General features: G+C 65.1%; 99 protein-coding genes and 1 pseudogene. 45 read left to right on the top strand and 55 right to left on the bottom strand.

Annotation, left to right across the window (positions count from 1 at the left end; genetic code table 11):
- Nucleotides 1–144: 144 nt before the first annotated feature.
- The 3 genes from cobU to C5L14_RS22500 all read left to right on the top strand — a co-directional run bounded on the left by cobU (nt 145) and on the right by C5L14_RS22500 (nt 2,035).
- Complete coding sequence (gene cobU / locus C5L14_RS22510) at nt 145–651, top strand: bifunctional adenosylcobinamide kinase/adenosylcobinamide-phosphate guanylyltransferase (protein ID WP_105864321.1); 507 nt, start codon at nt 145–147, stop codon at nt 649–651.
- Nucleotides 652–663: 12 nt separating this feature from the next.
- Nucleotides 664–1,269, top strand: coding sequence for a cob(I)yrinic acid a,c-diamide adenosyltransferase (gene cobO, locus C5L14_RS22505; protein ID WP_105864320.1), 606 nt, complete (start codon nt 664–666; stop codon nt 1,267–1,269).
- A gap of 103 nt (nt 1,270–1,372) precedes the next feature.
- The gene (locus C5L14_RS22500) at nt 1,373–2,035 is read left to right on the top strand and encodes a phosphatase PAP2 family protein (RefSeq protein WP_105864319.1); all 663 of its coding nucleotides are present in this window, start codon (nt 1,373–1,375) and stop codon (nt 2,033–2,035) included.
- A 33-nt stretch (nt 2,036–2,068) separates the two neighbouring features.
- Here C5L14_RS22500 and C5L14_RS22495 read toward each other — a convergent pair whose 3' ends face one another.
- Entirely contained in the window at nt 2,069–2,971 is a 903-nt protein-coding gene (locus C5L14_RS22495; protein WP_105864318.1) for a lipid kinase, read from the bottom strand.
- A 230-nt stretch (nt 2,972–3,201) separates the two neighbouring features.
- Entirely contained in the window at nt 3,202–3,900 is a 699-nt protein-coding gene (locus C5L14_RS22490) for an ABC transporter ATP-binding protein (RefSeq protein WP_428832647.1), read from the bottom strand.
- Between the two features lie 78 nt (nt 3,901–3,978).
- Here C5L14_RS22490 and C5L14_RS22485 point away from each other — a divergent pair, with 78 nt between their 5' ends.
- From C5L14_RS22485 to speB, 4 genes are all read left to right on the top strand, one after another.
- Nucleotides 3,979–4,569 carry an arylesterase gene (locus tag C5L14_RS22485; protein ID WP_105864470.1) on the top strand — a complete coding sequence of 197 codons (591 nt, stop codon included), beginning with the start codon at nt 3,979–3,981 and terminating at the stop codon, nt 4,567–4,569.
- Between the two features lie 123 nt (nt 4,570–4,692).
- Complete coding sequence (locus C5L14_RS22480) at nt 4,693–6,729, top strand: tetratricopeptide repeat protein (RefSeq protein WP_181161298.1); 2,037 nt, start codon at nt 4,693–4,695, stop codon at nt 6,727–6,729.
- Between the two features lie 105 nt (nt 6,730–6,834).
- Nucleotides 6,835–7,473, top strand: a complete 639-nt coding sequence (locus C5L14_RS22475; protein WP_342588428.1) for an urea carboxylase-associated family protein — start codon at nt 6,835–6,837, stop codon at nt 7,471–7,473.
- A 166-nt stretch (nt 7,474–7,639) separates the two neighbouring features.
- The gene (gene speB / locus C5L14_RS22470; RefSeq protein ID WP_245443507.1) at nt 7,640–8,575 is read left to right on the top strand and encodes an agmatinase; all 936 of its coding nucleotides are present in this window, start codon (nt 7,640–7,642) and stop codon (nt 8,573–8,575) included.
- Nucleotides 8,576–8,649: 74 nt separating this feature from the next.
- Here speB and C5L14_RS22465 read toward each other — a convergent pair whose 3' ends face one another.
- From C5L14_RS22465 to pncA, 4 genes are all read right to left on the bottom strand, one after another.
- Nucleotides 8,650–9,036, bottom strand: a complete 387-nt coding sequence (locus tag C5L14_RS22465) for a DUF2794 domain-containing protein (RefSeq protein ID WP_105864314.1) — start codon at nt 9,034–9,036, stop codon at nt 8,650–8,652.
- Between the two features lie 88 nt (nt 9,037–9,124).
- Nucleotides 9,125–10,003 (bottom strand): N-carbamoylputrescine amidase, encoded by an 879-nt coding sequence (aguB, locus tag C5L14_RS22460; protein WP_105864313.1) that lies wholly within the window; start codon nt 10,001–10,003, stop codon nt 9,125–9,127.
- Nucleotides 10,003–11,034, bottom strand: coding sequence for a histone deacetylase family protein (locus tag C5L14_RS22455; protein WP_105864312.1), 1,032 nt, complete (start codon nt 11,032–11,034; stop codon nt 10,003–10,005). The genes aguB and C5L14_RS22455 overlap by 1 nt, the downstream gene beginning before the upstream one ends.
- Nucleotides 11,035–11,151: 117 nt before the next feature.
- Complete coding sequence (pncA, locus tag C5L14_RS22450; RefSeq protein ID WP_105864311.1) at nt 11,152–11,769, bottom strand: bifunctional nicotinamidase/pyrazinamidase; 618 nt, start codon at nt 11,767–11,769, stop codon at nt 11,152–11,154.
- A 232-nt stretch (nt 11,770–12,001) separates the two neighbouring features.
- Here pncA and rsmI point away from each other — a divergent pair, with 232 nt between their 5' ends.
- Together rsmI and C5L14_RS22440 are read left to right on the top strand one after the other, a co-directional pair.
- Nucleotides 12,002–12,928 carry a 16S rRNA (cytidine(1402)-2'-O)-methyltransferase gene (gene rsmI, locus C5L14_RS22445; RefSeq protein ID WP_105864310.1) on the top strand — a complete coding sequence of 309 codons (927 nt, stop codon included), beginning with the start codon at nt 12,002–12,004 and terminating at the stop codon, nt 12,926–12,928.
- The gene (locus tag C5L14_RS22440; RefSeq protein ID WP_105864309.1) at nt 12,925–13,296 is read left to right on the top strand and encodes a YraN family protein; all 372 of its coding nucleotides are present in this window, start codon (nt 12,925–12,927) and stop codon (nt 13,294–13,296) included. The genes rsmI and C5L14_RS22440 overlap by 4 nt, the downstream gene beginning before the upstream one ends.
- An 83-nt stretch (nt 13,297–13,379) precedes the next feature.
- On the opposite strand, the gene C5L14_RS22435 is transcribed toward C5L14_RS22440, so the two are convergent.
- Nucleotides 13,380–15,620 carry a transglycosylase domain-containing protein gene (locus tag C5L14_RS22435; RefSeq protein WP_245443506.1) on the bottom strand — a complete coding sequence of 747 codons (2,241 nt, stop codon included), beginning with the start codon at nt 15,618–15,620 and terminating at the stop codon, nt 13,380–13,382.
- A gap of 253 nt (nt 15,621–15,873) precedes the next feature.
- Between C5L14_RS22435 and C5L14_RS22430 the strand changes: the two genes are divergently transcribed.
- A complete protein-coding gene (locus tag C5L14_RS22430; RefSeq protein ID WP_105864308.1) occupies nt 15,874–16,233 on the top strand; it encodes a DUF952 domain-containing protein in 360 nt (119 codons plus the stop codon).
- Nucleotides 16,230–17,234: a quinone-dependent dihydroorotate dehydrogenase gene (locus C5L14_RS22425; RefSeq protein ID WP_105864307.1), complete on the top strand. Its 1,005-nt coding sequence runs from the start codon at nt 16,230–16,232 to the stop codon at nt 17,232–17,234. The genes C5L14_RS22430 and C5L14_RS22425 overlap by 4 nt, the downstream gene beginning before the upstream one ends.
- Before the next feature lie 78 nt (nt 17,235–17,312).
- Here the strand turns inward: C5L14_RS22425 and C5L14_RS22420 are convergent, their stop codons facing one another.
- The 5 genes from C5L14_RS22420 to C5L14_RS22400 form a co-directional block, all read right to left on the bottom strand.
- The gene (locus C5L14_RS22420; protein WP_105864306.1) at nt 17,313–19,520 is read right to left on the bottom strand and encodes an FAD-dependent oxidoreductase; all 2,208 of its coding nucleotides are present in this window, start codon (nt 19,518–19,520) and stop codon (nt 17,313–17,315) included.
- Nucleotides 19,521–19,703: 183 nt separating this feature from the next.
- Nucleotides 19,704–20,912 carry an acetyl-CoA C-acetyltransferase gene (locus C5L14_RS22415; RefSeq protein ID WP_105864305.1) on the bottom strand — a complete coding sequence of 403 codons (1,209 nt, stop codon included), beginning with the start codon at nt 20,910–20,912 and terminating at the stop codon, nt 19,704–19,706.
- A 112-nt stretch (nt 20,913–21,024) separates the two neighbouring features.
- Nucleotides 21,025–22,803: an acyl-CoA dehydrogenase C-terminal domain-containing protein gene (locus tag C5L14_RS22410; protein WP_105864304.1), complete on the bottom strand. Its 1,779-nt coding sequence runs from the start codon at nt 22,801–22,803 to the stop codon at nt 21,025–21,027.
- Nucleotides 22,804–22,821: 18 nt separating this feature from the next.
- A complete protein-coding gene (locus tag C5L14_RS22405) occupies nt 22,822–23,262 on the bottom strand; it encodes a MerR family transcriptional regulator (protein ID WP_105864303.1) in 441 nt (146 codons plus the stop codon).
- 229 nt (nt 23,263–23,491) lie between these two features.
- Nucleotides 23,492–25,588 (bottom strand): caspase family protein, encoded by a 2,097-nt coding sequence (locus tag C5L14_RS22400; RefSeq protein ID WP_105864302.1) that lies wholly within the window; start codon nt 25,586–25,588, stop codon nt 23,492–23,494.
- 84 nt (nt 25,589–25,672) lie between these two features.
- On the opposite strand from C5L14_RS22400, the pseudogene C5L14_RS30990 reads away from it, so the two are divergent.
- Nucleotides 25,673–25,945 (top strand): annotated as a pseudogene (locus C5L14_RS30990) (methyltransferase domain-containing protein); the annotation flags it as partial.
- Nucleotides 25,946–25,988: 43 nt separating this feature from the next.
- Nucleotides 25,989–26,357, top strand: coding sequence for a methyltransferase domain-containing protein (locus C5L14_RS30690; RefSeq protein ID WP_245443503.1), 369 nt, complete (start codon nt 25,989–25,991; stop codon nt 26,355–26,357).
- On the opposite strand, the gene C5L14_RS22390 is transcribed toward C5L14_RS30690, so the two are convergent.
- From C5L14_RS22390 to C5L14_RS22360, 7 genes are all read right to left on the bottom strand, one after another.
- Nucleotides 26,345–27,019, bottom strand: a complete 675-nt coding sequence (locus C5L14_RS22390) for an outer membrane protein (protein WP_181161297.1) — start codon at nt 27,017–27,019, stop codon at nt 26,345–26,347. The genes C5L14_RS30690 and C5L14_RS22390 overlap by 13 nt on opposite strands.
- 100 nt (nt 27,020–27,119) lie before the next feature.
- The gene (locus C5L14_RS22385) at nt 27,120–29,054 is read right to left on the bottom strand and encodes a caspase family protein (RefSeq protein WP_105864300.1); all 1,935 of its coding nucleotides are present in this window, start codon (nt 29,052–29,054) and stop codon (nt 27,120–27,122) included.
- Between the two features lie 356 nt (nt 29,055–29,410).
- Nucleotides 29,411–29,995 (bottom strand): amino acid synthesis family protein, encoded by a 585-nt coding sequence (locus C5L14_RS22380; protein ID WP_105864299.1) that lies wholly within the window; start codon nt 29,993–29,995, stop codon nt 29,411–29,413.
- Between the two features lie 26 nt (nt 29,996–30,021).
- Nucleotides 30,022–30,606, bottom strand: coding sequence for an amino acid synthesis family protein (locus C5L14_RS22375; protein WP_105864298.1), 585 nt, complete (start codon nt 30,604–30,606; stop codon nt 30,022–30,024).
- Nucleotide 30,607: 1 nt separating this feature from the next.
- The gene (locus tag C5L14_RS22370; protein WP_105864297.1) at nt 30,608–31,486 is read right to left on the bottom strand and encodes a UPF0280 family protein; all 879 of its coding nucleotides are present in this window, start codon (nt 31,484–31,486) and stop codon (nt 30,608–30,610) included.
- A complete protein-coding gene (locus C5L14_RS22365) occupies nt 31,483–32,898 on the bottom strand; it encodes a 6-hydroxynicotinate reductase (RefSeq protein ID WP_428832649.1) in 1,416 nt (471 codons plus the stop codon). The genes C5L14_RS22370 and C5L14_RS22365 overlap by 4 nt, the downstream gene beginning before the upstream one ends.
- A gap of 169 nt (nt 32,899–33,067) precedes the next feature.
- A complete protein-coding gene (locus C5L14_RS22360) occupies nt 33,068–34,138 on the bottom strand; it encodes a LacI family DNA-binding transcriptional regulator (protein WP_105864295.1) in 1,071 nt (356 codons plus the stop codon).
- Between the two features lie 110 nt (nt 34,139–34,248).
- On the opposite strand from C5L14_RS22360, the gene C5L14_RS22355 reads away from it, so the two are divergent.
- The 3 genes from C5L14_RS22355 (at nt 34,249) to C5L14_RS22345 (ending at nt 37,902) form a co-directional block, all read left to right on the top strand.
- Entirely contained in the window at nt 34,249–35,067 is an 819-nt protein-coding gene (locus C5L14_RS22355; RefSeq protein ID WP_105864294.1) for an ABC transporter substrate-binding protein, read from the top strand.
- A gap of 117 nt (nt 35,068–35,184) precedes the next feature.
- Complete coding sequence (locus tag C5L14_RS30860) at nt 35,185–36,720, top strand: amino acid ABC transporter permease/ATP-binding protein (protein ID WP_105864293.1); 1,536 nt, start codon at nt 35,185–35,187, stop codon at nt 36,718–36,720.
- A 48-nt stretch (nt 36,721–36,768) separates the two neighbouring features.
- On the top strand, nt 36,769–37,902 hold the full coding sequence (locus tag C5L14_RS22345) for an NAD(P)/FAD-dependent oxidoreductase (RefSeq protein ID WP_105864292.1): 1,134 nt from the start codon (nt 36,769–36,771) through the stop codon (nt 37,900–37,902).
- Between the two features lie 11 nt (nt 37,903–37,913).
- Here the strand turns inward: C5L14_RS22345 and mprF are convergent, their stop codons facing one another.
- The 5 genes from mprF to C5L14_RS22320 all read right to left on the bottom strand — a co-directional run bounded on the left by mprF (nt 37,914) and on the right by C5L14_RS22320 (nt 43,604).
- Nucleotides 37,914–40,571, bottom strand: coding sequence for a bifunctional lysylphosphatidylglycerol flippase/synthetase MprF (gene mprF, locus C5L14_RS22340; protein WP_105864291.1), 2,658 nt, complete (start codon nt 40,569–40,571; stop codon nt 37,914–37,916).
- Nucleotides 40,572–40,674: 103 nt separating this feature from the next.
- Nucleotides 40,675–41,037, bottom strand: a complete 363-nt coding sequence (locus tag C5L14_RS22335; RefSeq protein WP_105864290.1) for a helix-turn-helix domain-containing protein — start codon at nt 41,035–41,037, stop codon at nt 40,675–40,677.
- Complete coding sequence (locus tag C5L14_RS22330; RefSeq protein WP_105864289.1) at nt 41,034–41,633, bottom strand: Smr/MutS family protein; 600 nt, start codon at nt 41,631–41,633, stop codon at nt 41,034–41,036. Before C5L14_RS22330 ends, C5L14_RS22335 begins: the two co-directional genes overlap by 4 nt.
- Nucleotides 41,630–42,865: a murein transglycosylase A gene (gene mltA, locus C5L14_RS22325; protein WP_105864288.1), complete on the bottom strand. Its 1,236-nt coding sequence runs from the start codon at nt 42,863–42,865 to the stop codon at nt 41,630–41,632. The genes C5L14_RS22330 and mltA overlap by 4 nt, the downstream gene beginning before the upstream one ends.
- A gap of 40 nt (nt 42,866–42,905) precedes the next feature.
- Nucleotides 42,906–43,604 carry a Tim44/TimA family putative adaptor protein gene (locus tag C5L14_RS22320; RefSeq protein ID WP_105864287.1) on the bottom strand — a complete coding sequence of 233 codons (699 nt, stop codon included), beginning with the start codon at nt 43,602–43,604 and terminating at the stop codon, nt 42,906–42,908.
- Nucleotides 43,605–43,887: 283 nt separating this feature from the next.
- On the opposite strand from C5L14_RS22320, the gene C5L14_RS30450 reads away from it, so the two are divergent.
- Complete coding sequence (locus C5L14_RS30450; protein WP_181161296.1) at nt 43,888–44,349, top strand: FxsA family protein; 462 nt, start codon at nt 43,888–43,890, stop codon at nt 44,347–44,349.
- 24 nt (nt 44,350–44,373) lie between these two features.
- Here the strand turns inward: C5L14_RS30450 and C5L14_RS22310 are convergent, their stop codons facing one another.
- The 6 genes from C5L14_RS22310 to C5L14_RS22285 all read right to left on the bottom strand — a co-directional run bounded on the left by C5L14_RS22310 (nt 44,374) and on the right by C5L14_RS22285 (nt 51,040).
- Nucleotides 44,374–45,507, bottom strand: coding sequence for a Gfo/Idh/MocA family protein (locus C5L14_RS22310; RefSeq protein WP_105864466.1), 1,134 nt, complete (start codon nt 45,505–45,507; stop codon nt 44,374–44,376).
- A 113-nt stretch (nt 45,508–45,620) separates the two neighbouring features.
- The gene (locus C5L14_RS22305) at nt 45,621–46,379 is read right to left on the bottom strand and encodes a sugar phosphate isomerase/epimerase family protein (RefSeq protein ID WP_105864286.1); all 759 of its coding nucleotides are present in this window, start codon (nt 46,377–46,379) and stop codon (nt 45,621–45,623) included.
- 195 nt (nt 46,380–46,574) lie between these two features.
- Nucleotides 46,575–47,684, bottom strand: a complete 1,110-nt coding sequence (locus C5L14_RS22300) for an ABC transporter ATP-binding protein (RefSeq protein WP_105864285.1) — start codon at nt 47,682–47,684, stop codon at nt 46,575–46,577.
- Nucleotides 47,685–47,689: 5 nt separating this feature from the next.
- On the bottom strand, nt 47,690–48,577 hold the full coding sequence (locus C5L14_RS22295) for a carbohydrate ABC transporter permease (protein WP_105864284.1): 888 nt from the start codon (nt 48,575–48,577) through the stop codon (nt 47,690–47,692).
- Entirely contained in the window at nt 48,574–49,488 is a 915-nt protein-coding gene (locus tag C5L14_RS22290; RefSeq protein ID WP_105864283.1) for a carbohydrate ABC transporter permease, read from the bottom strand. Before C5L14_RS22290 ends, C5L14_RS22295 begins: the two co-directional genes overlap by 4 nt.
- 268 nt (nt 49,489–49,756) lie before the next feature.
- Nucleotides 49,757–51,040 carry an ABC transporter substrate-binding protein gene (locus C5L14_RS22285; protein WP_245443502.1) on the bottom strand — a complete coding sequence of 428 codons (1,284 nt, stop codon included), beginning with the start codon at nt 51,038–51,040 and terminating at the stop codon, nt 49,757–49,759.
- 180 nt (nt 51,041–51,220) lie between these two features.
- Here C5L14_RS22285 and C5L14_RS22280 point away from each other — a divergent pair, with 180 nt between their 5' ends.
- The 8 genes from C5L14_RS22280 to truB all read left to right on the top strand — a co-directional run bounded on the left by C5L14_RS22280 (nt 51,221) and on the right by truB (nt 60,935).
- Complete coding sequence (locus C5L14_RS22280) at nt 51,221–52,288, top strand: LacI family DNA-binding transcriptional regulator (RefSeq protein ID WP_181161295.1); 1,068 nt, start codon at nt 51,221–51,223, stop codon at nt 52,286–52,288.
- 226 nt (nt 52,289–52,514) lie between these two features.
- Nucleotides 52,515–53,216 carry a ribosome maturation factor RimP gene (gene rimP, locus C5L14_RS22275; protein WP_245443501.1) on the top strand — a complete coding sequence of 234 codons (702 nt, stop codon included), beginning with the start codon at nt 52,515–52,517 and terminating at the stop codon, nt 53,214–53,216.
- Between the two features lie 12 nt (nt 53,217–53,228).
- Nucleotides 53,229–54,854, top strand: coding sequence for a transcription termination factor NusA (nusA, locus tag C5L14_RS22270; RefSeq protein ID WP_181161294.1), 1,626 nt, complete (start codon nt 53,229–53,231; stop codon nt 54,852–54,854).
- A 6-nt stretch (nt 54,855–54,860) separates the two neighbouring features.
- Nucleotides 54,861–55,601, top strand: a complete 741-nt coding sequence (locus C5L14_RS22265; protein ID WP_245443500.1) for an RNA-binding protein — start codon at nt 54,861–54,863, stop codon at nt 55,599–55,601.
- Nucleotides 55,602–55,643: 42 nt separating this feature from the next.
- Nucleotides 55,644–58,961: a translation initiation factor IF-2 gene (infB, locus tag C5L14_RS22260; protein WP_105864279.1), complete on the top strand. Its 3,318-nt coding sequence runs from the start codon at nt 55,644–55,646 to the stop codon at nt 58,959–58,961.
- 194 nt (nt 58,962–59,155) lie between these two features.
- Nucleotides 59,156–59,563: a hypothetical protein gene (locus C5L14_RS22255; RefSeq protein WP_146126996.1), complete on the top strand. Its 408-nt coding sequence runs from the start codon at nt 59,156–59,158 to the stop codon at nt 59,561–59,563.
- A gap of 29 nt (nt 59,564–59,592) precedes the next feature.
- Nucleotides 59,593–60,018 (top strand): 30S ribosome-binding factor RbfA, encoded by a 426-nt coding sequence (rbfA, locus tag C5L14_RS22250; RefSeq protein ID WP_105864277.1) that lies wholly within the window; start codon nt 59,593–59,595, stop codon nt 60,016–60,018.
- Nucleotides 60,015–60,935, top strand: coding sequence for a tRNA pseudouridine(55) synthase TruB (gene truB, locus C5L14_RS22245; RefSeq protein ID WP_105864276.1), 921 nt, complete (start codon nt 60,015–60,017; stop codon nt 60,933–60,935). The genes rbfA and truB overlap by 4 nt, the downstream gene beginning before the upstream one ends.
- 18 nt (nt 60,936–60,953) lie before the next feature.
- Here truB and C5L14_RS22240 read toward each other — a convergent pair whose 3' ends face one another.
- Nucleotides 60,954–61,880, bottom strand: a complete 927-nt coding sequence (locus C5L14_RS22240) for a LysR family transcriptional regulator (RefSeq protein ID WP_105864275.1) — start codon at nt 61,878–61,880, stop codon at nt 60,954–60,956.
- Between the two features lie 94 nt (nt 61,881–61,974).
- On the opposite strand from C5L14_RS22240, the gene C5L14_RS22235 reads away from it, so the two are divergent.
- Complete coding sequence (locus tag C5L14_RS22235) at nt 61,975–62,766, top strand: NAD(P)H-dependent oxidoreductase (RefSeq protein WP_105864274.1); 792 nt, start codon at nt 61,975–61,977, stop codon at nt 62,764–62,766.
- A gap of 74 nt (nt 62,767–62,840) precedes the next feature.
- On the opposite strand, the gene C5L14_RS22230 is transcribed toward C5L14_RS22235, so the two are convergent.
- Together C5L14_RS22230 and ppk2 are read right to left on the bottom strand one after the other, a co-directional pair.
- A complete protein-coding gene (locus C5L14_RS22230) occupies nt 62,841–63,080 on the bottom strand; it encodes a DUF2934 domain-containing protein (protein ID WP_105864273.1) in 240 nt (79 codons plus the stop codon).
- A gap of 328 nt (nt 63,081–63,408) precedes the next feature.
- The gene (gene ppk2, locus C5L14_RS22225; protein ID WP_105864272.1) at nt 63,409–64,302 is read right to left on the bottom strand and encodes a polyphosphate kinase 2; all 894 of its coding nucleotides are present in this window, start codon (nt 64,300–64,302) and stop codon (nt 63,409–63,411) included.
- 201 nt (nt 64,303–64,503) lie between these two features.
- Between ppk2 and C5L14_RS22220 the strand changes: the two genes are divergently transcribed.
- From C5L14_RS22220 to phoB, 7 genes are all read left to right on the top strand, one after another.
- The gene (locus tag C5L14_RS22220; RefSeq protein WP_245443499.1) at nt 64,504–65,823 is read left to right on the top strand and encodes an ATP-binding protein; all 1,320 of its coding nucleotides are present in this window, start codon (nt 64,504–64,506) and stop codon (nt 65,821–65,823) included.
- 361 nt (nt 65,824–66,184) lie between these two features.
- Nucleotides 66,185–67,228, top strand: a complete 1,044-nt coding sequence (gene pstS, locus C5L14_RS22215; RefSeq protein ID WP_105864271.1) for a phosphate ABC transporter substrate-binding protein PstS — start codon at nt 66,185–66,187, stop codon at nt 67,226–67,228.
- A 78-nt stretch (nt 67,229–67,306) separates the two neighbouring features.
- Nucleotides 67,307–68,311, top strand: a complete 1,005-nt coding sequence (pstC, locus tag C5L14_RS22210) for a phosphate ABC transporter permease subunit PstC (protein ID WP_105864270.1) — start codon at nt 67,307–67,309, stop codon at nt 68,309–68,311.
- Nucleotides 68,312–68,322: 11 nt separating this feature from the next.
- Nucleotides 68,323–69,165 (top strand): phosphate ABC transporter permease PstA, encoded by an 843-nt coding sequence (gene pstA / locus C5L14_RS22205; RefSeq protein WP_105864269.1) that lies wholly within the window; start codon nt 68,323–68,325, stop codon nt 69,163–69,165.
- The gene (pstB, locus tag C5L14_RS22200; protein ID WP_210203282.1) at nt 69,162–69,989 is read left to right on the top strand and encodes a phosphate ABC transporter ATP-binding protein PstB; all 828 of its coding nucleotides are present in this window, start codon (nt 69,162–69,164) and stop codon (nt 69,987–69,989) included. The genes pstA and pstB overlap by 4 nt, the downstream gene beginning before the upstream one ends.
- Before the next feature lie 34 nt (nt 69,990–70,023).
- The gene (phoU, locus tag C5L14_RS22195) at nt 70,024–70,743 is read left to right on the top strand and encodes a phosphate signaling complex protein PhoU (protein WP_105864267.1); all 720 of its coding nucleotides are present in this window, start codon (nt 70,024–70,026) and stop codon (nt 70,741–70,743) included.
- Nucleotides 70,744–70,756: 13 nt separating this feature from the next.
- Entirely contained in the window at nt 70,757–71,458 is a 702-nt protein-coding gene (gene phoB, locus C5L14_RS22190) for a phosphate regulon transcriptional regulator PhoB (RefSeq protein WP_068299173.1), read from the top strand.
- A 244-nt stretch (nt 71,459–71,702) separates the two neighbouring features.
- Here the strand turns inward: phoB and C5L14_RS22185 are convergent, their stop codons facing one another.
- The 9 genes from C5L14_RS22185 to C5L14_RS22145 all read right to left on the bottom strand — a co-directional run bounded on the left by C5L14_RS22185 (nt 71,703) and on the right by C5L14_RS22145 (nt 81,634).
- Nucleotides 71,703–72,944 carry an RNA polymerase sigma factor gene (locus C5L14_RS22185; protein ID WP_245443498.1) on the bottom strand — a complete coding sequence of 414 codons (1,242 nt, stop codon included), beginning with the start codon at nt 72,942–72,944 and terminating at the stop codon, nt 71,703–71,705.
- 17 nt (nt 72,945–72,961) lie between these two features.
- A complete protein-coding gene (locus C5L14_RS22180) occupies nt 72,962–73,318 on the bottom strand; it encodes a YciI family protein (RefSeq protein WP_105864265.1) in 357 nt (118 codons plus the stop codon).
- Nucleotides 73,319–73,403: 85 nt separating this feature from the next.
- Nucleotides 73,404–74,354, bottom strand: a complete 951-nt coding sequence (locus tag C5L14_RS22175; protein WP_105864264.1) for an aldo/keto reductase — start codon at nt 74,352–74,354, stop codon at nt 73,404–73,406.
- A gap of 81 nt (nt 74,355–74,435) precedes the next feature.
- Nucleotides 74,436–74,882 carry an RrF2 family transcriptional regulator gene (locus C5L14_RS22170; RefSeq protein WP_105864263.1) on the bottom strand — a complete coding sequence of 149 codons (447 nt, stop codon included), beginning with the start codon at nt 74,880–74,882 and terminating at the stop codon, nt 74,436–74,438.
- A gap of 110 nt (nt 74,883–74,992) precedes the next feature.
- Nucleotides 74,993–75,310 (bottom strand): RNA-binding S4 domain-containing protein, encoded by a 318-nt coding sequence (locus C5L14_RS22165; RefSeq protein ID WP_105864262.1) that lies wholly within the window; start codon nt 75,308–75,310, stop codon nt 74,993–74,995.
- Nucleotides 75,311–75,391: 81 nt separating this feature from the next.
- A complete protein-coding gene (locus C5L14_RS22160) occupies nt 75,392–78,889 on the bottom strand; it encodes a helicase-related protein (RefSeq protein ID WP_105864462.1) in 3,498 nt (1,165 codons plus the stop codon).
- Between the two features lie 935 nt (nt 78,890–79,824).
- Complete coding sequence (locus tag C5L14_RS22155; protein WP_105864261.1) at nt 79,825–80,172, bottom strand: hypothetical protein; 348 nt, start codon at nt 80,170–80,172, stop codon at nt 79,825–79,827.
- Nucleotides 80,173–80,422: 250 nt separating this feature from the next.
- A complete protein-coding gene (locus tag C5L14_RS22150; protein WP_245443497.1) occupies nt 80,423–80,878 on the bottom strand; it encodes a cyclic nucleotide-binding domain-containing protein in 456 nt (151 codons plus the stop codon).
- 69 nt (nt 80,879–80,947) lie between these two features.
- Nucleotides 80,948–81,634: a response regulator transcription factor gene (locus C5L14_RS22145; RefSeq protein WP_105864259.1), complete on the bottom strand. Its 687-nt coding sequence runs from the start codon at nt 81,632–81,634 to the stop codon at nt 80,948–80,950.
- 297 nt (nt 81,635–81,931) lie between these two features.
- Between C5L14_RS22145 and C5L14_RS22140 the strand changes: the two genes are divergently transcribed.
- From C5L14_RS22140 to C5L14_RS22130, 3 genes are all read left to right on the top strand, one after another.
- A complete protein-coding gene (locus C5L14_RS22140) occupies nt 81,932–82,462 on the top strand; it encodes a L,D-transpeptidase family protein (protein ID WP_105864258.1) in 531 nt (176 codons plus the stop codon).
- Between the two features lie 51 nt (nt 82,463–82,513).
- Entirely contained in the window at nt 82,514–82,957 is a 444-nt protein-coding gene (locus C5L14_RS22135; protein WP_105864257.1) for a hypothetical protein, read from the top strand.
- Nucleotides 82,958–83,030: 73 nt separating this feature from the next.
- A complete protein-coding gene (locus C5L14_RS22130) occupies nt 83,031–83,888 on the top strand; it encodes a lysozyme inhibitor LprI family protein (RefSeq protein WP_105864256.1) in 858 nt (285 codons plus the stop codon).
- A gap of 204 nt (nt 83,889–84,092) precedes the next feature.
- Here C5L14_RS22130 and C5L14_RS22125 read toward each other — a convergent pair whose 3' ends face one another.
- Nucleotides 84,093–84,755 (bottom strand): YggS family pyridoxal phosphate-dependent enzyme, encoded by a 663-nt coding sequence (locus tag C5L14_RS22125; RefSeq protein ID WP_105864255.1) that lies wholly within the window; start codon nt 84,753–84,755, stop codon nt 84,093–84,095.
- 142 nt (nt 84,756–84,897) lie between these two features.
- Between C5L14_RS22125 and C5L14_RS22120 the strand changes: the two genes are divergently transcribed.
- Nucleotides 84,898–85,707 carry a hypothetical protein gene (locus tag C5L14_RS22120; RefSeq protein ID WP_105864254.1) on the top strand — a complete coding sequence of 270 codons (810 nt, stop codon included), beginning with the start codon at nt 84,898–84,900 and terminating at the stop codon, nt 85,705–85,707.
- A gap of 170 nt (nt 85,708–85,877) precedes the next feature.
- On the opposite strand, the gene C5L14_RS22115 is transcribed toward C5L14_RS22120, so the two are convergent.
- Entirely contained in the window at nt 85,878–86,996 is a 1,119-nt protein-coding gene (locus C5L14_RS22115) for a vWA domain-containing protein (RefSeq protein ID WP_105864253.1), read from the bottom strand.
- A gap of 271 nt (nt 86,997–87,267) precedes the next feature.
- Between C5L14_RS22115 and C5L14_RS22110 the strand changes: the two genes are divergently transcribed.
- From C5L14_RS22110 to holA, 4 genes are all read left to right on the top strand, one after another.
- Nucleotides 87,268–88,359: a nucleoside hydrolase gene (locus C5L14_RS22110; protein WP_105864252.1), complete on the top strand. Its 1,092-nt coding sequence runs from the start codon at nt 87,268–87,270 to the stop codon at nt 88,357–88,359.
- A gap of 270 nt (nt 88,360–88,629) precedes the next feature.
- The gene (leuS, locus tag C5L14_RS22105) at nt 88,630–91,257 is read left to right on the top strand and encodes a leucine--tRNA ligase (RefSeq protein ID WP_105864251.1); all 2,628 of its coding nucleotides are present in this window, start codon (nt 88,630–88,632) and stop codon (nt 91,255–91,257) included.
- Entirely contained in the window at nt 91,244–91,774 is a 531-nt protein-coding gene (gene lptE, locus C5L14_RS22100) for an LPS assembly lipoprotein LptE (protein WP_105864250.1), read from the top strand. The genes leuS and lptE overlap by 14 nt, the downstream gene beginning before the upstream one ends.
- Nucleotides 91,775–91,788: 14 nt before the next feature.
- Nucleotides 91,789–92,817, top strand: coding sequence for a DNA polymerase III subunit delta (holA, locus tag C5L14_RS22095; protein WP_105864249.1), 1,029 nt, complete (start codon nt 91,789–91,791; stop codon nt 92,815–92,817).
- Between the two features lie 71 nt (nt 92,818–92,888).
- Here holA and C5L14_RS22090 read toward each other — a convergent pair whose 3' ends face one another.
- The 9 genes from C5L14_RS22090 to C5L14_RS30445 all read right to left on the bottom strand — a co-directional run bounded on the left by C5L14_RS22090 (nt 92,889) and on the right by C5L14_RS30445 (nt 106,874).
- Nucleotides 92,889–93,626: a LolA family protein gene (locus C5L14_RS22090; protein WP_181161293.1), complete on the bottom strand. Its 738-nt coding sequence runs from the start codon at nt 93,624–93,626 to the stop codon at nt 92,889–92,891.
- Nucleotides 93,627–93,768: 142 nt separating this feature from the next.
- Nucleotides 93,769–95,169 (bottom strand): dihydrolipoyl dehydrogenase, encoded by a 1,401-nt coding sequence (gene lpdA, locus C5L14_RS22085; RefSeq protein ID WP_105864247.1) that lies wholly within the window; start codon nt 95,167–95,169, stop codon nt 93,769–93,771.
- Between the two features lie 177 nt (nt 95,170–95,346).
- On the bottom strand, nt 95,347–96,609 hold the full coding sequence (gene odhB / locus C5L14_RS22080) for a 2-oxoglutarate dehydrogenase complex dihydrolipoyllysine-residue succinyltransferase (protein ID WP_105864246.1): 1,263 nt from the start codon (nt 96,607–96,609) through the stop codon (nt 95,347–95,349).
- Between the two features lie 185 nt (nt 96,610–96,794).
- Entirely contained in the window at nt 96,795–99,743 is a 2,949-nt protein-coding gene (locus tag C5L14_RS22075) for a 2-oxoglutarate dehydrogenase E1 component (RefSeq protein WP_105864245.1), read from the bottom strand.
- A gap of 64 nt (nt 99,744–99,807) precedes the next feature.
- Nucleotides 99,808–100,692, bottom strand: a complete 885-nt coding sequence (gene sucD / locus C5L14_RS22070; RefSeq protein ID WP_105864244.1) for a succinate--CoA ligase subunit alpha — start codon at nt 100,690–100,692, stop codon at nt 99,808–99,810.
- On the bottom strand, nt 100,692–101,891 hold the full coding sequence (sucC, locus tag C5L14_RS22065) for an ADP-forming succinate--CoA ligase subunit beta (RefSeq protein WP_105864243.1): 1,200 nt from the start codon (nt 101,889–101,891) through the stop codon (nt 100,692–100,694). Before sucC (C5L14_RS22065) ends, sucD (C5L14_RS22070) begins: the two co-directional genes overlap by 1 nt.
- Nucleotides 101,892–102,159: 268 nt before the next feature.
- The gene (locus C5L14_RS22060; protein ID WP_105864242.1) at nt 102,160–104,310 is read right to left on the bottom strand and encodes an acetate--CoA ligase family protein; all 2,151 of its coding nucleotides are present in this window, start codon (nt 104,308–104,310) and stop codon (nt 102,160–102,162) included.
- A gap of 484 nt (nt 104,311–104,794) precedes the next feature.
- On the bottom strand, nt 104,795–106,102 hold the full coding sequence (gene oxlT / locus C5L14_RS22055; protein ID WP_105864241.1) for an oxalate/formate MFS antiporter: 1,308 nt from the start codon (nt 106,100–106,102) through the stop codon (nt 104,795–104,797).
- A 634-nt stretch (nt 106,103–106,736) separates the two neighbouring features.
- Nucleotides 106,737–106,874 carry a hypothetical protein gene (locus C5L14_RS30445; RefSeq protein ID WP_181161292.1) on the bottom strand — a complete coding sequence of 46 codons (138 nt, stop codon included), beginning with the start codon at nt 106,872–106,874 and terminating at the stop codon, nt 106,737–106,739.
- 639 nt (nt 106,875–107,513) lie between these two features.
- On the opposite strand from C5L14_RS30445, the gene C5L14_RS22050 reads away from it, so the two are divergent.
- From C5L14_RS22050 to sucD (C5L14_RS22035), 4 genes are all read left to right on the top strand, one after another.
- Nucleotides 107,514–109,271, top strand: coding sequence for a thiamine pyrophosphate-binding protein (locus tag C5L14_RS22050; RefSeq protein ID WP_105864240.1), 1,758 nt, complete (start codon nt 107,514–107,516; stop codon nt 109,269–109,271).
- 98 nt (nt 109,272–109,369) lie between these two features.
- Nucleotides 109,370–110,644, top strand: coding sequence for a formyl-CoA transferase (frc, locus tag C5L14_RS22045; RefSeq protein ID WP_105864239.1), 1,275 nt, complete (start codon nt 109,370–109,372; stop codon nt 110,642–110,644).
- Nucleotides 110,645–110,871: 227 nt separating this feature from the next.
- Nucleotides 110,872–112,032: an ADP-forming succinate--CoA ligase subunit beta gene (sucC, locus tag C5L14_RS22040; protein WP_105864238.1), complete on the top strand. Its 1,161-nt coding sequence runs from the start codon at nt 110,872–110,874 to the stop codon at nt 112,030–112,032.
- A 73-nt stretch (nt 112,033–112,105) separates the two neighbouring features.
- Nucleotides 112,106–112,996, top strand: a complete 891-nt coding sequence (gene sucD, locus C5L14_RS22035; protein WP_105864461.1) for a succinate--CoA ligase subunit alpha — start codon at nt 112,106–112,108, stop codon at nt 112,994–112,996.
- Between the two features lie 307 nt (nt 112,997–113,303).
- Here the strand turns inward: sucD (C5L14_RS22035) and C5L14_RS22030 are convergent, their stop codons facing one another.
- A complete protein-coding gene (locus C5L14_RS22030; protein WP_105864237.1) occupies nt 113,304–114,077 on the bottom strand; it encodes a fumarylacetoacetate hydrolase family protein in 774 nt (257 codons plus the stop codon).
- A 50-nt stretch (nt 114,078–114,127) separates the two neighbouring features.
- The coding region (locus C5L14_RS22025) for an NAD(P)(+) transhydrogenase (Re/Si-specific) subunit beta (protein WP_146126995.1) at nt 114,128–114,297 on the bottom strand (170 nt) is incomplete at its 5' end.

Genomic DNA, 114,297 nt, shown 5'->3' with positions numbered 1-114,297 from the left:
TCCGTTCTTACGGGGCGAGGAGACTTGCGCGCCGAGCCTCATCTCCAACACGACCGTCTCGCTCAACCCTTGAATTATCGCCCGTGAACTTTGTAAGTCCGCGCTCCCCTTGCCTTCCTGCCCGAGACCCGGCAGGAAGGCGCCATGTCCTCTGCCCGACTCACTCTGGTCCTCGGCGGTGCGCGTTCCGGCAAGAGCCGGCATGCGGAGAGCCTGATATCGGCCCATCCCGCCCCCTGGACCTATATCGCCACCGCGCAGGCCTTCGACGACGAGATGCGTGAGCGCATCGGCGAGCACCAGGCCCGGCGCGACGCCAACTGGCATACGGTCGATGCGCCTCTCGCCTTGCCGGAAGCTCTCGCGGCAACACGGGGGCCCGTGCTCGTCGACTGCCTGACGCTCTGGCTCACCAATCTCATGCTGGGCGGCCATGACCTCAAATCCGCCTTTCTCGCGCTGCAGGAAGCGCTCGAGGCCGTATCCGGCCCGGTGGTGATGGTGACCAACGAGGTGGGCCTCTCCATCGTGCCGGACAATGCCCTCGGCCGGGCCTTCCGGGACGAGCAGGGCCGGCTCAATCAACGGATCGCTGACATCGCCGACCGGGTGATCTTCATGGTCGCAGGCCTGCCGATGGTAGTGAAGTAATTGGAAGCTGACATGACCGACGATGCTGCCCGCCACAAGGCGAAGATGGAAAAGCGCAAGGCCGTGCAGGATGCCGAAGTCGCTTCCAAGACCATCACCGAAAAAGGCCTCCTGATCGTCAATACCGGCCCCGGCAAGGGCAAGTCCACAGCCGCCTTCGGGCTGATCATGCGCGCGCTCGGCCATGGCTGGCGCATCGGCGTGGTGCAGTTCATCAAGGGGGCCTGGTCGACCGGCGAACGCAAGGCGCTGGAGCGCTTCGACGACCTGGTGACCTGGAAGAGCATGGGCGAGGGCTTCACCTGGGAGACCCAGGACCGCGAGCGCGACGTCGCTGCCGCCGGGCGGGCCTGGGAAGCGGCCAAGGCCATGCTGACGGATCCCGCCATCCGCCTTCTGGTGCTCGACGAGATCAACATCGCCCTGCGCTACGACTATCTCGACCTCACCGAGGTGGTGGAAACCCTGAAGGCGCGCCGGCCGGACCTGCATGTCGTCGTCACCGGCCGGAACGCCAAGCCGGAGATGATCGAAGCCGCCGACCTGGTGACCGAGATGACGCTGGTGAAGCATCACTTCGCCGCCGGCGTGAAGGCCCAGCAGGGCATAGAATTTTGATGATTGGAGACGGTGCTTGTCACCCCCGGCAAGGCCGCAGGCCTTGGGAAGGAGATGACAGCCCGCTCCAGCATTGCATCGTCAGCAGAGTCCCTCAGCCCTCATGATCCAACCCCATCCCGAGCGTTCGGCGCTGGTCGCCATCCTCTGCGTCGCCGGCGCGGCCCTGATCTTCGCCGTACTGGCCGGCCTGGTCACGCAGGGCGGCACGGAGGCCTTCGATCGCGCCATCCTTCTGATGATGCGTAATCCCGCCGATCTCACCGATCCGCTCGGGCCGGGCTGGCTCGAGGAAATGATGCGCGATTTGACCGGCCTCGGCGGCGTCGGCGTGCTGACGCTGACCACCCTGGTCGTGGCGGGTTTTCTCGCCCTTTCGGGATCGCCGCGCAGCGCCGTCTTCGTCATCCTCGCCATCGGCAGCGGCATCCTGATGAGCTCGCTCCTGAAATACGGCTTTGACCGGCCGCGGCCGGACCTGGTGACCCATGGCGCCCGGGTCTATACGTCGAGCTTTCCCAGCGGCCATTCCTTCATGTCCGCCACCGTCTATTTCACCCTCGGCATCATGCTGGCCCGCAGCTTCCGCGTGCGGGCCCTGTCGATCTACATCATGGTGGTGTGCACGCTGCTGACCTTCGCCGTCGGCGTCAGCCGCATCTATCTCGGCGTGCACTGGCCCACCGACGTGATCGCCGGCTGGGTGATCGGGGCCGGCTGGGCGCTGTTCTGCTCGCTCCTGGCGCAGCGCCTGTGGGGCTATTGACCATAAGGTGGGGGCAGCTCCGTTCCGCCTTTCCTATTTCCCGCTTTTCACCGGCGGCGCATAGACTTCGATGGCATGGCGCCTGAGCTTGAAATGCGCCGGCGTCCAGGTGGTGAGTTCGCCGTCGGTGTTGACCGGGCGCGGCCGGTTGGTGCGGATCACCAGTTCGGTGGTGCCGAAAGCCCTGACGTCGTCCCACTGGCCATGAGTGCCCTTGCGCAGGCTCGGCAGCAGCTTGAGCAGGCGCCACCAATGGTCGACTTCCAGGCTGTAGAAATCGAGCTTGCCGTCATCGGCCGTGGCGGTCTGCTCCACGGTCATGCCGCCACCGTAATATTTTCCGTTGCCGACCGAGACCTGCAGGGTCTTGATCTTCTCGGTGGTGCCGTCATGGTCGAGATAGGCGGTGAAGAGCTGCGAGCGCGCCAGCAGCCGGGCGGCCACGATGCCGTAGCCGAGCTTGCCGAACATCTTCTTGGCATTCTCGGAGAGTTCGGCGGCCAGGTCCGCGCTGAAGCCGATGCTGGCCACGTTGAAATAAAGCTGGCCATTGACCTCGCCGAGATCCATCGGCCTGGGCTGCCCGGTTACGATGAGCTCGGCGGCCTTCAGGGGATCGGCCGGGATCTCGACGGTGCGGGCGAAATCATTGGCGGTACCGAGCGGCAACACGCCGAGCGGCAGGCCCGTTTCCATCAGCCCCCGAGCGGCGGCGTTGAGACTGCCGTCACCACCGCCGACGATGACGAGGTCACATTCGTCCCGGCGGCGCAAAATCACGTCGGCGATCTTCTCATTCCCTTCCGGGCTCGCTTCGATGAGATGGATGCCGCCGGTTTCCAGCACCTTGCGGATCGCATCGGTGCCCTTGCCGCCATTGCGCGCGTTGGGATTGACGATGAAGAGGGCGCGCCTGCCCTGCTGTGAATCAACCATACCCTGCCCCAATCTCCCTCGCGCGGAGCGCGAGACCCGTAAAAAAGAGCGACCTAACGGGCAATCTGGTTCATTCCATGGCCATCGTCCCCGCAAGGTCACGGGGGAAACATGGTGTGCCGATCTCCAGATCGGCATCGGCCCCTCCGATATAAGAGACGTTTCCGACATGCCGATCCCGCTCCATCAAGGGATGGAGCTGAGGAGATCGGTACACCAGCTCCCGCGCCTTACTCCGCCGCTTCCACCTTCGTTGCCTCGTCCGCCTCGATATGGCCGGAACGGATGCGAATCATGCGGTCGCAGCGGGCGGCGAGGCCGAGATCATGCGTCACCAGCACGAGGGTGGCACCGCGCTCGCGCTTCAAACGGAACATCAGCTCGACGATACCCGCACCCGTGCCCTCATCGAGATTGCCGGTCGGCTCGTCGGCGATCAGGATGGCCGGCTCGGGCGCCAGGGCGCGCGCCAGCGCCACGCGCTGCTGCTCGCCGCCCGAGAGCTGGGCGGGATAATGGGCTTGGCGTGCGCCGAGGCCCACCGCCTCCAATTCGGCCTCCGCCCGGACGAAGGCATCGCGCCGCCCGGCCAGTTCCAGCGGCACGGCGACGTTTTCGAGCGCCGTCATGGTGGGGATGAGATGGAAGGACTGGAAGACCACGCCGATATGCCGCCCGCGAAACTTGGCGAGGCCATCCTCGTCGAGGACGCCGAGATCCTGCCCGGCGATGCGGATGCTGCCGCTATCGGGCCGCTCCAGGCCGCCCAGCGTCATCAGCAGGGTGGATTTGCCCGAACCGGAGGGGCCGACGAGGCCGACCGCTTCCCCCTGCCTTATTTTCAGCGTAACGCCCTTGAGAATGTGAACGCGCGCCGCGCCGGTGCCGAGGCTGAGATGGACGTCGGCCAGATCGATCGCTTCGTTCATTCGCATCCTGCCTGAAAGGTTTTCGTGATCGTGACCCGTGTCTATGCATCGATTGTGGCAATTCTCACATTGCTTGTCATGACCCCCCTTGCGGCCGCCTCGGCTGCGGCCGAGCCGCTGCGGCTGGTGGCCCTGGGCGACAGCCTCACCGCAGGCCTCGGGCTGGAAGCCAGGGACGCCTATCCCGCCAAGCTGCAGGCGGCCCTCGCCAGGCTCGGCCTCGAAGTGGCGATCGACAATGCCGGCGTCTCCGGCGACACCACCGATGGCGGCCTTGCCCGGCTCGACTGGTCGGTGCCCGACGGCACCAAGGCGGTGCTGCTCGAACTCGGCGCCAACGACATGCTGCGCGGGCTCGATCCCAAGCTCGCCCGGTCCAATCTCGCCGCCATCCTGGAGCGACTCAAGGAGCGCAAGATCCCGGTCCTGCTGATGGGCATGCGAGCCGCGCCCAATCTCGGCGCCGACTACCAGAAGACGTTCGACGCGATCTATCCCGATCTCGCTAGGCAATATGGGGCGGAACTCTATCCCTTCTTCCTCGACGGGGTCGCCGGCACGCCCGGCCTCAACCAGCCCGACGGCATGCATCCGACCGCCGCCGGCGTCGATGCGATCGTCACCAGGCTGACGCCGGTGGTGGCTGAGTTCGTCAGGAAATTGCGCTGAACGATCGTCGTACGGCTCCGAAGGCGTGGCTGGGTAAGTGCCAAACTGAAGGTTGTTTCGAACGTTACTCGTATCCCGCCTCGCCCATGGCAAACTCGCTGCCCCTCGATGGATGGGAGCGAGATGACCAGTCTTTCCAACGGTGGTCGGCGGCTGACGGCAGCTATCGCCTCGAAACGCATCCTCGTCGCCGGCTTGATGGCGATCGCTGCGGGTGTGGTACCGGGCAAGGTCCTGGCCGACGACGCGGCGCAGCACTGTTATGATCCCAAAGCTGCGGCGGATCTGATCGTGCAGGCCTGCACGGCCGTGATCGCTTCCAAGAGCGAGACCGGATCCCGCCTGGCCGAGGCTTACCGCCGCCGCGGCGCTGCCCATAACGACAGGGATCAATATGAACAAGCGATCCAGGATTTCGACCAGGCGATCGCCTTGAATCCGCAGGATGCCGAGGCCTTGACGTACAGAGGCAAGGTTTTCCTGCATAGGAACGAGCCTGATCGAGCTCTCGAGGATTTCGACCGGGCCCTGCGTCTCGAGCCGGGCGACGGCGAGGCGCTTGGAGGTCGCGGCGCCGCGCTGGTGCTCAAAGGCGACTATGGCCGCGCCATCGTCAATCTCGATGAAGCGCTGCGGCAGACACCCGATAACGACTATACCCGCTTCTATCGCGGCCTCGCCCACACAAGGCTGCAGCATTACGATCTGGCTATCGCGGATCTAGACCAGGTTATCCGCCACCAACCCGACAACGCCAATTCCTATACCACCCGCGGCGTCAATTATCTTGGCAAGCGCCAGTACGAACAGGCCATCAAGGATTTCAACGAGGCTGACCGGCTCATGCCGAACGACGCTCTGATCCTGGGCAATCGCGGCTCGGTCCTGGTAAAAGCCGGTCAGTATGAGCGTGCCATCTCCGATCTTGATCGGGCCATCAGGCTCAAGCCCGATGAGGCGAACAACTTCACTAACCGTGGCTCAGCCTTTGGCAATCTCGGCCAGTTCGATCGTGCGATCCAGGATTTCGACCAGGCTATTCGCCTCGACCCGAATAATCTCGACGCGCTTCGAGGGCGGGGCTGGATCTATTCAGAAGGGGGGAACCCCGACCGCGCCTTGGAGGACCTGAACAAAGTCCTTCTCCTGTCGCCGGACGATGCCGCCCTGATCATCCGCGGCATGACCTATATCGCCAAGAAGTACTACGATCGGGCCCTTCAAGATCTCAACCAAGCCGTCAGCCTCAAGCCGGACTCTGCCGATGCCTACCTCAATCGCGGTGCGGCCTATGTCAAAGCAGGCCAGGTCACCCGCGCCATCCAGGATCTCGACGAGGCCATCCGGCTGAAGCCGGACGATGCCATAGCCTTCTACAATCGTGCCTCGGCCTACAGGCTATTGGAGGACTATGACTGCGCGCTCCAGGACTATGACCGGGCGATCGCCCTGCAAGCGCACGCGAACTTTTACCGAGACCGCGGCACAGTTTTGGTGACCATGAAGCAGTACGACCGAGCCATTCAAGACTACGACGATGCTTTTCGGCTCAATCCGGCCGATGCTGAGATCTTGGAGGGGCGCAGCATCGCGAATTTCGAGAGCGGTCATTACGATCGTGCCATAACCGATCTCGACCGCCTGTTGCAGCGCAAGCCTGGCGACGCGAGCGCCCTGATTAATCGCGCTGCCGTCTATGTCAGGCTTGGCGAGCTCGACCACGCGCTCCAGGATCTCGACCGAGCCATCGTGCTGGCGCCGGACGAGCCCAAGGCCTATCTCAATCGTGGCGCCGCCTTTAACGATTTGGGTCAATATGACCGCGCCATCCAGGATCTCGACCGGGCGATCGATCTTGAATCGGACAGTGCCCTCGCTTTTGCCGGCCGCGCCGCGGCCTATAGCAACAAGCGCCTGTATGATCGCGCGCTCAAGGATTACGACCGGGCTATCGCCCTGGATCCCGATACCGCCAGTTACTATCGCGATCGCGGTGCGGTTTTGGCCGCCAAGGGCCGGTACGATCTCGCCATCCGCAATTATGACGACAGCCTGCGGTTGAAACCCGGCGACGAGAAGGCCCTGCGCTGGCGTGCGGACGCGCAAAGGCAGCTCGACCGTAAGAAGAGCCGCAAACCAAAAGGGGCCGAGGCACGATGACACGCCCAGGACGGCGCTGAACCTGTCCGAAAATTGCTATAGACCTTACGGACGATGGCGCCTCTCGCTTCGCGGCAGGGGGGGCGAGGACGTTCGGGAAAGGTCTTGCGGGAAAGGTCTTGGTCGATGGGCATCGAGGAGCGGACGAAAGGCGAATTGCGCCTCATTCCGGCGCGCAAGGGCGTAACGGAGCGGGTGAAGGCCGGGCAGACGGTGACGGTCATCAACACCCATGGCAGCCAGGTGGTCGACAGCTGGGCCTTCAACGCGGAGGATCCCAGCGAGTTCATGTCGATGGAGCACAGCCGCGGCGCTATGCTGCGCGTCAATCCGCGGGTCGGCGATACTCTGCGCAGCAATCGCCGGCGCCCCATGCTTACCCTGACCGAAGACACTTCCGGCGGCATCCACGACACGCTGATTGCCGCCTGCGACCGCTACCGCTACGAGCAGCTCGGCCATGTCGGCCATCACGACAGCTGCACCGACAATCTGGCGCAGGCCCTGGCATCACTCGGCGTGACCGGAGCGGAGACGCCGAGCCCGCTCAACCTGTTCATGAACATACCGGTCGGCGCCGATGGCAGCGTCTCCTTCCAGCCACCGGTGTCGACGCCCGGCTCCCATGTCCGCCTCAGGGCCGAGATGGACCTGATCGTGGTGTTCTCCGCCTGCCCCCAGGACCTGGTCCCGGTGAACGGCGCCGACTGCATTCCCCAGGATGCGCATTACACCATCGCCTGATCGGCTCCAGGCTTTCCCTGAGAGGCCCAGTGCTCTGTCGTCCCCGGCGCCGCCATTGGCGACGGGAAGGGATCCAGGGCCGAAAGGATTTCGCTTGGAATTCCTGGATCCCCTTCGAACACCCTTCAGATTGGAGCCCCGGGCTCCCCGGACAGGAACCACAAAAGTGAGCAACCATCCCTTCCAGCCGCTCGATTCAGGGCTCGTGCCGCGCTTCGCCGGCCCTTCGACCTTCATGCGCCTGCCCATGGCGCGGCCGGAGGAGGTCGACATCGCCCTGGTCGGCATTCCCTTCGACGGCGGCGCCACCAATCGCACCGGCGCGCGGCACGGCCCCCGGGAGATCCGCAACCAGTCGAGCCTGGTGCGGCGCGTGCATCACGTCACCGGCCTCTCGCCCTTCGACCGGATACGGGCCGGCGATTGCGGCGACGCCCCCATCAATCCGCTCGATTTGATGGCGAGCCTGGAGAGCATCGAGGCCTTCTATGCCGAGATCCGGGCCGCCGGCGCCCGCCCGCTGACGGCGGGCGGCGATCATCTCACCACCCTGCCCATCCTGCGCGCCCTGGCGAAGCAGGCGCCCGTCGGCCTCGTCCAGTTCGATGCTCATTCCGACACTTATGACAGCTTCTTCGGCAGCCGCTACAACCACGGCACGCCCTTCCGCCGCGCCATCGAGGAAGGGCTGGTCGATCCCAGGCGCATGATCCAGATCGGCATCCGCGGCGCCATCTCCGATGCGGCCAATTACGACTTCGCCCGCACCGCCGGCGTCCGCATCGTCTTCATCGAGGAGTTCATGGCCCGCGGCGTGGCCGACGTCATGGCCGAAGCCCGCGCCATCATCGGCGACAAGCCCACCTATCTCTCCTTCGACATCGATGCGCTCGATCCCTCTTTCGCGCCCGGCACGGGCACGCCGGAGATCGGCGGGATGTCCTCGCGCGAAGCCCAGGCGATGATCCGCCTGATGGGCGGCGCGCATCTGATCGGCGCGGACCTGGTGGAAGTCTCCCCGCCGCTCGACCCCTCGGGCCTCACCGCCCTGACCGGCGCGACGCTGATGTTCGAACTGCTCTGCGTGATGGCGGGAGGGTAGGCAGGGCCGGTTCGCGGTCATCCCGCACGCGCTGCGGCACGCAGTGCTGCAGCGCGTGCGGGATGACAGCCTCGTCACACCACCAGGCGTACCGGCTTGTCGATGGCCTGCAGCACGCGGGCAAGATCATGGCCGCGCTTGAGGATCATGCCGGTCGGCGCCAGCACGCTATAGGCCCCCTGGCGCTGGGCCAGCGAAGGATCCTTGACGATGCGGTAGAGCGGCATCTCGGACGCGCGCCGGAAGATGGAGAACACAGCCTTGTCGCGCAAGAAATCGATGGCATAGTCGCGCCATTCGCCATGGGAGACCATGCGGCCATAGAGATTCATGATCTGGCGCAGTTCATGCCGGTCGAAGGCGATGGCTGGTGGATCGGGGCGGCGCGAAGCGGGAAGTTGCGCGACATTCGCGCTTTCGCCTCGCGAAAACAGCGATCCCGGCGGATCGGCCTCCGTCATGACGCCTCCTGTGTAAACGGTCTGTCGTCACACTGTCATGATTGCGCCGATCCGCTTCACGTTCAAGTTTTATCGCCACACGCAACGGTCATCGCAGGGGAAGACTGCCGTCTCCCGTGGACAGACGGCCGTAAAGCTCGGGCCGGCGATCGCGGAACAATCCCCAGGCGGCGCGCTCGGCGCGAATCGCCTCGAGATCGAAGCTTGCCGTCAGCACCGCCTCGCCCGATCGCCCCGCCTCCGCCACCAGTTCTCCGTGCTGGCCGGCAATGAAGGAGGAGCCGTAGAACGTCAGCTCGCTCTCGCCGAAGCGCTCGACGCCGATGCGGTTGGCCGCCATCACCGGCATGATGTTGGCGCCGGCGTGGCCGCGCATCACCGTGCGCCAATGCTCCATCGAGTCGAAGCCGGTGGCGGGCTCCGAGCCGATCGCGGTGGGATAGAGCAGCGCATCCGCGCCCATCAGGGCCATGGACCGGGCCGCTTCGGGAAACCACTGGTCCCAGCAGATGCCGACCCCGATGGTGCCGAAGCGGGTCGGCCAGACCCTGAAACCGGTATCGCCGGGCCGGAAATAGAACTTCTCCTCATAGCCGGGCCCGTCCGGAATATGGGATTTGCGGTAGAGGCCGAGGACGCCGCCATCGGCGTCGACCATGACGAGGCTGTTGTAATAGGCTTGGTTGGCACGCTCGAACAGGCTGACGGGCAGAACCACGCCAAGCTCGGCAGCCAGGGCGCGCATGGCCTTGAGGGTGGGATGCTCCTGGTCCAGCGTGCGCGCCTTGGCGAAATGCTCGGCCTTCTCCTCCTGGCAGAAATAGAGGTCCTCGAACAGTTCCTGCACCAGCACGACCTGGGCGCCGGCCCCGGCAGCCTCGCGCACCAGGCGCGTCGCCGTGGCCAGGTTGTGGTCTACGTTGTCGGTGCAGGCGAACTGCACCACGCCGAATGTCGTTTTGGCCATCACGCGTCCTCGAAGCCGGTGAGGACGCCGACCGCATTCACGGCGATCTCGGCCACGGCATAGCCGCCTTCCATCACGAAGAGCGTCGGCAGGCCGAGCTTGGCGATGCGCGCGCCGATGAGCGGATAGTGCTCGGTCTTCAGCTTGAAGGCGCTGATCGGATCCTTCTCGAAGGTGTCGACCCCGAGCGAGACCAGCAGCACGTCGGGTCTGTAGGCCGCCGCCTTGGCGCAGGCATCGTCCAGCGCCGCCCCCCAGACCTCGAAGGTCGTGCCTGCCGGCATCGGATAATTGACGTTGAAGCCCTCGCCCTTGCCGGCCCCCTTTTCGTCGGCAAAGCCGAGGAAGAAGGGATATTCGTTGGCGGGGTCGCCGTGCAGATTGAGCACCAGCACGTCGTCGCGCTCGTAGAAGATTTCCTGCGTGCCGTTGCCGTGATGGTAGTCGACGTCGAGGATGGCGACCTTGCGGGCGCCGTTGTCGAGGAACCATTGCGCCGCCACGGCCGCATTGTTGATGAAGCAATAGCCGCCCATGAAGCCGGAGCCGGCATGATGGCCGGGCGGACGGCAGAGCGCGAAGGCCGACTTCTCGCCGCCCTTCACCAGCCCGGCGGCCGTCAGCGCCACCTCGTAGGAGGATTTGATCGCGTCCCAGCTGCCCTCCACGAGAGTTGCGCCGGCATCGAAGGAATAATAGCCGAGCAGCGCTTCGATCGATTCCGGTGGCCTGTCGCCCCTCAGGCCGCGCGTCGGCCAGGTGAAGGGCATCGCCGTGCCCTCCCGCCCCGCCGCCTTCCACATCGGATAGGCCCGCCCGAGGAAATCGATGAAATCAGGCTTGTGCACGCGCAGGGCGGCATCGAGCGTATGGGCCTGCGGCGACAACACAGGACCGAGCCCGACCCCGTCGATACGGGCGCGGATGAACTCGGCGCGCGAAGGCATCTCGAAGGCCGGCACGATGGCGCCCGCCACCAGTTCGACATTGCCGGCATGGCCTTTGTGGCGCTCGGAATAGACGGATTTCATCAGACGGATTCCAGTGGTGACTGCTGGAATTGTGATCACAAACGAAGAGTGGTGGCAAGGGGCACCATGGAGGCTTTCATTGGAGCGCCCGCGGAAAAGGGCGCGCCAGGCCCTTGTTCAAACCCGCTCCACCAGTTCCGCGCCCGCCTCCCGCATGGCGGCAATTGCCGCCGCGACGGAGCCGTCGAGGTCGATGCCCCGGCAGGCATCGAGCACGACGATGGTCTCGAAGCCCAGGCGCCTGGCGTCCTCGGCGGAATAACGCACGCAGAAATCGGTGGCGAGGCCGACGCAGAACAACCGCTTGAGGCCGCGCTCCCTCAGATAGCCCGAGAGGCCGGTCGGGGTCTTGCGGTCGTTCTCGAAGAAGGCCGAATAGCTGTCGATGGCGGGATTGTAGCCCTTCCGGATGATCATCTGCGCCCCTGGCAAGGCCAGGCCGGGATGGAACTCGGCGCCCCGGCTGCCCTGGAGGCAATGGTCGGGCCACAGGGTCTGCTCGCCATAGGGCATGCGCACGGTCGAAAAAGGCGCCTTGCCCGGATGGCTGGAAGCGAAGGAGGAATGGCCGGGCGGGTGCCAGTCCTGCGTCAGCACGCAATGGGCGAAATCCCCCGCCAGCCGATTGATGTCGGGTACCACCGAATCGCCGTCGGGCACGGCCAATGCCCCGCCCGGACAGAAATCGTTCTGTACGTCGATCACTAGGAGGACGTCGTTCGGACCGGGCTTCATGAAATCCTCCCCCACAGCGTCTTTGCGATTTGACGGAAAGCACTTCAAATCGCAAAGACGCGTCGAACCAAAAGTTGGAGCAAAGCGGCGTCTTCACCAAAACGCGCTTTGCTCCAAGATGCCTCTATCTTCATCACGCGGGCCGGAAGATCAACTTGCCTTTGGATCTGAGGGGGCTACACAGGAGAACAGGCTGCGGATTGCGACTCGCGGCCGGCAAAGGCAGGACCCCATGCGTCCAGATTTCTCTCCCTCCATCGTCGGCGTCGAACACAGCTACCTGCTGCATGGCCAGCGGCTGACCGCCCCCTCCTTGCAGCCGGGTCTCCATGTGGTGGCGACGCCCATCGGCAATCTCCAGGACATTACGCTGCGGGCGCTGACCACGCTGGCCGCCGCCGATCTCATCGTCTGCGAAGATACGCGCGTCACCAGCCGCCTCACCAACCATTATGGCATCAGCGCCCAGCTCCTGGCCTATAACGACCACAACGCGCCCCGCGTGCGGCCCCAGATCCTGGAGCGGCTGACCAGCGGCCAGGGCGTGGCCCTGGTCTCGGACGCCGGCACGCCCATGGTCTCCGATCCCGGTTTCAAGCTGGTACGCGAGGCCATCGAGGCCGACATTCCCGTCTTCGCCGCGCCCGGCCCGTCCGCCGCGCTGGCGGCCCTGGCCGTCGCCGGCCTGCCGACCGACCGCTTCTTCTTCGAGGGCTTCCTGCCCAACAAGGATGGCGCACGCGCCAACCGGCTCGCCGAGCTCAAGACCATCCCCGCCACGCTGATCTTCTACGAAAGCGGCCCGCGCCTCGCCGACAGCCTCGCCGCCATGGCGACGGCGCTCGGCGACCGGGCCGCCACGGTGGCTCGCGAACTCACCAAGGCCTATGAGACGGTCTATCGCGGCACGCTGGTATCGCTGGCGACCGATTTCGCCATTGCCGACGAGCCGAAGGGCGAGATCGTGGTGGTGGTGGGACCGCCGGTCGAGGAGAAGGCCAGCGCCGACGACATCGAGGCGTCTCTGGCCGCCGCGCTCGAGACGCTTTCGGTCAAGGATGCCGCCGCCGCGGTCTCGGCCCGCCTCGGCCTGCCCAAGCGCGACGTCTATGCCCGCGCCGTCGAGATGGCCTCGGAGCGCCGCAGCAGGGCCTCTTGAGCAAGCTCGAACGCCAGGCCGCCTTCCGCGCCGGCCTCAACGCCGAGACACGGGCCGGCTGGCTGCTGCGCCTGAAGGGCTATCGCCTGCTCGCCCGCCGCTTCAAGGTGCCGGGCGGCGAGATCGACCTGATCGCCCGCCGCGGCGGCACGCTGGTCTTCGTCGAAGTCAAGGCCCGCGCCGATGTCGCCGTGGCGTTGGAAGCGATCACGCCCGGCCAGCAGCGGCGCATCGCCACGGCGGCCCGGGCCTGGCTGGCCCGCCATCCCGACCAGGCCTTGCTGGTCCAGCGTTTCGATGCGGTCTTCGTGACGCCACGGCGCTGGCCGCGCCATCAGGCCAACTGGTTCGAGATGGATCTGGGGTGATTTGGGGGGCGGGTCTTCGGACCCGCCTGAAACACAGCGCCTGAAGGCAAAGAAGGCGGGTCCGAAGACCCGCCCCCCAAAACTTACCGCCCCAGCACCCGGTTCAGCCAGTCCGCGATCGGCCGCCCGGTGTTGCGCGGCGCGTTGGCGGTCATCACCGGCTCGACAGCCACGGGCTGGTCTTCCGGCGCGCCGTCGAATTGCGGCTGCGCCGCGATGACGTCCTCGGGCGGCGGCGCCTCGCGCACCCAGGGCCGGCCGGGCAGCGGCGCCGGCGGCAGGCCCTTATGGGCACCACGCATGAACTCGTTCCAGATCTGGGCCGGCAGGCTGCCGCCGGTCATCTTGGACGTGGAGGTACCGTCGTCATTGCCGAGCCAGACGGCGGTCACCATGTGGCTGGTATAGCCGATGAACCAGGCATCGCGATAATTCTGGCTGGTGCCGCTCTTGCCGGCCGATTGCCAGCCCGGCAGGCCATATTTACGGGCCGTGCCGACCGTCAGCGTCTGGCTCATCATGGCGTTCATCATGCCGACCTTGTCGTCCTCGATGACGCGCTGATTGCCGGGAGCCTGGCGCTGGAACAGCACCTTGCCCTTCTCGGTCTTGATGCTCTTGACCACATAGGGGATCACCATGCGCCCGCCATTGGCGAAGGTGGCATAGGCCGAGGTGATCTCCAGCGGCGTGACTTCCGAGGTGCCGAGCGCGATGGAGGGATTAGGGTCGAGATTGGAATTGATGCCGAGGCTGTGGGCCACCGCCACCACCGCCTTCGGGCCCACTTCGGCGCACAGGCGCACCGCCACCGTGTTGAGCGACAAAGCGAGCGCCGTGGTCAGCGACACCGGGCCGCGATATTCGCGCGAGAAGTCCTTCGGGCTCCAGCCCGCCAGGGTGATCGGGGCGTCGTCACGAATGGTATCGGGGGTGGCCCCGTTTATCAGCGCGGCGAGATAGACGAACGGCTTGAAGGTGGAGCCGGGCTGCCGATAGGCCGAGATCGCCCGGTTGAACTGGCTCTCGGCATAGGAGCGCCCGCCCACCATGGCCCGGACCGCGCCATCGGGATCCATCGCCACCAGGGCGCCCTGGCTCACGCGCAGCTTGCCGCCGGACTTGTCGAGACCCTGGCGCAGGGACTGTTCGGCGAGATTCTGCAGCTTGGCATCGATGGTGGTCTCCACCACCACATCGGTGTCGAGCGGCCCGGTGAGGTCGCTGAGCTGGTTGGAGATCCAGTCGGCCGGATAGTTGCCGGACGAGCGGGCGGCGAATTTGGAAACCTTGACAGGCGTGGCCAGAGCCGTCTTCTCGTCCTGCGCGGTGATCGCGCCGGTATCGACCATGGCATCGAGCACGAGCTGGGCACGGTCACGGGCGCCCTTGGGATTCTTGGTCGGGTCGAGCGAAGACGGCGCCTTGACCAGGCCGGCCAGGGTCGCGGCCTCGGCAATGGTGAGTTCCTTGGCAGGCTTGCGGAAATAACGCTGCGCCGCCGCCTCGATGCCATAGGCGCCCGCACCGAAATAGACTCGGTTGATATACATCTCCAGGATCTGGTTCTTGGAGAATTTGCGCTCGAGATAGACGGCCAGGATGGCTTCCTGGATCTTGCGGCGCAGGCTGCGCTCGGGGGTCAGGAAGACGTTCTTGGCGAGCTGCTGCGTCAGCGTCGAGCCGCCCTGGGTCAGGCGGTGCGTGGTGAGATAGACATAGCCGGCGCGGGCAAGGCCCTGCGGATCGACGCCGTAATGCGAGTAGAAGCGCCGGTCCTCGATGGCCACGAAGGCCTGCGGCACATATTTCGGCAGGTCCTTGATCGAGATAGCGGCTCCGCCCATTTCGCCCTGATTGGCGATGACGGTGCCGTCGGCCGAAACGATCTTCACATTGGGCGGGCGCGGCGGCACTTCCAGATTCTGGATCGGCGGCAGGTTGGCGGCATACCAGGCCACCACGCCACCGACGCCGAGCAGGCCCCACATGCACAGCAGGAAGGACCAGTAGGTCAGGCGATAGAGCATGGAGCGCCGGCGCTTGGGCTTGCGCCCGCCCCCCGAACTGCCACCGCCTCCACCTCCGCCACGGCGGCTGGAACCGCCGCCACGCGAGGAGGATCCGCCGAACAGGCTCCAGCCCTTGCTCGAGCGCGCGCTCTTGGCGCGGGACGGCGAGCGCTCGCGCAACTCCAGCGGTACGGGCGCGGGGCGGTCTTCCCGGGTCAGGCGGAAACCATCGCCCTGATCGGATTCCTCGCCCTTTTCGGGCTCGAAACGGGGTTCTACCCGCTCAACCATGCGCCGTTGGCCCTGCGCCATCCCAGCCTTCCAAAATCATTACAATCAGATCAGTCATATCAGCGCCGGGTTAAGCAAGGGCTACCGCAGCTTGCGACATTTGCTTTCCACTCAGGGAAAGGCATGAACAAGGCGTCAATCCGTCATTGTCGTGGCGTATTCAAGCCTCGAAGCCCTGTATCCGATGGAAAATCCGTGCAGGCGCCCTGTGGCAGGCCCTTTCGTAAAGTCCTCAGGCCCTGTAGAGGACGTGCGGCGAAAGGCTGGAGGATATATGGCGCTCATCTTCAAGATCCTGACGGCGCAGCAATGGCGCAACGCCGAGGCTGCCGGGCGTTTCGACGGCGCCCCCATCGATATCCAGGATGGCTACATCCACTTCTCCTCGGCCGATACCGTACGGGAGACGGCGGCCCGGCATTTCGCCGGACAGGACGATCTCATCCTTGCCGCCGTCGAGGCCGACAGGCTCGGCGAAGCCCTCAAATGGGAAGTCTCGCGCGGCGGCGCCCTCTTCCCCCATCTCTATGGCGCCCTGCCCCTCGACCTGGTCGAGTGGACCGCGCCGCTGCCGCTCGGCTTGGATGGCCGACATGTCTTCCCGCTCGAATTTCTCTCGAGCGAGCAGCCATGATCGGTGCAGCCTTCGCCCTCATCCGTCCCCGCCTGTTCCGTATGGACCCCGAGGAGGCGCATGAGGCCACCCTCTCCGCGCTGCGCAGCCTGCCGATCCCTCCCGCCCTCCCCGATCCGGCCTCGCTCGGGGTGAAGGCCTTCGGGCTCGATTTCCCCAATCCGGTCGGCGTGGCCGCCGGCTTCGACAAGAATGCCGAGGTGGTCGATCCCCTGTTCAAGCTCGGCTTCGGCTTCGTGGAGATCGGCAGCGTCACCCCGCGCCCCCAGGAGGGCAATCCCCGCCCCCGTTTGTTCCGTCTGCCGGCGGATGAGGGCGTGATCAACCGCTTCGGCTTCAACAATCAGGGCCACGCCGCCGTGCTGGCCCGGCTCAAGGCCCGCAAAGGCCGCGGCATTCTCGGCGTCAATGTCGGTGCCAACAAGGACAGCGAGGACAAGGCCGCCGACTATGCCGCCGGCATCATCGTCTTCGCCCCCGTCGCCTCCTATTTCACCCTCAACATTTCCTCGCCCAACACGCCGGGCCTGCGCAATCTGCAGAAACGCGAGGCGCTCGACGAATTGCTGGGCCGCGCGGTGGAGGCACGCGATACGGCGGCGCTCATCGGTCCGCGCCGCCCGCTGCTTCTCAAGATCGCGCCCGACATCACCATGTTCGAGCTCGACGACATCGTCGACCGCGTGCTCGCCCACAAGCTCGACGGCATGATCGTCTCCAACACCACGATCTCCAGGCCCGAGACGCTGAAGGAGCGCGAGACGGCCAAGGAGGCGGGCGGCCTCTCGGGAGCGCCCCTGTTCGAGCTCTCCACCCAGGTGCTGGCCGAAACCGCCCGGCGCGTCGGCGGCCGCTTCCCCCTGGTCGGGGTCGGCGGCATCCATTCGGCTCAGACCGCCAAGGCCAAGCTGGATGCCGGCGCCACACTGGTCCAGCTTTATTCCAGCCTGGTCTACAAGGGTCCCGGCCTGATCAAGCAGATCAAGAAGGGGCTGCGGTAAAATGGAGTGTCGACCTTCAGGTCGACACCGCCGAGCCGCATGGAATGTCGATCTGGAGGTCGACACTCCGTTTCGATCCTACGCCGCCTTCTTCTCCGGCTTGAAGCGCTGATAGAAGCGCTCGTCCTTGGCGGCCATGTCGCGCAGCAGCTTGTTGGGCGCAAAGCGCGGGCCATAGGCGGCCGTGAGCTTGTCGCACAGCGCCACGAAGGCCTTCGAGCCCATGCCGTCGATATAGGACAGGGCCCCCCCGGTGAAGGGCGCGAAGCCGAAGCCGAGGATCGAGCCGACATCCGCCTCGCGCATGTCGGTGATGATGCCGTCCTCCACGGTGCGGGCCGCTTCCAGCGCCTGGACCACGAGGAAACGGTGCTTCAGCGTCTCCTTGTCGATGGTGTCGGGATCGAGCTTCACCGCCTGCAGGTCCGACAGGCCCGGCCACAGCCGCTTGGAGGCGCCGTCCGGATAGTCGTAGAAGCCCTTGCCGTTCTTGCGGCCGAGGCGGCCATGCTGGTTGAGCAGGGCGTCGAGCAGCTTCTCCTGCGCCGGATCGATGGCGGCCTCGCCGAGATCCTTCTTGGTGGCCTGCAGGATCTTCCAGGCCAGGTCGATGGCGACCTCGTCATTGAGGGAGAGCGGCCCGACCGGCATGCCGGCGGCGCGGGCGACATTCTCGATCATCGCCGGCGGCACGCCCTCGCCCAGCATCAGATGGCCTTCACGGATATAGTTGAGCACGCAGCGATTGGCGAAGAAGCCGCGGCCGTCATTGACCAGAATCGGCGTCTTCCGGATGGCCCGCACGAAATCGAGCGCGACGGCGATGGCCTTGTCGCCGGTCTTTGCGCCCTTGATCACCTCGACGAGCAGCATCTTGTCGACCGGCGAGAAGAAGTGCACGCCGATAAACTGCTCGGGGCGGGCGGAATTCTCGGCCAGCGACGTGATCGGCAGGGTGGAGGTGTTCGAGGCGAAGACGGTGTCCTCGCCGATCACCGCCTCGATCTTCCTGATCACTTCGGCCTTGACGGCGCGGTCCTCGAACACGGCCTCCACGATGAGGTCGACGCCGGCAAGCGCAGCGAAATCGGCCGTGGCGGTGATGCGGCCGAGCAGGGCTTCCTTGTCCGCCATCGAGGCGCGGCCCTTCTTGATCTGGCCGGTGATCAGGCCGTCGGAATGGGCCTTGCCCTTGTCGGCGGCTTCCTGGTCGCGGTCGACCAGCACCACATCGAGCCCGGCCAGCGCCGAGACATAGGCGATGCCCGCGCCCATGAAGCCGGCGCCGACCACGCCGATGCGCTTGAGGTTGGACGGCGGCAGGACCGGACGGCGCGCGCCCTTGTTGAGCTCCTGCATGGAGACGAACAGCGTGCGGATCATCGAACGCGCTTCGGTCGAGCGCAGCACATGGGCGAAATAGCGCGATTCCACCGTGAGCGCCCGGTCGAAGGGCAGCTGCAGGCCCTCATAGACCGTCTGCAGGATGGCGCGGGCCGCCGGATAATTGTCGTAGGTCTCGCGGCGATAGAGGGCATTGGCCGGCGGGAACACCATCATGCCGGCCTTGGAATAGACCGGGCCCGCAGGCAGGCGGAAACCTTCCACGTCCCAGGGCGCCACGGGCGAGCCGCCGGTCTTGATCCATTCCTTGGCCTTGGCCACCAGTTCCTCGCGCGGGGCGACGGCATGGAGGAGGCCCATCTTCTGAGCCTGACCGATGCGCAGCTGATCGCCCTTGAGCAGCATCTGCAGGGCCTGGTCCGGCTTCATCAGGCGGGACACGCGGGTGGTGCCGCCGGCGCCGGGGAACAGGCCGACCTTGACTTCGGGCAGGCCGACACGGGCCTTGTCATTGTCGGAGGCGCCGATGCGATAGTGGCAGGCCAGAGTCAGCTCGAAAGCGCCGCCCAGGCAGATGCCGTTGATCGCGGCGGCGAAAGGCTTGCCGCCGGTTTCGATGCGGCGATAGAGCTGGGAGAGGAAGCGGCTCTCGGCGAAGAAGCTCTCCATCGCCTTGTCTTCGCCAAGCTCGGCCCGCGCCTTGGCATAGCGCTGGCCCATGCCTTCGAGCATGGTGAGATCGGCGCCGCCGGAAAAGGCCTCCTTGCCCGAGGCGATGACGCAGCCCTTGATGGCGGCATCGGAGGTGACCCGCTCGAGAATTTGGCCGAGTTCCTCCATCACCTCCACGGTGATGACGTTCATCGAGCGGCCGGGCATGTCCCAGGTGGCGAGGGCGATACCGTCACTGTCGACATCGAAGTGGAAATTGGTGAGGTTCATGAGATGGCTCCAGCCAATTTCCTTCTCCCCTTGCGGGAGAAGGTGGCGCGCAGCGCCGGATGAGGGGTGGACGAAACCTCTCAAGGTTTCGAAGGCTCATTCGATTCCGGATGAACGGCCGCGAGACCCCTCATCCGCCCCTTTCAGGGGCACCTTCTCCCGCAAGGGGAGAAGGAAAAGAGGTCACACCCTCTCGATGATGGTGGCGGCGCCCATGCCGGCGGCAACGCACAGCGTGATCAGGGCGGTCGACTTGCCGGTGCGCTCGAGTTCGTCGAGGGCGGTGCCCAGGATCATCGCGCCGGTGGCTCCCAGCGGATGGCCCATGGCAATCGCGCCGCCGCAGGGGTTGACCTTGGCGGGATCGAGATCGAAGGCCTGCATGTAGCGCAACACCACCGAGGAGAAGGCCTCGTTGATCTCGAAGAGGTCGATGTCCGCCTTGCTCATGCCGGCCTTGCGCAGCAGCAGCTCGGTGACGTCGACGGGGCCGGTCAGCATCAGCGCGGTATCCGAACCGATCGAGGCGGCCGCCTTGAGGCGGGCCCGCGGCTTGAGGCCGAAACGTCGGCCGGCCTCGGCCGAACCGATCAGCACGGCCGAAGCGCCATCGACGATGCCGGAGGAGTTGCCGGCATGATGGACGTGGCTGACCTTCTCGACTTCCGGATGCGCCTGCACCGCCACCGCATCGAAGCCACCCATCTCGCCCATCTGCACGAAGGAGGCGTTGAGGGCGGCCAGGGACTGCATGGTGGTGGACGGGCGCATATGCTCGTCCTTGTCGAGGATGGTCAGGCCGTTGATGTCCTTGACGGCAATGACCGACTTGGCGAAGCGCCCCTCGTTCCAGGCCTGGGCGGTACGCCGCTGCGATTCCACCGCATAGGCGTCGACGTCGTCACGCGAGAAACCGTATTTGGTGGCGATCAGGTCGGCGGAAATGCCCTGGGGCATGAACCAGGTCGGCACCGCGCTGGAGGGGTCGAGCGCCCAGGCGCCGCCCGAGGCCATCATGCCGATGCGCGACATGCTCTCCACGCCGCCGGCGACGACGAGGTCCTTCTGCCGGCCGGCGATCTGGCCGGCTGCAAGATTCACCGCATCCAGGCCCGAGGCGCAGAAGCGGTTGATCTGCACGCCCGGCACCTTCTCGCCGAGACCGGCATGCAGCGCGGCGATGCGGGCGATGTCGCCGCCGGCCTCGCCGATCGGATCGACGCAGCCGAGGATCACGTCCTCCACCGCGTTCTCCGGCAGCCCGTTGCGTGTGGCCACGGCCCGCAGCGTCTGGCTTGCCAGCGACAGGCTGGTGACCTCGTGCAGGGCGCCATCGGCCTTGCCCTTACCGCGCGGTGTGCGCACGGCATCGTAGATGAAGGCTTCGCTCATTGGGTCCTCCCCGGGAGCGCGGACTTCCAGTCCGCTCTTGGAAATATAGTGCTCAATAGGAAGAGCGGACATCGCGACATGAAGGCATGTCGTCGAGATGTCCGCGCCCCGATCAGAACGCCTCGGCCGGCAGTGCCATCACGTCGCCGGCGCCGGCCGTCACGCGGGCCAGGCGCAGCCCGGTTTCCGGCAGCAGCCTGTCGGCAAAGAACTTCGCCGTCGTCAGCTTGTTCTTGGCAAAATCGCTCTCTCCCTTCGCCAGGGCCGCCTTCGCCATCTGCGCCCACATATAGCCGAGCGCCACCAGGCCGAAGAGATGCAGATAATCGGTCGAGGCCGCGCCGGCATTGTCCGGCTTGGCCAGGGCATTCTGCATCAGCCACATCGTGGCCTGCTGCAGATGGCCGGCCGAAGCCTTCAAGGGAGCAATATAGGGCTTGAGGGCCTCGTCCGCCTCATGGGCCTTGAGGAAGCCGTTCAATTCCCCGAGATAGGACATCATGGCACGGCCGCCGTCACGCGGCAGCTTGCGGCCGACGAGATCGAGCGCCTGGATGCCGTTCGCGCCTTCATAGATCAGGGTGATGCGGGCGTCACGGACGAACTGCTCGACGCCAACCTCGGCGATATAGCCATGACCGCCGAACATTTGCTGGCTATTGATCGCGTTCTGCAGGCCATTTTCAGTCAGGATGGCCTTGACGATCGGCGTCATCAGGCCGAGCCGGTCGTCGGCGGCCTGGCGGGCCGCGGCATCGGGCGAACGGCGATGGATGTCGGCCTGCAGCGCGGTGGCGAGCGCCAGGGCGCGGCCGCCTTCGTTGAGGGCGCGGGCTGTCATCAGGGTGCGCCGGACATCGGGATGCACGATGATGGGATCGGCCGCCTTGTCGGCCTCCTTGGCGCCGGTGAGCGCCCGGCCCTGCAGGCGATCGCGGGCATAGGCAGCCGCGTTCTGGGTGGCGACTTCGCCGAGCGCCAGGCCCTGCATGCCGACAGCCAGCCGCGCCTCGTTCATCATCACGAACATGGCGGCGAGGCCTTTGTTCTCGGTGCCGACGAGGTAGCCGATCGCCTCCTCATAGTTCATCACGCAGGTCGAATTGGCGTGAATGCCCATCTTCTCCTCGATCTTGCCGCAGGAGACCTTGTTGCGGGCACCGAGGGAGCCGTCGGCATTGACCAGATATTTCGGGCAGACGAACAGCGAGATGCCCTTGGTGCCGGCCGGGGCGCCCTCGATGCGGGCCAGCACCAGATGCACGATGTTGTCGGCAAGGTCGTGCTCGCCGGCCGAAATGAAGATCTTGGTGCCGGAGATTTTGTAGGAACCGTCGCCGACGGGTACCGCCTTGGTGCGGATCAGACCCAGATCCGTGCCGCAAAGGGGTTCGGTGAGGTTCATGGTGCCGGTCCATTCGCCGGCCACCATCTTGGGCAGATAGGTCTGCTTCTGGGCGTCGCTGCCATGCTCGAGCAGGGCGGCGATGGCGCCCTGGGTGAGCCCCGGATACATGCCGAAGGCGAGATTGGCGCCGGAAACGAATTCCTGCATCACCGAATTGAGCACGGCCGGCAGGCCGGCGCCGCCATATTCAGCCGGTGCCGGCAGCCCGACCCAGCCGCCTTCGCGATAGGCCTGATAAGCCGGCTTGAAACCATCCGGCGTCGTCACCGTGCCATCGTCGGACCGGATGCAGCCTTCACGGTCGCCGCTGGCATTGAGGGGTTGCAGCAGTTCTTCGCACATCTTGGCGCCTTCGCCGAGAATGGCGCCGACGGTCTCCGGCGAGACGTCCTCGAAGCCCGGAAGATTGTTGTATTTGTTGATGTCGAGCACGTCGTTGAGGAGGAACATCACGTCCTCCACGGGAGCCTTGTAGCTGGGCATCGGTCTGCTCCTGTTGAATTATTTCTGCTGGCGGGCGAGACGGCCGCGCACGATGTCGCGCGCATGGCTCAGCTCGGCATAGGCGTGGTCGATGTCGCGGCGGCGACGGTCGAGCTCGGCAAGCTTCTCCTCGAACCGCTCGAGGGCGACGCGCAACTGCGTGGCCTGGCCGTCGCCGAGATCGTAGAGGTCGAGCATCGACTTGACCTCCTCCAGCGAGAAGCCCACGCTCTTGCCCATCAGGACGAGCTTGAGGCGCGCACGGTCGCGACGGGAATAGATGCGCTCCTGGCCCCGCCTGGTCGGGATCAGCAGGCCCTTCTCTTCATAGAAACGCAGGGTACGCGAGGTCACCTCGAACTCGGTGACCAGCTCATGAATGGTGAACTGCTCCTTGCGCTGTCCACCCTTGCGCGGGTCGGTAGCTTCCTCGGCGAATGCCATCTCGCTCAGTGACATCGGACACCTCCGCCTTGCAGATGGTGAGGAGATACATTCAGTTTACGTTAACGTCAATATACAATCGCGAAAAAGTATGCCTCACGGTTCAGACCATCCCAGCTCTGGCCGACGAGGCGGTGGCGCAAACCTCGTCCTCCAGGTTACCCTACGGCGTTTTCCGATCCGACCGAACCGGAAAACGCGTCAATTTTTTGGGATCATGGACCGACGCAAGGCCGAGGCCGCATCACGGTGCCGTAGCGACCTCGACAAAGGTGACGCGGTCGCGCGCGACCTCCTCGCGCTGTGCCGGGCTCAATTCCGACAAGGCCTTGTCGACGAGAGCAGGTCCGAACAGGGTCTCGTCCGGCCAGTCGCGCCAGGGATTCGGCGCAGAGTCCATGCCCACCACGCTGCCCGACACGCTGTAGACCAGGGGGCCGAAGCCCGAGAGACCATCGGGAATGGTGGCAAGATGCACCTCCCTGCCGGTGGCGAGTTCGTACAAGACACCGCCCTTGCCCCCGCTCAGGTCTTGAGCCCGGACATACCGCCCGCCCGGATCGAGCCCGACGACATTCTCCCCAGGCGCCTTGACTTCGGTCATCCTATCGCGGGCGAGATCCCAGATTACCATCAGCACATCGCCCGAACCGATGGCAGAGGCGCCGACCAGATATTTGCGGTTGGGGTCGCATAGCACGCGGTCGACCGACGCATCGACCGGGCGCAGATGGGTGGTACGGTTCTCGCGCAGGTCGAAGATCGCCACCACATTCTCGCCGGCTGCCTTCGGGTCCCGGATCAGGCTGGTCTGGAGCTTGAGGCAGATCGCATCGTTGCCGCCGAACACGGCGGAGGCCACCTTCAGAGGATTGACCTTGCCGAAGCCAGGGGCGAGCGTGCTTTCCTTGATCCGGATCACAGGCTTTCCCGTGCCGACGTCGATGACCGTCAGAAAGCCGGAATTGTCGCCTGCCAGCAGCAGGCGGCTCTCATCGGGACTGAAATCCATCGTATAGGCTCCGTCCTTGCGCGGCAGGTCGAACAGCCTGGTACCGTCAAGCCCATTCAGGACCGAGATCTGTCCGAAAGAACTGACGGCAAGGAACTTGCCGCGCGGGCTGAACACCAGATTGGCAGGCGCCGTTTGGAGAGCCAGTTTCGCCACGAGCCTGCTCTCGTCGGTCGACCACAACTCAAGGTGCCCGGACTGATAGTCGGTGCTGAACACCAGAAGGCCAACGCGTTCCAGCGGCGAGACGGCCGCTCGGATGGTCTTGCCCGTTTCGACGGGTAGCTTGATCTGGCGGCTCTGCACGGCCGAATAGAGCGCCAGATAGGCCTTGGCGAAACGCTTCAGCGCGGTTTCGTCCGCCCGGGCGGGCAGCCCCTTCAACGCCTCGACGATCGCCGCCCGCTTGTCGCGGCGCTGGAAGAGCAGTTCCTGCGAACGGGTGGCATGGTTGTCGGAGACGGACTGGGCCTCTGCCAGCGTCTGGCCGCCGCCGAGCTTGAGCTCGTCGGTGAGCGAGGATTTCATCCAGGGTGTCTGGGCCCAGCCGGTCTCCTCGCCCACCGCCTTGGTGACGTCGCTCATGATGCGCTGGATCGAATAGCCGGAGGTGCCGACCGCCTTGACGAAGGCACCGGTGAAGGGGCTGAGCTCTCCCCTGCCGTCCAGCGCCACCGCATTGGGCGAAGTGGCATAGGCCACCATCAGCCCGCGCGCCTGTACCGTGCCGGGCGCCGCCGCAGCCCCTGCTCCTTCGACACGAGCCAGGCCGCGCCCGGTCGAGACCGAAAGCCCGGCTTGGCCGCCTTCTGCCATTGGGTTGTTGCGGCAGGCATCGAGGAAGACCAGGGTCGCCTTGGCGCCCTTCTGCAGCGTGTCGACGATCGGTTGCACCGGCACGAAGCCATGCTGGAGATCCTTCGAGGTGGCATCGGTGGCCACCAGATAGTTCTCGTCCCTGATCTGGATGCCGTGGCCGGAATAATAGAACATCGCCACATCCGCCCCGGCCGCGCCGGCATAGGCGGTGGCGAGGCAGTTCCGCAGCCCCTCGCTGTCGGTATCGCCGGCCAGGAAGATTTCAAAACCGAGGGCGCCCATCGCCTTGGCGACCGCCTGCGCATCCCGAGCCGGATTGGGCAGGGCCGGAATGCCGTTGCCATAGCCGCCATTGCCGACAATCACCGCCACCCGCTTGCCGCTTGTCCCTGCCGGCGCGGGCCGGTGTTCGCAGGTTCCGGCGGCCTGCGCGGAGCCGCCCGGACCGGTTGCAAGAATTCCTATGATCGCAGCGAATGTGATGACAATCAGACCATGAACGCTCTTCATGATTCCCCCTGACTCACACTTCTTTCCCTAGGGTCAGCGCGAAGTTTGACGTAAAAGTAGCGGGCGGTCGAGCTTCGGATAACCATGCAAGACTACGAGAAGCGATATCGGGAACTGCGGTCCGCCGGCCTGCCGGGCTGGGCCGGAGACTGTCACGCCGGCAACCGGCAGAAGCTCGTTTGCGTGTTGGACGACCTCCATCGGTCCGGCCTCCTGCCGCCGCCGCCCTGCCCTGCCCTGGAACTCGGCTGCGGCAATGCCGCCATGGCGGCATTGCTCCTGGCCGAGCGCGGCTACCGGGTGCAGGGTATCGATATTTCGCCGGCGGCCATCGACTGGGCCCATGAAACCTTCAAGACCGCCGGGCTTGCCGGCCGGTTCATCCAGGGCGATGCGCGCCATGTCCGATTTCGGCACGGCGTCCTTCGCCCTGGTCTTCGATGGCGCCTGCCTGCATTGCCTGATCGGCGCCGACCGCAGCCTTTGCCTGGCCGAGGTTCGCCGCATTCTGCAGCCCGGCGGCATCTTCATCGCCAGCACCATGTGCGGCCCGCCGCGTTCGCCCGAAGCACGCGCCCGCTATGACGCGGACCGCCAATGCCTCCTCGACGGCGGCGTTCCCACACGCACACTCAGGCCCTTGCCCGCCCTTCTGGCGGAACTGGGCGAGGCCGGCTTCGACATCGTCGATCACCGTGTCGGCCGCAACCGCTGGTGGGATCACGCCACGATCGTCACCCGCCTCGCATCCTTTCCTCAGAATTTGTAGCTCACGCCGAGCAGCGCCATGGTCTCGCGGAAACGGACCTTGCCCGGATTGGCCGCCCGGATCCGCCATTTGCCGAAATCGCTGTAGCGCACCTCGCCTCGCACCGACCAGTTCTCGTTGAGGGCATATTCGAGACCGGCGCCGACGGTCCAGCCAGTCCGGGTGGTGCTGGCCGAATAGGCGCCGAGGCCGGGGGCGTTGACGTCGTATTTCTGGTTGGCGAAGGCGACGCCGGCGGTCAGATAAGGCAGGAAGCGGTCGAAGGCATAGCCGACCCGCCCGCGGATCGAGCCCTGCCAGTCGCTCTTGAAGCGGACGCTGTAGGGGACGGCGCCTGCGACGCTATGATGCGTCTTCGACAGGAAGGTATAGTCGATGTCGCCTTCCAGGCCGATCACCAGATTGTTCTCGAACTGGTAGTTGTAGCCGGCATGCAGGCCGCCGATGAAACCGGTGCTGTTGAAATTCTGACGATAGCCGCCGGTGTCAGCACTGATCTTGGCATTGCCGAAGACGGCCCCGGCATGGGCACCGACATAGAAGCCGGTCCAGCTATAGGGCACGACCGGCGCGACCGGCTCGGCGGTGGTGTAGCCGAGGTCGGCGGCCAGGACCGGGGAGGCGCTCGCCAGGAGGGCGGCTAGGGCAAGACGCAGACGCATGGGACAGTTCCTGTTGGGGATTGACTGTCCCGTTGATGGCATAACCTGCGATTCCTGCCTGTATCGTCAGAAACAGGGCCCTATCCGCCGGCGGAGAGGCTTATTTCGCCAGCACGAAGGCTTGCAGTGCCGCCAGCGTGTCGGCTCCGTAGCTGCCGTCCGGCGCGCGATCGAGCAGGCCGGCCTTGGCCAGCCGCTGTTCGACGGCCTTTTTCAGCTGCGGCGTGAGCGAGGTCGCGGCCTTGTCGATCAGGAGGCCTCGAGCCACCGGCGAGCCGCCCCGCAACGCTTCCAGGCCGTAATCGGCCGCCTTGCCGGGATCGCGCTTGATGCCGCCTGCGCCCGCCATCAGGAAAGGTATCAGGCTGGCCTTGGCATTGAGGTTGCCGATCGCCGCGGCTCTCTCGAAGAAGTCCACGGCCCTGCCGAAATCGCGCGGCCCGCCGATGCCGTTGGCCGCCATGTTCCCGAGCATGACGTTGCCATCCCCATCGCCCAGTTCGGCGGCGCGCTGGAACAGCTTGCGGGCCGTGGCGAAATCCTTCACCGCGCCGGTCTGGCCGAGCAGCACATAGCCGACCCGCAGCATGGTCTGGGTGTGCTCGGTCTCGACCAGCTTGTCGATCCATTGCCGAGCCTCGGCGGCATTCTTGGGCACGCCCGTGCCCTGCAGATAGAGCACGGCCAGGAAGCCCATCGCCTGCGGGTCGCCGGTGTCGGCGGCCTTCCGGTACCATTGCGCCGCCTGCACGGCATCGCGCGGACGGCCGGTACCGTTCTCGAACTCGATGGCGATATTTCGCATCGCCGAGATATTGCCGGCCGCGGCGGCCTGGTCGAACAGGGCCACGGCGCGCGGCAGATCGACCGGCCCGCCCTCCCCCGTCTCCAGCATCAGCGCCAGGTCCGACATCGCGGAGACCGAGCCCGCGGCGGCAGCCTTGGTCAGCAGGTCCCGCGCTTCGGCATCGCTGCCGGCGACATCGAGCGCCCGCGCCAGCTGAAACTGTATCCGCCGATCCTCGGGAGCGGCCGCCAGTGCCGCCCGGCAGGCCTCGACGGCCAGTCGGGGCTGGATACGGTTGAACTCGACACCGGGCACGCCAGAGGGGCGATCCATGTCCTGCGGCGAGGCCGCCATCTTGTCGCACCCCTCCACCGCGGCGCGGGCAGCGGCGTCCAGCGGCGCCGGCATCGGCGTCTGCAGCGCGGGTGTGGGCGCTAGAGATGGCGCCGGGGTGGCGGCCGCCGCCCCGCCCGAGAAATAGAAATCACCGAGCAGCGAGAAGGTCACCTCGGGCAGCTGGCGCTCATTGGTGGCCTTGTAGACATTGGCGGCGACCCGGCGGAACAGAGCGCCGATCTCGACGCCCGGCTTGCCGACCTCCCCCAGGAATGCCGCGGCAAATGGGCTGTTGCGACCGCCGCCATCGGCGGCGACGGCACCGGGCTGGGTGGAATAGGCGATCACGCTGCCGGCCGTCTGCTGGATGCGGGCGAGGCCGCGGCTGATGCCGATCGAGCGGGTCGGGCTGGCCTTGGACAAAAGCTGCTGGGCGAGCGGATTGTCGCGGCAGGCATCGAGCATGACGATGCGCACACCATTGGCGCGCTGCAGGTCGGACAGGATGTCATCGACCCGCGCCATCTCGTAATTGACGTCGCCGACCCCGGTCAGCTTGGCGTCGACGGGCATCAGATAGTTCGAGCCCTGGAACTGGAAGCCGTGGCCGCCATAGTAGAACAGCGCCGCATCGGCGCCCTCGGCCTCGTTGGCGAAGCGCCTGAAGGCATCGTCCATGCCGCGCTTGTCGAGGTCGTAGCCTTCGACCACCGTGAAACCGACCGCCTTCAGGGCCTGGGCGACGTCGGCGGCATCGTTGCGGGGATTGGGCAGCGGCACCGTATTGCGATAGGCCGAATTGCCGATCACCAGGGCGACGCGCCTGTCCGCCAGAGCCGGCGCCGACAGGGCCGTGCAGCAGACCAAGGCAAGCGCGAGACCGGCGAGCACGGGCCGAAGAGAAAACCGCATCGTCGAAGTTCCCTGTCACTGCTTGCGCCGGACCGTCAACCGAAGGCGGGTCATCGGCAATGCCCCAGGGAACAGATCGGGCAAAGCGGCGTCAAGGCCATCGTGCAGGCTTGGGAAACACCGCAACTGGGACCGCGGACGTCCCGTCCATAGGCGCTAACTTTGCAGAGAATGGGCAGGATTGGAGTGTCGATCTTCAGATCGACATTCTTGCAAATGAAACATTTGCAGAAAAATGTCACGGAAGGAAGATGTCGATCTGAAGATCGACACTCCGCCTTTCGAGCGTTCAGCCTGCAAAGTTAGCGCCTATGGACGGGACGTCCGCGGTCTCAGCCGTGTCCCTTGCCGATCCCTCAGCGCAAACCGTCCTCGCCCTTGATCTCGGCCTTGGTCAGGCCGCCGACACGCGGCAGGGGACGTCCGCTGTCGGTGACGACGATGGCGACCAGGATCTCATCGGCGCGCGGCGCGTCGGGCACGCGCACTTCCATGGCATCGAAATGGCTGCGCACATAGGCGGCATCCTTGTGGCCGAGCGGCACGTCGATCACGCCGCCGAGGGCGCAACGCTTCTTGGCGGACGGGATCAGGGCCGCACCCTTGCCGAGCACCTTGCGCACCGGCGTGCCCATCCTGGGATGCAGAATGGCGGCGGCATGTTCGAGTTCGCCATTCTCGCCCACGGCCGCGGCTTTGCCATAGCTCTCGGCATCAGGCCCGTCGATGCCGAGGGCCTCGACCGCGCGCTGCGTGAGCAAGGCCCCGAGCTCCTCGCCGATCTCCATCAGCGGCGCGAGATCCTCGACATAGCGCCCGGCGAAGGGATTGGCGATCACCGCGATCGCCGCCGCCCGCCGGGTCGGCGGGTCGATGGGGCGGTCCATCTCGCGCCTGGTTTCCTCGACGAAGGTGACGAGCTTGCGGATGCTGGCGGGCATGGCAGTTCCTCTCGAATTCGATTGGCCTATCGCAGCCCGTCCAGGCCCTTGACGTCCTTGGCCGCGAGGCCGCCGACGCGGGCATGGATGCGCGCGCCCGTGGTCATCACCAGGACCAGCAGGAGCTCGTCCGCCTTGGGCCCATCGGCAAGGCCCACTTCCATGGCGTCGAAATGGCTGCGCACATAGGAGGCGTTGATATGGGTGACGGGCACGTCGAGCCTGGTACCGGGGCCGCCGAGCTTCTTGGCCGACGGCACGATCGCCTTGGCGTCCCCGAGGATCTCGCGCATGGCGTAGCCGCCGGGCACATGCCAGAGCGCGCCATGCTCGAGCTCGCCCGCGGCGCCGACGATGGCGCCCTTGCCATAACCCTCGACATCCGCGGCCTTGCCGCCGAGCGCCGCCAGCAGGGCGCCGGCCATGTCCACGCCGAGCGGCTTGAGCTCCTCCATGAAGGAGGCGATCTCCTCGACATAGCGGCCTGCAAAAGGATTGTGGATCACGCTCAGAATGGCGCCGCGCTTCAGCGGCACGGTGCTGACAGGGCCGCCTTCATGGAAAATCTCTTCGACGATGACGGCGCGCTTGCGCAGAACGATCTCGGGCATGTCAGGCGGCTTTCGGTTGCAGCAAAGTGTTGGCAGTCGACACCAGCGCGGTGACGCCGGCAAGGTGGAGGGCGGCGGCGCGGATCAGCCCGCCATCGAGAAGGCTGCGTGCCCGGGCTTCCCCCGCCCGCAGGGCCATGGCGATGTCCTCGTCCGCGAGAGGCCCGACGGCACGCGTCACCGGGCGCTCGCCGAGATCGCTGTCGGGCTGCAGGGCGGAAGCCGGAACACGCCTGATGGCGGGATGGCCGGGGATGTCGACGGCATTGGCGATGATGGTGGCTGCCGCATCCGCCGCCGCGGCATCCGCGGCCAGCACGGTGACGGCATCGGCGATACCGAGCGAAAAGCTGCGCCCGCGCCAGCCGGAGGTGGCGATGCCGCCGATCCCCTCGCCTGCCCTGATATGGCTGCGGGCGAACATATCAGGCCTGTCGGGGCGGTCGACCAGGCCGATGGCGTAGTCCTCGCCCTCGGCCAGATGCAGGGCAATGTCGCCGCCATTGTTGACGAAGGCGCGGCGAAGCGGCGCCGCTGCGCGCATCGCAGCCAGAATCTCGTCCGCCACGGCGCCGGCTACCGCAGCCATCGGCGTGATGAAATGGCTGCCGGCATGGGGCGCGACCGCGTCCTGCATGCGCCGTGCGACCACGCCCCGTGCGGGAACGCAGGCTGCCGTTTGGGGCGCCCGCAGCATCGGGAGTTCCGCACACAGCGTCTCGAGCAGTCCGTCGAAATGCTGGATCGCCGCGCCATAGGCCGCCTGCACGGCCTTGGCCTCGGCCCCGGCCTGCGCCTCGATGATGAGGTCGATGGGCCCATGCTGCAGGTGCAGGCGCCTGCCATCAGCGAGAAACGCCGCCTGCGGCCCGGCCCTCATCCGTGCGATCTCCGGGCCGCATGGGGCGCAAAAGGCCAGGGATTGTCTGCGCGTTGGGCGAGATCGACCCCTTCGCGCAGGCTGGAGAGCGGCCTGACATGGCCCATATGGCCGCCCATCGCCGCGTAATCGTCGAGCCGCAGGGTAAATTCGATCGGCGCCACCAGAGCCGGCGTCGGCACATAGCCGAAGGCATTGTCCGGCAGACGGGTGACGTCGACCATGAAGGTGATGCCGCCGCCGGGCCAGACATAGACCGGCGCGCCGCCGCAGGTGACATAGGTCAGGGCATCCTTGACCGAGCGCGTCAGCCGCACCGGATTTTCGGTGACACCAGCCCGCAGCGACCCGCCGGCGCCGCCGATGAACAGCACGGTGGCGAGCGCCGGCTCGCAGTTCTCGGCGATGCGCTCCACAGACTCGACCAAAGACGCAGGCAGATCCCGCTGCACCGGTTGCAGCGCCTCGTCGAGCTCGTAATAGCCGTGGTGCTCACCGGTGGTGCTCACCATCAACAGGCGCAGGCCCGGCCAGGCCGTCTTGGGGTCGAACGGGCCGAGAATGGAGAGCGGATCGTCGATATTGGTGCCGCCCCAGCCAGTGCCCGGCGCGGCCACCTGGAAATAGCGCCCGGGGGTGGAGCGCCGCCCCTTGAGCTTGATACCGGTATCGGGGATGTCGAGCAGCTTGCCGGCCTGGTGCTCGGACAGCACGCCGGTGATGTGGTCGTCCACCACCACCACCTCGTCGGCCTTGCCGAGCCATTGCCGCGCGAAGATGCCGATGGTGGCCGAGCCGCAGCCCACCCGCATGCGTTGCTCGAGCTGCCCGTTGACGACCGGCGCCTTGCCGGCTTCGATCACCAGTGTGGCGCCGCCATCCACGGTCATCTCGACCGGCTTGCGGTTGCACAGATCGAGCAAGGCGTCACAGGTGACGCGGCCCTCCTTCTTCGAGCCGCCGGTGAGGTGGTGGACGCCGCCCAGCGACAGCATCTGCGAGCCATATTCACCGGTGGTGACGTGGCCGACCGCCTCCCCGTTCACCCGCACCGTGCTCTGCTCGGGGCCGACGAAGCGATCGGTGTCGATCTTCACCTTGACGCCGCAATAGGAGAAGATGCCCTCGGTCACCACTGTGACCATGTCGACGCCGTCGACCTCGGACGAGACGATGAAGGGGGCCGGCTTGTAGTCGGGATAGGTGGTGCCCGCGCCGATGGCGGTGACGAATTTCTCCGGGTTCGGCACCAGGGAACCATCCCACCCCTTGGGGCCGCCAAAGGGCACGAGGTCGCCGCCCTCGGACACCGTACGCTCCAGGAGGATATGCGGATCGACCCTGACCAGCGTGCCGTTGTCGTTGGCATAGCGATCGCAGGCTCCCGCCATGCCCGGCTTGATGTAGCACATTACGGGGCAGGCATCGCAGCGGATCTTGCCGTCAGCCGAAACCACAGGAGCCGGCGCCTCGAACTCGCTATGGGCAGAAAACTCACTGTAGGACGGCATGGAGCGAGCCCCCGAAGGCGGGTCAAAATCGTTTGTATACTAACGATATTCGGCCTGGCGTTCCCTTTTGTCAAGGCCGGGGCGGCGCCACCGATTCACGCCGGATCAGGATCGTGTCGAGGAGTTGCCTGCGTGGTGGCGCTTTATCGCCCATGATGCGGGCCGCCAGCATCCGGGCCGCGGCGGCCCCGAGTTCGTAAGAGGGCTGGGACACCACGCTCACCAACGGGGAGACCGCGCTCGTCCAATCGGCATCGTCGAAGCTCACCAACGACAGGTCGCCGGGGATGTGAAGCCCCAGGGTGCGGGCGGCCCTGAACACTTCGAGTGCGATCTTGCTGTCGGATGCCAGCAGGGCGGTGGGACGGCCGGGAGCCCGCAACAGGTCCAGAAGTATCGCCTGCGAGCGGACCGTGGTGGCCGCGTCCAGGCGTATCTGCCGCTCCGTCTCGGCCAGGCCCGCGCTATCCGATGCTTCCAGGAAGCCGGCGATGCGGTTGAGCACGGTCGTCAGGGGAATCTGGTCGGGGCCGCTATAATGCGCATCGGCTGCAGCCGTGGCGCTGATGTAGGCGAGCCGGCGATGCCCCGCTGCGAGCAGCAATTGCGTCGCCTCCCGCGCCGCCTTGTGGTCGTCGACGAGCGCCACGTCCACCGGCAGCCCCGGCACGTCCCGGTCGAGCAGCACCAGGGGACAACCGCGGGCGAGGACATCCTGCAGATGGCTGCCGTCATGGCGGGTGGCTGGCGCAACGATCAGCCCATCGACCCGCTTGGAGAGAAAGACTTCGGTGGAGGCTTTTTCCGCGGCGAGCGTCTCACCGGAATTGGAGAGGATGACATCGAAGCCCGCCTGGGCCGCAACATCGCTGATTCCGCGCACGGCCAGCCCAAAAAAGGGGTTCTCGATGTCGCCGACGATCACGCCGATCGTGCCCGAACGACCGGTCGCCATGGTGCGTGCGAGTTCGTTCGGCCGATAGTCGAGCCGCCGCGCGGCCTCCAGGATCCGTTCCTTCAGATCCGGGCGCACAGCGCCGTAGCCACCCAACGCCCGGGCCGCCGTTGCCTTCGATACCTGGGCTGATCGCGCCACATCGGCAACGGTCACGGGTCGGCGGGTGGGATTTTGCTTGTCCATGCCCGCCACTATCGCTTTTGCCGGAGCCGCGTCAATGCGAAGTTTTGATTTGAAGAGACCGGTCTCCAGTGCTAAGAGACCGGTCTCAATAAAAAATCCAGGGGAAAGAAATGAAGAATCCCAATCGGCGTGACGTGATGGCCGCCACCGCGCTCGGCGCGCTGGCATGGCTGGCGGGCGGCAGCGGACCCGCCGCGGCAAGCAGCAATCCCTACAATCTCATCGATGCCGGTATGATCAGCGTCGGCAGCATGGGGGATGCCAAGCCCTATACCTTCACGGATGCCAATGGCGAATTCAGCGGCTTCGACATCGAACTGTTCCGTGACGTCGCGCGCAGGCTGGGCTTCGACAAGGACCATGTGACATTCACCGGGCAGGATTTCTCGGCCCTCCTGCCCTCGGTCGCCAATGGCCGCTTCGACGTGGCCGTCGCAGCGATCGGCACCACCGAGGCGCGCAAGAAAACCGTCGACTTTTCCGATGGCTACCTGGCCGGCTACCTGACGGTGCTGACCTCGCAGGCGGGAATCAAGAGCGCCGACGATCTCGCCGGCAAGCGCGTGGGCGCCGTGCAGGGCACGCTGCAGGAAACCTACGCGAAGACCCACTTCACCAAATCGGACATCGTCAACTTTCCGGACAACAACTCGGCCATCTCCGCCCTCAACAGCGGCACGGTCGATGCCCATTTCCTCGATTACGAAGCGGCCAAGCAATATGGAGAGCGCTTCAAGGACCTGAAGCTGGCGATCAACATCCCCTCCTTCGATGCTCCGGCCGGTTTCGTCGTCAAGAAGGGAAACGACGCCCTTCGCCAGGCCCTCAACAAGGCACTGCATGAGGCCATGCAGGATGGCACCTGGAAAACGCTCTACGCCAAATGGTTCCCGGGATCGCCGATGCCCGAGCAATATCTGCCCAAGTAACGTCTGCTCGAGTGAGACGCGGCATGTGGCGCGGTCGTCCCCGTCGGGGAGAGGCCGCGTCGAGCCTGCGCTCGCCTCGATCGCAAAAGGCTTCAGTTTGCCACGAAAGACCATCCAATGAGCTGGTTCGATATCCTCCAGCGGAGTTTCTTCGATTGGGACTCCATGGCGGAAGTACTGCCCAACATGCTGATGGTGGGCTTGAAGAACACCCTGATCCTGGCCGTCGCCTCGACATTGCTGGGCATCGTGATCGGCATGGTGCTGGCCGTGATGGGCATCTCCCGCGCTGCCTGGATCCGCCTGCCCGCCCGCATCTACACCGATGTCTTCCGCGGCCTGCCGGCCATCGTCACCATCCTGCTGATCGGCCAGGGCTTTGCCGGCATAGGCCGTCAGATCTTCGGTCCCTCGCCCTATCCGCTCGGCATCCTGGCGCTGAGCCTGATCGCCGGCGCCTATATCGGTGAAATCTTCCGGGCGGGCATCCAAAGCGTTGAGCGCGGCCAGCTCGAAGCCTGCCGCGCCCTCGGCATGACCTATCCCAAAGGCATGCGCCTCATCGTGATTCCCCAGGGCGTACGCCGCGTGCTGCCGGCTCTGGTCAACCAGTTCATCGGCAACATCAAGGATTCGAGCCTGGTCTACTTTCTCGGATTGCTGGCATCCGAGCGGGAACTGTTCCGCGTGGGCCAAGACCAGGCGGTGGTGTCGGGCAATCTCTCGCCCCTGATGCTGGCCGGCATCTTCTACCTCGTCATCACCGTGCCGCTGACGCATGTCGTCAACGCGATCGACGGGCGCCTGCGCACCGGTCGCAGGGTCAGCACGGTCACCAGCGGTCTGGAGGAGGTGCGCGAGCTTGACGAGACGGCCGCCGGCAACCCTTCGGACGAGGGGAAGGAAGCCGGTCTGCCGATGGCGATCCGGGGCGCTCGCCTCGATATCGTCGGCCTCGACATGGCCTATGGCGATTTCAAGGTCCTGAGAGGAGTGAGCCTGCAGGCCGAAGCCGGCACGATCACCTGCGTGATCGGTCCCTCGGGGTCCGGCAAGTCGACGTTGCTGCGCTGCCTCAACCGCCTGGCCGAGCCCGTCTCGGGCGATATTCGCCTGGACGGGCAGAGCGTGCTGGGCATGAAGCCGGACCTGCTCCGTCGCCGTGTCGGCATGGTATTCCAGCAGTTCAATCTGTTTCCCGACCATACGGCGATCGGCAATGTCGAACTCGCCCTGCGCGAGGTTCAGGGGCTGTCGACGGCCGAATCCCGCCGTATCGCCGAGGAACGCCTCGCCGAAGTGGGCCTGGCAACCCGGATGAACCATCGGCCGATCGACCTGTCGGGCGGACAGCAGCAGCGCGTGGCGATCGCCAGGGCGCTGGCCCTCAAGCCTGAACTGATGCTGTTCGACGAAGTCACCAGTGCCCTCGACCCGGAGCTGGTGAAAGGCGTACTCAATCTCATGGCGCGGCTCGGCAAGAGCGGCATGACCATGGTCGTGGTCACGCATGAGATGAATTTCGCCCGCCGGGTCGCCGACCAGGTGGTGTTCATGGACGAGGGGCGGGTCGTCGAGGCCGGTTCCCCGGATGCCATCTTCGACAATCCCCAAAGCCCCCGCCTGCAGCGCTTCCTGTCGGAAATGCTGTGACGGCCACGGCCCTCGCCCCAATCCATTCCTGCCCTGAAAGCCCGAGCCATGACTGCAGTATCGTCCACATCCCGCGCCATCGTCGTCGGCGGCGGCATCTTCGGCGTCTCGACCGCCACCCATCTCGTCCGCCTCGGCATCGCCACCACCCTGGTGACCGAGAGCCGGCCGGCCAGCGGCGCCTCGGGGCGGTCTCTGGCCTGGCTCAATTCGTCACGGCGACGCTCGGCGGCCTATCACCAATTGCGCATGATCGGCATCGATCGCTACCGCACCCTGGCGGCACGCCATCCCGAGGCGGCCTGGCTGCGTTTCGACGGCGGCCTGACCTGGGATGCCGACGATGCGACCAACGAGATCCGCTCCGTCTTCTCACACGAGCGGGCCCTGGGATATGACGCCCTCCTCCTTTCCCCCGAAGAGGTTGCCGAGGTGACACCCGGCGTCGATCAGCGGGCGATCACGCCCCAGGGTGCGATCTTCAATCCGGGCGAAGGCTGGGTCGACCTGCCGTCGGTGATCGAGGTGATGCTGGCTGAATTCATCGAAAAAGGCGGCACCCTGGTCACCGATGCGGGCAAGGCCAGCGTAAGGCTCACGGCCGGACGCGCCAGCGGTGTGTCGACCGCCGACGGGCGCCTGTTCGAGGCCGATGCGGTCCTGGTCGCGACCGGCGCCGACGTTCCCGCTTTCGTCGCCAGAGAAGGGCGGTTCATCGCCGACGCCACCCCGATCGCACTCCTCGTCCGCACCAAGCCGGTCGCAACCAGGCTACGCGCCGTGCTGAACACACCGCGCGTCGCGGTTCGCCCCACGCCGGGCGGCGCGCTCGTGCTCGACTCCGCCTGGTCGGAGGAAGAAATCCTGGTAGGCGACGACGGCAGTTTCGAAATCCGGCAATCCACCATTCGCGGCCTTCTGGAAGAAGCCTCCCGAGTGCTGGAGGGCAACCCGACGCTGGAACTCGACGGCTACGGCGCCGGTCCCAAGCCCATTCCGGGCGACGGCGATCCGGTCTTCGGGGCCATCGAGGGCATTCCCGGCTACCACGTCGCCTTCAGCCACAGCGGCGCGACGCTCGGGCTCATCGCGGGAGAGCTCCTGGCCGGCGAGATCGCCGATGGCTCCCCTCACCCCCTGCTCGCCCCCTTCCGCGCCCAGCGCTTCGCCAAGGCGGCCTGACGCGCATCGCGTCAGCTGCGGGCCGGCGATGCCTTGCCGGCTCGGACCTCGCCATCGCCGCCCTTCTCGATCAGGGTGGTGACATCCTGCAGGATGTGCGGCAGGGCAAAGCCGGCCGTACAGGCAAGATAGCGCGGCTCGAAGCGGGGATTGAAGCGGGCCTTGAAGCCGCGCAGCGCGTCGAAATTGGGGATATGGTCGCCGAAGCGGAACAGCAGCGGCGTGACACGACGCCAGGCCGGGCCAAGGTTTTCGCCGGCCTGCGCCGGATTGGGCGTGAGGCCGAGATCGAAGCGCTTCGCCCCCCGGGCCTTTGCCAGGCGGATGAGGCGCAGCAGCATGAAATCCAGTGCCGAGATGCCGAGTTCCGGCAAATAGCGCAGGATATCCACGGCCCATTCCTCATTGTCGGCGCTGCGCATCACCACGGCAAAGCCCACGATCTCGCCGGCCCGGCGCAGGATGGCGCAGTCATTGGTCCGGATCCAGCCGGGCGAAAAACGTCCGACGACGAAATGGCCTTCGCTTCGCCCGGTGCCGGCAAGCCAGGAGCGGGAAACGGCCTCCAGCGTCGGCATGATGGTGGCCGTGGCGCCGGCCGGCACCAGATCCAGGCTCAGTGCATGGATATCGGCCCAGGAGAAAATCGCGTTGGCGCCGACATAGGGCTCGTCCGGCAGGCCAGCCAGATCGAGGCTGGCATGATCGCCGATCGGCGTCAGCGTCAGGCCGGCCTCCAGATAGTCGGCCCGCATCCGCGGCGAGGCGGAGAGGATCACCGGCCATAGCCTTTGCTGCTCGGCCCTCTCGCCGAAGACCCAGAGCAGGTCCTGCACCAGGGCGGGATTGCCCATCGGATCGCCGAGCGCGATCGAGGATGCCCCGGCGCGGGCGACCACCATGGCGGCGTTGCCCTGATCGTTGGCGAGCAGCATCTGCCCGGGCAGCAATGCAAGGCGGGCCTCCGCCGAAGGCACCCGCGCGACCAGGCCGGAAATATCGATCGAAGCGGCCGGCACCAGGCCGATGCCGCCCTTCCAATAGGCACTGAGGATACCGATGACGATGGCGGCTGCCACCGCCAGGCTGGTCGAGCGCAGGAAGCGCGACATCTCGTCGCCATAGCCGAAAGTGTGCCACAGCTCCGGCGAATAATGGACGAAACGGAAGGCGAAGAAACCGATCCACACCGTCACCGCCAGCATGGCCGCGATGGCGCCGAGCAGGAGCGGCGAATAGTCGATGCCGAATAGCCAGGCACCGCGGGGAAAGGCCGGACGGCTGAGGGCGAGCACCATGAGGGCGCAGCACAGCGTCAGCATGAAGCGCCAATCGGCGCTGCGCAGCAAGGTGGCGACGGTGGCGACCACCAGGACGATCATCGCCGCCCGCCAGGCCGCCTCCATGCGCCGGATCAGGCCGCGCGCCAGGAACAGCAGCGCGACGCCCGACAGCGACACGACGATATGGGCGATCTCAACCACCGGCAGCGGCACCAGATTGGTAAGCAGGATGCGGCGAGCTTCGGTGGCGGGTACGGCTCCGGTGATCAGCAGGGCGCCGCCCGCCAGGAACATGGCGCCCGCCACCAGGATCGGGGCGAGCGGCTTCATGATGCCGGCGACCTGGTCGACCATTTTGCCGACGACATGGCGCCGGCGCGCCAGTTCATAGGCTCCCAGGATGGCCAGGGCGAGGGCGAAGGGCACGAAATAATAGATGACGCGATAAAGGATGATGCGGCCGAGGAGATCGTCCTTGGCGATCGTCGGCAGCGCGATCAGCATCGTGGTCTCGAATACGCCGATGCCGCCCGGCGCATGGCTGAGCACGCCGAGGAAAGCGGCCAGCACATAGATCACCATGAAGGTGAAGAAGGGTACGTTCGCCGCCTGGTCCGGCAGCAGGATGTAGAGCGCGCCGGCGCCGGCGCAGACATCGAACACGCCGAGCACGATCTGCGCGACGGTGACTTTCCCGCCCGGCAGCGGCATCGACCAGCCCTCGACCGCGACCACGCGCCGGCCGGTCGAGACATAGCCGACATACCCCAGGATCACCGCGATGATGGCGACGCCGATCGACATGTTGAGGGACACCGGCAAATGGTCGACGCCCGCCACCGATCCCGGCACCAGCACCAGGCCGAGCGCCAGCACCGCGCCCATGCCGAGCCAGAAGGTGAGCGTGCATACCAGCGTCAGGGCGGCGATCTGGGGGGCGGAGAGGCCGGCACCGCCATAGACCCGGTAGCGCACGGCGCCGGCCGTCAGCAGCGGTACGCCGAGCGTGTAGCTGATCGCATAGGAGGTGAAGGAGCCGATGGCGGCGGTGGAATAGGGAATGTCCTTGGCGCCGATCTGGCGGAGTGCCAGTCCGTCATAGCCAGTCAGGGCGAGATAGGAGAGCGCGGTGAACAGGATCGAAAGGGCGATTGCCCATGTCGGCGTGGCGGTGAAGGCGGCCACCACCTTTTCGGGCTCGACGCCGCGCAGGATCGAGGCCAGCACGATGAGCGCGCCGACGAAAAGCCCGATCGACAGGATCGGCCCGACATAGCGCCAGGGCACGCGCCGCAGCAGGCGCCGCACGGTGGAGAGCCTCTCGTTCCCGGGCGGCAGGACGAGCAATCTCGCGGCCGGCTTGTTCTCGTCCCTCTTCGCCGTCACACACCAACTCCCGAACCACTCGCACGGCTTGCCTTATGCGCGCAGGAAGACCGAATTGTGAAGAGGCACGGCGTGTGATTTGGCACGCTTGGATATCCAGCCTTCATGCGCCATCGATCGCCTTCAACCGCGACAGCATCGCCTCGACCTCCGCCTCGGGCAGTTTTGCGATGTCCTGGGCCAGCCGGTTGGCGAGTTCGGTGGCCTGGGGCGACAGGCCGGCGGTGTCGACCACGACGCGAGGATCGGACAACGCGGCCAGGCGCTGCAGATCCTCGGCCTCATCCCAGATGATGTTGAAATGGCTGATGATCCGCTGCAGCAGGATCCAGGTCGGCTGTCCGCGCTTACCATGCTCCAGAGCCGACAGATAGGCAGCCGAAACGCCGAGCGCCGCCGCCATCTCCTTGAGGCTCTGGCCGCGGGCCGCGCGCAAGGCACGCAATCGGGCGCCGAAAGGGGTCATCGTTCGCCGATTCTCCGGATACGGCGGAGCCGGACATAGAGGGCGCCGCTGCCTCCATGCCCATGATGCGCCTCCTCGAAGCCGAGAATCAGCGGCCTGAGATCGGGCATGCGCAGCCATTGCGGCACCACGCGGCGCAGCACTCCGCGCTCATCGCCCGAAAACGCCATATCGCCGCCACCGCCGCCGCCCTTGCCGGTGATGACCAGCACCATCGAATAGCCGCGCATCTGGGCAATGGCGAGGAAGCCGCGCAAGGCCCCGTGGGCCTCGGCCTGGCGCATGCCGTGCAGATCGATCCTGGCGTCGATGGCGCGCGTGCCGCGCACGACCTGGCGCCGCTCGCGTTTGTCGATGGGCGCTATCGGCGGCATTGGCGGCGCGGCTGGCGGCTTGGCGGGACGGCCGGCCGCGGATTTCGGCTTCACCGGTGGCTTGGCGGGCGCCGCCGCCGGCTCGGGCAGCGTTTCCGCCGCCTTCGTCGCGGCCTTGGCCACGGCGGGCTTGCGGCGCCGGCGTTTCAACGGGGTGATCTCCCGGGTGACGAAGGCCCAGAGCTCGCTGTCCTCGGCGCTCAATCCCTTGCGGCGGGTCATGGGCGCCCCTCGGAGGCGACATTCGTATCAGGCTGCGGCTTGGGCCATAACACGTAGAAGCCGCCGCCGTGGCGGACCGCGCCGGCAACCGCCCCCGCCTTGGCGCCCGATCCGAAGAAGATATCGGCCCGCGCCGGGCCGATGATGGCCGATCCCGTGTCCTGGGCGATCATCAGCTTGCGGATGGGTTCGGGCTTCACCCCGCCGCCGACATCGGGAATCGCGGTCTCGACGAAGACAGGCAGGCCATAGGGCCAGATCTTGCGATCAATGGCGATGGAGCGCAGCGGCGTGACCGGCAGGCCCTCGCCCCCGATCGGGCCGGCATCGGCGCCGAGGAAAGGCGCCACCTTGAAGAAGACGAAGGATTTGTTGACCCACATCACCTCGCGCGCCTGCTTCGGGTCGCGCGCCAGGAAATCCCTGAGGCCCGCCATGGTGACGGCACGGGGCGGTATGTTGAGCCTGTCCGCCACCGCCTTGCCGATGGCGGAATAGGGTTGGCCGTTCTTGCCCGCATAGGCAAAGCGCACCACGCTGCCGGTCGGCAGCCTCAGCCGCCCCGAGCCTTGCACCTGCATGAAGAAGCGGTCGACGGGATCGGCGACATAGGCGATCTCGAGCCCCTGCCCGTCCAGGGCTCCCTGCTCGATCGCCTTGCGGTCGGGATAGACCTCAAGGCTGCCGTCGAGCTTGCGCCGGGCTGCGCTGTAGCCTTCGAAGCCGGGAGGAACGGCATTGGGCTCGAAACTGACCAGATCGGCCGGCCGGTCATAGAGCGGGGTCTGATACTCGCCCTCCCGCACCAGCGATCCGCGGATCTCCGGCTCGTAATAGCCGGTGTAGAAGGCCTTTCCGCCCGTGGGGCCGCTGCCCTTCTGCGTGGTGATGCGCCAGGCATTGAAATGGGCCTGGAAGAAAGCGCGGGCCGCCGGAGCCGCCAGCGCGCCGCGTTTCAGGGCCTCGCGGCACAGGCTCGCCAGATCCTTGGGAACCGGTACGCCGGCATCGAGAGCGGGATTGTTCTCCGCCTGGGAGCGGCACGAAGCGAGCCAGACCTGCCAAGCCTTGGCGTGGTCGTCCCGCTTCCATCCCGCAAGCTTGCCGAAGGGAACCAACGTGGCCGTCGCTCCCGCCGGAAGCGGAGGCGGCGAAGGACGCTCGCCGGCCCAGGCTATGCTGGCCGCGACGAAGAAAGCGGCAAAAGGCCCGACTCGGCGCAAGATCCCCATGACATCGATACCGTGGCCCGCCCGCCTCTTCCGACCGCGCTCAGCCGCCGGTCGCCACGAGGCGCCAATTGGGATCCTTGGTGCTGGTATCGCGCGCAAATGTCCAGGTGTCGGTGACAACAGCCACCTGATCGAGGCTGCCGTCGACGACCGCGCCGTTCCTGTCCTTGGTGGCGCTGATCATCTGCGAGACGAAGCTGACGGTCAGCTCGGCGACGCGGCCCTTGACGTCGGCAGCCACGATATCGGCCTTGTCGATCGAGACGAAATTGGCCTGCACGGTCTCGCCGCGTGCCTCCCGCTCGGTGATGTCCTGGGAGAACGCGTCGAAATTCTCGCGCGACAACAGATTCTTCAGTGTCTTGCGGTCACCATTGTTGAAGGCGGTGACGATCATCTCATAGGCCGCCTTGGCCCCCGGGATGAAGCTCTGGGGGTGGAAGCTCGGATCGACGGCGGCAATCGCATCGAACCCGGCCGCCAGGGGCGTGTCCTTCTCGGCAAAACCTTCCCAGCGGAAGGCGGATGTCGGCATCTGCGCCTCGATGGGGGATTCGGCATCGCGCTGCGGGGGGTTGGCGCCCCTGTCGTCGCGGGACGCAGGCTGGGCATCGCGTCGCACCCCTTCGAATGTCGGAGGCTCGGCACCGGTGCGCTCCCCAAGCACGGAACGCAGCTTGAAGATCACGAACACCGCGAGCCCCAGAAACACCAGCGTGATGATATCAAAACTACCCATTTGTGCCTTCAGCATCCCCACCGACCGAGTGACGACTCGAAATAACGGCTACAGTCCCCTGTGGCAATGCCACAATCCCCACCTATATGGTGTGCATCGGGCAGTTTGCCAGCTTCATGCTACCATGAAGGGCAAACATGGCCAGCATGCGGCGCATGCCGCTGCGCAAGGCCTTGCCGCAGAGGGGCTCCGTCGAAGCGTTTTGCTGTTTGGCGGAGGCACCAAGGATTGCAAGGACGCATTTGCGGCAGAACGCGTCCCTGCTTCAGGAGAAACGACACCGATGACCGCACGCAGCTTCAATGTCCCCGCCGGCTGGGCTTGGCTCGGTCTGGCCGGACTTGTGATCCTGCCTTTCGCGGAAATCGCCGCCTTCGTCTGGGTCGCGGGCCGGATCGGCATCGCCTTGGCGCTGATCGCCCTGGTGGCAACGTCCTTCATCGGTGCCTCGCTCCTGCGGCGGCAGGGCGGGACCGTGTTCTCGCGCCTGATGCGGGCGATGCAGGGCGGCGAGCCGAGCAACGGTGCCGCGCGCGAGAGCCTGATGGTGGCGCTCGGGGGCGTGCTGATGATCATTCCCGGCTTCGTCACCGACCTCATCGGCTTCGCCCTCCTGCTGCCGAGCCTGCTGCGGCAGTGGCGCGACGGCCCCGTCCCGGCGCCGAAGGGACGCGCCGGCACCGCGAGCAGCGATCCCAAGGTCATCGACCTCGGCCGCGACGAATGGAAGCCGGTGGACGAATAAGACCGACCTCCCTTCGGCGTATTTTCAGGCCAGCAGCCCCCTCGCCTCCTCGTCGCCGAGCGGCGCGGGCCGTTCGCAACCCTGCTCGATCAGCACCGGCCGCTTCTGCTCGGCGGCGGTGAGGATGCCTTCCATCACCGCCAGCACGTGCAGGCCGATCTCCCCGCTGGCGCGGTGGGGGCGGCCGTCGACGATGCCGCGCGCCATGTCGGCAAGGCCGAGGCCGCGATAATTGGCATTGACGGGATGGTCCGCCGGCCAGTTCGGCTGGCCGAAGCGGTCGCCGGACGAGGCGTGGCTTTCCCAGGCCTCGCGGGGGCGGGCCAGCGAGACTTCGCCGCCAAACCAGTTGGGATCCGGCACACGCAGCGATGCGTCGGTGCCGTGCAGCTCGATCGGCTGCTGGCCATGGGCCCAGACGTCCCAGCTTGCCAGGAAGGTAATCTGTGCGCCGGACTTGAAGGCGAGCAGGGCCTGGATGCTGGTCGGCGTCTCCACCCTGATGCTCTGCCCCTTGAACGGTGAGCCCTCCGTCGTCACCACGCGCTCCTCGAAGCCGCTCTGGCTCAAGGCCATCACGGAGGCGACCGGCCCCAACAGGTTGACGAGGGTGGAGAGATAATAGGGGCCCATGTCGAAGACGGGCCCGGCCCCGGGCTTGAAGAAGAATTCCGGGTTCGGGTGCCAGTGCTCCATGCCGTGCCCGAGCACGGCGGCCGTGCCGATCAGGGGCCGGCCGATCTCGCCGGCATCGATCCGCAGTCTCGCCTGCTGGATGGCGGCGCCGAGCACCGTATCGGGTGCACATCCCACCCTCAGCCCCTTCGCCTTCGCCGCCTCCATCAGCGCGATACCGTCGGCGAGACGCGTGGCCAGGGGTTTTTCGCCATAGACGTGCTTGCCGGCCGCAATCGCGGCACGCGAGACCTGGGCATGCGCCTCGGGTATGGTGAGGTTGAGCACGATGTCGACATCGTCGCTCGCCAGCAGCGCCTCGATGCTGCGCCGCTGCAGATTGTATTTCTGGGCCTGTTTCTTCGCCGCCTCCTCCCTGAGGTCGGCGCAGGCGACGAAATCGAAATCACGAAACAAACCGGCATTGAGAAGGTAGATATCTGAAATATTGCCGCAGCCGATCAATCCGACGCGCAAAGGCATGATGGTCTCCTGAAGATTCGGTGTGCCGATCTCCTCAGCGCCATCGATGGCAGTCGATGGCGCGGGATCGGCACGTTTTGCAGCCTGTGCCGATCCGGAGATCGGCACACTCTTCAAATCCCCGCCAGCTTGCGCATGGCTTCGGCGCTCACCGTGGCAAAACGCTTGAGGTCCGAGGGATTGTCATGCTCGGCGACCATGATCTCGGCGCCCGCAGCCACGCAAAGCGGCCAGATCGTCGCCCAATCGACCACGCCGGTGCCGACATCGGCCCAACCATCCTCGTCGACCTTCTCGCCGGCCGGCGCGATGTCCTTGACGTGGACGAGCGGCATGATGGCGCCATAACGCGCGATCCATGGCTTGGGATCGGCATGGGCCCTGACGATCCAGGCGATGTCCGCTTCCCATTTCACATCGTCGACGAGCAGGTGCTCGATCGGATAGGAGCCATCCGGCAGGGCGATGAACTCGAAATCGTGATTGTGCCAGGCGAAGGCATAGCCGGCCTCACGAGCCTTGCGTGCCACCGCCGCCAGCCGATCGCCGAACGCCTTCCATCCCGCCGTATCCTTGGGGCGGGCGTCGGGCATCAGATAGGGCGCCACGATCGTGTCGATGCCCAGCGCCTCGGCAATACGAAGATTGCGGTCGAAATCGGCCTCCAGGGAATCGATGCCGAAATGGCCGCTCTTGGCGGTCAGGCCGAATTCCTTGAACAGGCGGGCGGCGGCGGGCACGTCCGCGTAGAAGGCGCCATAGGGCTCGACATTGCTGAATCCGGCCTCGGCGATCGTCCTGAGCTGGCCCTCGAGCGGCGGGAAATTGCGCCCGGAATAGAGCTGGAACGACAGGGGATGTTGCAAAGTCATGACAGGTCCTTTCATGAAATGAGACAAATCAACGGGTTGGGTAAATAGGCGGTGCGTCATTCCGTGCGCGATGCAGCATGAAATGCTGCGTCGCAGACACGGGATCGTAAGATGAAAGAGGCGTTTCTTTCGGGTCGCGGTCCCGGATCTGCGCTGCACCACTGCGTGCTGCAGCGCGGCCGGGATGACATCTCTTCACAGGCGCTCTCCGCTTTCCGCGTCGAACAGCGAGGCCCGCCCGACGTCGAAATGAAAATCGATCTCGTCGCCGGGACCGCTTTCATTGTCGCCGTCGACGCGAATGGTGGCGGGCTTGCCGGCAAAGCTGGTCCACAGCACCGTCTCGGCGCCCATCGGCTCGACGATGTCGATTTTTCCACGGGCGGCATGCCGGCCGGACGGCGCGGGGCCGACATCGATATGCTCGGGCCGGATGCCGAGCACCGCCTTGCGCCCCCCAGGCGCATTCGCGCCGGGATCTTGGGCGAACGCATAGGCCGCGAGATCGATGCTCTCGCCATCGGCCTGGAAACGCCAGGCTCCCGGCCCTCCCGAGAGCTGGCCTTCGATGAAGTTCATGCCCGGCGAGCCGATGAAGCCGGCGACGAACTGGTTGGCCGGCTTGTGATAGATCTCGAGCGGGCTGGCCAATTGCTGGATGACGCCGCCCTTCATCACGGCGATTCGGTCGGCCAGGGTCAGGGCCTCGATCTGGTCATGGGTGACATAGATCATGGTGTTGCCGAGGCCCTGGTGGAGCTTCTTGATCTCCACCCGGAGCTCGTTGCGCAGCTTGGCATCGAGATTGGACAGGGGTTCGTCGAACAGGAAGACGTCGACATTGCGCACCAGGGCGCGTCCGATCGCGACGCGCTGACGCTGGCCGCCCGACAACTCGGAGGGCTTGCGCTGCAGGAGCGGATCGAGATGCAGGAGCTTGGACGCCTTGGCGACCCGTTCGGCGATCTCGGCCTTCGGCACGCCGGCCATTTTCAGGCCGAAGGACATGTTGCCCTCCACGCTCATGCGCGGATAGAGCGCGTAGGACTGGAACACCATGCCGATGCCGCGATCCGCCGGCTCGGCCCAGGTGACGTTCTTGCCCGAAATCCAGATCTCGCCATCGCTGATCTCCAGGAGGCCGGCGATGGCGTTGAGCAAGGTGGACTTGCCGCAGCCCGAGGGTCCGAGCAGCACGATGAACTCGCCCTGGCGGATGTCGAGCTGGAGATTGTCAATGACCGAGACCGCGCCATAGCGGATCGACAGATCCTTGACGGTGACGGAGGAAGGCGTGTTGTGCATGCGCTTTATCCCTTCACCGCGCCGGCGGCGATGCCGCGCACGAACCAGCGTCCGGAGACGAAATAGACGATGAGCGGTACGGAGGCCGTCAGCAGGGTCGCCGCCATGTTGACGTTGTAGGCTCGCTCGCCCGTGGTGGAGTTGACGATATTGTTGAGCTGCACCGTCATCGGCGAATTGGCACCGCCGGCGAAGGTCAGCCCGAGGATGAAGTCGTTCCAGATTCCGGTGACCTGCAGGATGGCGGCCACGATCAGCATCGGCGTCGACATCGGCAGGATGACGTGGAAGAAGATCTGCCAGAAGCCGCCGCCGTCCACGCGTGCCGCCTTGAACAATTCGGCCGGCAGGCTGGCATAGTAGTTGCGGAAGATCAGCGTCATCAGCGGCATGCCGAAGATGGTGTGCACGATCACGATGCAGGGCAGGGTCTGGAAGATGCCGGCCAGCGAGGAGACGCGCACCAGCGGATAGATGAAGACCTGATAGGGAATGAAGGCGCCGATCAGGAGGATGCCGAACAGCAGATTGGCGTAGCGCACGTTCCACAGCGACAGCGCGTAGCCGTTGATCGCGCCGGCGGCGATGGAGATTACCACGCTCGGGATCAGGATCTTCACCGAATTGAGGAAGCCGACGCTGATGCCATTGCAGGCCAGGCCCGTGCAGGCTGACGACCACGCCTTGCTCCAGGCGGCGAGGTCGAAGGCCTGCGGCAGGGCGAAGATCTGCCCCAGGCGGATCTCCTCCATGGTCTTGAGCGATGTCAGCACCATCACCACGGCCGGGAGCAGGAAGAAGGCGGCTGCCACCACCAGGAAGACGTAGAGACCGATGCGGCCGGGGGTGAGGCGGGCCGGCTTGCGCCCGCGCGGTGTCTCGAGGGCGCTCATGTCGGCCTCCGCGACTGCCTGCGGAAATAGGTATGGTAGAGCCAGGGCGAGACCACGCAGATCACCGTGATCAGCATCATCGTCGAGGCCGCCGTGGCGAGGCCGATGTTCTGGCGCTGGCCGAGATTGTCCATGACGAATTTGGCCGGCATTTCCGAGGCCGTGCCCGGCCCGCCATTGGTGAGGGCCACCACCAGATCATAGACCTTGATCACCGCGATCGAGAGCAGCACCGTCGCCGTGGTGATGGTGGGGGTGAGGATGGGTATGATGATGGAGACATAGACCCGCCAGGTCGGGATGCGGTCGATCTTGGCCGCCTTCCACAATTCGGTGTCGACGCCGCGCAGCCCCGCCAGCATCAGCGCCATCACCAGGCCCGAGGCCTGCCAGATGGCGGCGATCACCAGGGCGAAGACGGCAAGATTCGAATTCACCGCCCAGTCGAAGGTAAAGCTCGTCCAGCCCCAGTTGCGCACCGTGTTCTGGATGCCGAGATTGGGATTCATCAGCCACTGCCAGATCAGACCGGTGACGATGAAGGACATCGCATAGGGATAGAGGAAGATGGTGCGGAACGTGTTTTCGAAGCGGATCTTCTGGTCGAGCGCCACCGCCAGCAGGAAGCCGACGATCAGGCAGCAGACAATGAAGAGCACGCCGAAGACGGCCAGATGCCACACCGAAACCTGCCAGCGATCCGAGGCAAACAACCGGACATACTGGTCGAAACCGACGAAATTATAGACCGGCAGCAGCTTGGAGCCGGTGAAGGAGATGACGATCGTCCAGACCATCGTGCCGATATAGGCGGCGACGACGATGATCCAGGCCGGTATCAGGGCCAGGGCCGCCATGTTCAGACGGTAGGGCCGAGGATTGGGACGCGACAATCTTGCAGGCTCGGTCATTGCGACCTCCTTCAGGATCCGTCTTGCGGTGGGAATTGGGGCCGGTCTTCACCCGGCTTGCCGGCGCGCGGGCCGGGCTGGCCTGGCGACCCACCCCGAGGAACTTGGGATTCGTCGAAAAATAAACGAAACGAATTGGCCCGGCCTTTGTCGTTGCCGGGCTTGACCCGGCAACCCAGCCTTAGAAGCCCCGGAGACGGGGCCGCCGGATGCCCGGGTCAAGCCCGGGCATGACAAAGACGGTGTTTCGGTTATTTCCGGACTAGCCTTAATGCGCCGCCTTCAGCGCATCCGCGAACTTGGCGGTAAAGTCTTCCGGTGTCTGGTTCTTGTTGTTCCAGAAATTGGTGATGACATCCTCGAGCGCACCGACCAGGTCCGCACTGGCCAGCATGTCGATCACCGGCGTCTGATGCGCGGGATCGGCAAGCAGCTTCATGCCCTTCTGGGCGCACAGATCGAATTTGCTGGCATCGACATCGGTGCGCACCGGCATCGAGCCCTTCTGAACATTGAACAACACCTGGGTCTCGGGCGACAGCATGGTCGAGGCGAGGAGGTTCTGCGCCTTGATCTGGGCCTCATCGCTTGTCTTGGGGAAGACGAAGACGTCGCCGCCGATCACCAGTTCCTTGTCGTCGATACCGATCTGGCAATAGAAATCCTTGCCGGCTTCCTTGTTTGCCGCCTTGAATTCACCCTTGGCCCAATCGCCCATGAACTGCACGCCGGCCTTGTTGGTGATCAGGAGAGCCGTGGTATCGTTCCAGTTGCGTCCCGGCGAGCCGGCATCGGTGTAAGCACGCAGCTTGCCGAAAATCTCGACCGATTTCTTGAACTCGGGCGTATCGATGGCAGTGGCATCGTCCTTGGCATAGAGCCGCATGAACGTGTCCTTGCTGACCGATTGCAGCACGACATTGAACAGCAGACGCTCCTGCCAGGGCTCACCGCCCTGCGCCAGCGGGGTAAATCCGGCCGCCTTGATCTTGTCGAGGGCGACGAAGAAATCGTCCCAGTTGGTAGGCACGGCGGTGACACCGGACTTGTCGAGCACTTCCTTGGAATAGAAAGCCCAGTTCTGGCCGTGCACGTTCACCGGAACGGCATACATATGCCCCTCGCGGCTCGCGGCTTCGATGAAGGAGGGCGGCAGGAAGCTCTTCCACTTGCCTTCCTCGGCAACCTGGTCAACGGTGTTGAGCAGGCCCTGGCTGACCAGATCGTCGAACTGCTTGCCGGTGTTGAACTGCGAGGCAGTGGGCGGATTGCCGCCGACGATGCGGTTGATTGCAGCCGAACGTGCGGCCTGGCCGCCGGCAACGGCCGAGTCGACCCATACACCGCCGGCCTTGGTGTACTGGTCGGCGAAGACCTTCACGGCCGCGGCCTCGCCGCCCGACGTCCACCAGTGCATTACCTCGGCCTTGGGCTTGTCCTGAGCCATGGCCTGCCCGCCCAGCATCGGGCTGCCAAGAGCCAGCGCGGCAAGTGCGCCGGCCAGCATGGAGCGTGCCGGAGCCCGCTGCAGAATCGCCCTCATTTTTTCCATGGACATCCTCCCTAAAGGATCGCATGCTATGTTTATGTAATCGATTGCAAGCGTCGGGATATTGATTGCGATCGGGGTTCGTGTCAAGGGGATTGGCTCAGGGCTCCGGTCGCACCCGCAAACAGGCAGATGGCAGAGCTTTTTCGAAGTTTTGCCAGCAGGTTGGAGAACGGTAGTCTTATGCCGCCCGCCAAGGAACGAGCCAGACGCATCCAGAGGCGCGCGCCGCGCGACGTCTCCAAGATCCGCATCGGCGACGTGGCCCGCGCCGCCGGCGTCTCGACCGCCACCGTCAGCCGTGCCCTCACCTTTCCTGACCGCGTCCAGGCCGAGACGCGCGAGCGCGTGCTCGCGGCCGTGCGCGACCTCGGCTACACCCCCAACACAGCCGCCCGGCAGTTGCGCGCCGGCTCCTCCCGTACGGTGCTGGTGGTGGTCGGGCCCCGGCGCAATCCTCCCTTCTTCAGCGAGGTGCTCAGGGGCATCGACGTCGCCCTGTCGCAGGCCGGCTATGCGGTGCTGATGGGCAATCTCGACAGCATCGACGGCAAGGAGAAATATCTGGTCGACCTCGTCTTCGGCGGCCATATCGACGGAGCGCTGGTGCTTGCCTCGACGGTGCCCTCGCATGCCGGACGCACCATCGCCGATTCCGGCATTCCCATCGTCGGCGTCTGCGCCGAGACGGACGTTCCGGACATCCCCGCCGTGGTGGTCGACGACGAGGTCTGCTGCAGGGCCCAGACACGCTATCTCCTCGACAGAGGTCACCGATACCTGGCCTATCTCGCTGGCCCCAGGGGCAACTACAACGAGCGTCATCGTTATGCGGGCTTCCAGGCCGAGATCGCCGCCGCCGGCCTCGGGCCCGATGATTTCGTGCGTTTCGAGGGCAGTTACGATTTCGCCTCCGGCATCGCTTCGGGCAAGGCCTTCCTCGCCCTGGAACGTCGGCCGACCGGCGTGGTCGCCACCAGCGATGAAATGGCCATCGCCTTCATGACCACCATCCGCCGGGGCGGCCTCAGGGTGCCGCAGGACGTGTCCATCGTCGGCTTCGACGGCATCGAGCTCGGCGATTTCATCGAGCCGACCCTGACGACCATTCGCCAGCCGCGTTTCGACCTCGGATCGACGGGGGCGAAACTGCTGCTGCAGTTGATGCGGGGAGAAGCAGCTCCGCAGCGGCTGACCATGCTGAAAGGTGCGCTCGACGAGCGCGAGAGCGCGGGCCCGGTGAAGGCGTGACAGGATGGAGCGTCAGGGATACGGCCCTGGCCATCGGGATCTTTGGCCGGAACAGGAGCGCCGAAGGCCCGCCCGTCAACAAGGTGAACAATTCCTTCCTTGCATGGCGGCGAAAAATCCCTATATTGCGGCTGTCTCGATGAGACATCTCATAGACGGTCTGCTTGATCGTTGGTTTTGAGAGTGGGCCCCACCCGGGACCCGCTCTTTTTGTTTCGAGGGTTGCGTGAACGAACCGCAAGCCATTGTCAGCGAAGCCGCTTCGTCGGCCGACGCGTTGAACGAACCGCGCCGCCTCACCGAGACGGGCGTTGCCGCGCGCGTGGCGGAGATCACCGAGCGCACCATCCTGCCGCTCGGCTTCCGCCTCGTGCGGGTGCGCCTGACCGGCAATAATGGCGGCACCGTGCAGATCATGGCCGAGCGGCCCGACGGCACCATGACCGTGGACGATTGCGAGCTGATCTCCAAGACGCTCTCGCCCGTCCTCGACGTCGACGATCCGATCGGCAAGGCCTATCATCTGGAGGTCTCCTCGCCGGGGATCGACCGCCCGCTGGTGCGCGTCAGCGATTTCCAGCGCTGGGCCGGCCACGAGGCCAAGATCGAAATGACCCTGATCGTGGCCGGCCGCCGCCGGTTCCGGGGCATCCTGCTCGGCGCCGAAGGCAACAAGGCCCGGATTCGCCGTATCGATTCCGGTCCCGGCGAGGCCACCGACGTGGAATTGAAGGTCGACGAGATGAGCGAAGCCCATCTCGTCCTGACCGATGCGCTGGTGACGGAATCGCTGCGCCGCGCCAAGGCGGCCTCCAAGGCGCTCGCCGCACAACTCGAGGCTCAGGAAGCGGCCGAGCTGGAATCGGACGAAGGGCCCGATCCGGAGTCGCCGTCCAAGAAGCCGCCTAGACAACCAAAAACCCGCTGAGAGGAAAGAATCATGGCCGTCAGCGCGAACCGCCTGGAACTGTTGCAAATTGCCGACGCCGTCGCCCGCGAGAAGGTGATCGATCGTCAGATCGTGCTCGCCGCGATGGAAGACGCGATTCAGAAGGCCGCCCGCTCCCGTTATGGTCAGGAGACGGAAGTCCGCGCCGAGATCAATCCCAAGACCGGCGAGATCCGCCTGTCGCGCCTCCTCCTCGTCGTCGACCAGATCGAGAATGACGCCACCCAGATCCTGCTCGAGGATGCGCGCCGCAAGAATCCGGCCGCGCAGGTGGGCGATTGGATCGCTGAAACCCTGCCGCCTTTCGATTTCGGCCGCATCGCCGCCCAGTCGGCCAAGCAGGTCATCGTGCAGAAGGTGCGCGAGGCCGAGCGCGACCGCCAGTTCGACGAGTTCAAGGACCGCGTCGGCACCGTCGTGAACGGCCTGGTCAAGCGTGTGGAATATGGCAACGTCGTCGTCGATCTCGGCCGCGGCGAAGCCGTGGTGCGCCGCGACGAACTCCTGCCGCGCGAAGTCTTCCGCCCCGGCGACCGCATCCGCGCCTATCTCTTCGACGTGCGCCGCGAGCAGCGCGGTCCGCAGGTCTTCCTGTCGCGCACCCATCCCCAGTTCATGTCCAAGCTCTTCGAACAGGAAGTGCCGGAGATCTATGACGGCGTGATCGAGGTGAAGGCCGTGGCCCGCGATCCCGGGTCGCGCGCCAAAATCGCCGTGATCTCGCGCGATTCTTCCATCGATCCGGTCGGCGCCTGCGTCGGTATGCGCGGTTCGCGCGTGCAGGCGGTGGTCGGCGAGCTCCAGGGCGAGAAGATCGACATCATTCCCTGGTCGCCTGATGTGGCCACCTTCATCGTCAATGCGCTGCAGCCGGCCGAAGTGTCGAAGGTGGTGCTCGACGAGGATTCCGAGAAGATCGAGGTCGTCGTGCCTGAGGCCCAGCTTTCGCTGGCCATCGGCCGCCGCGGCCAGAATGTGCGCCTGGCCTCCCAGCTCACCGGCTGGGACATCGACATCCTGACCGAGGCCGAGGAGAGCGAGCGCCGCCAGAAGGAATTCGTGCAGCGCACCCAGACCTTCATGACCGCGCTGAACGTCGACGAAGTCGTCGGCCAGCTGCTCGCCTCCGAAGGCTTCCGCACCGTCGAGGAAGTCGCCTATGTCGATCCCACCGACGTGTCGTCGATCGAAGGCTTCGACGAGGAAACGGCCGCCGAGATCCAGACCCGCGCCCGCGACTATCTCACTGCGGTCGAGGAAGAATTCGACGCCAAACGGAAGGCGCTCGGCGTCGAGGACGAATTGAAGACGGTCGAGGGCGTCTCCACCGCCATGCTGGTGGCACTGGGCGAGAACGACGTGAAGTCCGTCGAGGACCTCGCCGGTTGCGCCACGGACGATCTCGTCGGCTGGACCGAGCGCAAGGACGGCGAGACCACCAAGCATGCCGGTTATCTCGACGGCTTCGAACTCAGCCGCGACGAGGCCGAGGCGATCATCATGGCCGCCCGCATCAAGGCCGGCTGGGTCGAGGCACCGGCTGAAACCGACGCAGACTCTGCCGAGGAAGGGGCCGCCGACACGGAAGCCTCCGCACTCTCCGAGCATGGAGCATGACCCATAGTGCTGACAGAACGCATCGAGGATGACGACGACCGCCGGGCGCGCGAGCGCCTGTGTGCGGCCACGCGCCTCGTACGTCCTGTCGACACGCTGATACGCCTGGTCGCGGCACCAGACGGCACCCTGACCCCCGATCTCAAACGCGTCCTGCCGGGGCGCGGCGTCTGGGTCACCGCCAATCGTGCCAGCGTCGAGGAAGCCATGCGCAAGCGGGCCTTTGCCCGCCTGCTCAAACGCCCGGTCGACGTGCCGGCCGATCTGCCCGATGTCATTGAGCGGCTCCTGCGCAAGGCGGCGCTCGACATGCTCAGCTTTGCCAACAAGGCCGGACTCGTGCTCTCCGGCTTCGCCAAAGTGATGGACGCCATCGAATCCGAACGCGTTTCACGCCGCCTCGTCGCCGTGATTCAGGCGCGTGACGGTGCCGAAGATGGTGGCCGCAAGCTTGCACAAGCCGTCAAACGGGCCTATTTGGATAGAAATGCACCAAACTTCATTACGATTTTCGATTCTGCCCATTTGGATTTGGCATTAGGGCGGACAAATGTGATACATGCTGCGCTCTGCGCGGGCCCGGCGGTTACCGGATTCCTGGATCGCGTTGCAGCGCTTGCTTTCTGGCAGGATGGCGGACTGGCTTCGGCTGAGCCACATCCATCCTCCGAAGCCCCGCTGCAAGCGGACGACGAACCCTCAACGCAAGATGCCGCCCCGTCGCAAGACGGCGACGACGTCAGCTGAACTATCGAATGAAACGGGGCGACCCGCAGGATTTGGCACGGAATGACTGATACGAAAAACCCGGGCGATACGCTGACTGTTCCGCCCACCAAGACGCTGACGCTGAAGCGGCCCTCGAGCGCGCCGGATACGGTTCGCCAGAGCTTTTCGCATGGCCGCTCGAAGACTGTCGTCGTCGAGACGGTGAAGCGACGTCCGTCAGGCCCCGTTACCCCGCCTGCCGCACCGCCGCCTGCGGCGCCGCCGCGCCAGGCTGCCCCCGTTGCGCCACCCCCGCGGCCGGCAGTTCCTCCGGCGGCAGCAGCGCCCCAACCGGCTCCGCCCCCGCGCGCTGCCGAACAGGCCCCAGCGCCGCGCCCGGTGGAAGCTCCCAAGGCTCCGACGCCCGCGCCGGTTCAGCCCGCGCCGACGGTCGTCGAGAAGCCTGCCGCTCCGGTGGCTGCCGCTCCGGCGCCGAGCCCGCGAGCGGAAGCGCCCGCGGCTCCGGCTGCAGCCGCCCCGGCAGCTCCCCGTCCCGCAGCTCCAGCGGCGCCCGCTCCCGCGGCGCCGCGTCCGGCTGCTCCCGCCCCGGGACGCCCAGGCGCGCCCCAGCAGGGCGGACGCCCGGGGCAGCCAATGGCAGGTCGTCCTCCCCAGGGCCAGCGTCCGAACCGTCCGGGTGCCGGCATGGTTCTGCGCACGCTGTCCAGCGAGGAAATGGACGCCCGCACGCGCGTGCTGGCCGAAGCCCGTGTCCGCGAAGCCGAGGAGCGCAAGCGCGCAGCCGAGGAAGCGGTGCGCCGTGCGGCCGAGGAAGCCCGTCGCGAGGAAGAGCGCAAGGCTGCGGAAATCCGCAAGCGCGAGGAAGAAGAGCGTCATCGCCGCGAGGAAGAAACCCGTCGTCATGGCGAGGCCGAGGCGCGGCGCCATCTGGGCGAAGCCACGCCGGCGCCCCGTGAAGGGGCAGCACCGGCCCGCCCGGGCGGCTATGGAGACCGTCGCGAAGGCTTCGGCGACCGGCGGCCGCCGCGCGAAGGCGGCACTTCGTTCGGTGACCGGCGTCCGCGTGAAGGCGGCGCAGGGCCGGCTGGTGAACGCCGTGGTCCGCCGCGTGAAGGCGGTACCGGTTTCGGCGAGCGTCGTGGACCGCCGCGTGAAGGCGGCACTGGTTTCGGTGAACGCCGCGGCCCGCCGCGGGAAGGCGGTACCGGTTTCGGCGAACGTCGCGGCCCGCCCCGCGAAGGTGGCTTCGGAGACCGGCGTCCCGGCGGCGGCTTCGGTGCCAATCGCGGCACCTCTGCCTTTGCCCCTTCGGAACCCGCGATCACGCCGCCAGCCGGCCGCAATGTCGGCGGACCGACCCGCGCCCGTGCCGTTGCGGATGACGATGACGGCAATCGCGGCGTGCGTCGCGGTCCGGGCAGCGCCGGTCGTGGCGGTGCCGCCGCTCCGCGTCGCGAAGCAACACCGCGCGCCGGCGAACAGAAGGGCCGCGGCCGCCTGACGGTCACCAGCGCGACCGGGGACGAGGACGAGCGTACGCGCTCCGTCGCCTCCTTCCGCCGCCGCACCCAGCGCATGACCGGCCATCGCCATGTCGAGGCCAAGGAAAAGATCATGCGCGAGGTGGTGATTCCGGAAGCGATCACCATTCAGGAACTCGCCAACCGCATGTCGGAACGCGCGGTCGACGTCATTCGCCTGCTGATGAAGCAGGGCGAAATGAAGAAGATCAACGACGTCATCGACGCGGATACGGCGCAGCTCATCGTGGAAGAGCTCGGCCACACCGCCAAGCGCGTCTCGGAAGCCGACGTCGAGGAGGGCCTGTTCGACGAGGCCGACATCGACGATCATCTCGAGCCGCGCCCGCCGGTCGTGACCATCATGGGCCATGTCGACCACGGCAAGACCTCGCTGCTGGACGCGATCCGCTCGGCCAATGTCGTCTCCGGCGAAGCCGGCGGCATCACCCAGCACATCGGTGCCTATCAGGTGACCTCGCCGCTCGGCGGCAAGGTGACCTTCATCGACACGCCCGGCCACGCCGCCTTCACCGCCATGCGCGCCCGCGGCGCCAAGGTGACGGATATCGTGGTGCTGGTGGTGGCGGCCGATGACGGCGTCATGCCGCAGACGGTGGAAGCCATCAACCACGCCGCGGCCGCCAAGGTGCCGATGATCGTGGCGGTCAACAAGATCGACAAGCCCGATGCCAAGCCCGAGCGCGTGCGCACCGAGCTGCTCCAGCACAACGTCCAAGTCGAAAGCATGGGCGGCGAAACCCTCGAAGTCGAGGTCTCGGCCAAGCAGCGCACCAATCTCGACAAGCTGCTGGAAGCCATCCAGCTGCAGGCCGAGATCCTCAACCTGCAGGCCAATCCCGACCGTGCGGCCGAAGGCACCGTGATCGAAGCCAAGCTCGACCGCGGCCGGGGCCCGGTGGCGACCGTGCTGGTGCAGCGCGGCACGCTCAAGGTCGGCGACATCGTCGTCGCCGGCGCCGAATGGGGCCGGGTGCGCGCTTTGGTCAGCGATACCGGCGCCACCATGCCGGCCGCCGGCCCGTCGGTGCCGGTCGAGGTGCTCGGCTTCAACGGTACGCCGGAGGCGGGTGACCGCGTCGCGGTGGTCGAGAACGAGGCCCGTGCCCGCGAGATCACCGAATATCGCGAGCGCCAGAAGCGAGAGAACGCCGCCGTTCGCCTGTCGACCGGTCGCGGCTCGCTCGCCGACATGATGGCGGCCGTCAAGGCCGGCACCGGTGCCCGCGAACTGCCGCTGGTCGTCAAGGCCGACGTGCAGGGTTCGGTGGAAGCCATCATCGGTGCCCTCGACAAGGTGGGCAATGACGAGGTGAAGGCGCGTGTCATCCATTCGGGTGTCGGCGGCATCACCGAGTCGGACATCACCTTGGCCGAAGCTTCTGGCGCTGCCGTGATCGGCTTCAACGTGCGTGCGCATAAGGAAGCCCGCGAGGCGGCCGAGCGTACCGGCACCGAGATCCGCTACTACAACATCATCTACAACCTCGTGGATGACGTGAAGGGCGTGCTCTCCGGCCTGCTGGCGCCGACCCTGCGCGAGGAGTTCCTCGGCAACGCCCAGATCCTCGAAGTGTTCAACATTTCGAAGGTCGGCAAGGTCGCCGGCTGCCGCGTCACCGATGGTCATGTCGAGCGCGGCGCCAATGTCCGCCTCATCCGCGACAACGTCGTCATCCACGAAGGCAAGCTGTCCACGCTCAAGCGCTTCAAGGACGAGGTCAAGGAAGTCCAGGTCGGCCAGGAATGCGGCATGGCCTTCGAGAACTACCAGGATATGCGCTCCGGCGACGTCATCGAGTGCTACCGCGTCGAGGAAATCAAGCGTACGCTCTGATCGATCTCGGCAGGAAATCGCGCAATGGCCGGGTGCAAGCCCGGCCATTGCTGTTTATGGAGCGCGGATACTCTATCCGCTCTTCTTGCCGAGGCTCATCTGTCAATAGAGGCAAGAGCGGACGGGATGTCTGCACTCCGGGACTTTACATGCCGCGTCTTGAACTCCCCTCTTTGATGTCGAGATTATCAGACATGACCTCAGCACTCGTTCGCGGGGGTGCACTTTGGTTTGCAATGACAGCCCCGGTACTGGCCGAAGTCTGCGACAAGGTGGCCGGCGACGCGTGGAACCCTAATGATGGTTCGCTATTATCTCGTTATTGGTGGACAGCAATGGTGCTTCTCCTTGCAGTTGCGGCCTGGTTTGCACGCCGCCCCTGGCTGTCATTCCTGGCCGCCTTAGCCGCAGTCCCCGTCATACTCCTCGGCGTGCTGGAGTCTCTGACGGACGAATCGATGATTTACAAATGGGCGGTCGAGGAAGGCTGCGTTTCGCGCGTGCTGGATAATATGAACATGCTTCTCAACGTTGGCCTAATGTTGGGCTGCTTCCTTCTCGGGTTTTGGCAACGCCGCAGCCGCGCTATGATCCGAACCTGAGGAACCACGGAACTTCAACGAAAGCAAATATGCCCCGTCTTACCCCCTCCTCTTCCAAGGCCCCTTCGCAACGTCAGCTCCGCGTCGCGGAACTGATCCGCCATGCCATTGCCGACATCCTGCAGCGCGGCGAAATCATGGATCCCGTGCTCGAAGGCAAGGTCATCACCGTGCCGGAGGTCAGGATGTCGCCCGATCTCAAGGTCGCCACCGTCTATGTCATGCCGCTGGGCGGCGGGGATGGCGAGGCCGTGATCAGGGCCCTGGCTTCCCATGCCAAATATCTGCGCGGCCTGATCGCCCGCCGGGTGACCATGAAATACGCGCCCAATTTCCGCTTCCTCATCGACACGACCTTCGATTACGCCTCCAAGGTCGATACGCTCCTGCGCCAGCCGGAGGTCAGCCGCGATCTCGAGCAAAAGCTGCCGGGCCAGGAGGAGGACGAGGAATGAGTGCTCCCCGTTCCACTCGCGTCGAGGTCAATGGCTGGATCATCCTCGACAAACCCGTCGGCATGACCTCGACCCAGGGCGTCTCCGTGGTCAAGCGCGTGTTCAACGCCAAGAAGGCCGGTCATGCGGGCACGCTCGATCCCTTGGCCTCCGGCATCCTGCCCATCGCTCTCGGCGAAGCCACCAAGACGGTCCCCTATGTTATGGACGGTCGCAAGGTCTATCGCTTCACCGTGGCCTGGGGAACGGAGACCAACACCGACGACACCGAGGGTAGCCCGGTGGCGACCTCCGACATCAGGCCCGAAAGGGCCGAGGTCGAGGCCCTGCTGCCCCGCTATACCGGCGTGATCAGCCAGGTCCCGCCGCGCTTTTCCGCCATCAAGGTCGACGGCGAGCGTGCCTATGACCTGGCGCGGGACGGCGAGGAGGTCGAACTGGAGGCCCGCGACATCGAGGTGCACGCCCTGCGCATCGTGGAATACAGCCGCGAGGCCACCACTTTCGAGGCCGAATGCGGCAAGGGCACCTATGTCCGGGCACTCGCCCGCGACATGGGCCGGGATCTCGGCTGCTACGGCCATGTCACGGCCTTGCGCCGGGCGGTGGTCGGTACCTTCGACGAGCAGGACGCGGTGACGCCCGACGAATTGCGCGCCATGAAGGAGGGCGCCTCCGATCTGCCCCCGCTGGCGGAAGCCCTGCTGCCGGTGGAAACCGCCCTCGAGGCCCTGCCGACCTTGGTGGTTTCCCAGCACGACGCCGGCCGCCTCGCCCGCGGCCAGGGCGTAATCCTGCGCGGGCGGGACGCGCCGGTCTTCGAAGGCGTGGCCGCTGTGATGTCCGGCGGCACCCTGGTGGCGCTCGCCGAACTCGACCACGGCGAATTGCTGCCCAAGCGCATCTTCAGGCTGTAGCGTTACGCAAGACAGCGCTCAGAGCGCCTTCGCTTCGATGCCCGGCAGCCGGGCGATCGCGCCGACGAGAAACTCGATCAGCAGCCTGACGCGCGCAATGCCGGCGCGTTCGGGCACGATCAGCATGTTCAATGGCGTGGGCGCCGGCACATAGTCGGGCAGGATCGGCTCCAGCCGACCTTGCTCCAGGAGATCGTCGACCAGCCAGACATGGGTCGGGCCGAAACCCCGGCCCTCGGCGAATGCTTCGCGCGCCGCAAGCCCGTGATCGACCTGCAGCCGCCCGCCGAAGGGCACGGCATGGCGGCTTCCGTCGGGCCCCTCGAGAACGAGCGTCTCGCTGCCCGCAATGTTCGACATGCGTATACCCTCGAGCCCGGCCAGGTCCTCGGGCGTACGCGGCCGTCCATATCGGGCCAGGAAGTCCGGTGCTGCCACGAGGACGCGACGGCTGCGGCCCAGGGAGCGCCTCTTCATGGAACTGTCATCGAGGGGCCCGAGCCGCAGCGCCAGGTCGACCCCTTCCCGGACCAGATCGATTCGTTCGTCGGTGAGGCTGAATTCGATCCTGATCTCGGGATGGCGGTCCTGGAAGGCAAAGAGCAGGCGGGCAATATGCCGAACGCCGAGGGCCGCCGTGCAGGACAGGCGGACCGTGCCGGCATGCTCGCCATGCGCCTGCCGCACCTCGTCGCCGGCCTGCTCGACCAGACGCAGGATCTGGACGGCATGGGCATAGTAACGCCTGCCCTCCTCGGTGAGCGAGACGCGCCGGGTCGTGCGGCTGAGCAGGGCCACGCCCAGCGCATCTTCGAGCTCGCTCAGATGCCGCGTGACACTGGACTGGCCGATGTTCAGCTCGCGGGCGACCGCGGAAAAATTTCCGCGCTCGGCAACGCGAACGAAGCTGCGCATGCGCTCCAGGGTGACGTCTGACTTATCCATAATTCGGCACAATATTATCCATTCCTCAGGTATAGCGAATTATATGGAGCTTCCCTAGCTTTCAGGCATGATTTCTCATCGCTGGAACCGCACTATGAAAGTCCTGCTTGTCTTCGCCCATCCCGAACCCCGTTCCCTCAACGCAAGGCTCCGCGACGTCGCCATCGCCGAACTCCAGGCCCAGGGCCATGAGGTTCGTGTGTCCGACCTTTATGCCGACGAATGGAAATCCGAGGTCGATCGGGCCGACTTTCCGGCACTGGAAGCCGGCGCCCGGCTGATACCCGTGCAAGCCTCAAAGGCCGCCTTCGAGGCCGGGGCGCTGACCGACGACGTCAAGGCCGAGATCGAGAAACTGCTATGGGCTGATATGCTGATCCTGCAGTTTCCCCTCTGGTGGTTCACCATGCCCGCCATCCTCAAGGGGTGGGTCGATCGCGTCTTCGCCTACGGTTTTGCCTATGGCGTGGGTGAGCACAGCGACAAGCGCTGGGGGGACCGCTATGGCGAGGGAACCCTGGCCGGCAAGCGGGCGATGCTGATCGTCACGGCCGGCGGCTGGGAAGAGCATTACACGGCGCGCGGCATCAACGGCCCGATCGACGACCTCTTATTCCCCATCCATCACGGAATTCTCTATTATCCCGGCTACGACGTGCTGCCGCCCTTCGTCGCCTACAGGGCCGACGGCCTCAAGGAAGCGGGCTTTGAGCCTCTGGCCGAGCGCCTGCGGGAAAGAATGCGAACGCTGCCGTCCACGTCGCCCATCCCCTATCGCCGCCAGAATGCCGGCGACTACCTGATCCCGACCATGCAATTGCGAGCCGGACTGGAAACGCCGGGCGAAACGGGCTTCTCGCTGCATCTGCGCGCGCCCGTGGACTGAGCCGGCCGGTCAGGATCGCGTCACGGCCGGGCTTCGCTACAGAGCACGAATGGCCTGAAAGCCGCCAAGGCTGCTCAATGCTTGCGGGCTTTGAGCTTGGCTGCGGCTGGGGCGGCCTTTGCCTCGGGTTCTCCCCTCTCGTTGAGCTCGTGCACATCATAGAAGCGCGAGGTCAGCGCCGATTTTGCCTCTTCGCCGACGATGAACTTCTTGGCCATCTCCCAGTGGCGAAGATCGCTGCCTTCCGGACAGCCTTCGCGCAGCCAGATCTCATAGGCTTTCATTCGGATGCGCTGTTCGGTCGTGTGTGGCATTGCTGCGCTCCCTCGTCCTGTTGTACGGGGCGGCATCGCCCGGGCGCGGGGCGAAGTCATGACGCGACATTCGCCCAACCCGACCGGCCGGCCGCCACGATGGAAACGTGCAGGCGCGCGCCTGGTTCCCGAGGCCGGCAAGGATTATAAGCGGCCCGCCTCCGCTCCCCACGCAGGCTGCAATGACGCAGGAGAGCTGAAGCTCGGCATGCTCCCGCTGCGCGCACCTATAGCGTTTTGCGATTAGCCGGAGTCACCTAGAATCTCAAAGACGTGCCAGAACAATGAGTTGGAGCAAATAAGCGTTCACGCTTGAACGCGCTTTGCTCTAGATTTCCCCGCCATTGGCGAGGAAATGCTCGGCACTCAGAACGATCTTGCCGTCCTGCCCGCCCACGAGCTTCTCGTCCTTGTCGGGATAAGGCAGATTCGCCAGCACGGCGCGGATCACGGCCAGGCGGGTGCGCAGCTTGTCATTGGCCTTGATGATGGTCCAGGGCGTATCGACCGTATCGGTCGCCGCCAGCATGCGGTCATAGGCCTCCGAATAGGCATCCCATTTGCCCACCGCCTTGTGGTCGATCGGCGAAAGCTTCCACTGCTTGAGCGGGTCTGTATAGCGCGCATGCAGGCGCTTGAGCTGCATGGCTTGGCCGATGGTGAGGAAGAGCTTGAACAGGCGGATGCCGTCGCGCACCAGCATCGCCTCGAATTGCGGCGCCTCATGCAGGAATTTGTCGGTCTGTTCCGGCGTGCAGAACCCCATGACCGGCTCGACGCCACCGCGATTATACCAGGAGCGGTCGAAGATCACGATTTCGCCCTTGGTCGGCAATTGGCTGACATAGCGCTGGAAATACCACTGTCCCTGCTCGGTGGGAGTCGGTTTCGACAGCGCGACCACACGCGCGTCGCGCGGGCTCAGATGCTGGGTGAAGCGATGGATGGCACCGCCCTTTCCCGCGGCGTCTCGCCCTTCGAACACCACCACCACACGCTCGCCCTGCTCCTTGACCCAGGTCTGCGCCTTGAGGAGCTCGATCTGCAGAGCGTGCAGATCCCGCTCATAGAGCTTGGATTTCAGCTTCTCCTTATGCGGATAGTTGCCCGACCGGAAGGCGGCTTCGTCGATCTCCGGAGGCAGGTCGGGCTCATCGAGGCGAAACCCGGCAATCGCCTTCCTGAGCGCCTCGTCAGCCTGCTTGCCGGCCTTCTTTGTCATGGAACCCCTCCAAATCCGAACGATCGTCGTGAAACTGTCATCGCTCTGTCTACATTGCCAGCATGAACGAATTCCACAATGCCTAGAGCAAAAGCGCGTTCCGCTAGAAACACCCTTTTGCTCCAGCTCTCTGGTTGGACGCGTTTTTGCGATTTGAGATCAATCTCGCGGATCGCAAGACGCTTTGAATGGAAAGCCGCAATGTCGATGGTGATGGAACGCTCCCGGCTCTTGACGAAATTGGCATGGAGCGGTGTAGCTGGTCCTGTGGGCTCGAACCGAAACATCCTGAACCGCATCTGGGGCCGCCGCTGGCTGGTGCTCTCGATCGCCTTCCTGCTGGCCGCCCTCGTGCTGTGGGACGGCGCCAATCCCTGGCACGGGCTGCTCATCTTCGCCATGATCGTCGCCGCGACGGGCGCCATTCCCTCGACCGGCGGACATGACGGCAGCATAAGGCCCGCTCCTCCCGAAAGCAGCGGCAAGCCTTCCTTCGACGACCTGGTGATGGCCATTCCCGATCCGGTCATCGTGCTCGATTCGGAGCTTGCGGTTCGTTATTTCAACCGCCGCGCCCGCGACATCGTGCCGAATCTGCGCATCTCCGAGGCTCTGACCTACGCCCTGCGGGTGCCGGAACTGGTCGATGCCATCCGCTCGGCCCTGGACACCGGGGCCAGCCGGCAGATCGAATATTCCGAACGCGTGCCGATCGACCGCGTCGTCGAGGCGCAGATCTCCACCATTGCCGGCGAGAACGGACGCACGGCCTTCGTGGTGATCGTGCTGCGCGACGTCACGCAGCGCCACCGGGTCGAGCAGATGCGGGTCGATTTCGTCGCCAATGCCAGCCATGAACTGCGGACACCCCTCGCCTCCCTGCTCGGCTTCGTCGAAACCCTGCAGGGGCCCGCACGCAACGACGTCGCCGCGCGCGAGAAATTTCTCGACATCATGCGCTCCCAGGCCAATCGCATGTCCCGGCTGATCGACGATCTGTTGTCGCTCTCGCGCATCGAGCTCAATGCCCATGTCCAGCCCGACAAGCCCGTTGAGCTCGGCGCCGTGGTCGGCCATGTCGCCGACACGCTCGGTCCCCTCGCCCAGGATCGCGGCGTCGCGCTCAGCATCGACAAGCGCGTTCCGACGCTGGAGGTGCGCGGCGAGCGGGACGAACTGATCCGGGTCTTCGAGAATCTGGTGGAAAACGCCATCAAATACGGCGCGTCCGGCGGCAAGGTCGAGGTCACCCTGGATTCGCTGCCCAAGCCCCAGGGCAAGGGCCGCGAGGCGGTGGTGACGGTGCGCGATTACGGCCCGGGCATCGAAGCCGAACATGTGCCGCGCCTGACCGAGCGCTTCTACCGGGTGGACACCGCCAAGTCCCGCGAGAAGGGCGGCACCGGCCTCGGGCTCGCCATCGTCAAGCACATCGTGGCGCGCCACCGCGGCCGCCTCGGCATCGAGAGCGTACCGGGCGAAAGCACGGTCTTTTCGGTCAAGATCGACCAGATCGACTGACAGGCATTTTCAGCGCCTTGCGATTCCGTCAGGCGCCCGTCGCCAAATCTTTGATTTGATGCCGAAAATCGCCGGGCGCTCCGGCAAGGCCGGTCGGTATTCTCGCGCCTGGTATGACGAATAAGGTCGCGGCCGCCGTCATGAGGTCTCGACGGTTTTTAACAATCGCCTCGCACGCCTGGGCGAGTCCGTTGACAAGATCCAATCAACTCATTGAATGATAATGGTTTTATTTGTCATAAAACGATAGCCTAACTGTCATAGAACCGTTGCTGCCGGCTTGTTAGGAGTCGCGCCGTAGACAGGGTTGCCGACCGGTAAACGGTCGTAGCGCCTGTCCAGAGAACAACGGAGATAGACCGTGAAGCTTTCCTTCCTCGCGCTCGCCGCTTCGGTAGCCCTGTCCGGCACGATCGCCGCGACCGCCGCCTTCGCCGCCGACATCACCGGCGCCGGCGCCACCTTCCCCGCCCCGGTCTACAACGCCTGGGGCAGCGATTTCAAAGCCAAGACCGGCACCGCCCTGAACTATCAGGCGATCGGCTCGGGCGGCGGCCAGACCCAGATCACCAACCGCACCGTCGACTTCGGCGCTTCGGATGCCCCGATGGCTACCGACAAGCTCGCCGCCGCCAAGCTGCTGCAGTTCCCCACCGTGATCGGCGCCGTCGTTCCGATCGTCAACCTCGAGGGCGTCAAGGCCGACGAACTCACCCTGACCGGCGAGATCATCGCCGAGATCTATCAGGGCAAGATCACCAAGTGGAACGATCCGAAGATCGCCGAGCTCAACAAGGATGTGAAGCTTCCCGACCTCGACATCGCCCCGGTCTATCGCGCCGACGGTTCGGGCACCACCTTCGTGTTCACCTCCTACCTCTCGGCCGTGAGCGAAGAGTGGAAGGGCAATATCGGCGCCGCCACCTCGGTGCAGTGGTCCGCCGGTTCGGGCGCCAAGGGCAATGACGGCGTTGCCGGCGCGGTGAAGAACACCCAGGGCGCCATCGGCTATGTCGAATATGTCTATGCCGCCAACAACGCGCTGACCACGACCAAGCTCAAGAACAAGGACGGCAAGGCCGTCAAGCCGTCGGTGGAAGCGTTCCAGGCCGCCGCCTCCAAGGCCGATTGGAAGGGCGCCAAGGATTTCGCGGTCTCCATGGTGAATGTCGGCGGCGAGACTTCCTGGCCGATCGTCTCGACCACCTTCATCCTGCTGCCCAAGGATCCCAAGGATGCCAAGCAGTCGGCCGAGGTCATGAAGTTCTTCGACTGGGCCTACAAGGACGGTGCCGCCACGGCTGAAAAGCTGCACTACATCCCGCTGCCCAAGGAGGTGATCGACACCGTTCGCACCGCCTGGAAGAGCGAAGTGAAGGCTGACGGCAAGGCCGTCTACGAATAAGCCGATCCGGCCCGGCATTGCCTCGACCGTGCAATGCCGGGCCGTTCCTTTGACCGTATCACAGGCCGGAAACTCGCTATGAGCGCCATCGCCGACACTTCGCTGGACCCCTCGGCCTCGCAGGCAAAGGTCGCGCAAGGGTCGCCCTCGCCGGGCGCCAAGACCGTGCCGGGCGCCAATCTGGATCCCATCTTCAAGGCCGCGCTCTATGGCTGCGGCGCGTTGGTGCTGATCCTGCTCTGCTCGATCGTCGTGCTGCTCTTCTATGGCGGCTGGCCTGCGCTCGCCCATTTCGGCCCCAGCTTCTACTGGTCCGCGGCCTGGAATCCCGTTACCGAAAAGTTCGGCGCGGCCGTGATGATCTACGGCACGCTGTTCACCGGTTTTCTCGCCCTGCTCATAGCCTTGCCGATGTCGTTCGGCATCGCCTTCTTCCTGACCGAGATCGCGCCGCAGAGCGTGCGCCGGCCGATCGGCATCGCCATCCAGCTCCTGGCCGCCGTGCCCTCGATCATCTTCGGCATGTGGGGCTCGCTGATCGTGGCGCCGATCCTGGCGAGCACGATCTACCCGCCGATCATTTCGGTGCTCTCCCACGTGCCGGTGCTCGGCTATCTCTTCAAGGGGCCGACCAATGGCGCAGGCATGCTCACCGCCGGCATCATCCTCGCCCTGATGATCATCCCCTTCATCACCGCGATGTTCGTCGAAATCCTCGAATCCGTGCCCGCCATGCTGAAGGAATCGGCCTACGGCGTCGGCGCCACCACCTATGAGGTCTTCCGCAACGTCTCGGTGCCCTATGGCCGCACGGCTCTGGTCGGCGCCGTCATGCTCGGCTTCGGACGCGCCCTTGGCGAGACCATGGCGGTGACCTTCGTGATCGGCAACGCCAACCGCATATCGGCGTCGCTGTTCTCCTCCGGCGCCACCATCGCTTCCACCATCGCCAACGAATTTCCGGACGCCCCCGCCGGCTCCCTGCGCAGCCAGTCGCTGCTGGAGCTGGGCTTCGTGCTCTTCGTGATTTCCTTCATCGTGCTTGCGATCTCCCGCATGCTCGTGCGCACCAACGCCAAGTAAGGGAGAATATCATGGCCAATGTCGTCCATAGCAGCTCCCGCCTCGCCCGCCGCCGCACCGTCGACTATCTCTACAAGGCCGTTTCCACCGGCTTTGCCGCGGTCTCCCTGCTGGCGCTCGCCTGGATCCTCTACACGCTGCTGCGCGAGGGTCTGCCGTCGCTGACGCTCGACCTCTTCACCAAGGACATGGCCGATGGCGGCCTGCGCAACGCCATCGTCGGCTCGCTCACCATGGTGCTGCTGGCGCTGCTCCTTGGCGCCCCGATCGGCATCATGGCCGGGACCTTCCTCGCCGAAGCCGGCCGTGGCAGCAAGTTCGCCGACGCAGTGCGCTTCATCAACGACATCCTGCTCTCTGCGCCATCGATCCTGATCGGCCTGTTCGTCTATCAGATGATCGTGGTGACGACCGGCGGCTTTTCCGGCTGGGCCGGCGTGGTCGCCCTCGCCATCATCGTGCTGCCGGTGGTGGTCCGCACCACCGAGGACATGCTGGCCCTGGTGCCGATCAGCCTGCGTGAGGCCGCGTTCGCATTGGGATCGCCCATGTGGAAGGTCATCATGTTCGTGACCTGGCGCTCGGCCCGCACCGGCATCGTCACCGGCATCCTGCTGGCGCTGGCCCGCGCCGCCGGCGAGACGGCACCGCTGCTGCTCACCGCCTTCGGCAATTCCAACTGGTCGCTCGACCTCGGCAAGGCTTTCGCCAGCTTGCCGGCCGCCATCTACCAGCTCGCGCCCTATCCCGATCCCAAGGCCGTCTCGGTAGCCTGGAGCGGCGCCCTCCTCATCACCGCCGGCGTGTTGGCGCTCAACATCCTGACCCGCTTCGTGCTCGCTCCCAAGAAATGAGTGCTCCCATGTCCGCTACCCCCCAAGCCTCCATCGCGGTTGCCGAACGCCCCCTCGTCGATCCGGCTGCGGCCGTGAAGCTCAAGGTCGAAAACCTCGACTTCTACTATGGCGAGAAGCATGCCCTCAAAGGCATCAATCTCGACATGATGGACCGCCATGTCACCGCCATGATCGGGCCCTCCGGCTGCGGCAAGTCCACCCTGCTGCGCGTGCTCAACCGCATGTACGACCTCTATCCGGGGCAGACCGCCAAGGGGCGCGTGCTGCTCGACGGCCAGAACGTCATCGGCAAGGAGATCGATCCGGCGGTGCTGCGCGCACGCATCGGCATGGTGTTCCAGAAACCCACGCCCTTCCCGATGTCGATCTATGACAACATCGCCTTCGGCGTGCGCCTGCATGAGTCGATCTCCAAGGCGGAGATGGACCAGCGCGTCGAATGGTGCCTCACCAAGGCCGCCTTGTGGAACGAAGTGAAGGATCGCCTGCACGCTTCGGCGCTCGGCATGTCCGGCGGCCAGCAGCAGCGCCTGTGCATCGCCCGCACCATCGCGGTGAAACCCGAAGTCGTGCTGCTGGACGAACCGACCTCCGCTCTCGATCCGATCTCGACCGCCAAGATCGAGGAACTGATCGACGAATTGAAGCGGGACTTCACCATCGTCATCGTCACGCACAATATGCAGCAGGCGGCGCGTTGCGCGGATGTCACGGCCTTCTTCTATCTGGGCGACCTCATCGAGGTCGGCCAGACCAACAAGATGTTCACCACCCCGAACGACAGCCGTACGCAGGACTACATCACCGGCCGCTTTGGCTGATCCCCGGCCAGCGTCGAATTCATTTGGAGGCGGCATGTCCGACCATATCGTTACATCCTTCGATCAGGAACTGCGCGAACTGCGCAACATGATCGCCGAAATGGGTGGCTATGCCGAAAAGAGCGTAGCCGACAGCGTCGAGGCCCTGCTCAAGCGCGATACCCAGCGCGCCAAGGCGGTGATCGAACTCGACGCCGCGATCGACAAGCTGCAGCGCCAGGTCGAGGACCGCGCCATCCTGGTGATCGCCAAGCGCCAGCCACTGGCGCTCGACCTGCGCGAGATCGTCTCGGCCCTGCGCGTGGCCAACGACCTCGAGCGTATCGGCGACCTCGGCAAGAACGTCGCCAAGCGCGTGGTGGCGATCCATGGCCATATCCAGCCGACGCAGCTCTTCGGCGGTTTCGATCACATGGCCGATCTGGTACTCGAGCAGCTCAAGCAGGTGCTCGATGCCTTCGCCCAGCGCAATGTCGACGAGGCCCTCTCCGTCTGGCGTTCCGATGGCGAGATCGACGCGATGTACACCTCGCTGTTCCGCGAATTGCTGACCTATATGATGGAAGATCCGCGCAATATCGGCTTTTGCACCCATCTTCTGTTCTGCGCCAAGAACATCGAGCGCATCGGCGACCACGCCACCAACATCGCCGAGACGGTCCATTATCTCGTGACCGGTGAATCGCCGGCCGGCGAGCGGCCCAAGGCGGACAACAGCACCGATCTCGTCGACCTTCCTGTGCCGGCTAAATAACAAGGGATAGGCCATGCCTCCCAAAGTTCTGATCGTCGAGGACGAAGAAGCGCTGACCCTGCTGCTGCGCTACAATCTCGAAGCCGAAGGCTATGAGGTGGATAGCGTCGCACGCGGGGACGATGCCGAAATCCGCCTACGCGAAAGTGTGCCGGACCTGGTTCTGTTGGACTGGATGCTGCCGGGCCTGTCCGGTATCGAGCTGTGCCGCCGCATCCGCATGCGGCCGGAGACGGAACGCCTGCCCGTGATCATGCTCACGGCGCGCGGCGAGGAAACCGAACGCGTGCGCGGCCTCGCCACCGGCGCGGACGACTATGTCGTCAAGCCCTTCTCCGTGCCCGAGCTCTCGGCCCGCGTGCGCGCCTTGCTGCGCCGGGCCAAGCCCGACCATGTCGCCTCCCTGCTCAAGGCGGGCGACATCTCGCTCGACCGCGAGACCAAGCGTGTCCATCGCGGCAATCGCGAGATCCGCCTCGGCCCAACCGAATTCCGCCTGCTCGAATTCCTGATGCAGGCGCCGGGCCGGGTGTTCGCGCGCGAACAGCTGCTCGACAGCGTCTGGGGACGGGACGTCTATATCGACGAGCGCACGGTCGACGTGCATGTCGGGCGTCTGCGCAAGGCGATGAACCGCACCCGCGAGATCGATCCGATCCGCACCGTGCGCGGCGCCGGCTATTCCTTCGACGAGACCTTTGCCAAGCAGTCCTGAGGGCGGTTTGCGGGGCATTGCCCACTCGCTTCGTTTCGCAAAGCCTGCGCGACGTAGAGAGTAATAGCAGTACGCTTTGAATTCGACTCATCGAACGTCATTGCGAGCGAAGCGAAGCAATCCTGGAGCCCCGAACTCCAGGCCTGCGAGTTGCTGGATTGCTTCGCTCGCAATGACGGGCCGGGATTTCGCGATTTGGTGTAAGGGTGAGCCTCAGTATCCGGCCTGCTCCCCCGCTCCGCGATCACGCCCCCAGATCCGCCTGCCGCCGCTGCAGATAGCGTCGGATGGCGGGGTCGCTCTCCAGGCCGATCGCCCGCGAATAGGCGTCGCGGGCTTCCTCCGGACGCGCCGCGCGCACCAGCAGGTCCGCCCGCGCCGCCCAATAGGGCTGGTAGTCGGCGATACGCCGGTCGCGAACGACCTCATCGAGCGCGGCAAGGCCTGCCTCCGGCCCCTCCAGACGTGCCAGGGCCACGGCATGGTTGATCGCGGCGACCGGCGAGGCCGTCAGCAGCACGAGCGCCTCGTAGAGGGTCGCGATCGCCGCCCAGTCGGTGGTTGCACAGATGCGCCGATGCGCATGAGCCGACTGCAGCGCTGCTTCAAGCTGATAACGCCCGATCCGCCCGGATCGGCCGGCCTCGGCCAGCAGGGCTTCCGCCTCCTCGATGAGAACGCCATTCCACAGCGACGTATCCTGCTGCTCAAGCGGGATATAGTCGCCCGACCTGCCGCGGCGGGCCTCCCGGCGCGCCTCGGCATGCAGCATCAGGGAAAGCAGGCCGAGCACCTCCGGCTCGTCCGGCAGGAGCGAGACCAGCAGCCGGCCGAGCCAGATGCCTTCCCCCGACAGATTGCGCTCGCGAGCCTGGGAGCCCTCCGGATCGGCCCAGCCCTCGGCATAGACGGCGTAGACGGCTTCCAGCACCGCATCGAGACGGCCGGGCAACTCCTCGGGCTCGGGAATGCTGAAGGGAATGCCGGCCTGCTTGATCTTGAGCTTGGCGCGCACCAGCCGCTGGCTCATGGCCGCCGGCGAGACCAGGAAGGCGCTGGCGATGGCCCCGGCATCGAATCCCAATGTCGCCTGCAGGATCAGCGGCGCGCGCACGGACACATCGAGCGCCGGATGGGCGCAGGCGAACATCAGGCGCAGGCGCTCATCGGGGATGGCATGCCGCTCGCCCTGCCCCAAGGCGAGGGTTTCGATATGGTGGGTAACCTCGTCCGCCTTCTCGCCGCGCAACTTGGCGCGGCGGGCGGCGTCGATCTGTCTGCGGCGAGCCGTCGTCAGCAGCCAGGCCTCGGGGTTGGCGGGCACTCCGCCCGCCGGCCAATGCTCCAGGGCTGCCGCAAAGGCGTCGGCCAGGGCGTCCTCCGCGCCCGCAATGTCGCCGGAACGCGCCGCCAGAAGAGCGACGAGCCGGCCATAGCTGCGTCGCGCGACGGTTTCTGCAAGCGCGGCGGCGGGCGCTGAGGACACCAGCCGGGCCGTCCGGCTCAGTAGTCTTTCGGATCCCATATCGGCCGGACCTCGATGGTGCCGACGGCAGCACTCGGGCACCGCGCCGCCCAGCCGATCGCCGCATCCAGATCCGCCACATCGATGAGGTAGAAACCGCCCAGCTGTTCCCTGGTATCGGCATAGGGGCCGTTCAGCACCTGGGTCTTGCCATCCGCGATCCGCACCGAGGTGGCCGCCGCCGTCGGGCGCAGGCGATTCCAGCCCAGCAGGATCCCGGCCGATTGCAGGGCCTGCGTATAGGACTGATAGGCTGCCAGCATCGCCTGCTTGCTGGCGGGCTCCACCTTCTGCATGGCCTCTTCGGAACTGTAGATCAGAATAGCGAACTGCATGGTTCTCTCCTATGTCCGCCGGCGCATTATGCGCCGGCTCGACAATGACGCGTCATACCGTTCGCTTTCGACATCGCAGCTAAAATTATGCGCTCGCCTTGGTGAGCTGCTCGATCTCGGCCGATCCGAGATTGAGCTCGGTCGCCTTGACCAGGTCGGAAAGCTGCTCGACGCTGGTGGCGCTAGCGATCGGGGCAACGATACCGGGCCTTGCGATCAGCCAGGCGATGGCGACCTGCGCGGGCGTGGCGTTCTTGGCCGCGGCCACGGCATCCAGGGCAGCGAGGATGCGCAGCCCGCGCTCATTGAGGTAGTTGCTCATGTCGCCGCCGCGTGCATTGCTCTTGGCGAAATCGGCTTCACTGCGATATTTGCCGGAAAGAAAGCCCTTGGCCAATGAGAAATAGCTGGTCACGCCGATCTCGTTCTTGAGGCAGAACGCCTCGAGCTCGCTCTCATAGCCGGAACGATCATAGAGATTGTATTGCGTCTGCAGATTCTCGAAGCGCGGCCACATCTCCTTGGTGCTGATCGCCAGCGCCTTGAACATGGTGTTGACGCCATGGTTGGAATTGCCGATCACGCGCACCTTGCCGGCCTTGACCAGCTCGGCATAGGTGCCGAGTGTTTCCTCGAGCTCGACCTCCGGATCCTCCCAATGGGAGAGATAGAGATCGATATAGTCGGTCTGCAGCCGGCGCAGCGAATCCTCCACCGCCTGGACGATATAGGCACGCGACAGGCCCTTCTTGCCGGGGCCCATTTCCGAGCCGACCTTGGTCGTGAGCACGATGTCGGCGCGATTGCCGCGAGCCTTCATCCATTTGCCGATGATGGTTTCGGACTCGCCCCCCTGATTGCCGGGAACCCAGGCCGAATAGACATCGGCGGTGTCGATCAGGTTGAAGCCAGCCCCGACGAAAGCATCGAGGACGGCGAAGGAGGCTTTCTCATCCGCGCTCCAGCCGAAGACATTGCCACCAAGGCCAAGCGGAGCAACCGACAGATCCGACCGTCCAATCGCACGTTTTTCCATGAATGCTCTCCATATCCATGACAATAAATGAACCCGCCCGGCACGTAAGCCTGCCGGTTCGGGCCCAAAGCCGCAGGGAGCTCAAATCGAATAGGTCAGCTCTTGTTCCCTGCCGCCTGCCTGACGCATCTCCTCCACCGACATGTTATCGAGCAGGTTGGAAGAGAGGTCCCGCACGCGCCGCATCAAAAGGCGTACGGTGCAACCTGGAACATCCGGGCAGTCGAGGCAAGGCTGATAAGCGGTATGGCTGGCACAAGCGATCGGCGCCAGCGGCCCGTCTAGGACGCGGATGGCATTGCCGACGCTGATCTGGCTGGCTTCGCGCGCCAGCATATAGCCCCCGCCCTTGCCCTTCTTGGAGCGCACGATACCGGCCACGCGCAGCTCACCCAGGATCGCGTCGAGAAATTTTTTGGGAATGCGGTTGGCTTCCGCGATTTCCTGGCTTTGCGCCGTTTCGCCCGCCGGAAGGCTGGCGAGGTGCGCCAGCGCCTTGAGGCCATATTTTCCCTTGTTCGTCAGCATCGCCCTGTTCGCTCCACGCAGGACAAAAGTCCATCCTGTCTATCACGAATATAGGGATTATCGATCGAATGGGTAAGGGTTGCGGCGCGGCGCGTGAAAAGCACGAGCCCTCAGTCTTCATCCATGACAGCCTTCGGCCTGCCCGGCGGCTCGGGCGACAGGTCGTCATAGAGCGTCTGGGCTTCGCTGGCCGGGCCGCGCCGCTCGCCCAGGTCCATAACCCGATAGACCCGGACGGTGCGCTCCAGGGCAATTGTGAGGACATCGCCCACCTTGACCGCCTTGGCCGGGGTGTCGGTGCGCGTGCCGTTAAGGCGGACATGGCCGTCCGCCACCAATTTTGCTGCCAGAGAGCGCGTCTTCACCACGCGCGCATGCCAGAGCCATTTGTCGATCCGAAGACGATCCTGGCTTCCGGCCTGGCTCATAAGTCGACCCCTAGAGCAAAACGCGTTCAGACGCGTCTTTGCGATTCGTGGTGATTCCATCAAACCGCAAAACGCTATGGATCAGGTCTTGTCCGACTTGCCGCCCTGCATCTGCTCCTTGAGGGCGAGCAGCTTGGCGAAGGGCGAGTTCGGATCCGGCGCGCGATTGGAGTCGCGTCCTCCCTGCGGCTTGGAGTCGCTCGACCAGTTGCGCGGGCGGTCGCCGCCCCGCTCCTGCCGGTCGGGACGCGGACCGCGATCGGGGCGCGGGCCGCGATCGGGACGGGCATCAGCCCGAGGCCGCCCGCCTTCGCCGCCCGGCTTGCGCTCGCCGAAGCCCCTGTCCTCCCGCGGCCGGCCATTGCCGCGATCGTCGCGGCGCGGCCGCTCGAAGCGGTTGGGCCGCTCGCCCTGCCGGGCCTCCGCGCCTTCGGCGGGCGCTGCGCCTTCCGCCGGTGCCGGGCGGCCACGGCGGAAGCCGCCCCCTGCCTCCGGCTTGCGCTCGGCGCCCGGCTGACGGTTGCCCTGCTGGGAACGGCCGTGATGATGCGGGCGCTGATGCCGCTCGAAGCGCGCGGGGCGCCAGACCTCGATCTCCGGCACCTCCTCGACCACCGCCTCGGCAGCGGGTGTCTCGGAAGAGGCTTCGGCAGCGGTAGCAGCCTCGGCACCTTCGATGCTCTCGCTCACTTGCGCGGGCTCTTCAGAAGCCGCAGCCTCGGTTCCGGCCGTTTTCTCCGCCTGGGCTTCCGCGGACAGCGTTTCCGAAACCTCGGGTTCCGAGGCCAGTGCTTCCGCGGCCTGGGTTTCCGCGACCTGGGCTTCCGAGATCTGAGCTTCCGAGGGCTGGATTTCCTCCGCTGGCGCCTCATCGCCGGAGATGGCTTCCTGGGGCGATTCGCTCGTCACCTCTCCGGCAGCCTCGGCGACTTCCTGGAAGCTGTGCTCATGCGGCGGCGAACCGATAGCCTCCATCGCATCGATCTCGGCTGGCGTCGGGGCAGCGTCCTGGCTCGGTGCGGCGGCTTCCGCGCCCTCCGTCGCCTCGGATGCGGCAGCCTCGACGGGCGCGGCCGGCTCGGTCGGCGCCGGCAGCCGGATTTCCTGGGTGATCGCCGGGCCCTTGCGCTTGTCCGAGCGATAGCCCAGGCCCCGCAGGATCGAGGCGAAGTCCTCGCCCGAGCAGCCGACCAGCGAGGTCATCTGCACGGTGGCGACGAACCCATCGCCATCGGCCGTGCCGGCCGGCGGCTGTCCCACCGTGGTGCCGGGGCGATAGGCGATCGCCGGGCGAATGAGGTCGGCGAGACGCTCGAGAATATCGACGCGCACCGCCCGCTCCCCGCAGACGCGATAGCCGACCAGGCGATAGAGGCCCTTGTCGATGGTCTTGTCGGCCGGCATGGAGGTGCGGCCGGACGCCGCCAGATGCGGGATTTCGTCGAGCCCCTTCTGGTCGAGACCGCCATGGGTCAGGGCCCAGAGCTGGGCAGCGAGCGCACGGGGCGCCGGCTTCATCAGCATCGGCAGATAGATGTGATAGGCCCCGAAGCGCACGCCATGCTTGCGCAGCGAGGCGCGCTGGTTCTGGTCGAGCTGCTTGAGATCCTCCGCCACCTTGGAGCGGTCGAGCACGCCGAGCGCCTCGACGAGCTGGAAGGCGACGCCCTTGGCCAGTCCCTGCAGGTCCTCGGCCTTGTCGAGCAGCAGCAAGGGGCCGAGCAGGCGGGTGATGTGGTTGCCGATCCAGATGTCGAGCCGCGTCTGCACGGAATCGCGCGCCGGGCCGGTCAGCTGCTCGTCCGCCAGCAGGCGGATGCGCGGCGTCAGCGGCTTCTCACCGCCGATGAGCTTGGCCACCGGCTCGCCGATCCAGCGCACGGTGCCATCGGCCGCCAGGGCGAATTCGGTATCGGGCGCCTGCGCGAATTTCTGGGCGCGCGCCTCGATCTCGCCTGCCAGAGCCTTGGCCGCCGCGGCCCGCAAGGCGCGGCCGCTTTCACCGTCACCGGCACTCGGGTCGGGCGCGAACTGGAAACCCTGCAGCGTTCCGACATGCTGCCCTTCGACAATCACATCGCCGGTTTTGGTAATTTCAGTCTCAAGCATAGCGTTTTCTCTAAGGCGCCGCATCAGCACGCTGGTGCGACGGTCGACAAAGCGTTGGGCAAGCCGTTCATGCAATGCGTCGGAGAGCTTGTCCTCCACACTGCGTGTGACACCTTGCCAATGAGCGGGGTCTTTCAGCCAGTCAAGCCGATTTGCCGCAAAAGTCCAGGTTCGGATATGGGCGATACGCGTGGAGAGCGTATCGATATCGCCGTCGGTCCGATCCGACATGGCGACCTGACGGGCGAACCAGTCGTCCGGGACCTTACCCTCCCGCATCAAAAATCCATAGAGATTCGTGATGATGTCGGCATGGGAATGAGGGGAAATCTTGCGATAGTCCGGCAGCCCGGCCACTTCCCACAGGCGCGCCACGGCCTGCCCGCCCTCGGCGAGACGCCGGACCTCCTCGTCACGGGCGAGGATGGAGAGCGCCCGGATATCGTCGGCATCGGGAGCCCGGGTCAATCCCTGCTCCTCGGGTGTTGCCGACAGCGAGGCCTGCAGCGCCTCCAGCGAAGAGAAATTCAGGGCCGGATTGCGCCACTGCAGCACTTTCACGCTGTCGAAGCTGTGGCCTTCGATGGCTTCCACCAGTTCCGGCTCGAAAGGATCGCAGCGCCCGGTCGAGCCGAAAGTACCGTCGCGGACATGGCGCCCGGCGCGCCCGGCGATCTGGCCGAACTCGGCCGGCGTCAGGCGGCGGAACTGATAGCCGTCGAATTTGCGGTCGCCGGCGAAGGCGACATGATCGACGTCGAGATTGAGCCCCATGCCGATGGCGTCGGTGGCGACCAGGAAATCGACGTCGCCGTTCTGATACATCGCCACCTGCGCATTGCGGGTGCGCGGCGACAGCGCTCCCAGCACCACGGCGGCACCGCCACGCTGGCGGCGGATCAGTTCGGCGATGGCATAGACCTCGTCGGCCGAGAAAGCGACGATGGCGGTTCGCCTCGGCAGGCGGGTCAGCTTGCGGTCGCCGGCGAACAGGAGATGGGACAGGCGCGGCCGGGTCACGATATTGACGCCCGGGATCAGCTTCTCGACGATCGGTTTCATGGTGGCCGAGCCGAGCAGCAACGTCTCATGCGTGCCGCGGCGATTGAGCAGCCGGTCGGTGAAGACGTGTCCACGCTCGAGATCGGCGGCGATCTGGATCTCGTCGAGCGCCACGAACGGCACTTCCAGATCGCGCGGCATGGCCTCCACCGTCGCCACCCAGTAGCGAGCCTTGTCCGGCTTGATCTTTTCCTCGCCGGTGACGAGCGCCACGAACTCGGCCCCCACCCGCTCCACCAGCTTGTTGTAGACCTCGCGCGCCAGCAGGCGCAGAGGCAGGCCGATGATGCCGGCGCCATGGCCAAGCAGGCGCTCGATCGCCAGATAGGTCTTGCCGGTATTGGTAGGCCCCAGCACAGCTGTAACGCCGCGTGAGCGCACGGATGGAGGCAGGATGGGAGGCAGCATCAAGGTCGGCGGTCTTTCGGGCGTCATCTTGTGGAGCAAAGCGCGTTTGAGCGGCACCGCTTCAGCGCTCTAACTCCTTGTTTCGGCACGTCTTTGCGATTCGGCGCGGGCCCGCCAATCGCAAGACGCCTTTGGGACAGCCGGAGCGCCCCGGATTCAGGATTCGCCAGACACCCAATGCCCCGCGACGTCAAGGAAATACGCGCTTTGCGCGCATTTCCTGCATTCTGGTACCAGACGCATCTGGTTCTGTCTCGCCATGAAACGCAAATATGGGCGTGAATGGACGAAAATTTAACCCCCCGAACGGGGCTCGAACGAAAGGCGCCCGAATCGCTGCCCGGGTCAAATTCGCACTCCGTTCGCCTGTCGTCGGAGGTGGGCCGCCATCGGCGTTGTGGTTCCGGCAGATTAAGCGTTAGCGGGCCAAAGCGGATGGAGGCGGGGGACGCGTTTCCCATTCTGGGCCAGGCTTTCGGCCTTGCACGGCAGGCCATTAACGTTTGGAACGCTGTTTGAACGAAGCGGGAGCGAATCACCGACCGTCCCGCCGCGCCGCGTTCCGCGATCTTCCGGCATCCCCCCTGCCGACCTGGCCAGCGTCGCACCGGCCATCTCGCCTCCGAGGAATGGGCCGCAGGCACCTCCTTCCGGCCGGAACGGGTTAATTCCCGAAATGGGCCGCCGTCCCTAGAGCAAAGCGCGTTCAAGCGTGAACGCTTATTTGCTCTAACTCATTGTTCTGACGCGTCTTTGCGATTCTAGGTGACCCCGTCTAATCGCAAAACGCTCTAGGTTTTCCGCAGCGCGGCTTAAGGCCTGGTACGCGCCTGGAACAAAGGGCGCCCGAATCACCGACATCGTCGGGCAGCAAAACGGGCCGGTCCTGAGACCGGCCCGCAAACCATGCGTCTTTCGGGTGGCGAAGCGCGCCCTTACCAGCGATGCCAGCGGCGATGACCCCAACCCCAGCCGCGATGATGATAGTAGCGGGGGCGGTAGTAGGGGCGATAATAAGGCCGATAATAATGCCGCCGGTAATAGGGACGGTAATAGGGCCGGTAGAAATAGCGGGGCCGCCAATAGTTGCGATAGCGTACGCAGCGTCCCCAGCGATTGGGGGTCCAGCCGCGCGGGCAACCCCAACGTATATCCTGCACCAAGCCGTCGGCCTTGGTCTGGCCGGCCGGCGCTATAGGCATGGCCGACGAAGTCTGGACCGTGGCGAAGAAGCCAATCGCAGCAAAGCAAGCTGCGAAGATCAACCCAATGGGCGTTCTCATCCCGCACTCTCCTTGAACGTCTTGCAATTCGTCGGAACCGCAAAGACGTGCCAAAAATACGAACTCGAGCAAAGAAGCGTTCTTGCCAAAACGCGCTTTGCTCCCGTCATTTCTGATCATGAAAAATTAGCAAGGAGGAGCTGAACCGTATCTGAACGGCGCAGACCTGCGTTTCAAAGCGGAACAACTGGGTTCGATTTACGACGGCACCTTAAGGAAGCGAACGGCACCTGAACGAAAGGCGAGCGAATCAGCCTTCCCGGCGATCGGGATCGGCGCCGATCCGGCGCAGGCGCTCCTTGACGCCGGCCAGATCGGCCGACATCTCCTGCACGCGCCGGCGAAGCTCGTCGGCAATGCGGGCCGCCGTCGCCGGATATTCCTCCAGCGTGCGCCTGAACATCTGGCGCGACACACGCAGCACCACGCTGGCCTCCCGCGCGATCGCGGTGGTCGGCCGGCGGGTTTCCGACAAGAGGGCCATCTCGCCGATCAGGGTACCGGGCCCGACAATGGCTGTGGCGACGTCATCGTCGATCAGGGTGATCGCGCCCGAAGCGACGACGAAGCCATATTCGGAGATGTCGTCCTTGCGAAACAGCGTGTCGCCGGCACGCAGCCGCCTCGTCTCGGACGAGAAGGCGAGCAGGCGCAAGGCATCGCGGTCCATGGCGCGGAACAGCGCCACCCGTTCGAGCAATGCCATGTCGTCTTCGAGTGCCACTGGCGACCTTGAATTCGAGAAGAATTGGAGTTCTGGTGGAAATGTGCCGGTTCAGGGTACGAGCTTGTAGCCGCCGCCTTCGGTGACCAGCAGTGCCGCGTTTGAGGGGTCCTTCTCGATCTTCTGGCGCAGGCGGTAGATATGGGTCTCCAGCGTATGGGTGGTCACGCCCGAATTATAGCCCCAGACTTCCTGCAGCAGCACGTCACGCTGCACGGCCTTCTGGCCGGACCGGTAGAGATAGCGCAGGATCGAGGTCTCCTTCTCGGTCAGGCGGACCTTGGAGCCCTTGTCGGTCAACAGGAGCTTGGAGGCGGGCTTGAACGTGAAGGGCCCGATATTGAACACGGCGTCCTCGCTCGTCTCGTGCTGGCGCAGATGGGCGCGCACGCGCGCCAGCAGAACGGCGAAGCGGAAGGGCTTGACGACATAGTCGTTCGCGCCGGCTTCGAGGCCGAGAATGGTATCGGCATCGGAATCATGGCCGGTGAGCATGATGATCGGCGACTTGAAACCGTTCTTGCGCAGAAGCTTGACGGCTTCGCGCCCATCCATGTCGGGCAGGCCGACATCCATGATTACCAGATCGAGATGGTCGGTCTTGGCGATCTGGACAGCACGGCTGGCGGATTCGGCCTGATCGATCTCGAATTCGTCATAGAGCGCCAGTTGCTCCGCCAGCGCCTGGCGCAGTTCATTATCATCGTCGACGATCAGAATTTTGCGGCTGCCGGACATGACATTCCCCAGAAGGCGAAAGCGATCGATCAGGAGAAATCTGCCTGGGCGCTCGGGGGGCGCGGCAGGAAACCCGGTATGCTTTCGCGCTTTGAATACCAAAGCAAGGCGCGCTTTGAGGAAACCGCCCTTGCTCCAGCTCTTTGTCTTGACGCGCCCTTGCGAATCTTGGTGGTTCCGACAAATCGCAAAACGCCCTAGCGCTCTATCGCATTATGACGGCGTGCGCCATGATTTGTGAATCACGGGACTGCACTTTCGACAGGGATTTGCGGTGAAAAAATTGGAAGTCGGCCTTTGAAGCGCAAGATTGATCTCATTCGCGTGCAGGCATCCCCCTTGTCGCGCAGCCGCGGCCGCCTGACGGTGGGCGGGGTTTCCTACCCTTGCGTGCTGGGCCGCAGCGGCGTCGCGGCCACCAAGCGCGAGGGGGACGGCGTCACGCCCCGGGCCGCGCTGCCGCTCCGCGGCTTGTTCCAGCGGCTGGACCGCGCGCCCCGCATTCCCAGCCAGCTGGCCTTCCGCGCCATCCGTCCGCAGGATGCCTGGTGCGACGACGTCTGCGACCGGCGCTACAACACGCTGATCCAGCGCCCCCTGGACCAGAACGCGGAGGAGAGGCTGACGCGCGGCGACCGGCTCTATGACGTGATCGTGCCGCTCGGCTGGAACGATGCGCCGATCGTCAAAGGGCGGGGCAGCGCCATCTTCTGGCATGTCTCGCGCGAGAACAACGCGCCGACCGCCGGCTGCGTCGCCGTGGCGCCGGCGGTGTTCCGCAAGGTGCTGCCGAGATTGTCGCGCCATGCCGTGATGATCATCGACTGACGAGTGTCCGCCGCGCGATGCCTGCGGGATATTTCAGAGCAAGGATTATTGATGAAGCAGATCATTTTCGCCGCAGCCGGCTGTGCGATTGCCGCCATGGCCTTCGCCGATGCGACGGCGGCCATGAGCATTCAGGACGCCGCCGGCACCTATGTCCGCCGGCAGAACGGCGAAGCCACGCTCGTCGTCAAGCGCAGCGGCGAGCATTGGCGGGTAAGCGCCGCCATCGGCGGCGTTCCGAACGGCGGGGCGACGGTTGCCGATTGCGGCTTCATTGCCGAGGGCTCGATCACGGGCGGCGCCTTCGACGGCAAGGTTACCCGGGTCAACATCGTGGCCGGCCTCGACGAAGAGGGCGAAGCGGCCAAACCCGGCCTCGGCTTCGCCTTCTCGCTCGGCAATGGCACGATCACGGTTCGCGGCGCCGATGCGGCAGCCATCTGCGGCGGCGAGGGCAGCGTGATAGACGGCATCTACAAGCGCAGCAGCCGCTGACATCTGCGCTCTGCCGCCCGCTTTGCTCCCGATTCCGCTGCCCCTCCTTCGTCCTTACCCTGGAACATCCGCAATGAAACGCCTGGCTTTCGGCATAGCCGCCCTCATCGTATTCCACGCCTTGCCCGCCCACGCCATCGATTGCAGGAAGGCCTCGACCTCGATCGAACGTCGCATCTGCGCCGACAAAGCGTTGCGGCAGGCTGACGCCGCCATGGGCGCTGCCTATGCCAGGATCCTGAAGGCCAGCCAGGATCCCGAGATCCGCGCCATGCTGATCGAGAGCCAGAAACACTGGCTGGCGCGGCGGGATCTTCGCCTCGACCAGGAGGACGGGGCGGAAAACGCCGACGATTCCGACGCGGAAGCGCCTAGGAACAATCTGCTCGCGGCGATCGAGGCGCGCACCGCCGATCTGACCGACGTCTCCAAGACCGATCCCAAGCTGCCGCGCCTGATCGAGATCGCAAACAAGCAGCGCCGGTTCAACGCCCAGTTCACCGGCGGCCCCTTCGCGGGCTACCGGGCGGATTGCGACTTTCTTCCGAGCGGCAACGAGCAGATCTACACCTGCCTGGGAACGCGCAGCTACCAGAACAAGGACCGGGTCTGCTCCGTGACGACCGACTTCGCCACCAATGCGCTCTACACGACCCAGACGGTGGCCGACGTCGTGGATGGCAAGCTCAAGACCATCGCGACCTGCGGCGACGAGAACGGCAACAGCCCCTGTCCCGGCGGCGAGCCCTCCGCCGACCGGCGTTGGACCCTCCAGCCGGCCGCAACCGTCAATGCCAGCGGCACGAGCACGCCGCCATCCAAAATCAGCGCCGATCTCGGTGAAGATGAAGACAGCCCCTGGCTGCGCGCCTGCCTGACCGACAAGAGCTATCCCCTCGCCGATCCTGCCAGCGACGGCAGCAAGAAATAGCGGTCCCACATCTCCCAACGAAGCATTATCGCAATAAGATCAACGGACTATGTCGGACCTGCCATTCCCGGCGCCGCTGCAAGCGGCGGAAAGGGAATCCAGGGGTTAAAGGGATATATGCGTGGCCCCCCGGGTCCCCTTCCCGGAGCCAAAGGCTCCGCCGGGGATGACATGCGCGATTTCCCGAAAAGCCCGGAAAAGGGCTCAGCGCGTCCCGAAGATGGCGCTGCCCACCCGCACATGGGTGGCGCCGACCTCGATAGCCGTCTCGAAATCGCTCGACATGCCCATCGAGAGCAGCGAAAGCCCGTTGCGGGCGGCGATCTTGGCAAGCAGGGCGAAATGCGGCCCGGGTGACTGCTCGAACGGGGGGATGCACATCAGCCCGTCGATGGCGAGGCCGTAGTCATCCCGACAGGCCGCAATGAAGGCGTCGGCCTCCTGGGGGGCGACACCGGCCTTCTGGGCTTCCTCGCCGGTGTTGACCTGCACCAGCAGGCGCGGCGCCCTGCCTTGCCTGGCGATTTCCTTGGCGAGTGCCTGTGCCACCGAGGGGCGATCGACCGTATGGATCACGTCGAACAGGGCCACCGCTTCCTTGGCCTTGTTGGACTGTAGCGGGCCAATGAGGTGCAGCTCGACATCGGGATAGGCAGCCTTGAGATCAGGCCATTTGCCCTGCGCCTCCTGCACGCGGTTCTCACCAAAGACCCGCTGGCCCGCGGCAAGCACGGGCTCGATCGCTTCCGGCCCGAAGGTCTTGGAAACGGCGACCAGGGTCACCGAGCCGGCGGGGCGCAGCGCATCGGCTTCAGCGCGGGCAATGGCAAGGCGAACCTCTGCAAGGCGGGCTGGAGCATCGGACATGGCATGACTTCCAGAGAATGGCGAAAGGGCGAAACAGGCCTCCGACATAATAGGACAGGCGGGCCATGGCTACCGGAACCTCGCCGGGCCGTGCTAAAAGCCCTGCATCCATGGATGAGGGTTGCGTAGGGAGGGCAGGCCGATGACGCGGTTCGAGGCGGCCAAATCGATCTTGGCAAGACGGCATATCTTGGCACGAAGCACCCTGGCGGCGCTCCTGATCTGCGGCATGGGTCAGGCCGCTTCCGCCGTCGATATCGGCCCGACCACGATATCCGTGCCGGTCTTCGGCATCCCACTCGACATTCCGATCCAGGCCTCCCTCGACAGCAAGAACGAGAGCGACGGCGTCAGCCTCGACCTTGCCGTCACCGGCGACCTGAAATCGCTGCAGGACAATGCCCTGGCGATCGCCCGCAAATTACCGTTTCCCGAGGATGCCTGCGCCCGCAAGGGCCCCAATCTCGTGGTCAACTCCATCGACAGCGCCCATATTCGGGCCGAAGGCGAGACGGCGGTGATCGACGTCGCAGGCAAGGTGACGGCCTGGGGCTGCGCCAAGGTGCTGGGGCAGAAGATCAAGACCAAGATCGCCACCGACAGGATCGCCATCACCATCCCTGTCGAGCTCTACATTCCGACGCCGCGCCAGGTCGCCCTGCGGGTGAAGGGAGAAGCCACGATCAAGACCGGCGATCCCGAGATCACGGAGATCGCGACAGCCCTGCTCGGCAATCTCAACCAGCGCTTCACTGTCGCCGTGGCCAAGGCTCTCGACGAGGACAAGGCCCGGGCCTCCGTGCCGGCGATACCGGGCCTCGACGTCAAGATCCAGCAGGCCGTGTTCGCCCAGGACCAGGACAAGCTACTGGTCAAGGCCAGGGCCGACGGCCACGCCACTGCCGCTGCCTTCCAGAGCCTGATCGGGCTGGCAGCCAAGAAGGCGCCGTAAGCATTGCCTGGAAGTAACTGAAGCACCGCCCTTGCATGCCCGGCCTGCCCCGGGCATCCAGCGCCGCCGCCTTCATTATCCGAAAAGGGGGCGGATATCTGGGCCAGGCCCGGCAATGACAATAGCCGGGCCAATTCAATTCATGTGTCCACGGCCGAACCTAGGCCGCCTCAAAGCTGCTGCTTGAGCGTTTCCTGCACGGCCGAATCGAAGGAATCGGCTGTCTTTCTCCCCGCTTTGGCGCGCTCGGCCGCCACGAAGGCATCACGCTTGCGATTGATCTCGGCGAGCTTCTCCTGCAGCCCCTTTCGCTTGGCGAGCTGTTCTTCGACATAGGCCTTGCGCTCGGCCTCGGACTTGCCTTGCAGCACCTTGGGCAGCGCTGAAAGGGCAACCTTGTCGAGGCTCTGGCGGCCATTGGCGATGTCGGCGGTGAGATCCCCCTCGCCGGTCACGACCTCCTTGGGCCCGGCCTTCTTGCTGTAGAAGCTGGAATTGTCGACCTGCGCCGGTGCCGGAGCCTGCTTGCGCAGGTCCATCTTGTTGCGGACGGCCTGCTGCCTTTCGCCATCGCCATAGGGCAGCACGGTGTCGTCGAGCGATTGCTGCAGCTGCAGGATGTCCTCGTCATAGGGAGTGGGGATTTCGACGATCTGCCCGCCATCCTGGGGGATCGGCAAATAGCGGCCATTGCCGCGGCGGGCGATGTCCTGCCAGATCTGGCGGGTGTCGCCGGCATCGCCGGCCTGGACCGTGTTGACCACGATGCCCTTGGCCACGGCCGCCTTGACGACTTCGGGATAACGCGGCGCGTTCGGATAATCCATGTGCGGCGGCGCATCTCCCACCAGGAAGATGATTTTGCGGGTCTGTCCGCCGCTGTCCCATTGCAGGCTGCGGACAGCCTTGTCCAACGCTTCGTTCACGGATTCGGGCGTGTCGCCGCCGCCATCGGCGGTGTATTGAACCAGATCGCCATAAAGCCCCTGGATGTCGCCGGTGAGGGCATGGACGTCGGTGACATAGGCATCGCCGCGGTCGCGATAGCCGATCAGGGCCATGCGGATCTCGGCGTCCGGATTGGCATCGACGATGGCGTTGGCGATCGACCAGATCTTGCGCTTGGCGCCATCGATCAGGCTCGCCATCGAGCCGGTGGTGTCGAGCACGAAGGCAACCTCGACGCGCGGGCGCGGCTGCGGCTCCGAGGCCGCTTGGGCAGGCAGGATCGGCGCGGCGAGCGCCAGCAGGCTGGCCGTCGCAAAAGCGAGGCGAAGAGCGGATTTCACGGCGTATCTCCCGGGCGTTCTACAATCGAGTCGCGATACGCCAAGCTCCCCGCCGATGATGGCAAAGTCGGGCTATGGCTGTGGCGCAAGCACGGCGAAGCACCCGTCCGCCCATCTTCTGTTTCGCACGGAACACACCGCGCCGGCCCGGTTTGGCGCATGCCGGCTTGCCATCCCCTGTCACAGGTTCGAAGGTGGGCTCGCCGCCGCTCGAGCGGCATGGCCCGCCATTCTTCAGGCGAGGCCAGACATTGAGGAGAGGAAATTTTCGATGAAACGATTGATGGCGGCCGTCCTGCTGGCCGCGGGCGCGTTCCTGGCTTCGCCCGCCAATGCGGCGCCGGAGAAAGTCATTCTCGACACGGATTTCTCGACGATTGGCGATGACGGCCAGGTGCTGATCATGGCGGCCCAGCTGCAGAAGGACAAGGCGATCGACCTTCTGGGCATCACCGTGGTCACCGGCAATGACTGGCTGAAACAGGAAGTCGCGGATGCCTTGCGCGCCGTCGAGCGCCTGGGCATCGAGGACAGGGTCGGCGTCTATGCCGGCGCGAACCTGCCTCTCGTCCACGACCCCAGGAGCTTCGAGCATGAACGGGCCCTGTTCGGCTTCGGGGAGAGCTACAAGACCTCGTTCCATCGCCCGCAGCCGAGGGATGAAGACTTGATCGCGCCGCCGGATGGCTTCGCCAGTAAGGCCAAGCCGCGCAAGGAAGACGCCGTCGACTTCATCGTGGATACGGTCAAGGCCAATCCGCACGAGGTCTCTTTGCTGGTGATCGGCCCGGCCACCAACATCGCCCTGGCGATCCGCAAGAACCCGGAAATCGTGCCTTTGATCAAGCGCATCGTCTACATGGCCGGCGCGGTCGACGTGAAGGGCAACACCACGCCCGCCGCCGAGATGAATGTCTGGATCGATCCGGAAGCCGCCCGCATCGTCATGCGCGAGCCGATCGAGCAAGCCCTCATTCCCCTCGATGTCACCGACATCACCCAGATCGCCAAGCCCGAGTTCGATCGCCTCACCGCGGGCGACGGCCCGATCCAGAAACTCTTCCGGGACAGCTGGATGGCCAAGAAATTCGCCAAGGATAGCAAGGCCAAGGCCAGCGTGTTCGACACGCTCGCCCTCGCCTATCTGGTCGATCCCGGCTTTGCCACCAAGGTCGAGGATCTCTATATCGACGTCGACGTGGCGTTCGGACCGGGCTATGGCCGCACGCTCGGCTATTGGCAGAAACAACCGACGGACCTCCTGCAGAAGGTGAAAGTCGTCAAGCAGTTCGACAACAAGCGCTTCTTCGATTTCTACGTCGATCTCCTGACCCGTCCTGTGCCGGTCAAGCCGGCACCCTAGGCGCGGGCCGCCTTACGACATTTGACGGGCCCAGGCCTAACGCTGCAGTGCCGGTCTCCGGACCGGCACACCTGGAAACGGCGCGCTGGCCGACACGAATGCCGGTCTGGAGACCGGCACACCGGGTTTCGGCCGTTTCGCCCGCGAAAAACCGGTCATCTTCAGGCCTTGGAAAGGAGACGAGGCTAGCTTTGCACCGCCACGCCCGCTAAAAGCGGCGCTTCCAATGTCACTCATTGAGTGACGTCTCAACGCTGAGTTCCCTTCCCCATGACCACCGAGCGCTATAACGCCCGCGACGCCGAGCCCAGATGGCAGAAGATCTGGGCCGACCAGGCGATCTTCGAAACCAGGAATGAGGATCCGCGTCCGCGCTACTACGTGCTCGAGATGTTCCCCTATCCCTCCGGGCGCATCCATATGGGCCATGTGCGCAACTACACCATGGGCGACGTGGTGGCGCGCTATCGCCGGGCCAAGGGCTTCAACGTGCTGCACCCGATGGGCTGGGACGCCTTCGGCATGCCGGCCGAGAATGCCGCGATGCAGAACAAGACGCATCCGGCCAAATGGACCTATGCCAATATCGACACCATGCGCGGCCAGCTCAAATCGATGGGCCTGTCGCTGGATTGGAGTCGCGAGATCGCGACCTGCGATCCCTCCTATTATCGCCACCAGCAGGCGATGTTCCTGGACTTCCTGGCGGCGGGCCTGGTCGAGCGCAAGGTTTCCAAGGTCAATTGGGATCCGGTCGACCATACGGTGCTGGCCAATGAGCAGGTGATCGACGGCCGCGGCTGGCGCTCGGGCGCCCTGGTCGAGCAGCGCGAGCTGACCCAGTGGTTCTTCAAGATCACCGACTATTCGCAAGACCTGCTCTCGGCGCTGGACACGCTGGATCGCTGGCCGGAGAAAGTCCGGCTGATGCAGAAGAACTGGATCGGCCGCTCCGAAGGCCTGCAGGTGCGCTTCGAACTCGACGCGGCCACGGCGCCGCAGGGCGAGAACGAACTGCTGATCTACACCACCCGCCCCGACACGCTGTTCGGCGCCAAGTTCATGGCGATTGCGGCCGATCACCCGCTCGCCAAGGCTGCCGCCGCGAACGATCCGGACCTGGCTGCCTTCATCGAGGAGGTCAGGCGCACGGGCACCTCGGCAGCCGTGATCGAAACAGCCGAGAAGAAGGGCTTCGACACCGGCATCCGTGCCGTGCACCCCTTCGACCCGGACTGGAAGCTGCCTGTTTACGTCGCCAATTTCGTGCTGATGGACTACGGCACGGGCGCCATCTTCGGCTGCCCGGCCCATGACCAGCGCGACCTCGACTTCGTCAATGCCTATGGCCTGGGCAATACGCCGGTGGTGTGTCCGCCCGACCAGGATCCGGCCAGCTTCGTGATCACCGACACCGCCTATGACGGCGAAGGGCGGATGATCAATTCGCGTTTCCTCGACGGCATGACCATCGAGCAGGCCAAGGAAGAAGTGGCCCGCCGACTGGAAGGCCGGACGCGCGGCAATGCGCCCGTGGCCGAGCGCAAGGTCAATTTCCGCCTGCGAGACTGGGGTATCTCGCGCCAGCGTTATTGGGGCTGCCCGATCCCGGTGATCCATTGCGAGGTCTGCGGGGTGGTGCCGGTGCCCAAGAAGGACCTGCCAGTCCGGCTGCCCGACGACGTCACCTTCGATCGGCCCGGCAATCCGCTCGACCATCATCCGACCTGGCGCCATGTCGACTGCCCGCAATGCGGCAAGCCTGCGCGCCGCGAGACGGACACGATGGACACCTTCGTCGATTCTTCCTGGTATTTCGCGCGCTTCACCGATCCGTGGATCGAGACGGCGCCGACGGTGCGCAAGGAAGCCGATGCCTGGCTGCCGGTCGACCAGTATATCGGCGGCATCGAGCACGCCATCCTGCATCTGCTCTATAGCCGCTTCTTCGTGCGCGCCATGAAGAAGACCGGCCATGTCGGCCTGGACGAGCCCTTCAAGGGCCTGTTCACCCAGGGCATGGTGGTGCACGAGACCTATCGCGCTGGTAACGGCGAATGGGTGGTGCCGGCCGACGTGCGCATCGAGGGCGACGGCGCCGAGCGCCGCGCCTTCAACAACCGCACGGGCGAGCCCGTCGAGATCGGCTCGATCGAGAAGATGTCGAAGTCGAAGAAGAATGTCGTCGACCCCGACGACATCATCGCCGACTATGGCGCCGACACCGCCCGCTGGTTCATGCTGTCGGACTCGCCGCCCGAGCGCGACGTGATCTGGACCGAGGACGGCGTCCAGGGCGCCGGCCGCTTCGTGCAGCGCATCTGGCGCATCGTCAACGAGATCGCCGCACATGCGGCCGCTGCCGCGGGCCCCGCCGCAAGCGAGGACGACGTCCTCGCCGTGCGCAAGGCGGCACACCGGGCCCTGGCAGCCGTCGAAGGCGACATCGAACGCCTCGGCTTCAACCGCTGCGTGGCGCATATCTACACGCTGGTGAACAGCCTCGGGCGTGCGCTGGACGGCTGCAAGAGCGGCGAGGCGGTGCCTGCCAATCTCGCCGCCGCGCTGAAGGAAGCCGGGGTCATGCTGGTGCAGCTGATCGCGCCGATGATGCCCCATCTGGCCGAGGAATGCTGGAGCGTGCTGGGCTGTCAGGGCCTGGTGGCTCAGGCCCCCTGGCCGGTGGCCGATCCCGCTCTGCTGGAGGACGACACCGTCACCCTGCCGGTGCAGTTCAACGGCAAGAAGCGGGCCGATCTTACGGTGCCGAAAACGGCATCGCCAAAGGAAGTCGAAGCTGCCACACTGGCGAACGAAACCGTCCAGCGCGTGCTGGAAGGGCGCGCTCCCAAAAAGATCATCGTGGTGCCGGGAAGGATTGTGAATGTCGTCGTCTAACCAGACCTCGCGCCGCAGCGCATTGTTCGCCCTCGCCCTTCTTCCGGCCGTGATGCTGGGCGGCTGCTTCCGTCCGATGCTTGCCGACCCCGGCGATGGCTCGCCCGGGCTGAAGAACAGGCTCGCCGCCATTGCCATCGATCCGGTCGACGACCGCGTCGGCCAGCAGGTGCGCAATCGTCTGTCGTTCAACCTCACGGGCGGCGCCGAGGCTCCGCCGCCGCGCTACCGGCTGGTGCTTGCGACGTCGTCCTCCTCCGATTCGGCCCTTGTCGACGCGCTGAACGCCACGCCGCAGATCGACACCGTGACGCTGACGACCGACTACACGCTGCTCGATCCAGCCACCGGCAAGATCCTGCTCAAGGCGAAGAACTTCACGCGCAAATCCTATAATTCCGGCCTGCAGCGTTTCGCTACCGTGCGTGCGCGGCGTGATGCGGAGAACGACGCGGCCGACGTCATGGCCGACCAGATCCGCCTGAGGTTGGCGACTTGGCTTGCCAACCATCCCTGATGGCTGATTGACCCATGGCCTCCATCGAACGGCGCGCCGTCGATGCCTTCATCAAGAAACCGGACGCTCATTTCGCGGTAATCCTGGTCTATGGGCCGGATACCGGCTTGGTGAGCGAACGCGTCCGTGCGCTGGTGGCAGCCTCCGTAGACGATGTCGAGGACCCCTTTCAACTGGTTCGCCTCGACGGCGACGAGATCAGCGGCGACCCGGCCCGCTTGGCCGACGAAGTCTTCACCATTCCCTTGTTCGGAGGGCGCCGCGCCGTACGCCTGCGCGCCGGCAGCCGCAATATCGTGCCGACGGTCGAGCCCGTGCTCGCCAACCCGCCGACAGCCTGCCGGGTAGTGATCGAGGCAGGCGATCTCAAGAAGAATCATGCCCTGGTCTCCCTGGTGGAGAAATCGCGCGCCGGTGCGGTGATCGCCTGCTTTGGCGACGAAAGCGCCAATATCGGCCAGATCATCGCCGAGGAAGTCGCCAATGCCGGCCTCACCATCGCGCCCGAAGCCCGCGAGACGCTGGCCGGGCTTCTCGGCGGCGATCGCCTGGCGACCCGAAGCGAGCTGAGGAAACTCACGCTCTACGCCCACGGCGCCGGGCGCATCGAGCTCAGCGACGTCGAGGCCGTGGTGGGCGATGCCAGTGCGCTCGCCACCGACGAGATCATCGATGCGGCCTTTTCCGGCCGAGCCGACCTGCTCGACCTGACCCTGGCCAAGGCTTGGAACGAAGGGGTCAACACCTCGCAGCTGGCGGGGACCGCCCTGCGTCATGCCCTCCTGCTTCATCGCCTGAGGGGAGAGGTGGAGAAGGGCCGTCCTGCCGCGGCCGTCGTCGATTCCATGGGCATGCAGGTGCATTTTCGCCGCAGGGCAGGCGTGTCGGCCCAGCTCTCGGCCCTGACGATGGCGAGGCTCGACCGCATCGTGGCCGATCTGTCGGAAGCCGTGCTCGAAGCCCGCCGCAATGCCACCCTGGGGCAGGCGATCGTCGCGCGTGCCTTGATGCGGATCGCTTTGATGGCCAAGGCCCGGCGGTAGCTCGGAGCGCCATCCCCATTCGTGGCGAGATGCCGGCGATGCCGCAGATCGGGCGCCCTGCTCCGGCCCCGTTACTTCAGGATCTTGGTCTGGTCGATATAGAAGATCTTGTCCGGCAGCTGCAGCTTGCGGTCGATGCCGGAGATCGTCACCGTGGTGTCATAGCCCTGCGGATCGGTGACGGTCCACTGCTTCAGCTCGTAATTCGGCGCCGGAAATGTCAGCTGAATGCGGGACTTGCCGCCGCTGGCGGCCGAGCCTTCCTCCAGGATGACGCTGATGCCGGCCGGCTCGTTGCCGACGGCCAGGACCTTGGAATCCTCGATCAGGTCGAGCCTGCTGGCCAGCAGGAAGCGCAGCGGCGTCTGCTTGATGAAATAAAGGTCCTGGGTATTGAGCTTGCGGTTGCGCACCGCCACCGAGGTACCGTCGGCCAGGAGTTGCAGCGAAGACGGCGGGTCATAGTCGAAACGCATGCGCCCGGGCTTGGAGACCCAGAACTTGCCGGTGATCCGCTTGCCGTCAGAGCCGACCTGCACGAAATTGCCGGAGAAGAACTTGATATTGTTGAAATAGCTGTCGACCCGGTCGAGCGTCGCCTTGTCGGCCGGGCTCAGCGCCTTGGGATTGACGCGATGGGTGTCGATTTCCAGCGGCTGATTGGCGGCGACCAAGTCGGCCGGCGGCAACGCATCCGCGGGAGCAGGCGCCGTTTCGGCGGGTGGTGTGCCTGCCTCGTTCTGCGCATAGGCGGTGCCGGCCAGCAAGGACAGGCTCAGGGCGACGAGAACGGTACGGGCAAAAGGCATTGCAAACTCCGAAGCGGCCGATCTGCGGGGCCGGAACCGGCACCGTGCAACAGAATGGGCACATTCCATATGGAATGTGCCCTAAAGCGTGTCTATGGCCTTTTAGCGACTTTGTGACAACAAAGCCGTGCAGAAGCCGCGATCAAATATGGATCGCGCGGCCTTCGACGGCCAGCGCCGCCTCCTTGACGGCTTCCGACATGGTCGGATGCGCGTGGCAGGACCGGGCGAGATCCTCGGAGGAGCCGGTGAACTCCATCAGCACCACGCCCTCATGGATCATTTCGCCGGCGCCGGCGCCAAGGATATGCACGCCGAGCACGCGGTCGGTGGTCGCATCCGCGATTACCTTGACGAAGCCTTCGGTGGTGCGGTTGGCGCGGGCACGGCCATTGGCGGTGAAGGGGAACTTGCCGACCTTGTAGGCGATGCCGGCCGATTTGAGCTCTTCCTCGGTCTTACCCACCGAGGCGATCTCAGGATAGGTATAGACCACCGCCGGAATGACGTCATAGTTCACATGGCCGTGCTGGCCAGCCAGGATCTCGGCGACCGCAATGCCCTCATCCTCGCCCTTATGCGCCAGCATCGGCCCGCGCACCACGTCGCCGATGGCATAGATGCCGGGGACGTTGGTGGCGAAATGCTCGTCGATGATCACGCGGCCGCGCTCGGTGACGACGCCGGCCTCTTCCAGGCCGAGGCCATCCGTATAAGGGCGGCGGCCGGTGGCGACCAGGACGATGTCGGCTGCGATGGTCTCACTATCGCCCCCCGCCACAGGCTCCACCGAGACGACGGCACCCGAAGCGCCGGTCTCGACGCCGGTGACCTTGGTGGCGAGCTTGAACGCGATGCCCTGGCGGCCGAGCAGGCGCTGGGCCTGCTTGGCGACCTCGAGGTCCATGCCGGGCAGGATGCGGTCGAGGAACTCGACCACCGTGACCTCGGCGCCGAGGCGGCGCCAGACCGAGCCGAGCTCGAGGCCGATGACGCCGGCGCCGATGACGACCAGCTTCTTCGGCACGGCAGCGAGCTCGAGCGCGCCCGTGGAGGAGACCACGGTCTTCTCGTCGATGGTGACGCCAGGGAGCTGGGCAACGTCCGAGCCCGTGGCGATCACGATCGACTTGGCTTCCAGCGTTTCGACCGAGCCGTCCTCGGCCGTCACCTCGACCTTGCCGGCGGCAAGGATCTTGCCGGTGCCGCGATAGGGCGTGATCTTGTTCTTCTTGAACAGGAAAGCGACGCCCTGGACGTTGGCGTCCACGGTCTCCTGCTTGTGCTTCATCATCTGGCCGAGATTGAGCACGGGCGCCGGCACCTCGATGCCGAAGGCCTTGAAGCCATGCCCGGCCTCGTCGAACAACTCGGAGGCGTGCAGCAGCGCCTTGGAGGGGATGCAGCCGACATTCAGGCAGGTGCCGCCATAGGTGGCGCGCTTCTCGACCACCGCGACATTCATGCCGAGCTGGGCGGCCCGGATGGCGCAGACATAGCCGCCGGGGCCGCTGCCGATAACGACGAGATCATGAGAGGGCATGGGGAACTCGCTTCTGGGTGTCGTCCCGGGCGTTTCCTCACAAGCTTTGCTTGTGAGTGGCAGCGCGAAGCGGTGCTACGCAGACCGGGACCGTCATCAGGATGAGGAATATTCGGCACGCGATCCCGGATCTGCGGCGCAACATTGCATGTTGCCCCGCGTCCGGGATCACAGCTGTTACAGGTCCAGCACGAGGCGAGCCGGATCCTCCAGGCTCTCCTTGACGCGCACCAGGAAGGTGACCGCCTCCTTGCCGTCGATGATGCGGTGATCATAGGACAGCGCCAGATACATCATCGGGCGCGCCACGATCTGGCCGCCGACCACCATCGGGCGCTCCTGGATCTTGTGCATGCCGAGGATGGCCGACTGGGGCGCATTGAGGATCGGCGTCGACATCAGCGAACCATAGACGCCGCCATTGGAGATGGTGAAGGTGCCGCCCTGCATCTCCTCGATCTTGAGCTGGCCGTCGCGGGCCCGCTTGCCGAAATCGGCGATGGTCTTTTCGATGCCGGCAAGGCCGAGCGTCTCGGCATCGCGGATCACCGGCACGACGAGGCCCTTGTCGGTGCCCACGGCCACGCCCACATGGCAATAGTTCTTGTAGATGATGTCCTGCCCGTCGATCTCGGCGTTGACGGCCGGCATCTCCTTGAGAGCCTGGGTGCAGGCTCGCACGAAGAAGGACATGAAGCCGAGCTTCACGCCGTGCTTCTTCTCGAACAGGTCCTTGTACTGGTTGCGCAGCGCCATCACGTTGGTCATGTCGACCTCGTTGAAGGTCGTCAGCATGGCGGCGTTGGCCTGGGCTTCCTTCAGGCGGCGGGCGATGGTCTGGCGCAGCTTGGTCATGCGCACGCGCTCCTCGCGCGCGGCATCGGCCGGCGGAGAGGCAACGCGCGGGGCCGATGGCGCCGGAGCGGCGGCGGGAGCCGGAGCGGCGGCGGGAGCCGGAGCGGGAGCAGCGGCCGGGGCAGGCGCCGCAAGCACGTCACCCTTGAGCACCTGGCCACGGCGGCCGGAGCCTTCGATCTGGGCCGGGTCGAGCCCGCGATCGGCAGCGATCTTGGCCGCGGCGGGCGAAGGCGGCGCAGCGGGAGCGGCCGGTGCGGCGGCGGCCGGCGTTGGCGCGGCCGGAGCCGGCGTCGGGGCGGCAGGCGCCGGAGCAGGCGCGGCCGCTGGGGCAGCAGCGGCACCGGAACCCGCGGCGATGGTGCCGAGCGTGGCGCCCGGGCCGACCGTCTCGCCGGTCTTGGCCAGAATTTCGCCGAGCACGCCGGCGGCGGGGGCGTTGACTTCCAGCGTGACCTTGTCGGTCTCGAGCTCCACCAAGGGCTCGTCGGCCTTTACGGCTTCGCCAGGCTTCTTGAACCATTTGCCGATGGTGGCTTCCGTGACCGACTCGCCCAGGGTCGGCACCTTGATTTCCGTCGCCATGATCTTACGCCCGCCTGCAGGCGCCCTCTTTTTCAAAGCGTTTTGCGATCCGGGGGTGCCCACGATCGCAAAGACGCGTCCAAACAAAAGTCAGAACAAGGAAGCGTTTTCACCAAAACGCGCTTTGCTCCGGGGAGTTGCAACAGGCGGGACCAAGTCCCGCCTGCCGATGCGAAGTGAGCCCGTCAGATCGTCAGGGCCTCGTCGGTGAAGGCCTGCAGCTGGGCCAGATGCTTGGACATCAGGCCCGTCGCGGTCGCCGCCGAGGCCGGCCGGCCGGCATAGGCGGCGCGCTTGGCCTTGGTGCCCGCCTGGCCCAGCACCCATTCCAGATAAGGCTCGACGAAGGACCAGGAGCCCATGTTCTTGGGCTCTTCCTGGCACCAGACCACATCGGCCTTGCGGAAGCGCGACAGCTCGTTGGCCAGCGACTTCAGCGGGAAGGGATAGAGCTGCTCGACCCGCATCAGATAGATGTCGTCGATGCCCCGCTTCTCGCGCTCGTCGAGCAGGTCGTAATAGACCTTGCCGGTGCACAGGATGACGCGCCTGATCTTCTCGTCCGCCACCAGCTTGGTGGAGGAGTTGCCGAACTGGGCATCGTCCCACAGAATGCGGTGGAAGGTGGTGTCGGCCCCCATCTCGCTGAGCTTCGACACGCAGCGCTTGTGGCGCAGCAGCGATTTCGGCGTCATCAGGATCAGGGGCTTGCGGATGTCGCGCTTGAGCTGCCGGCGCAGGATGTGGAAATAATTCGCCGGCGTCGTGCAGTTGGCGACCTGCATGTTGTCCTCGGCGCACATCTGCAGGAAGCGCTCGAGGCGAGCCGAGGAGTGCTCCGGCCCCTGGCCTTCATAGCCATGCGGCAGCAGGCAGACCAGCCCGGACAGGCGCAGCCATTTGCGCTCGCCCGAGGAGATGAACTGGTCGAACACCACCTGGGCGCCGTTGGCGAAGTCGCCGAACTGGGCCTCCCACAGGGTCAGCGCCTTGGGCTCGGCCAGCGAATAGCCATATTCGAAGCCGAGCACGGCCTCTTCCGAGAGCATCGAGTTGATGACCTCGTATTTGCCCTGGCCCTCGCGGATATTCTTGAGCGGCGTGTAGCGCTTCTCCGTCTCCTGGTCGATCAGCACCGAATGGCGCTGGGAGAAGGTGCCGCGCTCGCAGTCCTGGCCGGACAGCCGCACCCGGTGGCCCTCGTCGCAGAGCGTGCCGAAGGCCAGGGCCTCGGCCGTCGCCCAGTCGATGCCTTCGCCGGTGTCGATCATCTTGCGCCGGGTTTCCAGGAAGCGCTGGATGGTCTTGTGGACCTGGAATCCTTCGGGAACCGTGGTGAGCGCATTGCCGATGGTGGTGAGCTTGGCCACGTCGACGCCGGTGGCGCCGCGGCGCGGATCGTCGTCGGTCGCGCCGATGGCGCGCAGGCCCGCCCATTGCCCGTCGAGCCAGTCGGCCTTGTTGGGCTTGTAGGCCTGGCCGGCCTCATATTCGGCTTCCAGGCGCGCGCGCCAGTCGGCCTTCATCTTCTCGACTTCGCCGGCGGTGACCACGCCGGTCTCGATCAGCCTGTTCGAGTAGAGCTCGACCACGCCCGGATGCGAGCGGATCTTGCGGTACATCAGGGGCTGGGTGAAGCCCGGCTCGTCGCCCTCGTTATGCCCGAAGCGGCGATAGCAGAACATGTCGATGACGACGGTCTTGTGGAAGGTCTGGCGGAACTCCGTCGCCACCTTGGCGGCGAACACCACCGCCTCGGGATCATCGCCGTTCACATGGAAGATCGGCGCCTCGATCATCTTCGCCACGTCGGAAGGATAGGGCGAGGAGCGCGAATAGCGCGGATAGGTGGTGAAGCCGATCTGGTTGTTGATGATGAAATGCATCGAGCCGCCGGTGCGGTGGCCCTTCAGGCCCGACAGGCCCAGGCATTCGGCGACCACGCCCTGGCCGGCGAAGGCCGCATCGCCATGGATGAGCAGCGGCATCACCTTGGCGCGGGAATCGGTATCGCCATGCTGGTCCTGCTTGGCGCGCACCTTGCCGAGCACCACGGGATCGACGATCTCGAGATGGGAGGGGTTGGCCGTCAGCGACAGATGCACCTTGTTGCCGTCGAACTCGCGGTCCGACGAGGCGCCGAGATGGTACTTCACGTCGCCGGAGCCTTCCACGTCGTCGGGCGCGTAGGAGCCGCCCTTGAACTCGTGGAAGATGGCGCGGTGCGGCTTGCCCATCACCTGCGCCAGCACGTTGAGACGGCCGCGATGGGCCATGCCGAGCACGATGTCCTGCACGCCGAGCGCGCCGCCGCGCTTGATGATCTGCTCCAGCGCGGGAATGGCCGATTCCGAGCCGTCGAGGCCGAAGCGCTTGGTGCCGGTATATTTGACGTCGATGAACTTCTCGAAGCCTTCGGCCTCGATCAGCTTGGACAGGATGGCGCGCTTGCCCTCGCGGGTGAAGGTGATCTCCTTGTCCGCCCCTTCGATGCGCTGCTGGATCCAGGCCTTCTGGGCGGGATCGGAAACATGCATGAACTCGACGCCGAGCGTCGAGCAATAGGTGCGCTTGAGGATGGCCTCGATCTCGCGGACGGTGGCGAATTCGAGCCCCAGGACATGGTCGATGAAGATCTTGCGGTCGAGGTCGGCCTCCGAGAAGCCATAGGTCTGCGGATGCAGTTCCTCGTGGTCGCGCGCTTCCTGCAGGCCGAGCGGATCGAGATTGGCGAAGAGATGGCCGCGCATGCGATAGGCGCGGATCAGCATGATGGCGCGCACCGAATCGCGCGTCGCCTGCAGCATGGCCTCGGACGAGATGGTCGCGCCCTGGGCATCCGCCTTGGCCTTGATCTTCTCGCCGACCTTTTTCTCGATCTGGCCCCAATTGCTGTCGAGGGCCGAGACGATTTCACCATTGGCCACGATGGGCCAGTTGGGCTTGGCCCAGCTTGCGCCGCGCGCATTCTTCTCGACGATCGCCTTGTCGTCGGCGAGACCGGCAAAGAAGGCCGCCCACTCGCTGTTGACCGAGGACGGATTGTCCTCGTAGCGCGCATAGAGATCTTCGAGATACTCGGCGTCGCCGCCATAGGCGAAGCTTTGCAGGTTCCTGTCGTCTTGACGATCCATCGTCCCGTTCCTTCGGTTCTGAAGGCCGGGGCAATGGCCCCGGCCGGATCTCAGCCCCTTGATGTCAACCCTTCAGCAGTTCGGTGAGCGTGGTGCCGAGGCGTGCCGGGGAGGGAGAGACCCTGACGCCAGCGGCTTCGAGGGCGGCGATCTTGGAGCCTGCGTCGCCCTTGCCGCCGGAGATGATGGCGCCGGCATGGCCCATGCGCCGCCCGGGCGGGGCGGTGCGCCCGGCCACGAAGCCGACGGTGGGCTTGGCGCGCCCGCGCTTGGCCTCGTCGAGCAGGAACTGCGCCGCATCCTCCTCGGCCGAGCCGCCGATCTCCCCGATCATCACGATCGAATGGGTGTCGGGATCACCTAAGAACATCTCCAGCACGTCGATGAACTCGGTGCCCTTGACCGGGTCGCCGCCAATGCCCACGGCCGTGGTCTGCCCCAGCCCCTCATGGGTGGTCTGGAACACCGCCTCATAGGTCAGCGTGCCCGAGCGCGACACGATGCCCACCGAGCCCTTCTTGAAGATGTTGCCCGGCATGATGCCGATCTTGCATTCGTCCGCCGTCATCACACCCGGGCAGTTCGGCCCGATCAGCCGCGACTTCGAACCCGACAGCGAGCGCTTCACCTTGATCATGTCGGTGACCGGGATGCCCTCGGTGATGCACACGATCAGCGGGATCTCCGCATCGATCGCCTCGCAGATCGCGTCCGCCGCACCCGGCGGCGGCACATAGATCACGCTGGCATCGGCCTTGGTGACATGGCGCGCCTCGGCCACGGTGTCGAACACCGGCAGGCCCAGATGCTGCGAGCCGCCCTTGCCCGGCGAGGTGCCCCCCACCAGCTGCGTGCCGTATTTGATGGCCTGCTCGGAATGGAAGGTGCCGTTCTTGCCGGTGAAGCCCTGGCAGATCACCCGGGTTTGCTTGTTGATCAGGATCGACATCAGTGGCTTCCCCGCACGGCTTTCACGATCTTCTGGGCGGCATCGTCCAGGTCATCGGCGGCGATCACGTTCAGGCCGGAATCGCGGATGATCTGCTTGCCGAGTTCGACATTGGTGCCTTCCAGGCGCACCACCAGCGGGATGGTCAGCCCCACCTCCTGCACCGCGGCGATCACGCCCTCGGCGATCACGTCGCAGCGCATGATGCCCCCGAAGATGTTGACCAGGATGCCCTTCACCTGCGGGTCGGCCGTGATGATCTTGAAGGCCGCCGTCACCTTCTCCTTGCTGGCCCCGCCGCCGACATCCAGGAAGTTGGCCGGCTCCTCGCCATAGAGCTTGATGATGTCGAGCGTGGCCATGGCCAGGCCCGCCCCGTTCACCATGCAGCCGATCGAGCCGTCCAGGGCGATGTAGGACAGGTCGTAGCGCGAGGCCTCGATCTCCTTGGGGTCTTCCTCGCTCTCGTCGCGCAGCGCCACGATGTCGGGATGGCGGTAGAGGGCGTTGGAATCAAAGCCCATCTTGGCGTCCAGGCATTTGAGCTCGCCCCCCTTGGTGACGATCAGGGGATTGATCTCCAAAAGCGCCATGTCCTTGGCCACGAAGGCGGTGTAGAGCTTGGTGGTCAGCGAAACCGCCTGCTTGGCAAGGTCCCCGGAAAGCCCGAGCGCCTTGGCCACCGCCAGGCCGTGATGGGGCATCACCCCGGTGGCCGGATCGACCGAGAAGGTCACGATCTTCTCAGGCGTCTCATGGGCCACCTTCTCGATGTCCATGCCGCCCTCGGTGGAAACAACGAAGGCGACCCGGCTGGTCTCCCGGTCGACCAGCACCGAGAGGTAGAACTCCTTCTCGATATCAGAGCCGTCCTCGATATAGAGGCGGTTGACCTGCTTGCCGGCCGGCCCGGTCTGCACCGTCACCAGCGTGTTGCCCAGCATTTCGCTGGCATTGGCGCGCACTTCCTCGATCGACCTGGCCAGGCGCACCCCGCCCTTGGCGTCGGCAGGCAGTTCCTTGAACTTGCCCTTGCCGCGGCCGCCCGCATGGATCTGAGACTTCACCACGTAAAGCGGACCAGGAAGCTCCTTCGCCCCCTTCACCGCTTCCTCCACCGTCAGCGCCGGGACGCCGGGGGAGATCGGCAGGCCGAAACTCTGCAGCACGGCCTTTGCCTGGTATTCATGGATGTTCATTCTTCTTGGACCTCGTGAGGACTGTTCTTGTTCCGACGCGATTAATGTTCGCGAGCAGAACGAGGCGCGCCTCCCTTCTCCCCTTGCGGGACCTGGCACTTCCTACAGAGGTGCCTTGGGTGGCATTGCGCAGCAATGACGGATGAGGGGGTGGCGATGGCTTGGAAGGGGGGAGTTTCTCCCCTCATCCGCCCCTACGGGGCACCTTCTCCCGCAAGGGGAGAAGGCTGGTCGCCCCTTTTCTGTTAAGGCTCAGAAGGCGTTTGCCTCACAGCAAACCCGCCCCTCTGGCCCATTTATACTTGGCGCCGAGCACTTCCACCGGCAATTCGGTGGAATAGGCATAGGCCGGCACGCCATGGGCGTAGAGATATTCGGAGGCTTCCTCGACCTGCACGTCGCCGGCGAGGGAGGCGACAATCGGCTTTTCGATGCCTCTCGCCTTCATCTCTTCCTTGGCCTCGACCACCAGCTTGGCGAAGGTCATCGGCGGCGTGATGATGGTGTGCCAATAGCCCAGGATGATCGAATGGATGCGGTCGTCCTCTAGGCCGAGCTTGATGGTGTTCTTGTAGGTCGAGGGCGGTTCGCCTCCGGTGATGTCGACCGGGTTGCCGGCCGCGCCGAAGGGCGGGATGAACTTGCGGAAGGCCGCGTCGAGATCATCCGGCATCGACATCAGCGACAGGCCATTGTCGACGCAGGCATCCGACAGCAGCACGCCCGAGCCGCCGGCGCCGGTGATGATCACCACGTTCTCGCCCTTGGGCGTGGGCATGATCGGCACGCCGCGGGCGAACTCCAGCAATTGCCGCAGCGAACGGGCGCGGATGACGCCGACCTGCTTGAACACGTCTTCATAGATGCGGTCATTGCCGGCAAGAGCGCCGGTGTGCGAGCTTGCCGCCTTGGCGCCGGCCGAGGTGCGGCCAGCCTTCAACACGATCACCGGCTTCTTCTTGGAGACACGCCTTGCCACTTCGGCGAAGGCCCGGCCGTCCTTCAGGTCCTCGCAATGCTGGGCGATGATCTTGGTGTTGTCGTCCTGCTCGAAGAAGGTGAGCAGGTCGTCCTCGTCGATATCGGACTTGTTGCCGAGGCCGACGATGGCCGAAACACCCATCTTGGCCGAGCGCGAGAAACCGATGATGGCCATGCCGATGCCGCCCGACTGGGAGGAGAGGGCCGCCGAGCCCTTGACGTCATAGGCGGTGCAGAAGGTCGCGCAGAGATTGGATGGGGTATAGTAGAAGCCGTAGATGTTCGGCCCCATCAAGCGGATATTATATTTGCGCCCGATCTCCTGGATCTCGCGCTGGCCTTCCTCATTGCCGGTTTCGGCAAAGCCCGAGGGAATGAGCACCGCACCTGGAATGCCCTTCTCGCCGCATTCGACCAGGGCGCCCGCCACGAATTTCGCGGGAATGGCGAAGACGGCCGTATCGATGGCACCGGGCACGTCCTTGACGCTTCTATAGGCCTTGTAGCCCAGGATCTCTTCGGCCTTGGGGTGGATCGGATAGATCTGCCCCTTGTAGCCGCCATTGATCAGGTTCTTCATCACCGAATTGCCGATCTTGCCGTCCTCCGAAGAGGCGCCGATCACGGCAACCGCCTCAGGGCGCATGATCCTGTTCATCGAGGTGACGATGGCATCCTGCGAGGGCCTGAAACGGGCTGGCTTGGCCTCGAAGTCCACCACGATGCGCACATCCGCGGCGGTGGCTCCATCCTTGGTGGCGAAGACCGGGTTGAGATCGAGCTCGGTGATCTCGGGAAAATCGGTGACGAGCTGGGAGACTCTCGCTAGCGTATCGGCGAGGGCCTCGCGGTTGACCGGATCGCCGCCGCGCACACCCTTGAGCATCTCGGCGGCCTGGATCCCGTCGAGCATGGACAGGGCCTCGTCGTGGTTGATCGGTGCCAGGCGGAAGGTGATGTCCTTCAGCACTTCGACCAGCACGCCGCCGAGGCCGAAGGCGACGAGCTTGCCGAAACTGTCGTCGGTCACGGCACCGATGATGACTTCCTGGCCGCCTTTCAGCATCTGCTGGACTTGGATACCTTCGATGCGGGCATCGGCCTTGTAGGCCTTGGCATTGGCAAGGATCTTGTCGTGGGCGGCTTCGGCCTCGGCGGTGGAGGCCACGCCGACGATCACGCCGCCGGCTTCGGTCTTGTGCAGGATGTCCGGGGAGACGATCTTCATCACCACCGGAAAGCCCATATCGCCGGCGAGCTTGGCGGCCTCGGCGGCCGAGCGCGCCAGGCCCTCCTTCGGCACGGGAATGCCATAGGCATCACAGACGAGCTTGCCCTCGGGGGCGGTGAGGCTGGTGCGGCCCGATGCCTTGACGGCATCGAGAACGGCCCGGACCTCGTCCTGGATGGATTGCGCGGGTTTTGCCTGGATGTTCATAGTGATTTCTCCCTGGTCGTTGCCGGATCGAAGCTTCGTCCCGTCTGCGGGAATCTGAATTTCTGGTATCTGGTATGCCAGATTTGAATTTGTCAAGCGCGACTTTCGCTATCGAGCGGGCAGAACGCATCGAAGCGAAAACCGCGCCTCTTTTCTGTTTTGTTGCGATGTGGTTTTGCGTGCCACGGCGATTTTTGCCTGACCGCAAAACGCTTTAGCTGCGAAGAACCGAATTTCGGTTCATTCTTGCGTGCCGCGTGGCGCCAAGAGCTCAGCCCTTCGGCTGCCTCTTGGAGGATATTCTTCTTATTCCAACGGATTAGGCGATTCTGGCTACGGCTGCGTTGCCGAGACCTGGCATCGGGCGCGGCGATACCGATGGATATCGATGCGGGATCTTACGGTGATCTTCCCGGCCGGTGCCTGTCCGCGGCACCGGCTTTTCATGGTTCGAGGTGGCGGGCCGATGTCCGCCACGCGAGAGCTACGCGGCTGCTGTACCCGCCGGCTGCTGCAGTTCGTATTTGCGCACCACGCCTGCACGCCAGGGTTTGAGGACGCCGATGGCGAGGATGGCCGCCAGGATGTTGGCGCCCGCCGCGATGATGAACACCACGTCCCAGGTTCCGGTCTGCTGCTGCAGCACATTGGCGAAGGGGACGAGCAGAGCCGCCGTTCCCTTGGCCGTATAAAGCAGGCCGGCATTGGTCGCGGCATATTTCGAGCCGAACGTATCCGTGCAGGTCGAGGGGAAGAGGGAGTAGATCTCGCCCCAGGCGAAGAACACGAAGCCGGAGAGCAGAACGAACCAGACCGGATCATGGCCGAACAGATGCAGCAGATAGATGCCGACACCTTCCATCGCGAAGGCGATGAACATGGTGTTCTCGCGGCCGATCTTGTCCGAAACCCAGCCGAAGAAGGGCCGGGTGAGGCCGTTGAGGATACGGTCGAGCGTGGCGGCGAAGGTCACGGCCGTCATGGTCAGACCGAACAGCGAGACCGGAATGCCGTCGAGCTTGAGGTCTGCGCCGATGGGCTTGAGGTTGGCCGTTACCATCAGGCCGCCTGCGCCGACGATCACGAACATGAAGTACATCAGCCAGAAGATGGGCTGGCGCAGCACTTCGGTGGGCGCGAAGTTGCGGCGGGTCTGCACAATGTTCTTGTTCTGCACGGGAGCCGGCACCTGGCCGCTGCGAGGCGTACGCATGAACAGTGCGAAGATGATCACGATGATGCCCTGGCCGAGGCCGAACCAGAAGAAGGCGGCCTGGAACCCGTCATTGGCGATCATGGCCTGGATGGGGGCAACCGTCAGGGCCGAGCCGGCACCGAAACCGGCTGCCGTGATGCCGGCCGCCAGGCCGCGCTTGTCCGGAAACCATTTCAGCGCGTTGCCCACGCAGGTGCCGTAGACCGCGCCGGCGCCGATGCCGGCAATGATCTGTCCCAGATAGAATAGTGAGAGCGAGGTGGCGTAGGAATTGATCACCCAGCCGACGGCACAGAGCGCACCGCCGAAAACCACCACGAGTTTTGGCCCGTATTTATCGACGAACCACCCTTCGACCGGCACGAGCCAGGTCTCGAACAGGACGAACAGAGTGAAAGCCCATTGAATGGCTGCCCGGTCCCAGCCGAATGTCTTCTGGATGTCAGGAACGAAGAATGTCCAGCCATATTGGAGATTGGCGATCATCACCATACAGACGACGCCGATTGCAAGCTGTGTCCAGCGGAAGGCATCGGATACCCTCGGCAGGCTTTCCTCTCCTTGCGACCCTACCATTGCAGTCCCCCTTGGTTTTTGTTGGAGGTTGGACGGAGCCCAGGCTCCATTAAGCAGGTTGTAGGGTCATATTGGTATCTTGCATGCCAGTTGGCAAGCGTCGTTTTTTGCCGACGCATGCCGAATTACCCCGGAAGAGGCGTCTTCCAGGGAGCTTCAGTCCGGCTGAGTCGAAAGGGTGATCGATGTCAAGTTACGGAAAGAATTGAGATCTTCGCTTCATACGCTGCGATCGGCGGTGCAATTGCGAATAGATCAAAAAAAGTTGCAGAGAAGCATCCACAACTCTGCCTCATGTCGCTTACACATGAGAAGTAGTCGCTTATTGGACATTAATTTCTGGCATGCCAGAACGGAGTTGCGCCTTCGGCTACCTCCGCCTGCGACGCGGCCAGGTCCAACCGGATATGAGGGGACTCGGTCTTCCAAGCAGCCCATGTGCGACCCCGCCTGGGGCCGCTGGGAGTGCCACGCCAGCCCTCATGCCACGGCTTGCCCGCAATGGATGAGCTCGCTGCAGCGAAGGGCGGACAGTAGCCGAAGCCGGCTTGGCACCGACCCGAATCGACTCGCCGAAGCCATTCCAGGCTCACCGCACCGGTTCTCGAACGCAGGGACAGCGGTGACCTTGCCTTCAGAGGCCGAAGGGCTCGCGGGAACCGGCGCGGATATCGGCCTGGGCCATCTTCATCAGGAAACCCGAGAAAGCTGCCCAGATACGGGTCGACAGCGGGCGGGCAGCAGGACTACGGGACAGAGCGGAAGTGGTCATGGTCGTTCTCCACATTGCGTGTTCGAGGGAAGATCCTGTGTTGTTATGAATCTGGCATACCAGATCCCAGATAGCTAGGGCCGATGTTGCAATGCAGTCATGCGCTCTTTGCATTGCGAAGTAAACAGCTTCTCCTCATCTGCGATCGTCTCCACCTCCGCGTGGCGGGGCTCTGGAGGTGAAGTCCAGTTTAGGAGAACCTCTAAACTAAACACCAAAATCCAAGGTTTTCGTGACAGGCTCTACTGCATTGCGGCATGAATTCGCGAACGCCACAACCGTGCGAATCCACTGGCCCGGTCGGCCCATCGAACGCACGGAATCCGGTGGCCTGCAGTCGCGATTTTAGTCGCCTTTCTCGTGGAATTGAGTGGCAAGCGTTTGAAATAAAAGAGAATTATTAGCTTTCCGGTGAAGGGAGAAAGCTGCTCCTTCGCTGTCGAAGAGGCAAAAAATGCGGATTGACACTCTGGTATCTGGCATGCCAATCTACCAACCATACGGCATGCCATGGCGTCATTCCGCCAAGTAGAAGGCGATTTCGGCATAGTTGATCGCACTCCTATCGGGAGCGGTCCAATCCAAGCCGATACCCTCAGCGGCATATCGTTGCGAAGAACAACGGGAGGAATTGCCCCAATGGCAACGGTTACAGCATTGCAAAAGCCCGTGACCACGACGGCCGAAGATACGCTCAAACAAAAAGCCCGCGACGGCAGCGTTGTCTCCGGCGGACATCTCGTCGCCAAGGCACTCAAGGCTGAGGGTGTCGACACGATCTTCACCCTGTGCGGGGGGCATATCATCGACATCTATGATGGCTGTCTCGACGAAGGCATTCGTATCGTGGACGTCCGCCACGAGCAGGTCGCCGCCCATGCCGCCGACGGCTATGCGCGCCAGACCGGCAAGCTCGGCTGCGTCGTCACCACGGCCGGTCCCGGCTGCACCAATGCGATGACCGGCATCGCCACCGCCTTCCGATCCGAGAGTCCCGTCCTGCATATCGGCGGGCAGGGCGCGCTGACCCAGCACAAGATGGGGTCGCTGCAGGATCTGCCGCATGTCGACATGATGAAGCCGATCACCAAATTCGCCGCGACGGTCTCCTCCACGGAACGCGTGGCCGACATGATCTCGATGGCGGCACGCGAGTGTTTCGCCGGCGCCTATGGCCCGTCCTATCTCGAGATCCCGCGCGACGTGCTCGACCGGGAGGTCACCATCGACCGTGCCGTGCTGCCGGAATCCGGCAAGTATCGCGCTTCGACCAAGTCGATCGGCGATCCCGCAGACATCGAGAAGCTTGCCGATATCCTGGTCGCCGCCGAGCGCCCTGCCATCCTCTATGGGCAGCAGGTCTGGACCGGCCGCGGGCAGGAGGAAGCGATCGCGCTCCTGCGCGGGCTCGACATCCCCGGTTACTTCAACGGCGCCAGCCGTGGCCTGCTGCCGCCCGGCGTCCCCCACCATTTCGACCGCACGCGCTCGCTCGCCTTCGCCAAGGCCGATGTGCTCGTCATCGTCGGCACGCCCTTCGATTTCCGCATGGGCTATGGCAAGCGCATCAGCAAGGATCTGAAGCTGATCCAGATCGACATGGACTACCGCACCGTCGGCAAGAACCGCGACATCGATCTCGGCCTTGTCGGCGATCCCGGTGCGATCCTCGGCGCCGTGCTCCAGGCGGCCTCCGGCCGCATGGACAAGGGCAAGCGCCAGCTGCGCCAGCAATGGATGAAGATGCTCTCGGATGCCGAAGTGGTGGCCACCGAGAAGCTGATGCCGCTCTTCCTCTCCAACCAGACGCCGATCCATCCCTATCGCGTCGCCTATGAACTCAACGAGTTCCTCGGCGAGGACACCATCTATATCGGCGATGGCGGCGACGTGGTGACGATTTCGGCCCAGGCCGTGCGCCCGCGCGGGCCGGGACAGTGGATGGATCCGGGCGCGCTCGGGTCACTCGGCGTCGGCACCGGCTTCGCCCTGGCCGCCAAGCTCGCCAATCCCAACAAGGAGGTGCTCTGCTATTACGGCGACGGTTCCTTCGGCATGACCGGCTTCGACATGGAAACCGCCGATCGCTTCGGGGCACCCTATCTGGCCGTCATCGGCAACAACTCCTCGATGAACCAGATCCGCTACGGCCAGGTCGCCAAATATGGCGAGGAGCGTGGCAATGTCGGCAACAAGCTCGGCGACGTGGCCTTCTCGAAATTCGCCCAGATGCTCGGCAATCACGGCGAGGAAGTCCGCGATCCCAATGAGATCCAGCCGGCCCTGCGGCGGGCCCGGGAAGCCATGGCCAAGACGGGCCGCTCGGCCCTGGTGAACATCTGGGTCGATCCGGACGAATACGCGCCGGGCACCAAGAACCAGACCATGTACAAGTGAGATTGCGGGATGGCCGGCCAGCCTCGCACGAGGCGTCGCCGGCCCGGCCATCCCGCTCCCTCGCGTAGCTAACAGATGATATTTCCGAGGAGGGAACGATGGGACAGGCACTCGAAGGCGTGCGCATCCTCGACTTCACGCATGTGCAATCCGGTCCGACCTGCACGCAATTGCTGGCCTGGTTCGGCGCCGATGTGATCAAGGTGGAGAAGCCGGGCGTCGGCGACATCACCCGCACCCAGCTGCGCGACATCCCCAATGTCGACAGCCTCTATTTCACCATGCTCAACCACAACAAGCGCTCCATCACGCTCGACACCAAGAACAAAGCCGGCAAGGCCGTGCTCGAGGAACTCGTCAGGAGTTGCGACGTGCTGGTGGAGAATTTCGCCCCCGGCGTGCTCGACCGCATGGGCTTTTCCTGGGCTCGCATCCAGGAGCTCAATCCCCGCATGATCGTCGCTTCGATCAAGGGCTTCGGTCCCGGCCCCTACCAGGACTGCAAGGTCTATGAGAACGTCGCCCAATGCGCCGGCGGCGCCGCCTCGACCACCGGCTTCGACGACGGCCCCCCTCTGGTGACCGGCGCGCAGATCGGCGATTCCGGCACCGGCCTTCATCTCGCCCTCGGCATCGTCACCGCGCTCTATCAGCGCACCCATTCGGGGCGCGGCCAGCGCGTGGATGCCGCCATGCAGGACGGCGTGCTCAATCTGTGCCGGGTGAAGCTGCGCGACCAGCAGCGCATCGAGCGCGGGCCGTTGAAGGAATATCCGCAATATCCCAATGGCAAATTCGGCGATGCCGTGCCGCGCGCCGGCAACGCTTCGGGCGGTGGCCAGCCGGGCTGGATCCTCAAATGCAAGGGCTGGGAGAACGATCCCAACGCCTATATCTACTTCATCACCCAGGCGCCGGTCTGGGGCGCGATTTGCAAGGTGATCGGCAAGGAGGAGTGGATCACCGATCCCGATTATGCCACGCCCGAGGCGCGCCTCCCGCGGCTTCGTTCCATTTTCGACACCATCGAGAAATGGACGGAGACCAAGGACAAGTTCGAGGCGATGGACATCCTCAACAAGTTCGACATTCCCTGCGGCCCGATCCTGTCGATGCGCGAGATCGCCAACGAACCCTCGCTGAGGGTGACGGGAACCGTCGTCGAGGTCGACCATCCCGAGCGCGGGCCCTACCTCTCGGTCGGCAATCCGATCAAGCTCTCCGACAGCCCCACCGTGGTCGAGCGCTCGCCGCTCCTGGGCGAGCATACGCAGGAGGTCCTGCGCGACGTGCTCGGCTTCGACCAGAGCCGCATCGACGAGATCGCGGGAAGCGGCGCTCTCGGCGCTCCCGTGGCCATGGCGGCCGAGTGAGGCTTTCTCGATGGGATGATGGGGGCGGGTGCCGTTGTGGCGCCCGCCTTTTTTGTTAGCGGGCGGTCTTCAGACTGGCCATGCCTTTTACCGGCGTCTCCATGCCGGTCTGAAGACCGGCATACCAGGGCAGTGCCCCGTCCGCGCTCCAGGCCTCCTCTTTGACAGCTTCTGCAATCTGGTATACGTTATACCAGATAAGAACGATATCCGCATGGGAGGGAATGATGAAACTGCACGAGTTCCAGTCCAAGCAGATCCTGGCACCCTATGGCGTCGAGGCACCGCGGGGCGCCGTCGCGATCACGGCCGAAGAGGCGGGGCAGGCGGCGCGTCGCCTCGGGGCTTCCCGTTTCGCCGTGAAGGCGCAGATCCATGCCGGCGGACGCGGGCGGGCCGGGGGCGTCCATATCGTTTCGTCTCCCGAGGCGGCGGCGGAGTCGGCACGGGCCCTGCTGGGCCGGCGCCTCGTCACCGAGCAGAGCGGCGCGCATGGCCGTGTCGTCGAACGTGTGCTGGTGGAGGCGGCCGTGGATCATATCCGCAGTTTCTATCTGTCGCTCAGCATTCATGCCGCCAGCGGCACCCTCGTTCTTGCCGCGAGCGGCGCTGGCGGCGACGATATCGAGGAGCGTGTCCTGGCCGGGGAAGACGGCCTGGAGCGGCTGTCGCTCGGGGACGGGAGCCAGGCCAGGCCCGAGGATCTCGGTGCTCTCGCGGCCCGCCTGGGCCTCGCCGGACAGCCGGCCGAGGCCTTCACCGCTCTTGCCGATGGCCTGCGCCGCGCTTTCCTGGAACTCGACGCCAGCCTGATCGAAATCAACCCGCTGGTGCTGACCGCCGACGACAGGCTGCTGGCGCTCGACGTCAAGATGATCATCGACGACCATGCCCTGTTCCGCCAGGCATCGCTGGCGGAACTGCGCGAGGAGGACGAGGACGAATATGAGGTCAAGGCCCGCCAGCGCCAGCTCAATTATGTCCGCATGGACGGCAGTGTCGGCGTCGCCGCCAATGGCGCCGGGCTCGGGCTTGCCACGGTCGATCTCGTCCATGCCGCCGGTGGCGCGCCGGCCAATTTCATGGATATCCGTACGACGGCGACCAGCCTCGACATCGCGCATGGCTTCGGCCTGCTGCTCGACAATCCCCAGGTCCGTGCTCTGCTCATCAACGTGCATGGTGGCGGCATGCAGTCCTGCGACACGGTGGCCGAGGGGCTCGGCATCGCCATGCGGCGGGCCGGGCGCACCCTTCCGGTGGTGACCAGGCTCGCCGGCAACAATGCCGACTATGCCCGCTCGCGTTTCGCCAATTTCGGCTGCCGCATCATCGAATGCCCGGACATGTGGACTGCAGCCGCGAAGGCCGTTGCCGCCGCACGCTGACAGCGATTTTTTTTAGTTTTAGACTGATAAATCCAGAACGATATGTTCGCGCTACATGCGCAAGGAGGGCGGAATGGCTATCCTCATCGACAATGAAACCCGCGTCGTCTGCCAGGGCATGACCGGCTGGGCGGGTACCCATCATACTGCCGCCATGATCGAGTATGGCACCAAGGTCGTGGCCGGCGTCACCCCCGGCAAGGGCGGGCGATCCCATCTCGGCGCGCCGGTGTTCGACAGCGTTGCCGGCGCCGTGAGGGAGACCGGCGCCAATGCCAGCATGGTGTTCGTACCGCCGGCCCAGGCGAGCGCCGCCATCATCGAGGCCGTCGAGGCCGAGATCGCGCTGGTCGTGGCCATCACCGAGCGGGTGCCGGTGCTCGACATGATCAGGGTGCGCCATGCCCTCGCCGGCTCGAAGACTCGGCTGATCGGCCCGAATTCGCAGGGGATCCTGTCGCCGGGCCTGTGCAAGATGGGTGTGATGGCAACAGGCAATGAGCGCCCGGGCAGCGTCGGCATCGTCTCGCGTTCGGCCTCGTTGACCAGTGAGGTGATCGCCCAGGTCACGGCTGCGGGTCTCGGACAGTCGACCACCGTCGGGGTGGGCGGCGACCCGGTGCATGGCCTGTCGATGCGCGACTGCGTCGAACTCCTCCTTGCCGATGCCAAGACCGAAGGCATCGTGCTGATCGGCGAGATCGGCGGCGAGGAAGAACAGGAAGCGGCCGATTACGTCGCTTCCGTCAGGCCCCCCAAGCCGATCGTCGGCCTGGTCGTCGGGCTGCATGCCCCGGCGGAGCGGCGCATGGGCCATGCCGGCGCCCTCACCATGCACGGCCGCGACCGAGCCGAAGCCAAGATCGCCGCCTTCGAGAAGGCGGGCATCACGGTGGCATCGAGCCCGCATCTGGTGGGCGACACGATCGGCCGGGCGCTCGCCGCGAGAGCGAAAGCAGCTTGAGTGCAATCTTTCCGAGTGCGCGGGCATTCGATCCATAAGTGTTAACCTCGGTTCGAAAGTCTCGCTTCTTCACCCTCCCCTCGATGGGTCGGTCATTCCTATTGGAATGACCTGGGGTCGACGCAAAGCGTCGGGGTGGGGTGACTTCTTCGTAGGAAACGGCCCTTCCATTGACGAAGACCTGAGTAATCCCACCCCACCCCGGCCTTTCAGGCCGACCCTCCCCATCGAGGGGAGGGTAAAGAGCCTGCGCTCTTGTCTGCAGAATTTACGCCCATGGGCATCCTGCCCGCTCTCCCCGATCTCTTCATTGCACGAAGCGGTTCTCCAGGCAGCCGATGCCCTCGATGCTGACACGGACATCGTTCTGCGCTTCCTTCATGGCGCCGACGCCGAGCGAGGTGCCGCAGCAGATCAGGTCGCCGGGCAGCAGGGTCATATCCCGGGAAATCAGGCTGACGAGCCTTGCCGGCGGGAAGACCATGTCGGCGATCGGATAGTTCTGGCGCTCGTCGCCATTGAGCAGCGTCCGCACAACCAGGCTCGCGGGATCGATATCGGTGGCGATCACCGGGCCGAACGGGCCGAAGCCGTCGAAGCTCTTGGCGCGCACCCATTGGGCGAAGCTGGAGTCACGCGTGATGATGTCGCCGGCGGTGATGTCGTTGACGCAGGTATAGCCGAAGATGGCGTCCGCGGCCTCCTCCTCGGAGGCGTTGCTGCAGGGCTTGCCGATGACGATGCCGAGCTCGCCCTCATAGACCACCCGGCCGTCATAGGAGGCAGGCCTTGTCACGGTCGCCCCCGGCGCGGTGACGCTGGTGGGTGCCTTGAGTAGATAGAGCGGCTCCGGCGGCACGGCGACATCAAGCTTGGCGGCGAGCTGATGGAAATTGTTCCAGAGCGCGATGATCTTGCTCGGCACCGTCGGCGCCAGGAGCTTGGCCTGCGCCAGGGGGAGGGTCCGGCCGGTGGCGGCGGCGATGCCGAACATGTCGCCGCGATGGACGTGGATGGCCTCGCCCTCGAGCTTGCCGAACTGGGCCTGCCCGTCTTCCTCGAAACGGATCCATTGCGACATGGCGGGTTTGCCTTTCTTGAAAAGATGGGAGCGAGCTATTTGCTTGCTGTTCAGAAGCCCTTGATGATTTCCTCGACCATTTTTTTGGCGTCACCGAAGAGCATCATGGTGTTGTCCTTGAAGAAGAGCTCGTTCTCGACGCCGGCATAGCCCGAACCCATGCCGCGCTTGATGAAGAGGACGGTCTTTGCCTTCTCGACATCGAGGATGGGCATGCCGA

Source organism: Labrys okinawensis, assembly GCF_002982075.1.
GTDB classification, from domain to species: Bacteria; Pseudomonadota; Alphaproteobacteria; order Rhizobiales; family Labraceae; genus Labrys; species Labrys okinawensis_A.
Note: the sequence above shows the minus strand (reverse complement) of the source record. Positions and strands in the feature narration are given on the sequence as shown.

What these genes read in the sequence shown, in the direction of transcription:
- C5L14_RS22335 (WP_105864290.1), bottom strand. Translation starts at nt 41,037, where the DNA reads ATGACCCCTTTCGGCGCCCGATTGCGTGCCTTGCGCGCGGCCCGCGGC.
- C5L14_RS22050 (WP_105864240.1), top strand. Translation starts at nt 107,514, where the DNA reads ATGGCAACGGTTACAGCATTGCAAAAGCCCGTGACCACGACGGCCGAA.
- pstA (WP_105864269.1), top strand. Translation starts at nt 68,323, where the DNA reads ATGGCCAATGTCGTCCATAGCAGCTCCCGCCTCGCCCGCCGCCGCACC.
- lpdA (WP_105864247.1), bottom strand. Translation starts at nt 95,169, where the DNA reads ATGCCCTCTCATGATCTCGTCGTTATCGGCAGCGGCCCCGGCGGCTAT.
- C5L14_RS22305 (WP_105864286.1), bottom strand. Translation starts at nt 46,379, where the DNA reads ATGACTTTGCAACATCCCCTGTCGTTCCAGCTCTATTCCGGGCGCAAT.
- C5L14_RS30445 (WP_181161292.1), bottom strand. Translation starts at nt 106,874, where the DNA reads ATGACCACTTCCGCTCTGTCCCGTAGTCCTGCTGCCCGCCCGCTGTCG.
- C5L14_RS22170 (WP_105864263.1), bottom strand. Translation starts at nt 74,882, where the DNA reads ATGCTGACGAACAAGGGAAAATATGGCCTCAAGGCGCTGGCGCACCTC.
- C5L14_RS22150 (WP_245443497.1), bottom strand. Translation starts at nt 80,878, where the DNA reads ATGGCATTGCTCGAACGGGTGGCGCTGTTCCGCGCCATGGACCGCGAT.
- C5L14_RS22360 (WP_105864295.1), bottom strand. Translation starts at nt 34,138, where the DNA reads ATGGACAAGCAAAATCCCACCCGCCGACCCGTGACCGTTGCCGATGTG.
- C5L14_RS22075 (WP_105864245.1), bottom strand. Translation starts at nt 99,743, where the DNA reads ATGGATCGTCAAGACGACAGGAACCTGCAAAGCTTCGCCTATGGCGGC.
- C5L14_RS22405 (WP_105864303.1), bottom strand. Translation starts at nt 23,262, where the DNA reads ATGTCACTGAGCGAGATGGCATTCGCCGAGGAAGCTACCGACCCGCGC.
- cobO (WP_105864320.1), top strand. Translation starts at nt 664, where the DNA reads ATGACCGACGATGCTGCCCGCCACAAGGCGAAGATGGAAAAGCGCAAG.
- C5L14_RS22365 (WP_428832649.1), bottom strand. Translation starts at nt 32,898, where the DNA reads ATGTGCTACATCAAGCCGGGCATGGCGGGAGCCTGCGATCGCTATGCC.
- C5L14_RS22160 (WP_105864462.1), bottom strand. Translation starts at nt 78,889, where the DNA reads ATGCTGCCTCCCATCCTGCCTCCATCCGTGCGCTCACGCGGCGTTACA.
- odhB (WP_105864246.1), bottom strand. Translation starts at nt 96,609, where the DNA reads ATGGCGACGGAAATCAAGGTGCCGACCCTGGGCGAGTCGGTCACGGAA.
- pncA (WP_105864311.1), bottom strand. Translation starts at nt 11,769, where the DNA reads ATGAAGCCCGGTCCGAACGACGTCCTCCTAGTGATCGACGTACAGAAC.
- C5L14_RS22415 (WP_105864305.1), bottom strand. Translation starts at nt 20,912, where the DNA reads ATGAGCGAAGCCTTCATCTACGATGCCGTGCGCACACCGCGCGGTAAG.
- C5L14_RS22030 (WP_105864237.1), bottom strand. Translation starts at nt 114,077, where the DNA reads ATGTCGCAATGGATCCGTTTCGAGGAAGACGGGCAGGCCCAGTTCGGC.
- C5L14_RS22125 (WP_105864255.1), bottom strand. Translation starts at nt 84,755, where the DNA reads ATGTCCGATGCTCCAGCCCGCCTTGCAGAGGTTCGCCTTGCCATTGCC.
- C5L14_RS22320 (WP_105864287.1), bottom strand. Translation starts at nt 43,604, where the DNA reads ATGGGTAGTTTTGATATCATCACGCTGGTGTTTCTGGGGCTCGCGGTG.
- holA (WP_105864249.1), top strand. Translation starts at nt 91,789, where the DNA reads ATGGCCTCCATCGAACGGCGCGCCGTCGATGCCTTCATCAAGAAACCG.
- ppk2 (WP_105864272.1), bottom strand. Translation starts at nt 64,302, where the DNA reads ATGACAAAGAAGGCCGGCAAGCAGGCTGACGAGGCGCTCAGGAAGGCG.
- C5L14_RS22500 (WP_105864319.1), top strand. Translation starts at nt 1,373, where the DNA reads ATGATCCAACCCCATCCCGAGCGTTCGGCGCTGGTCGCCATCCTCTGC.
- C5L14_RS22060 (WP_105864242.1), bottom strand. Translation starts at nt 104,310, where the DNA reads ATGAACATCCAGGCAAAACCCGCGCAATCCATCCAGGACGAGGTCCGG.
- C5L14_RS22285 (WP_245443502.1), bottom strand. Translation starts at nt 51,040, where the DNA reads ATGGAAAAAATGAGGGCGATTCTGCAGCGGGCTCCGGCACGCTCCATG.
- C5L14_RS22130 (WP_105864256.1), top strand. Translation starts at nt 83,031, where the DNA reads ATGAAACGCCTGGCTTTCGGCATAGCCGCCCTCATCGTATTCCACGCC.
- C5L14_RS22485 (WP_105864470.1), top strand. Translation starts at nt 3,979, where the DNA reads ATGACCCCCCTTGCGGCCGCCTCGGCTGCGGCCGAGCCGCTGCGGCTG.
- pstB (WP_210203282.1), top strand. Translation starts at nt 69,162, where the DNA reads ATGAGTGCTCCCATGTCCGCTACCCCCCAAGCCTCCATCGCGGTTGCC.
- aguB (WP_105864313.1), bottom strand. Translation starts at nt 10,003, where the DNA reads ATGGCCAAAACGACATTCGGCGTGGTGCAGTTCGCCTGCACCGACAAC.
- rbfA (WP_105864277.1), top strand. Translation starts at nt 59,593, where the DNA reads ATGCCCCGTCTTACCCCCTCCTCTTCCAAGGCCCCTTCGCAACGTCAG.
- C5L14_RS22135 (WP_105864257.1), top strand. Translation starts at nt 82,514, where the DNA reads ATGAAGCAGATCATTTTCGCCGCAGCCGGCTGTGCGATTGCCGCCATG.
- infB (WP_105864279.1), top strand. Translation starts at nt 55,644, where the DNA reads ATGACTGATACGAAAAACCCGGGCGATACGCTGACTGTTCCGCCCACC.
- C5L14_RS30860 (WP_105864293.1), top strand. Translation starts at nt 35,185, where the DNA reads ATGAGCTGGTTCGATATCCTCCAGCGGAGTTTCTTCGATTGGGACTCC.
- phoU (WP_105864267.1), top strand. Translation starts at nt 70,024, where the DNA reads ATGTCCGACCATATCGTTACATCCTTCGATCAGGAACTGCGCGAACTG.
- C5L14_RS22280 (WP_181161295.1), top strand. Translation starts at nt 51,221, where the DNA reads ATGCCGCCCGCCAAGGAACGAGCCAGACGCATCCAGAGGCGCGCGCCG.
- C5L14_RS22380 (WP_105864299.1), bottom strand. Translation starts at nt 29,995, where the DNA reads ATGCCCGCCAGCATCCGCAAGCTCGTCACCTTCGTCGAGGAAACCAGG.
- phoB (WP_068299173.1), top strand. Translation starts at nt 70,757, where the DNA reads ATGCCTCCCAAAGTTCTGATCGTCGAGGACGAAGAAGCGCTGACCCTG.
- C5L14_RS22300 (WP_105864285.1), bottom strand. Translation starts at nt 47,684, where the DNA reads ATGCACAACACGCCTTCCTCCGTCACCGTCAAGGATCTGTCGATCCGC.
- C5L14_RS22400 (WP_105864302.1), bottom strand. Translation starts at nt 25,588, where the DNA reads ATGAAGAGCGTTCATGGTCTGATTGTCATCACATTCGCTGCGATCATA.
- pstC (WP_105864270.1), top strand. Translation starts at nt 67,307, where the DNA reads ATGAGCGCCATCGCCGACACTTCGCTGGACCCCTCGGCCTCGCAGGCA.
- C5L14_RS22495 (WP_105864318.1), bottom strand. Translation starts at nt 2,971, where the DNA reads ATGGTTGATTCACAGCAGGGCAGGCGCGCCCTCTTCATCGTCAATCCC.
- mltA (WP_105864288.1), bottom strand. Translation starts at nt 42,865, where the DNA reads ATGGGGATCTTGCGCCGAGTCGGGCCTTTTGCCGCTTTCTTCGTCGCG.
- sucC (WP_105864238.1), top strand. Translation starts at nt 110,872, where the DNA reads ATGAAACTGCACGAGTTCCAGTCCAAGCAGATCCTGGCACCCTATGGC.
- frc (WP_105864239.1), top strand. Translation starts at nt 109,370, where the DNA reads ATGGGACAGGCACTCGAAGGCGTGCGCATCCTCGACTTCACGCATGTG.
- C5L14_RS22375 (WP_105864298.1), bottom strand. Translation starts at nt 30,606, where the DNA reads ATGCCCGAGATCGTTCTGCGCAAGCGCGCCGTCATCGTCGAAGAGATT.
- C5L14_RS22175 (WP_105864264.1), bottom strand. Translation starts at nt 74,354, where the DNA reads ATGGAAAAACGTGCGATTGGACGGTCGGATCTGTCGGTTGCTCCGCTT.
- C5L14_RS22240 (WP_105864275.1), bottom strand. Translation starts at nt 61,880, where the DNA reads ATGGATAAGTCAGACGTCACCCTGGAGCGCATGCGCAGCTTCGTTCGC.
- sucD (WP_105864244.1), bottom strand. Translation starts at nt 100,692, where the DNA reads ATGTCGATCCTGATCAACAAGCAAACCCGGGTGATCTGCCAGGGCTTC.
- C5L14_RS30450 (WP_181161296.1), top strand. Translation starts at nt 43,888, where the DNA reads ATGACCGCACGCAGCTTCAATGTCCCCGCCGGCTGGGCTTGGCTCGGT.
- C5L14_RS22145 (WP_105864259.1), bottom strand. Translation starts at nt 81,634, where the DNA reads ATGTCCGGCAGCCGCAAAATTCTGATCGTCGACGATGATAATGAACTG.
- C5L14_RS22430 (WP_105864308.1), top strand. Translation starts at nt 15,874, where the DNA reads ATGGCGCTCATCTTCAAGATCCTGACGGCGCAGCAATGGCGCAACGCC.
- C5L14_RS22165 (WP_105864262.1), bottom strand. Translation starts at nt 75,310, where the DNA reads ATGAGCCAGGCCGGAAGCCAGGATCGTCTTCGGATCGACAAATGGCTC.
- C5L14_RS22425 (WP_105864307.1), top strand. Translation starts at nt 16,230, where the DNA reads ATGATCGGTGCAGCCTTCGCCCTCATCCGTCCCCGCCTGTTCCGTATG.
- oxlT (WP_105864241.1), bottom strand. Translation starts at nt 106,102, where the DNA reads ATGGTAGGGTCGCAAGGAGAGGAAAGCCTGCCGAGGGTATCCGATGCC.
- C5L14_RS22345 (WP_105864292.1), top strand. Translation starts at nt 36,769, where the DNA reads ATGACTGCAGTATCGTCCACATCCCGCGCCATCGTCGTCGGCGGCGGC.
- C5L14_RS22465 (WP_105864314.1), bottom strand. Translation starts at nt 9,036, where the DNA reads ATGACGGAGGCCGATCCGCCGGGATCGCTGTTTTCGCGAGGCGAAAGC.
- C5L14_RS22420 (WP_105864306.1), bottom strand. Translation starts at nt 19,520, where the DNA reads ATGAACCTCACCAATTTCCACTTCGATGTCGACAGTGACGGTATCGCC.
- C5L14_RS22120 (WP_105864254.1), top strand. Translation starts at nt 84,898, where the DNA reads ATGACGCGGTTCGAGGCGGCCAAATCGATCTTGGCAAGACGGCATATC.
- cobU (WP_105864321.1), top strand. Translation starts at nt 145, where the DNA reads ATGTCCTCTGCCCGACTCACTCTGGTCCTCGGCGGTGCGCGTTCCGGC.
- C5L14_RS22355 (WP_105864294.1), top strand. Translation starts at nt 34,249, where the DNA reads ATGAAGAATCCCAATCGGCGTGACGTGATGGCCGCCACCGCGCTCGGC.
- C5L14_RS22390 (WP_181161297.1), bottom strand. Translation starts at nt 27,019, where the DNA reads ATGCGTCTGCGTCTTGCCCTAGCCGCCCTCCTGGCGAGCGCCTCCCCG.
- C5L14_RS22490 (WP_428832647.1), bottom strand. Translation starts at nt 3,900, where the DNA reads ATGAACGAAGCGATCGATCTGGCCGACGTCCATCTCAGCCTCGGCACC.
- C5L14_RS22220 (WP_245443499.1), top strand. Translation starts at nt 64,504, where the DNA reads ATGTCGATGGTGATGGAACGCTCCCGGCTCTTGACGAAATTGGCATGG.
- C5L14_RS22180 (WP_105864265.1), bottom strand. Translation starts at nt 73,318, where the DNA reads ATGCAGTTCGCTATTCTGATCTACAGTTCCGAAGAGGCCATGCAGAAG.
- sucD (WP_105864461.1), top strand. Translation starts at nt 112,106, where the DNA reads ATGGCTATCCTCATCGACAATGAAACCCGCGTCGTCTGCCAGGGCATG.
- C5L14_RS22235 (WP_105864274.1), top strand. Translation starts at nt 61,975, where the DNA reads ATGAAAGTCCTGCTTGTCTTCGCCCATCCCGAACCCCGTTCCCTCAAC.
- C5L14_RS22310 (WP_105864466.1), bottom strand. Translation starts at nt 45,507, where the DNA reads ATGCCTTTGCGCGTCGGATTGATCGGCTGCGGCAATATTTCAGATATC.
- C5L14_RS22370 (WP_105864297.1), bottom strand. Translation starts at nt 31,486, where the DNA reads ATGAGGGCCGGGCCGCAGGCGGCGTTTCTCGCTGATGGCAGGCGCCTG.
- sucC (WP_105864243.1), bottom strand. Translation starts at nt 101,891, where the DNA reads ATGAACATCCATGAATACCAGGCAAAGGCCGTGCTGCAGAGTTTCGGC.
- C5L14_RS22455 (WP_105864312.1), bottom strand. Translation starts at nt 11,034, where the DNA reads ATGAAATCCGTCTATTCCGAGCGCCACAAAGGCCATGCCGGCAATGTC.
- C5L14_RS22385 (WP_105864300.1), bottom strand. Translation starts at nt 29,054, where the DNA reads ATGCGGTTTTCTCTTCGGCCCGTGCTCGCCGGTCTCGCGCTTGCCTTG.
- C5L14_RS22435 (WP_245443506.1), bottom strand. Translation starts at nt 15,620, where the DNA reads ATGGCGCAGGGCCAACGGCGCATGGTTGAGCGGGTAGAACCCCGTTTC.
- C5L14_RS22230 (WP_105864273.1), bottom strand. Translation starts at nt 63,080, where the DNA reads ATGCCACACACGACCGAACAGCGCATCCGAATGAAAGCCTATGAGATC.
- lptE (WP_105864250.1), top strand. Translation starts at nt 91,244, where the DNA reads ATGTCGTCGTCTAACCAGACCTCGCGCCGCAGCGCATTGTTCGCCCTC.
- leuS (WP_105864251.1), top strand. Translation starts at nt 88,630, where the DNA reads ATGACCACCGAGCGCTATAACGCCCGCGACGCCGAGCCCAGATGGCAG.
- C5L14_RS22410 (WP_105864304.1), bottom strand. Translation starts at nt 22,803, where the DNA reads ATGCCCAGCTACAAGGCTCCCGTGGAGGACGTGATGTTCCTCCTCAAC.
- rsmI (WP_105864310.1), top strand. Translation starts at nt 12,002, where the DNA reads ATGCGTCCAGATTTCTCTCCCTCCATCGTCGGCGTCGAACACAGCTAC.
- C5L14_RS30690 (WP_245443503.1), top strand. Translation starts at nt 25,989, where the DNA reads ATGTCCGATTTCGGCACGGCGTCCTTCGCCCTGGTCTTCGATGGCGCC.
- C5L14_RS22480 (WP_181161298.1), top strand. Translation starts at nt 4,693, where the DNA reads ATGACCAGTCTTTCCAACGGTGGTCGGCGGCTGACGGCAGCTATCGCC.
- C5L14_RS22290 (WP_105864283.1), bottom strand. Translation starts at nt 49,488, where the DNA reads ATGACCGAGCCTGCAAGATTGTCGCGTCCCAATCCTCGGCCCTACCGT.
- C5L14_RS22155 (WP_105864261.1), bottom strand. Translation starts at nt 80,172, where the DNA reads ATGAGAACGCCCATTGGGTTGATCTTCGCAGCTTGCTTTGCTGCGATT.
- nusA (WP_181161294.1), top strand. Translation starts at nt 53,229, where the DNA reads ATGGCCGTCAGCGCGAACCGCCTGGAACTGTTGCAAATTGCCGACGCC.
- truB (WP_105864276.1), top strand. Translation starts at nt 60,015, where the DNA reads ATGAGTGCTCCCCGTTCCACTCGCGTCGAGGTCAATGGCTGGATCATC.
- C5L14_RS22330 (WP_105864289.1), bottom strand. Translation starts at nt 41,633, where the DNA reads ATGACCCGCCGCAAGGGATTGAGCGCCGAGGACAGCGAGCTCTGGGCC.
- C5L14_RS22295 (WP_105864284.1), bottom strand. Translation starts at nt 48,577, where the DNA reads ATGAGCGCCCTCGAGACACCGCGCGGGCGCAAGCCGGCCCGCCTCACC.
- C5L14_RS22090 (WP_181161293.1), bottom strand. Translation starts at nt 93,626, where the DNA reads ATGCCTTTTGCCCGTACCGTTCTCGTCGCCCTGAGCCTGTCCTTGCTG.
- C5L14_RS22255 (WP_146126996.1), top strand. Translation starts at nt 59,156, where the DNA reads ATGACCTCAGCACTCGTTCGCGGGGGTGCACTTTGGTTTGCAATGACA.
- C5L14_RS22110 (WP_105864252.1), top strand. Translation starts at nt 87,268, where the DNA reads ATGAAACGATTGATGGCGGCCGTCCTGCTGGCCGCGGGCGCGTTCCTG.